The sequence below is a fragment of the Microvirga soli genome (assembly GCF_016734765.1).
Lineage (GTDB): Bacteria > Pseudomonadota > Alphaproteobacteria > Rhizobiales > Beijerinckiaceae > Microvirga > Microvirga soli.
The window spans coordinates 1-113,981 of the sequence record NZ_JAERQE010000014.1 but is presented as its reverse complement, the minus strand read 5'-3'; the positions used below and the strand labels follow the sequence as shown (position 1 = coordinate 113,981).

Genomic DNA, 113,981 nt, shown 5'->3' with positions numbered 1-113,981 from the left:
CCTGATCCTCGACGAGCCGACCCGCGGCATCGATGTGGGAGCCCATGCCGAGATCATCCGCCTGATCGAGCGGCTGTGCGAAGATGGTCTTGCGCTCCTGGTGATCTCCTCTGAACTTGAGGAAATCGCCTCCTACAGCGACCGTGTGGTTGTGCTGCGCGATCGCAGGCATGTGCGCGAGCTTTCGGGAAACGAGGTGAGCGCCGACACCATCATGACAACCATTGCGAGCCACTGAATGAGCGGCATGATCCAGGCCATTGCTCCACGCACCATACCCAAGGGGCTGCCGCAGGTTGCGGCGCTCCTGATCGTCTTTCTCGTCAACTGGCTCGTCTTCCGCGACTTCTTTGCCCTGCGGCTGCAGGATGGGCGGCTGTTCGGCAGTCTCGTCGATGTGCTGAACAGAGCCGCGCCCGTCGCTATTCTCGCATTGGGCATGACACTCGTCATCGCCACAAGAGGGATCGATCTCTCCGTCGGGGCCGTCATGGCGATTGCAGGGGCCGTGGCCGCAACTCTGACGGCTCAGGGCCATCCGCTTCCCGTCGCATTCGCGGCCGCTGCCGGCGTCGGCCTTCTCTGCGGCCTTTGGAACGGGATCCTTGTTGCCGTTCTTGAAATCCAGCCCTTTGTGGCAACCCTGATCCTGATGGTGGCCGGGCGCGGCTTTGCGCAGCTTGTTACGGAAGGTCAGATCATCACCTTCGTGAGCGAAGGCTTTGCCGTGATCGGCGGGGGATCCTTCCTGATGCTGCCGATGCCGGTTGTCATTGCCCTCGTGATGCTGCTCGTGACCCACCTCGTGGTTCGGTACACCGCACTCGGGCTTTTCATCGAATCCATCGGAGCCAATAACAGGTCCAGCGCCTACGCGGGGATCGGCACCAAGGCTGTCACCATCTCAGTCTATATGTGGTGCAGCCTCTGTGCTGCCATCGCGGGCCTCATCGTCACGGCCGATATCCGTGGAGCGGATGCCAACAATGCGGGCTTGTGGCTTGAGCTCGATGCCATTCTCGCCGTGGTGATCGGCGGCACCTCCTTGTTCGGCGGCCGGTTCAGTCTTGGTCTCTCGGTCGTCGGTGCGCTCATCATCCAAGCTATGAACACCGGCATCCTGCTGAGCGGCTACCCTCCCGAGTACAACCTCATCGTGAAAGCCATCGTCGTGCTTGCCGTGCTGCTCGCCCAATCGCCGGTTCTGTCGGCCATCCGTTCCGTCTGGAAGGCAAAGGCATGATCAGGCGTCATCTCCCGGTTCTCATCACGCTCGCCGTTTTCATCGCCGGCTACCTGATCTGCCTCGCCCAGTTTCCGAGCTTCGCCTCGACGCGTGTGATCGGCAATCTCCTGACGGACAATGCCTTTCTCGGCATCGTCGCTGTCGGCATGACCTTCGTGATCCTGTCCGGCGGCATCGACCTCTCGGTCGGCTCGGTGATCGCCTTCACGGGCGTCTTCCTGGCGGTGGTCATCGAGCGGTATGGTCTCAACCCATACCTGGCCTTCATCCTCATCCTCGGCCTGGCCGCGCTCTTTGGAGCCGCCATGGGTTTCCTGATCCATGCTTTTCAGATCCCGGCCTTCATCGTGACGTTGGCGGGCATGTTCCTGGCTCGCGGCCTCTGTTTCGTGCTCACCACGGATTCGATCCCGATCAATGCCCCCGCCTATGGCCAGATTACCGACATTTCCTTTACGCTCCCGGGCGGAGGCAGGCTGACCTTCATTGCCATCGTCATGCTCCTGACCTTCGCGGCCGGCATCGTCTTGGCCCACTTCACGCGGTTCGGCGCCAATGTTTATGCACTCGGTGGCAACCGAAACTCGGCCGAACTGATGGGTGTTCCCGTAGGGAAGACCACGATCCGGATCTACATGCTGTCGAGCCTTCTCGCCGCCCTGGCGGGAATTGTCTTTTCCTTCTACACCTCCGCAGGCTATTCCCTGGCTGCGACCGGGGTCGAACTCGACACCATCGCAGCGGTGGTAATCGGCGGCACGTTGCTGACAGGTGGCTATGGGACAATCATCGGTACGTTGGTCGGCGTGCTGATCCAGGGGTTGATCCAGACGTACATTACCTTCGAGGGGACCTTAAGTTCCTGGTGGACGAAAATTGCCATCGGTGCTCTCCTGTTCGCATTCATTGTCTTGCAGCGGGGGTTGTCGGCGGCATCTGTTCGATCCCGGTCCAATTGAGAGAACAGGATCATGGTGTTGATGAACGGTTTCCAGAAGCCCTCAAGAGCGCGATCGGCCCACGATCTCGTCGCCCATGGAATCGGTCAGAATATCATGCAGGGCCGCTTCCCTATCGGCAGCATCCTGCCGGGCGACGTGGAGCTGATGGAGCTTTATGGGGTCTCGCGCACAGCGCTCCGGGAGGCTTTGAAGACCCTTGCCGCAAAGGGGCTGATCGAGTCCAAGACGAAGGTTGGTACCAAGGTTCTGGATCGCAACAACTGGAACATGTTCGACGCCGACATCCTTGATTGGCATCTTGAGATGGGCGTCGATGCCCGCTTCCTCGGATGGTTGTTCGAGATCCGGCAGATGCTGGAGCCGCTCGCCTGCGCGACGGCGGCCCTGCGGCGCACGCCGGAGCAGCTCAAGGCCATGCACAAGGCTCTTCAGGGCATGTACGGGTGCGAGAGCAACCGGCAAGGTTTCACCAAAGCCGATTTGGCTTTTCACCAAGCCATCCTTGAGGCCTCCGGCAATCCCTTTCTGCAGTCGATCGGCTCCGTCATCGGAGCTGCGCTGGCGACGTCGTTCACGATCAGCTCCCCGGTCTCCAGCGATGATCGTTTCAACGAGGTGATGCGACAGCATCAAGGCGTTTTCGACGCCATCGATCAGCGGAATCCGGCTGCCGCAAGCGACGCCATGGCCGCGCTCATCCTACAGGCTGCGGAGAGAGTTCAGATCAAGCACGCGGAGAGCTCGCTCGCTAGGATCCAGATCCACACGTTCTCAGGGGCCGATTAACTAGGGCACTACTCTCTGCGCTTCTTCACGAGCGTGTAAGCACCAAGCAGTCGAGCACGGCGCCATAATGGCAGGCGGCCGCGACGAGAACGAAGCCGTGCCAGATCGCATTCTGATAGCGCAGGCTCTCCCAGAGGTGGAACACCACGCCGGCCGTGTAGAGAATGCCCCCGATGGCGAGAAGCCAGAAAGTCGAGTCGGGGAGAGCGCCGAACACTGTCTCATAAGCCATGACGCCGCTCCAGCTCAGGAACAGGTAGAGCAGAATCGAGAGGCGGTCGAACCGGCCTGGGAACAGGAGTTTGAGTGCGATGCCCAATACGGATGTCAACCACACACCGCCCAGCAGTAGCAAGGATTCCGCTCCTGCCTTCATTTGGGTGATGAACGGCGTGTAGGTGCCGGCGATCAGGAGGTAAATGGCGGAATGGTCAAACCGCCGCAGCATCCATTTGATGGGCGAGATCGGCCAAAGGTTGTAGAGCGCCGATATCGTGAGCACTGCCAATAGGCCGACGCCATAGACCAAGATGGAAGTGAACTCCCATATTCCAACGGTCGGAGCCGCTATGATAAGCAGGGCAATGATGGAGACAGTCCCGACTGTCACGCCTACTGCATGGACAATGCCGTCGGCGATCATCTCATGCTTGTCGTAGTCCCATCTCAAGCTCGCTTCCTTTGCAGTTAGGTGGGTTGCGAAATTCTGGCACAGGTCATGGATGTAAATACAGCGGCGCCCGAAGGATATTTGGCTTCCTTTTGATGCCCTTCAAGATGGGCTATTCACTTAGGAACGATGGATCCTGTGCGGAAGGCGGTTTGATCAAGGTCATGCCATACCGATAATTTCTTGTTCCATGAGCAATTCATATTCACCCAGAGGACGGGAGCATAGGGAGGAGGATTGATCTCTTCTGTATATAGCCGTGTAAGATCTCAAATCAGTCTAAATCCTGACGCGCCTTTGCCTCGATTGAACACTGACTTTATGATCGTCTTTGGGATAAGCGGAAATTTGTGATGCATGAGAATGAGTTGTTTCCTCTGGATACTGTTCCATCTCGGGTGAAGTTTGCGATCTTGCGCGAGTTCAAGGGGCGCACACCTGCTATTCGAGAGGTTGCTCTGATCTGCGACAGAAGCTGGTTGGCCGTTCCGGGGATCGGGCGGACTGCATTGGCGTGCATCCGTCAAGCCACGGACAATCAGCATCCTTCCCGTGCTGATCAATCTCCTGCCCGAATATCCGATTCCGAGTTGCTAACGCGTCTTGAACGCTTGCAGGAGGAGCTTCAGAGACTGAATGAGGTGCTAAACGCAGCTCTGCTGCCGGCATCAAAGAAGGTATTTCGCTCCGGGCGGATGCGGAAGAATGCGTTGATCGCTCATGGACATCAGGTCTCGGGAGGTGCTTTCTGATCCGCCAAGCGCTTGTGCGTTCCCTTCCTTAGTATCGACCATACTTGCAAACCGGCTCAAAGCTTATCTTGGTCTCCGCTGAAGCGGTCGCATGTCATTCCTGCTTCGTGTCTCCCCGAATGGCAACTATCACTCTATGGAAGACATCGTCGGATTTGTTCGATATTGCCCAAGCATGGAAGATTCTGTTCCTTTGAAGGAGCCCCTCAATGAGTGAATGGCGGCCGTTGAAGACCGCACCTCGGGATGGATCCAGGCTCGATGTATGGACGGAAAACGGAGTCCGTTACATTGATGTGTTTTGGCATCAAGGTCCCGGATTTCCTCAAGGTGCGTTCGTATTCTTCGACAGTCATCTGCGTGATTATATCGACGTGGATGACGCTACTCACTGGATGCCTCCTCCAGCGCCTCCGGGCGTCGAGACATCTTCGTAAAAGATGCTGATCCCAAAGGTTAATCACGTGCTTCGAGACCTGCAAAGAGGCCCGTGTTTCCGGCCCTCTGTGTAGGCATTGAACACCCCCAAAGGTATCATCGCTCCAAATTTCCAGTGTGAATACACGGCGAAGCCATAATGCGGCTTCGTAATAGATTGCCATCGGCGAGGCCATCTAAACGAGAGATTGTAATCATGGGTGCCCTTCGTGCGAGCCATCAACCCGTAAGGGTTAGATAAAAGAGGGCTGGCCATGACTCGACAAATGTTCTGGCGATCTGGGTCGGTCCACGAGGGAAGATCAACCATAGACAGAAAATGGTGGATCATAATCGGGGCCCTTGGTGCATTGGGCACCACAGCCTACCTATTGCCAGGCTTGGCAAATGGACGGCATATAAGAGGACACCACCTAGCCGAAGTAACCGACATCCCGCCTGCTCCGAATAATGCAGATGCCAACAGCGGGGGGGTGCCTAAATCATACTCCCCGCCAATCGCTACGTGGCAAGATGTGCCCCTGCTCGCATTGCAAGGCTCTTCCGAGATTGCGGCAGATGGCGAGGTCCGGCTCTTTGCGCTCCAAGCCGCTTTTGAGCGGGAGCGGAATAGTGCCGCCGCTGCTCAGCTGCAGGTTGTTAGCCTTCAAGAGAAGTTGGCTAACCTGCGGGAGACGCAGGAGGAGGTACTGGTTCTCCGGGAGCAGCTTGCTGATGCAAAGGAGCACGCAAGACAAACACCCGAACTCATAAGCGCGGAGACTGAGCAGAAAAAACGTGCAGACAATGCACTGTTCAGGGTCGCCGCATTGCAGGAGGAGCTGTCAAACCTTAGTACGGAGGTTCTCAAGGCTAAGACAACAGCGGACGTCGAGACCGTGAGAGCTGCTTCTGCGTTTGCGCAGCTGGAAGCGGTACAGCATCAGCTGGCGATCGCCACTGCTCTGCCAAGCCACAGGACAGAGAGCCAGCCTGGGTCAAAGAACGACGGGATTGTTGATGAATCTCTTCTCGATAACCCTAGAGATGTCCACCCAGCAGAGCGAGCCTCCGAGCTCTCTCTGCCTCCAAAGGCAAATCAGACTTTATCCATCGAGCAAAGACAATTCCCAGTTCGAAATATTCGGCCGAGCAGAAGCCCCAGGGCGATCACTGACAAGCCTCATCAAGCTCTCTTAAGTACCAGGGTTAAACCGCTGGCTAGACCAGCTAACAAGACTGTGGCTGCTCCAATTTCCACACCTGATCCTGACGCATCAAGACACACTAGGCTCACCCACGAACCGACAAACCGGAACGTGCGAACAGTAGGAAAGCCCCCGCAACAAGCAGGTCAGCCGCCCCGCGTGCTTACTCAGGAGACTCGAAATCAGCGTGACTCTGGCGCTCTTAGCTTGCCGGGTGATTTGCTGCCCGACAGCAAGCTTTGGTGAACTTTCGTCAGCGTCCAGCCTCAGTGGTTTCCTGAACCTCAATCATTAGGAGGAGCCATGCTCCGGATACCTCTCACTTCAATTGTCATTGCTGCATTGCTGGCAGCTCATCCTGTCGCTGCCAAGAATGAGGGTAACGGCGGTGGCAATGGTAGAGGCGGAGAGAATGGCGGTGGGGGCAGCCAAGGTCATGGAAATGGTGGCGGTCAGGATCATGGGAATGGTGGGGGCAAAGGCAACGGCGGCAACGCCAACAATGGCGATAAAGGCAACAGCAGCGGTGGTGGAGAGAGGGGCGGGCGTGGTGGCCAGGACAGTGGAGGCAGCAGAGGCGGTCAGGGCAACGAGGGGCAGGGGGCAGGGAACAACAGAAGCGGAGGGAGTGCCGAGGGGCGTGGCAGTCATGGACGTGGTGCCAGCGAAGGAGTTGCTGGAGGGAGCAGCAGCCCAGCAGATGCTGGACAGAGTGCTCGCGGAGGATCAACCGCCAATACCGGGGGTCGCGATAATCGGGACGCTCGTAGTGCGGAGCCGCCGGCCGCGCCAAGGGCTGAGGCTGTAGGAGGCACACCAGCGGCAACGGCTGCATCATTCGCAGCTCGAGAGGGCATGGCCGAATTGAACCTCCCATCCTCGCTTATCCCTCGTCTTGAACCCTCGCGTGCCGAGAGAGGGGAGCCGATTGAGGTGCGAAGGATGCGAGCGGGGGTATCAGGCCGGATTGTCGAGCTATGCCGCACTTCCATCGCGGCGGCGGCTCTTCGTTATGGAGCAATCCGGGTGGATGCGGCAGGGGCCGGGCAGACAAGCCGCCTACCAGGTGGCGGGCTCATGGCTCCTCTCCAGGTCAGCGTCGTGTATGCCCGTGCGAACGCACGCCAGATTCGACAGTCCCGCGTTGCGTGCCGGCTCAATGCTGCGGGTTCCGTTGTGGCTCTGCGCTGAAGCTTCACCGATCAACATGGGGTCAGTTCACTGCTCCCGAACCTCTTAAGGAGTGCTCCGCTGCCGCCTCATTCAACGCGAAGAGAAGAACGCCGATGTCGTCGTTCAGCAGCCTGATGGCATTGCGAGCATACTCCCGGGAGCGCTCCTTGCTCGTTGCAGGGCCGTTGTCCCATGAGGAGCCATGTTTCTCAGCCTCGTAGATTGCCCGAGCCACGAGCTCCACTGTGGGGTCGGTCCTTGCTCTGCTCATGATAGAGATCCCTGCTCCAGAGGATTGGAATGTTCTGGTGCGCTTCCTTGTCATATGCTGGCGAGCAAGAGACTTGCCCCGATGAAGGAACTGACAGAGGTAACGAAGAGGATCGAGGCCCTCCCAAGCGAGGGACCTGCGTGGGAGCCATCGATCTGTTCCGAGTTGATCGTCTGTGAGCCTTGATCAAGGGACATGAGCTTTATCCTGCGTTTGAGTGCGAATGCATGGCTGTCAAACGCACGCAGACATCGGCTTATTCCTTCACGAACTGTGTATGAGTGTTGCTAAAGCTTGGCAGCAGCAGTGTCTCGCTGGCGGTTCCCATAAGTTGATTGCTATTTCTGGCGCAACCCATGCCACTTAAGGTGGTGGCCACGAAGATTGGCTGTCTAAACTGGAACGCCGAACAGGAAACTGAGCCGGTCGTCACCGCCAGCCTAGGGCTGGCGCGACATGCTTCAGGATAGCCTCGATGACATGGGCGTTATAATCGACGCCAAGCTGGTTCGGTACAGTCAGAAGCAGGGTATCGGCCTCTGCAATCGCCTCGTCGGCCTTGAGTTCTTCCACGAGCCGGTCTGGCTCGGCAGCATACGAGCGGCCGAAGATGGCGCGCATGTTGTCGATGATGCCGATTTGGTCACTGTCGTTGCCGCGGCCGAAATAGGCGCGGTCGCGGTCGTCCACGAGGGCGAAGATTGAGCGTGAGACCGAGACGCGTGGCTCGCGGATGTGTCCCGCCTCTTTCCAGGCTGTCCTGTAGCGGCGGATCTGCTTGGCCTGCTGAACGTGGAAGGGTTCGCCTGTCTCGTCCTCCTTCAGGGTCGAGCTCTGGAGGTTCATGCCGTGTTGTGCGGCCCATGCGGCCGTGGCATCGGAGGCAGCCCCCCACCAGATGCGCTCTCGCAGGCCCTCCGAGTGTGGCTCAAGGCGCAGCAGGCCGGGAGGGTTCGGAAACATCGGGCGCGGGTTCGGCTGGGCAAAACCCTCACCTTTGAGGATGTTCAGAAACACCTCCGCATGTTGGCGGGCCATGTCGGCATCGCTCTGGCCCTCCTCGGGCGCATAACCGAAGTACCGCCAGCCATCGATCACCTGCTCGGGTGAGCCGCGGCTGATGCCGAGCTGAAGACGGCTGCCGCTGATCAGATCGGCCGCGCCTGCATCCTCGGCCATGTAGAGAGGGTTTTCGTAGCGCATGTCGATGACGGCCGTGCCGATCTCGATGCGGCTGGTCCTCGCGCCGACGGCTGCCAGCAGCGGAAAAGGCGAGGCGAGCTGGCGCGCGAAGTGATGGACACGAAAATAGGCGCCGTCCGCGCCAAGCTCTTCCGCCGCCACGGCAAGGTCAATCGATTGAAGGAGGGTGTCACGGGCGGTTCGCGTCTGTGATTGGGGCGAAGGCGACCAATGTCCGAACGACAGAAATCCGATCTTCTTCATGAGTCCGCTCTCAGCACATGCCTTCGGTTGATTCGACACGATAGCAGGCAGATTGGCTGTACGTGCCCAATCCCTCGTAAGGCCGTTCCCACGGCAGATCAATCCGACCGCATGTCTGCTTGGGCAATATCATCTCTAGGCTTGGTCGTTGCCTAGACTCGGACGTACCCGGGATACTTGGCTTTGATCTCATCGATATGGGACAATGTGCCTGAGAGGTGCTCCCGGAGATGCTTCTGTGCTTCCTCGGGTTTGCCGTCGGCAATGGCCTGCACGATCAGCCTGTGATGATGCACAATGTTTTGAGCCTTGCCCGGAGTAGGAAGGTGCAGTCGGCGTAGACGATCGATATGTCCGCTGCGGCTGCGCACGAGAACCCAGAGTTCCTGCATCTGCGCAGCCTCATAGAGATGCTGATGGAAGTCCTGGTCCGCTGCGGCGAAAACTTCGAAATCTTCAGCCTCCATCAGGGCCTGCTGTTGAGCCAGGAAGCCGTGGAGCCTCGCGATCAGCCTCTGATCGGGCGTGAGCGCCAGGGTCCTGACGATCTCAAGTTCCAAAGAACGGCGAAGGAAATGCGCCTGATGAGCAAGCGTCAGGTCGATTGGACTGACGACGGTCGCATGCTGCGGGAAAATTTCCACCAAACCCTCCTCCTGGAGCTTCAGGAGAGCGTCCCGGATCGGCGTCGAGCTAAGGCCGAATTCCTTCTGGAGGGTGAGGCGGTTCAGCACCGTTCCCGGGGCGAGGGTGAGGGCGAGGATGGCTTCTCGCAGATACTCGAAAACCTGAGGAGCCGCATGGCGTGACCTGTCCCGGGGCCGCAATGAAGTCACCGTCAAGGTATCCATCTCCTGTCCTTCCTATGGGCTGCGGCCCAATTGCCGGGCAGTATTACATCAAAAATTTGCATTAGAATACAAGTTGACAGGCTAATGCATTAGCGTTTTAGTCGCCAATGTTCTTGCTGGGACATCCAGCCGCAAGCCCGCACAGACGGGTAACAACACCTGACGCAAATCATAGGAGGAAGCGCATGAAGTCGCTGAAGCTGTTATCTGCCGCAGTTCTGGGCATCGCGATCTCTGCACCAGCATTCGCTGCCGGCTATCCGGAAAAGCCTGTCACGGTGGTGGTGCCGTTCCCGGCAGGTGGCGCATCCGACACGACGGCTCGCGTGACCACCCAGAAGATGCAGGAAAGCCTGGGGCAGCCCATCGTCGTTGAGAACAAGCCTGGCGCTAATGGCTCCCTCGGTGCAGGGCAGGTCGCGAAGGCCAAGGCCGATGGCTACACCCTAATCGTCGGTTCAATCGGCGTCTATGCCATCAACCCGGTTCTCTACAAGAGCCTGCCTTACGACCCGACCAAGGATTTCGACCTGCTCACGGTGGCCGTGCGCACGCCGAACGTTCTCGTGGCCAACCCGAATTTTCCGGCCAACAACGTCAAGGAGCTTGTCGAGCATCTCAAGAAGAACCCTGAGAAGGTGACATTCGCCTCGTCCGGAGCGGGCTCGTCTGACCATCTTACGGCGGCTCTGTTCTGGCAGAAGACCGGCACCACCGGCGTCCATGTGCCCTACAAGGGTGGCGCTCCCGCTATCACTGATTTGATCGGCGGCCACGCCGACGTGTCGTTCCAGAACCTCGGCGCCGTGTCGAACCATATCAAGGCCGGAAAGCTGAAGCTTTTGGCCGTTACGGCTGAGAAGCGGAACCCCACCTTCTCGGATGCACCGACTATGAAAGAGGCTGGCGTCGAGGGAGTCGAAGTTTATTCCTGGCAGGCCGTCGCAGCCCCGAAAGGACTCCCGGCCGATGTGAAGAGCAAGCTCGAACAGTCCCTGATCTCCGCATTGAACTCGCCCGACGTGAAGGGCAAGTTCAACGACATCGGCTTCGAGGTCGTCGCCAACACGAGCGGCCAATTCTCGGATTTCCTGAACCAGGAAATCAGTCGCTGGAAGACTGTTGTCGAAACCGGCAAGATCACGGCTGACCAATAATCCAGCCTCGTGGGGCAGCCGTCCTGGCTGCTCCACATCCTGACATTTTGAGATTGCTCAGAGCGTCGCCTTTCGTCCGGTCCTTGTGCAGCCATCGTGCGCGCTGAGGTGATGGCGAAGCGCTCATCTTCATTGCACCAGGAGGACGCTCGTGATGTCACACGTGCTCCAGAAGAAAGATTTTTGGGCTGGCGTGCTCTACATCGCCTTCGGGGCCGCCGCCTTCTGGATCGGCCGGGATTATCCGATGGGCACGGCAGGGCGCATGGGAGCAGGCTATTTCCCTTCCGTGCTCAGCGTCATCCTCATGCTGATCGGCCTGCTCTCCGCAGCGCGCGCTTTTCGTCAGGAGGGTCAACCTGTCGGCGCCATCGCCTGGAAGCCTCTGGCGCTCGTCGTCGGCTCGGTGGCTCTCTTCGGGCTGCTGCTCCCTACGGCGGGCTTGGTCGTCGCCCTCACTGTCCTCATTCTGACCAGCGCCTTCGCGAGCCAATATTTCCGCCTGGACCCCAAGGCTGTCGCCGGATTGATCCTCCTGGTGGCGTTCTGCACCGTCGTTTTCGTCAAGGCTCTTGGCGTGCCTCTGCCGCTCGTCGGCTCCTGGTTTGGCGAGTAGGGGCGGGCCATGGAAACGATCTCCAACTTGTGGCTTGGTCTTGAAACCGCCCTGACGTTCTGGAACCTGACCTATTGCATGACGGGCGTGCTCCTCGGCACTGCAATCGGTGTGCTGCCCGGCCTTGGGCCGACGGCCACCATTGCCATGCTGCTGCCTGTCACCTTCGGCCTGCCGCCGGTCTCGGCGCTGATCATGCTGGCCGGCATCTACTACGGCGCGCAATATGGTGGCTCCACCACTGCAATCCTGGTCAACCTGCCGGGTGAATCATCGAGCGTTGTGACCGCGCTCGACGGCTACCAGATGGCTCGCCAGGGCAAGGCGGGCAAGGCGCTGGCGACGGCTGCCATCGGCTCCTTCTTCGCCGGCACTGTCGCGACTGTGCTTCTTGCCGTCTTCGCACCTCCATTGGCGGATCTTGCCTTGCAGTTCGGTCCTGCCGAATACTTTTCCCTGATGGTGCTAGGCCTTGTCGCTTCGGTTGTGCTGGCACATGGCTCGCTGCTGCATGCTTTCGGCATGATCATCCTCGGCCTCATCCTGGGACTGATCGGAACCGACGTGAATTCTGGCACGACCCGTTACACATTCGGCTTCCCGCAGATTGCCGACGGGATCAATTTCGTCGTTGTCGCCATGGGCGTTTTCGGACTTGGAGAAATCATCGGCAATCTAGAGAACGAAGCGACCCGCACGGCGGTGCTCAAAAGCGTGACGGGGCTCATGCCGACGAGAGAAGACCTGAAGAGGATTGCGGCGCCCATCCTGCGCGGGACAATTTTGGGATCCATGCTCGGCATTCTTCCGGGCGGCGGTGCCATGCTCGCTTCGTTCGCGGCCTATACCCTGGAGAAGAAGGTCTCCCGTACGCCTGAGCAGTTCGGCAAGGGTGCCATCGAGGGGGTGGCGGGACCGGAGAGCGCCAACAACGCCGGCGCGCAGACGTCTTTCATTCCCATGCTGACGCTCGGTATCCCGTCCAATCCCGTCATGGCTCTCATGATCGGCGCGATGATCATGCAGGGCATCCAGCCAGGCCCTTCGGTGATGACCGAGCAGCCGGTGCTGTTCTGGGGCCTCATCGTCTCCATGTGGATCGGCAACCTATTCCTGCTCGTCCTCAACCTGCCGCTGATCGGGCTGTGGGTGCGGATGATCTCGGTGCCATATCACTTCCTGTACCCGGCTATCCTGGTCTTCTGCGCCATTGGCGTGTTCAGCCTCAACAATGCAACCTTCGACGTCTACCTGATGGCGATCTTCGGGTTCCTGGGATACATTTTCCGCAAGCTCGATTGCGAGCCGGCTCCCATGCTGCTCGGGTTCATCCTCGGCCCGATGATGGAGGAGCATCTGCGCCGGGCCATGCTGATCTCCAAAGGCGATACCATGGTTTTTCTGGGCCGTCCGATCAGCGCGACGATGCTGATCCTGGCGTTCATCCTCCTTGCAACGGTGCTGGCTCCGGCTGTCCGCCAGAAGCGTGAAGAAGCCTTCCAGGAGGAAGGCTGAGCCCCCGCCCATTGATCCCAAACACATCGACATCACAGGCACGACGTGAGTCCTATGACAACCAAGACCAAAAAGCCCGAAGATCTTCGTAGCGCGCGATGGTTCGCTCCCGACGACCTGCGTGGCTTCGGCCACCGGTCCCGGATCATGCAGATGGGCTATGCTCCCGAGGACTGGGTCGGGCGCCCTATCATTGCGATCATCAACACCTGGTCCGACATCAACCCTTGCCACTCCCACTTCAAGCAGCGGGTCGAGGACGTGAAGCGCGGCGTATTCCAGGCCGGCGGCTTTCCCATCGAACTGCCTGCGATCTCTCTGTCAGAGAACTTCGTCAAACCGACCACCATGCTCTACCGCAACATGCTGGCCATGGACACGGAAGAGCTCATCCGCTCTCACCCGGTTGACGGCGTGGTCCTCATGGGTGGCTGCGACAAGACCACGCCTGGCCTTCTGCTGGGTGCAACGAGCGCCAACCTGCCGACGATCTACATTCCGGCTGGTCCCATGCTGCGCGGCAACTGGAAGGGTAAGACCCTCGGCTCCGGCTCCGATGCCTGGAAATATTGGGATGAGCGCCGGGCCGGCAACATCACCAAGGAGGATTGGGTGGAGGTCGAAGGCGGCATCGCCCGTAGCCACGGCCACTGCATGACCATGGGCACCGCCAGCACCATGACGGCCATTGCAGAGTCCGTCGGCATGACGCTGCCGGGTGCTTCCTCTATCCCTGCCGCCGACGTCAATCACATCCGCATGTGTGCAGAGGCGGGCCGACGCGCTGTCGAAATGGTGTGGGAGGATCTCACACCGGGCAAGGTCCAGACCCGTCCAGCTTACGAGAACGCCATCGCGGTCGCCATGGCCATGGGCTGCTCCACCAATGCCGTGATTCACCTGATCGCCATGGGGCGCCGGGCCGGGCACGATATCGGCCTCGACGATTTCGAGATCGCCAGCCGCAAGGTCCCGGTGATCGCGAACGTCCGCCCGAGCGGTGCGGCCTATCTGATGGAAGACTTCTACTTCGCCGGCGGGTTGCCGGCGTTGATGACGCGCATCAGCGGGCATCTTCATCTTGATTGTCTCACGGTGACGGGCAGGACGCTCGGCGAGAACATCGCACGCGCAGAGGTCTATAACGACGATGTCATCCGCAACGTGGACAACGCCATCTACGAGGAAGGCGCGCTCGCCGTCCTCAAGGGCAATCTGGCGCCGGATGGTTGCGTCATGAAGCCGAGCGCCTGCGAGCCGCGGTTACGCCAACATTCGGGACCAGCTCTCGTCTTCGACGACTATCCTTCCATGAAGGCCGCCATCGATGACGACGATCTCGATGTGACGGCTGATCATATCTTGGTCCTGCGCAATGCGGGCCCCCAGGGCGGCCCTGGAATGCCGGAATGGGGCATGCTGCCGATTCCGAAGAAGCTCGTGAGGCAGGGCGTGCGTGACATGCTACGCCTGTCGGACGCCCGCATGAGTGGCACGAGCTACGGCGCATGCATCCTTCACGTGTCGCCCGAGGCGCATGTGGGCGGGCCACTCGCCCTCGTACGCACAGGCGACATCATCTCTGTCGATATTCCGGCTCGCCGCATCACCCTCGAAGTCGCCGACGAGGAGCTCGAATTGAGACGCGCCCTGCTGCCGGAGCGCAAGCCGCGTTTTGAGCGTGGCTACGGCTGGATGTTTACCAAGCATATCCGCCAAGCTCATGAGGGTTGCGACTTCGATTTCCTCGAAACAAGCCACGGCGCACCCGTGGCCGAGCCCGATATTTTCTAAGTTCCAGGAGATGCACCAATGACCGGACTGAAGTCTGAGACCTGCGAGAAGCTCAAGAAAGTCGCGACCCCTACGCTGATGACGGCTCTCTACAAGCGCGGGCTGCGCAACCAGTGGATCCAGGACGTCCACCGCATCAACCGCGATGCTGGCCCGATGGTGGGCGAGGCCTTCACGCTGCGCTACATGCCGGCTCGTGAGGACCTGAACCAGCTGAGCGTCTTCAGGGACCGTGAGCATCCGCAGCGTAAGGCGGTAGAGATCTGCCCTCCGGGGGCGGTTCTCGTCATGGACAGCCGCAAGAACCCGCGTGCGGCCTCGGCCGGCTCGATCTTGATCTCCCGCTTGATGGTGCGGGGCGTTGCCGGCGTGGTCACCGACGGCGGCTTTCGCGATACGCCCGAGATCGAGAGCCTTGGGATTCCAGCTTATCACAATCGTCCATCCGCCCCGACCAACTTGACCCTGCACCAAGCCATCGACATCAACGTGCCGATCGGCTGCGGCGATGCGCCGGTGTTCCCCGGCGACGTCATCGTCGGCGATGCCGAAGGCGTGGTGGTGATTCCGGCTCACCTGGCTGACGAGATCGCAGATGAGACGGTCGAGATGACGGCGTTCGAGGATTTCGTGACCGAGGAGGTCCTGAAGGGGCGTTCCATCCTGGGCCTCTATCCGGCCACGGACGAGCAGGCCAGCATCGACTTTGCAGCTTGGCGCGAGAGAACGGGCCGCTGATTGGATGGTTGACGAAGAGCGACAACATGACGAGTCTGCAAAACGCCTTACGCTCCAAGCGCAAGGTGTAGGTCATTTGGAGGCGAGATGAAAGCGAACAGGATTAAGTCGCTATGGGCGGACAACAAGCCGGTACTAAATGGCTGGCTCTCAATTCCGAATGCGTTTACGGCCGAGATTCTGGCGGAGCAGGGATACGATTCCATCACGATCGACCTCCAGCATGGGCTCATCGACTATCAGGTTGCAGTCAGCATGCTGCAGGCGATGCGCGCCAGTGAAGTCGCGCCTCTCGTGCGTGTTCCGTGGCTCGATCCCGCCGCCATCATGAAGGTGCTTGACGCTGGAGCCTGCGGGGTCATTTGCCCGATGATCAACAGCGGGGCCGAAGCGGCCGAACTTGTGTCGTACATGCGCTATCCTCCGGCAGGAACCCGCAGCTTCGGTCCGACCCGGGCCGTGTTCTCCGCTGGATCAAACTATGGTGCGGAGGCAGATGACTATGTTCTCTGCTTCGCTATGATCGAAACGGCTGAGGCATTTAAAAATCTTGAGGAGATCGTTTCGACCCCAGGCTTGGACGGCATCTATATCGGCCCGTCCGATCTGACCCTTGGGCTGACCGGGCGGCAATACCCCTTCGGTTTCGATCGGGAGGAACCGGAGATGGTAGACGCGATCCGCAAGATCCTCGATGCCGCCCATCGGACTGGCATCCGTGCCGCCCTTCACTGCGGTGCGCCGGCCTACGCCGCAAAGGCCATAAGCTGGGGCTTCGATCTAGTGACACTCCCCAACGACGTCCGCCTCCTCGCCGCTGCGTCTCGCGCAAGCGTAGCCGATACACGGACACTGATCGCAGCCGGTGCTGGTGCAATTATTTGAAAATTCCGCCGAGAACTCCAGTATGGAGTTCTTCATAACTTCGTACTGTAAGACCTGCGCCTATGGGAAAACGATAATATCGGCGTGCTTAGTCAAGCCGTATATTACAAACGCTCCCGTTCCGATACTTTTGGTCTTTCAAATCTTAAGAATCCAGCTGCCCCAAGGCTTCTTTGTCGCGTAAGACGATGGAACGGTGTGTGGGGAGATCGATAACACCCTTACGTTCCAGCTGGGTCAAGGAACGCGAGACCGTTTCGATGGTCAGGCCTAGGTGATCAGCGATGTCGAGGCGCGACATTGGGAGGTCGACCTGTTCGTCATTGGAAACGCGTTTCGACATGGCGAGCAGGAACGTGGCGACTTTCTCTAACGCGTTCTTGCGTCCGAGAAGCAGCATGTGATTTTGCGCGTGCTCAAGCGAGCGCATCATTGCGGTCACGATCTGCCGGGAAAGTTCTCCGCCATCCAGGGCTAATGCGCCAAGATTGCAGTGGCGGTAGAGGACGACGGTCGTGTCTCCGAGTGCCTCGGCGGTGAAGCGGTGTTCCTCACCGGGTTCAAGGCCAAAGATGTCGCCAGGAAGGTGAAAGGCATCAATCTGCCGCCGTCCGTCGCTGAGAAGCTTGTAGGTCCGCACTGCGCCGGTCACCACCTTGTAGAAAAAGGCCGGTCGGTCTCCCTCGGCAAAAATCTCTTCGTCCTTGGCGACAGTGCGTGTGGCTCCTAGGGCGACTGTATCCTGTGACGGGCGCGGCAGGGGAACACTGCGTAGAAGGATAGCAGGCGCGGGCTGGGAGATGCTTGAGGCGTGGACGGTTTGCATGGAACTCTCGTCTTCTTCTGTGTCTGACGTGAGCTCAGAATTACCTTGGGGGGGTGGGCCGTAAAATTCAGATGCTTCCCCTAAGGGATATCCCTTAGGTGATCGCAGGCACTAAGCAGAAGGCGAGAGAGCCCCAAGAATGCTGTCAATCAGGGTGCTGTCCTCAAGCGGCTTTTCCAGCACCTGCCGAAAGCCGGAGTGAACCGCCCGCTTCTGCATATCCTTGGTGGCTCTGGCTGTGATCAATATGCCCGGGAGCTTGACGGCACGTCGCCGGAGCCGCTCCATCAACTCGACCCCGTTCATCTTCGGCATGTAGTAATCGACGACGAGGCAGCCGGTTGCAGGCAGGTCGACATCGGCAAGGAGCTGGTCGCCGCTCTCATAGAGGCGCACGTCCAGGCCCTCCATCTCGAGAGCAAACTTCAACGATTGTCGGACGGCCGCGTCATCGTCCACGACGATGACCGGCCCTGATTTCACCGGCATGGTACGATCCTGCGCAATTCCTGGCTGGAGAACCTTGGGCCTACTCCACCCACGGAATTAAGGACTTGATATGCCTCAACTTGCAGGCTCTCTCCTATTCAGGAATTTCCCTTAAGGACCAGGGATGGACCGCTGGCCGATCAGAAGAGCCATACGGACAAGCTCCGAGAGGCTTGAAGCCTGCATCTTGCTCATAACGTTTGCCCGATAGATTTCAACCGTACGCGGGCTGATGCCGAGATCGTAGGCAATGACCTTGTTGGCTTTGCCGGAGACAAGACCTTCCAGAACCTGGGCCTCGCGCTCAGAAAGGGAGAGAGCCCGCGCTTTGATCTCGGTGGCTTGGGCGTCCTGGTGAGCATTCTGCTCTTGGCGCTTCAGAGCGGCCCGGACGGCTGCGAGAAAGAGATCGTCGTCGAAGGGCTTTTCGATAAAGTCGAGCGCGCCCTCTTTCATGGCTTCAACGGCCAAAGGGACATCCGCATGGCCTGTCATGACGATGACAGGAAGCCTGAAGCCGCCTGCCTTCAGGCGACGTAGAAACTCGATGCCGTCGATCCCTGGCATGCGGACATCGGTAATGATGCATCCGGTCGATGCATCCCTCACATTTTGCAGGAACGAGGAGGCAGATTCGTGAAGGCGCACTGGCAGGCCGTCTGAGGCGAGCAGGAAAGAAAGCGATTGGCGTACCGCCTGATCATCATCAACCACATGTACAACAGCCTCACTCGGCATTAGCCAACTCCTCCTGACTGACAGATCGCAGGGTAAACCTGAAACTGGTGCCCTGGTTCGGCTTCGACTTAACCCAGATCTTGCCGCCATGCGACTCGATGATCGTCCGGCAGATCGAAAGGCCGACACCCATGCCGTGCTTCTTGGTCGTGATGAACGGCTGGAATAGTTGATTGATGATCTCAGGTGCGATGCCGGTGCCCGTGTCCGAGACGCTGACTTCAATCATGTGGTCGCTCGACAGCGCTTTGGTTGCCACCACGAGTTCGCGTTGCGGCGCATCCTGCATCGCCTCGATGGCATTGCGAATGAGGTTCAGCAAGACCTGCTGCACCTGAATGCGATCCGCCAGCACAAGAGAGGCATTGGGATCGAGACTGAAGGTGACGCGTACGTCTCTCTCCTTAGCGCCGACCAGGGCCAGTGCGCTTGCTTCCTCGACGAGCTTAGGCAGGTTCTCGATGTGGCGTTCGCTTTCGCCACGGGTCACGAACTCACGCAGATGGCGGATGACCTGGCCTGCCCGGAGGGCTTGGTCGGCCGCCTCGTTGACCGCATTCTGCAGCATAGGTACTTCGTCGCCTACCATGCGTTGGAGGATGCGGCGGCATCCCTTGAGGTAATTGGCGATGGCCGTGAGGGGCTGATTGATCTCGTGGGCTAATGTCGAAGCCATCTCGCCAAGAGCCGTGAAGCGAGACATGTGAACGAGTTCGGATTGCAGCTCCTGCAGGCGGGCTTCAGTTCTCTGGCGCTCCGTCAGGTCACGGATAAATCCGGTAAAGTAACGCTGGCCGCTGGAGCGCATTTCACCGACTGCAAGCTCCATAGGAAACGTGGAACCATCCTTGCGCTGCCCGACCACTACGCGTCCGATTCCAATGATCTTGCGCTCACCGGTCGTGAGATAGCGGCTCATATAAGTGTCATGCTGGTCCCGGTAGGGATTTGGCATGAGAATCTTGATGTTCTCACCAATCACTTCTTGCGCCTTAAAATTGAACAGGCGTTCGGCTGCGGCGCTGAAGAACTGCATCCTCGCCTGCTCATCGATAACGATCATGGCGTCCGGCACAGTCTCCAGGATCGAACGAAGATGCGCTTCACGGGTTTTGAGAGCTTCTTCAGCTGCAGCGCGTTCGGTGATGTCGCGCGTTACCTTGGCATAGCCCAGCAACTGCCCCGCTGCGTCCTTCAATGGGGTCAGGCTGACATGTGCCAGGAAAGTGGTGCCATCCTGACGAACTCGGATACCCTGTTCCTCGAAACGGCCAGTTTTATGGGCGAGTTCGAGTGCGCGGTCAGCCTTGCCATCCGCCCGATCCTCGGGCGTATGGAAAATCGAGAAATGCCGGCCCAGAACCTGGTCCTTGCCCCAGCCGGTAATATACTCGGCTCCGGTGTTCCAGGTGGTGACATGCCCCTGCAAGTCAAGCATGCAGATCGCGTAATCTGCCACTGCATCTACGAGGCGCTCGAAAGTCTGATCCGAGCATGGCGAGACGGCAGTGAGGTTGGGCGCAGTCGTCAAACAGATTCTCCCGTCCGGAAACGGGCTCCGGAGCATCAGGTGCGGTATACCCTGTAAAAATCGTTGTTTCCACCCTGGCTCCTATCACAGGAGCGGGTTGCCTTCTATGGAAGGCATGTCGCGGGAGAGAAGGTTACGAGAAGGCGCTGGCCGCGAATGCCCCCAGAAGTGCGCCGCTGAGCAGGGAACCGTCGTGAATGCCGAGCAGGAGGCGCGATGGCGCGCCATCCTTATAAATCCATAAGGTGGTGCCGAGGGTCACAAGTGACCATCCAATGCCGATCAGGGCGACCGAAAGGGAAAAGCCCGTCGCTTCCTGAGATAATCCAAAGATCAGGCTTCCTGCGATCAGCAGAAGGCCTCCCAGTGAAACCAGAGGAACAGGGCGGGCCGCGCTGGGAAGGCAGGCAAGTGCCAGGGAAGGGGCATACATGGCCATGATGTGCCACGCGACCGTTCCTGCGACGGCCTCCGCAAGGCCGCACCCAACCATTGCGATCGGCATCGCGCCCATGAGAGCCGTCATGAGGAACCAAGCCAAGGTGCCGAGAGCCGTTGGCGCCACAATGTCGCGCAACCGTTGCAACCCCTTGGCTTGGCTTTGAACCTCACGCGTCCTGCGATAGGGAAGAGCCGCGGTGGCGGCAAGAGACCCCACATGAGCCAGTGCGGCCGCCGCCGCCGTTCCGGCAAATGCCCGCGGTGAGGCAAAGATCCCTGCGAGATCGGCAATGGTCGGCGCAGCCAAGCTCGCAAGGGTGGCTGCTCCGAAGACGATCAGTACAGGTCTGGTGCCCTTGCTACCCATGGGCATGGCAGCATGGCGATAGAACAAGCCAAAGCCAGCAGCGATGCCGAGCCAGAAGGCCCCGAGCACCAGGGCTCCGAAATGCAGCGTCACGAGAGCCCAGACCAGAACCAGGCCGCCCGCCGCCCCAAGGCTCCCGCCCAGAGAAAAAGCCGCCCGGCGTCCGAAGGAATCGAGAAGGAGGGACGCTGGCAGACTGGCGAGCGCCGCTCCTGCATAGAAGGCTGTATAGGGCACCGTGGCCCAGCCCTTGCTCGGCGCAAGCGCGAGGCCCGCCAGCGGGAGGATGCTCAAGGTGAGAACCTGCGCCAGGATGGAGAAGGCAAAACCGATGGCGAGAGGCGCCGTTGGGCTGCGATCAGCGGTGCTGTCGCTGACCGGTCCAGGCTCGCACACACAGTCGAGCCGCCCTGCTCGGGGCATGGCGGATAGCGATGTCATCGCCGGACGTCGTCATCGGATAGGACCCGGACGGCTGCACCCTGCACGTCGTCATACTGCCCATCCTTGAGCGACCAGAGAAAGGCCGCGAGACCCGTGAGCCCCAGCAGGAGGGCTATGGGAACGAGGTAAATCAACACTTCCATGGCATCAGGCTCCCTCGACCAGGATAGAATTAGAAGCGACAGGGGCAGCAGGCATGATGGGAGCCCGGCCGCGGCTCCGAAGAGCGTTCAGTGTCACGATGGACGAGGACCCTGACATGGCAAGCGCCGCCACCAGGGGCGTAACATAGCCAAGGAAGGCGAGGGGAACGGCAATCAGGTTATAGATCAGGGCAATGCCAAGATTCTGTCGCATGAGTCGGTGAGCCCGGCGGGCGATCTCGAGAGTATCCTGCACAGGCTTCAGCCTGTCGCCTAGGAAGACCGCATCGGCCTGCGCCTGCGTCAGATCTGCGGCACTGATCGGCGACAGCGAGACATGTGCCGCCGCCAGTGCCGGTGCGTCGTTGAGGCCGTCGCCGACCATCAGCACCTTGCGGCCGTCGGCTTTGAGAGCTTCAAGCGCTTCGATCTTGTCGGCCGGCTTGCAGTTGCCGCGCCATAGGTCGATGCCGAGCATGGCGGCAATGGGGGCTACGGCCTCGGACCGGTCGCCGGACAGGATGCGGCAGTCGAAGCCGCGCTGGCGCAGGCTCTGCACGATGGTGACAGCGTCAGGGCGAAGCGCCTGCCGTACAAGCAGAACGGTCTGCCTGTCACCCCAGGAGAAGGCGATTACGGAGGCCATCGGATCGGTCGAGGCTATTTTCTCCGCGATGCCTAGAGCACCGCAGAAGGTCAGGCTGCCGAGCCGCATCTCCTGACCGTCTACGACGGCCCAAACACCCTGACCGGGCTCTTCCAGGACATCGCCATAGGGCCGGCGGTCTTGAGTCATCTGCGCCACTGCAGCGGCCAGAGGATGGTGGCTCGACAGCGCAAGCCGGCCTGCGGCCTCCAACAGCCTGGGCTCCACATCGCCGGCGTTGATCACACTCATGGCCGGGAGAGTCAGGGTCCCGGTCTTGTCGAAGACGATCGTATCGACCTTGGCCAGGCGCTCGAAGGCGTCGCCCGCGTTGAGGAACACGCCGGCGCGGAAGAGAGCCCCAGAGGCAACCACCTGGACCACCGGCACGGCCAGTGCCAGCGCGCACGGGCATGTGATGATGAGAACCGCAATGGCCGCAATCAGAGCATCGTGCACGGACGCCCCGGTCATAATCCAGGTCAGGGCCGTGATGGCGGCCGCCGTGTGGACGACCGGCGCGTAGATCTTTGCCACCCGGTCGGCCAACTGCACATAACGCGATTTGGCCGCCGCCGCGTTCTCCAACAGCCTTTCGACCTCGTCGAGGAGCGTGCCCTTGCCCGCTGCGGTGACCCGCAGGGTCAGGGTGCCGTTGTAGTTCATGCTCCCGGCATAGACCTGATCCTCGGCTCTCACAGCCCGATGAGTCGTCTCTCCGGTTACGAGACTCTCGTCAATGTCCGAAGAGCCGGAGATGACGACGCCGTCAACGGAAATGCGCTCACCCGGGCGCACAAGAACCCGGTCACCAGCGTTCAAGGCAGCGGTGGGGAGCAGGACGACCTCGCCTGTCTCCTCGATCCTGCGTGCGACTTCGGCCCGGAACGACGCGAGGTTGCTTGCGACCGCTCGGGTTTTGCGCCGCATGGCCTGATCGAGGTAGCGGCCGCAGAGCAGGAAGAAGAGCAGCATGACGACAGAGTCGAAATATGTGTGCTCGGCAGAGTTGATTGTCTCGACCACCGACACGGTCAGGGCCAGCAGAATGCCGATGACGATCGGCACATCCATGTTGGTGCGGCGGTTGCGCAGCGCGTTCAAGGCGCTTCGGAAGAACGGCTGGCCGGCATAGGCGACCGCCGGCAGGGCGATGAGGGCAGCGAGCCAATGGAAGAAGTCGCGGGTCTCAGGCGTGATGTCCGTGACGTTGCCTGACCAGACGGATACGGCAAGCAACATGATGTTCATGGAGGCGAAGCCTGCAACCGTCAGGCATTTCAAGAGCCATTTGGCCCGGCGATCCTCCTCTTCCTCCACCAGCCTCGACCGGAAGGGATGCCCCCGGTAGCCGAGCCGCTGGAGTTCTTCCACTACATCGGTCGGAGAAACCGCTCCGTCGCGCCATTCCACGGCGAGACGATGATTGGTGTAGTTCAGGCGCGCGTCCACAATGCCCGGAAGCCGGCATAAGCCACCCTCGATCTCGTCGATGCAGGCGGCACAATCAATCCCCTCGACGGCAAGGTCGAGATGAGCCGTGCCATCGCCCTGGCGTTGCACGTAGATGGAGAGATCGAGAGTGTCGGCCATCGAAAAGGAATCCTCAGAGTGTGACACGGCTCTTCGAGCGGAAAACGGTTTTCGCCTCGCGCTTCAAGTCGATGACGAAATCCCACAGGCCTTCCGGCGCAGGTGTCAGGCTCTTGAACCGGCCGGGTGTCAGCTCGACGACTTCGAGGATCACGTCACGACGCTTGTCGGTGGGATGGGCGAGACGAACCTCGGGCGTGAGACCTGCTAAGGCATGCCCCTGGGCATCGCGCGCCGTGATGATGATGTCTGAGGCCGCGCCGTGGGGCAGGGATGCCTCGATCGTCCAATGGCGGGAGTCCTGGGCTTGAGCGGCCGCAACATCGTTCTTGAACGATAGGCCGGCCTTGTAGGCGCTCTCCGTTTCAACGCCGCTGAAGCTCGAGATGGCAACGCGCACCATGTAGAAGTTCATGGCGAAGATGACGCCGAAGAACGACACGAAATAGAGAAGGACCGTGCGACCGGTGATGGGCCTCGGCGGCCGTTTTGTAGTGGCTGTGGTGGTCATGGGATCGATCCTTATGGAGCCTTGAAGTGATCGCTCGTGCTCGCGGTATCGCCGGTGGCGAGGTCGGTCAGGACAAAGCGGACAGATGTCGAGTCTTCGGCCATCGAAGCGGTATCCGTCACCAGAACGCGCGCCTCGAGGGTCTGATCCGGCCCGACGGTGACGATGGAGCGGCCCTGCTGGTCGATTTCTCCGCCGACCAGTTCCACCTTGGCCTCGCCTAGCCCTTCCACCATGAGAGCATAGCGGCGCTCGTCGAGATTCTTGTTGGCGACACGGATGGTGAAGCCGTTGCGGATCGAGCCATCGGAGAGGCGGACGAAGAGGGGGTTGCGGTCGTGCATGACGCTCAAGTAGAGGCTCTGGCGCATGGCGAGAGAGGTAATCATGATCGCGCCGACAAGGGCGATGAGGCCGGCATAGAAGAGTGTGCGCGGGCGCAGAATGCGGCGCACTTCCGGGCGCCCTTCGATGCGCGCCTGGACGTTCATGTCGGTATCGTAGGCAATCAGGCCCTGGGGGCGGCCGATCTTATCCATGACGCTGTCGCAGGCGTCCATGCACAGGCCGCATTGGATGCAATCGAGCTGCAGGCCCTTGCGGATATCGACGCCCGTGGGGCAAACGACCACACATTGATTGCAATCGATGCAATCGCCGGCAGGCAGGCCCTGCAGCTTCAACGCCTCGTTCTTCTTCACCGAGCCACGCGGCTCGCCGCGGTCGTAGCGGTAGGTGACGTTCAGCGCGTATTCGTCCGTCAGTGCAGCCTGGATGCGCGGCCATGGGCACATATAGGTGCAGACCTGTTCGCGCATGAAGCCGGCGAGGGTGTAGGTCGTGACGGTAAGAATGCCGATCCAGAGATAGGCAATGTAAGACGCCTGGAAGGTTGCCAACTCATAGACTAGGGTCGGTGCGTCGGCAAAGTAGAGCACCCAGGCGCCGCCAGTCCACCAGGCGATCATGATCCAGATGAAATGCTTCAATCCCTTCCGAGCGAAGACCGGGAGGGTAAGCTTTTCCTTGTCGTGGCGGATCCGCTCCCGCCGGTCGCCCTCCACCCAGCGTTCGACAGCGTAGAACAGGTCGGTCCATACGGTTTGAGGGCAGAGATAGCCGCACCAGATCCGGCCGGCGACGGCATTCATGAGGAAAAGGATCAGCGCCGCCAGGACCAGAAGGCCGGTCAGGTAGTAGACCTCCTGCGGCCAGATCTCGATGAAGAGGAAATAGAAGCGGCTGTTGGCCAGGTCGACGAGAATGGCCTGGTCCGGCGCGTTAGGGCCGCGATCCCAACGGATGAAGGGCAGGAAGTAGTAGATGCCGAGGGTAACGGCGAGGACGATCCACTTGATCGTGCGATAGCGGCCTTTGACGGCCTGAGGATAAATCTGCTTGCGGGGAGCATAGAGCGGCGCGTCGTCGGCCGAGGCTCCATAGGGATGGGGAAGGGGGGCGTCGGCCATCGAATCTATCGCAATCGTCTCGATCTGAATGACGATGGGATACGATGCGGCACGCCAAGCCGCCTTGATCCAAATCAAGCAGCGGCCGGAGGTCGCCCACCAGCCGCTTGGTTCTCAGAACTTGAACAGGCTCACGGCTTCTGGTCGCCGCCCAGGGAATGAACGTAGAGAGTCAACGCCTTGATGGTCGTGTCATCCAGTCGTCCGTGCCATGTTGGCATGACGCCTCCTCGGCCGTTCATCAGCCCTTCCACGATGTTCGCCTTGTCCGATCCGAAGAGCCAGATCTTGTCCGACAGGTTCGGCGCGCCGAGTTCCTGGCTGCCTTGTCCCTTGATGCCGTGGCAGGCGGCGCAGTTATCGGCATAGACCTTGGCACCGGCTGCCAGATCGGCTCCCTTGTCGGTCGGAAGGCCCGACAGGGACCGAACGTAATCCGCCGCATGAGAGATCTCTTCGCGCTTCAGCATTCCGTCGCGGCCGAAGGCAGGCATGGTACCTGAATGGCCCTGGTCACTCGTCGAGCGGGCGCCGTGGCGGATCGTGTGCTCGATCTGGGCGAGCGATCCGCCCCAGAGCCAATCGTCGTCGTTCAGGTTCGGATAGCCCTTGGCGCCAGCGCCACCCGCTCCGTGGCAGGGAGCGCAATTGTCGCCAAACGCGGCCTTGCCCTGAGCCCGCGCGAAGGCGAACATTTCAGGGTTCTGCTTGATCTCCTCGAGAGAAGACCCTGCGAGCTTCGTCGTCATGCCGGAGCGCTGCTGCTTGAGAGCTTCGAGCTCCACCACGACCGCGTCGCGCGAATGCCACCCGAGCGCACCCCTGGTGTAGGACGAGATCATCGGAATTGCCGGGTAGGCGAAGGCGTAGAGAACAGACCAGAAGATCGTCAGGTAGAATGTCCACAGCCACCAGCGCGGCAATGGGTTGTTGAGCTCCTGGATGCCGTCCCAGGCGTGCCCCGTTGTGGTGACGCCCGTGACGGCATCCACCTGTTCATGAGACTCATGGGCCATGGGATCAATCCTCCTGGAGAGGCATGCGGGAGGCTTCATCGAAGCGGGCCTTCCGCGAGGGAGCGAGGGCATAGATCAGCACCGACAGGAAGACGGCGACGAAGTAGAGGAGCCCCCAGGTCTGGGCGAATTCGGCGAAGAATTTATATGCGGCTGGCATGTTCGTCGGTCCTCAGCGCACGTTGGCCTTGTTGTCGTAGAGTTTGAAGCCGACCTGTGTACCCAGCATCTGCAGGTAGGCGATGAGGGCGTCGGCTTCCGTGACCTTCTGCGGGTTGCCGTCGAAGGTGCGCGACTGCGCCTTCGGATAGCGCTTGGCGAGGCCGATAGCATTCGGGTCGTCGCCATTGGCCTGGATCCGAATGTCGCTCTCGGCCAGCTTCAGCATCTCTGCGGTATAGGGGACGCCGAGGGTCGCCTGAACCTTCAGCTCCTGCGCGATGGTGGACGTGTCGAGCTCCGTCTTCTCGAGCCATGGATAGCTCGGCATGATTGAACCGGGCACCACCGCGCGAGGATCCTTTAAGTGATCCTTATGCCAGTCGTCGGAGTACTTGTTGCCGAGACGGGCTAGATCCGGGCCGGTGCGCTTGGAGCCCCACTGGAAGGGCCGGTCGTACATGCTCTCGGCTGCCAGCGAGTAATGGCCGTAGCGTTCCACCTCGTCGCGCAACGGACGCACCATCTGGCTGTGGCAGTTGTAGCATCCCTCACGCACATAGATGTTGCGGCCCGCCATCTCGAGCGGGGTGTAGGGCCTGACGCCCTCCACCTTCTCAATGGTGCTCTTCAGGTAGAAGAGGGGCACGATCTCGACCAGGCCGCCGATGGAGATGACGATCAGCACCCCGAGGATGAGGATGATCGAATTGGTCTCGAAGATCTTGTGACGGGACCAGAATGACATGATCGTTTCCTTTATTCGGCGGCAATGAGGGCGGGCTGCATGGTCTGAGGCACTTCCTCGACCGCCTCTCCGGCCGAAATCGTCTTCCAGACGTTCCAGGCCATGATCAGGCTGCCGGCCACGAAGAAGGCGCCGCCGAGTGCACGGATGACATAGAAGGGGTTCATCGCTTCCACCGTCTCGATGAAGGAGTATTCAAGGAAGCCGAGGCTGGTATAAGCGCGCCACATGAGGCCCTGGAGGATGCCGGCCACCCACATCGACGAGATGTAGAGAACGATGCCCAGGGTGGAGATCCAGAAGTGCCAGGAGACGGCCTTCATGGAGTAGAGCTCCTTCTTGTTCCACAGCCACGGCACGAGGCAGTAGATGGCGCCGAAGGAGATGTAGGCGACCCAGCCGAGTGCGCCGGCATGGACGTGGCCGATGGTCCAATCAGTGTAGTGCGACAGGGAGTTCACGGCCTTCACGGACATGAGCGGACCTTCGAAAGTGGCCATGCCATAGAAGGCAACCGACACCACCATGAGGCGCAGCACAGGGTCGGTGCGCAGCTTGTCCCAGGCACCCGAGAGAGTCATGAGACCGTTGATCATGCCGCCCCATGAGGGCATCCAGAGCATGACCGAGAAGACCATGCCGAGCGTCTGCGCCCAATCGGGCAGGGCGGTGTAATGCAGGTGGTGGGGGCCTGCCCAGATATACATGAAGATCAGCGACCAGAAGTGGATGATCGAGAGCCGGTAGGAATAGACCGGCCGCTCGGCCCGCTTCGGGATGAAGTAGTACATGATGGCGAGGAAGCCGGCGGTGAGGAAGAAGCCGACAGCGTTATGGCCGTACCACCATTGCACCAGCGCATCCTGCACGCCCGACCACACGATATAGCTCTTGGGCGAGAACAGCGAGACCGGGATAGCCGCGTTGTTGCCGAGATGCAGGACCGCGATGGTCAGGATGAAGGCGAGATAGAACCAGTTCGCCACATAGATGTGCGGCTCCTTGCGTCGCATGACCGTGCCGAGGAAGACCAGGAAATACGTGACCCACACGACGGTCAGGAAGAGATCCGCATACCACTCGGGTTCGGCATATTCCTTGCCCTGCGTGATGCCAAGCAGGTAGCCCGTGCCGGCGATCACGATGAAGAAATTATAGCCCAGGACCACGAACCAGGGTGCGATGTCGCCGACCATGCGGGCCCGGCAGGTGCGCTGCACGACATAGAACGAGCTGGCGATCAGCACGTTGCCGCCGAAGGCGAAGATCACGGCCGATGTGTGCAGCGGACGCATCCTGCCGAACGATAGCCAGGACGTGTCGAAGTTAAGGGCCGGATAGGCGAGCTGTAGGGCGATCAGGAGGCCAATGGTGAAACCGGCGATGCCCCATATCACGGAGGCGATCGTGGCGAACTTCACGGGTCCCATGTTGTAGTTCGGCTTGTCGCCGATGGTCAGCGGGGGCAGCTGCGCCGGGCGCTCGTAGTACCGGTTCACGATGGCGAACACGGCAGCCACGCTGGCTGCCGCGAAAAGGTAGGCGTGGAAGGCGTATTCGGGCGTATAGGCCTTCGCCGCGATGATGATGCTGAGGAGCGCCAGGGCGGCGAAGGCAAGGGCGGAGCCCCCTTCGCCGAAGGTCATTCCTTTTGAGGGTGCTACCGCTTGAGCCATAGGCTTCAACCTTTTGAGAACATCGGCGAGGCCGTGAGCTTCGCCGTCAGCAGAGTTGTTTAAGGAGAGGGTTGGGAAGGGGCATTGATGCAGATCAAACGGCCGTTTGCCTGTGCCCGGCACCTACAGGGCGCGGGAGTGTCGCTGGGTGCCGTTTTCCAGATAGCGGTCGAATACGGCGCAGACATTTCTGACTAGAGCGCGCCCCTCGGCTGGAATCACCAGGGTCAGACCGTCACGGATGACAAGCCCATCCCGCGCGAGTTCGTCGATGGCATCAAGCTCCGGTCTGAAATCCACTGGAGAGCAAAACTCCGAAGCGATCTCATCGAGATCCACCGAGAAATCGCACATCAGACGTTCGATGATCATGCGGCGCAGGCGATCGTCCCCGGAGAGAGCGACGCCGCGAACGACGGGCAACCGACCCTTCAGAACAGCCTCGCGATAGCCGACCGTCGTTGGAGCGTTCTGGATGTAGCCTTGCGGTAGGGAGCCGATGGCCGATGTGCCGAACCCGATCAGGGCCGTCGCCTCGTCCGTCGTGTAGCCCTGGAAGTTGCGGTGGAGCCGTCCATCCTTCTGCCGGCGTGCCATGGGGTCGCCCGGCTTGGCGAAATGGTCGATGCCGACCTGGACATAGCCTGCACGCATAAAGACGGTGGCTGCAGCCTCACGTTGTTCGACACGTGCAACGGCATCGGGGAGAGCCTGCTCGGGCATCAGGGCTTGGTGGCGCTTCATCCAGGGCACATGGGCATAGCCGAAAAGGGCGATACGGTCGGGATCGAGCTTCAGCGCCAGTTCCACGGAGCGCGTGACGCTTTCGACGCTCTGAAATGGCAGGCCATACATGAGATCAAGATTCAGGCCGCTCACCCCAGCCTGCCGCAACCAGGCAACGACCTGCGCCGTCTGCTCGAAGGACTGAACCCGCTTGATGGTTTCCTGAACTAACGGATCGAAATCCTGAACCCCAAGACTGGCTCGGTTGAGCCCGGAGGCCGCGAGGGCCTCGACATGGGCCACGGTGATGGTTCTCGGATCGATTTCGACAGCAATCTCCGCATCGGATCGAACCGCGAAGGCTGCATCCAGGCGATTTGAGACCTGTCTGAGATCCTCCGGTGACAGGATTGTGGGTGTGCCGCCGCCCCAATGAATGTGGGATGCATCCAGGCGGCCAGGCAGACGGCTCGCGACGAGTTCGATCTCCCGCTCCAGGCACTCCACATAGGAGGCAACCGCTTTATAGCCGCGAGTCACGACCGTGTTGCAGCCGCAATAGAGGCAAAGCTCCGCACAGAACGGCACATGCAGGTAAAGGGAAACAGGCTTGTCTGGCGCGAGCTCGGCAAGCCAGGAAGCGTAAGTCTCGGCCGTGACGTCCGGCTTAAAATGCGGAGCGGTCGGATAGCTGGTGTAGCGTGGAACACGCTGATCGTATCGGGCAATGAGTTCTGGCGTCATAGCCAGAACGTGCATCATCAGGATCCGTATGGCCTTGATTTAGGTCAAGAGAATGCCAAGGCTCAGAGACAAGCCTTTGAGAGGCAATCGGCCTTTAAGGGTAAGGGCCCATAAGGTAAATACTATATAAAGTCAGAGGCTTATATAATGGAAGAGGGCGCGAGATACTCGTCTGGATGGTTAGCTTCCAACTGTCATCGAGGCCGCCACCGATAGCGTAAGCCGTCCTGTCCTGAAACAACCTGTGACGGGATCAAAGGGCAACCGCAAAGGGAGGACCTAGCGCAGAGCCGCTGACGAGTTAGGGACGGCCTGATTTGGTCAGCCATTGGCCTCGGCCTTCAATACATCACTGCATTAAGTGTGACAGAGACGGGCGAAGCCGCCGCCAGTTGTTCGCTGCCCCGCGCGACCAGCCAGCCATCCGTACGCTCCAAGCGCGCAACAATCTGCAGCGTCGACGAAGCAGTCGCGCTCGCTGGTGAGGGCAAGTTAAAGGCTATGGTCCTTGATCTCCCATCACTTTTAATGCGCGTTTTCGCGATGCGTCGTCGCGCATTGTCCCGAATGGCAGAGTCTTCAAGGTAAACCTCGACGTAACCCTCTGGGATAACCGCGCCGCCCTCGAATGTTATGGCACCACGAATATCTGCTGGTTGTGCAGCAACTGGTCCGACGGACGTAGCGAAGGCCGCAACTCCCGCTGTCAGTAGTACTGTGCGGCGGGCGGTCATACGCGTCATCAAGCACTCTCCATTATCACCCCGCAAAAAAGCGCGCGGTGGCAGCGTTAACGCACAGCTCGTGCTTCTTAGGACGAGGTAACTGCAACTGCAGTACCAGATGGGGCGCTTGGAAGCGCCCCATCTGCGGTCGAGTTAGATGATAATGAAGTCGGCAGCCGAAACATTCAGGTGTTTGCTCAATCGCGCAAACTGAATAGCTCCAGCTTGTCCAGTGCCATCTACGTCATAGGACAAGGCGCCACTATCGGTATCGTAGATGATACGGTCATCGGTGTCATGGGCGACACCCGCCGCACTCCGGTGAAATGCCCCTAAAGCAAGGGCGCCATCGCCACCCACGTCTGTAAAGATGAGGTTGTCCAACAGGATCGTATCGTCGGCGACGATGAAGTCCTTGATCCAGTCGACATTGCCGTTCCCAAGTTCCGTCGAGAAGCGGAAAGTATCCTCTCCCGAGCCGCCAGTGAGCGTGTCGGCTGCAAGGCCGCCATCCAGCAGATCGCTGCCCCGGCCACCGTTGAGCCTATCAGATCCCGCAACGCCCGGCCGGGCCGGCGCGGGGGGGAACTCAACCGACACGTTCAACTCATAGGTTGATCCTTCCGGTATGGCTTCTGCCCAGCCATTGCCCGGCGCCGTCTCCGACCAGCTACCTTCCAGGATGTAATAGGTTCCGGTCTCCTCCACGACAAATACAGTGCTTGAGTCCCGGTTGCTGGTAGAGCCAGGGTCGCCGCCGCCATCATCGTTCTGAGTGACGATGTTGCCGTTGCTGTCGAGCAGCCTCAGCCAACTGTCATGAACATTCGGATCGGCAATCCCGTCAATATCGATCGTAATGACCGTCCCGGCCGCCAGATCGATCTTGTAATAGCCGCCCTTGCCGTTTCCGGTAGCATTGACGGTGGTATGAAGCACCGTCGTCGAATCGAAGATATCGGGGTCGCTGGCAAGGGAGAAGTTGTTGGAGATGTCAAACGCGGCTGCGATCGAGTTGTTCGTCGCGTCCGATCCCAACGTGGCGTAACCGGTCCCCATGCCCGGCCGTGGAGCCGCGTCGCCCTGATAGTCGAAATCGCCCAGCAGGGTGTCATCGCCGCGGCCACCGTCGATGACGTCGTTCCCGCCCTGGCCAGTTAATACATTGGCTGCGCCATCGCCGGTCAGGCGGTCATTGAATCCCGAACCTGCAAGATTTTCGATGGAGACATATTTATCTCCACCGGATTTCCCTCCAGTGAGAGTCAGTGCAACGCCGCGCGTCGCGTCAGAGTAGTCTGCCGTGTCTCTGCCGGCACCGCCGTTCAATCTGTCAGCGCCGCCACCGCCGGTCAGCGTGTCATCCCCAGCCCCGCCGGAGAGTTCATTGGCCCGGTCCGTGCCGATGAGACGATCATTGGAGGATGAACCGACGGCATTTTCAAAGCCGACAAGTATATCGTGCCGTATAGTTGTGCCTCGACCGACGATTTGCACCGGACCATCGCCGTCGCCACCGTAGGCCGTGCCGTTCGCAAGATCTATTGTCACACCGCCAGAGCTGCCCGCGTAGACGACCGTGTCTGTACCTGACCCGCCATCCAGGTAGTCTTGACCAGAGCCGCCGATGATCGTGTCGTTGCCGGCTTCGCCATACAGGATGTCGCCATCATTGCCGCCATCCAGGATGTCATTGCCGCCACCGCCATTGAAGTAATCTCCGCCACCTCGGCCCCAGAAATGATTAGCGGCGGATGTGCCGATGAAGCGGTCAATACGGTCATCTGAGCCGATCAGATTCTCGATGCTGTTGAAAGTGTCACCCGAGGCGGTCCCGCCGCTGGCAACATTCGTAGCGAGATTGACGAGCAGCTGGAACGGGCTTTCCTTGCTATAATCGACCGTGTCGATGCCTGCGCCACCCCTGAATACATCTATGCCGTCCTGGCCGCTCAGTGTATCGTTGCCGTCGCCGCCATCGAGCATATCATTGCCTTGGCCGCCAAGGATGACGTCGTTGCCGCCGCCGCCGTAAAGCGCGTCGTCTCCATCGTCGCTTTCGGTCTGGTCTTCAAGGTCTTCAACATCGATCGTGTTGTTGATGTCACGGCTGGCGAGTGAGTCGCGGCCGCCGATGATCAGGTCATCACCTCCCTGGCCGAAGACCGTATCGTCGCCGGCGCCGCCGTCGAGCGTATTGTTTCCGCCATCGCCGAAGATAAGGCTGGTCATCGTGTTGTCGCCGACGATGGGTGGGCTCTCGCCGTCGTCATCAGGCTGCGTCGTCGACACGTCGGCGTAGATGATGTTTTCGACGTTGGCGATCTTCCTGATCCTCAAGTTCCTGGCCAGGAGGATAACCGTGTCGTTGCCGCCGTTGGCCTCCTCCCGAACGATGTCGTCCATGGAATCGACGAAATAGATGTCGTCGCCGCCGTTGCCGGCCATACGGTCACCGCCGCCGCGGCCGTCCAGAGTGTTGGCGCCATCATTGCCGATCAGGACGTCGTCATACCTGCTGCCGATGCCGTTCTCGATATAATAGTCAGTCCCGTTTGCGTTGTGCCCGGCGAAGATCGACACATTATTGCTGTGCCCGTTGACACTGGAGAACTGTCCAGCGCGCAAATCGAGGATTGTACCCGCAGTCGAGCCGGAGAAGTTGATCGTGTCGGTCCCGCCGGTATCATGGATCGCAAAACCGATGTCATGCTGCATACCCGAGGAGGTCAGCTTGTAGCCGTACTGCGTGCTGCCGAAGCCGTAGACATTGTCGCCGGTATTGAGGTCGATAGACTGATAGGTGCGCACTCCATTCGCGTCGACGGTTGAGAAAAACCGGCGAATGGTCGCCTCAATGTCGGCCATAAGCGGCGTCGCTGCGGACCAGCGGCTGGTTTCACCGACATCGATTCCATCGAAGTAGGACATGACGCTGTATTGCTGGCGATCATAAGTCCAGGTTGCGTTGTTCAGATAATTAATCTGTACGCCGCCGGGGCCGCTATAATTGTAGAGCCCCGGATGATTGAGGCCAAATTCATGGCCGAATTCGTGGACGAAGGAATCGAAAACGTAACCGCCGAGATCGGTCTTATTGGGTTCCGTATCGTGGAAACGCTGGCCGATGCTGACATAGCGATTGCTCGAATAGGCGCTGCCATCATCCTCTTCACCAAGCTCGGGGCTGACAACCTCTATCCAATCCGTTGCTCTATTGAATGGCGCGTCATCCACGATCTCGAATTTCAGAGGAGTGACAGACGACCACATTTGTAAGGCGCCGATCGCGGCAGCCTTGTAATCAGGGTGATCGTTGAGTTCGTAGACGTTAATCCTCAGCGTTCCCGCGGCGATCTCGGGCGTCAGGCTGCGAGGCAATGCACCGAGATAATCAAGGAAGGCCTCATAGTCTTCGCTCTTGCCATAAGGATTATCCGGTGTCTGATCGTTAACCCACCACTGATCGCTCGTTTGACTGGGACTCGGCATCGTAGGGTTCCTCTCACGACTGTGCGCAGATTCCGGCTGTGCCGTTCTGCAGCTACCAATTTTCCCTCAGGCACGGCGTCTACCTGCCTGTCAGCGCGTTCACGCTTTTTGATAATCTGGCCGGAATCTTCGACTTGTCTACCCCCAAAGGAGTACCTTATTTGTCAGGAGGAGAACCCAAGCTCATGCTGAGGATGTGCGCGCGTTGAGACGGAGCGTGCGCGTGATCATTGATGTGCGTATGTATGCAAGTTCACTTGCAGCACAGAGCGGTCCAAAGGATTTCCGTTTTCGATTTCTCTTCAACTCACAAATTGATCTCACCCTCGAATTCGAGCGGGAGCCCATCTGACAGGCACGATCAAATCTGGTGCGGTATGCTACCAAATGCCGCATCGAAATAGGGACTTGGGTCAAGCCTCTTCTAGAAGAATTGTTCGTGACACCAGAAGCCTGACTCAAACTTAGTATAATCCCCCTAGTGATTTGACCTTAAATGGATAATTCAATTTATAAGGTAGGGGTATTTCGCCGACGATATTAGATTGCAAGATCGGGAGCGGGGTGCGACATCGCTGAGTTCGGGGATTGATCGAGCCTACAAAGCCAGGGATCCGGTGCCCGCGTAGCTGCTGCCTTCTGGTATGCGAAGCCCTTATGCTGATCGCCGCTGCATGTCCGGCAGAAGCCTTGAGCATTATAACGACCTTTGAACCTGTGATGAGGCTGATAGTAAACCTTATGCTGAAGATGCCTCTTTGGAATAACATTTCATTCGTCGACTATCGCTAAATCTCCAGCATGGATTTGAGAGATTTGTCCCTAGGCATAAGTCAAAGGACCATGTCCATCATGATGAGAATGCTGCCGAGGAGAATGAGAGCGATAGCCGGCCAATGGATCATGAGGCTGAAGGATCTTGGGTACTGCTGCGGCTCCAGACTCGCCCGCTGACTTTCTGTCCCGCTCCGCCGTGCATCGCTGAGCCGACCTCTCCAGAGAGCCTGACTTGCGGCATAAACCACGCCGGCAATGATGAGCAAAGCGCCAATCCAGATAAGGGCAAAGCCAGAATCCACGGAGCTCTCCTGTTGTCAGGGCCATGCATTCTACCATGGACTCCGCATGCCAAGGATAGGTATACCGGGGCCTCATCGACAGTCGTGCAGCTGGATTAGGCATTTCCAGGCGATGCAGGCCCCGTTTGGAAGTATGATCAAGCTTCGAGGCCGCGGCTGCGCGAGGCCGTCGAATACGAAGCATCCCGTCTGTGCCCAGACTGCCAAGGTTCATCCCTGGAGGTCCGGACTATGGGCCAGTTTGATATTGTCGCCGGTGCAAGCGATACGCTGGCATATCCGACCATGAAGCGATCGGAAGCTCACGATCCAGGTGCGAAGAACGTGAGGCGCGACAGCAATGTGTGGTCCGACTCAAGCACCATGATCGCGACGAAGGCCAGAACGGCGCTGATCGGGACCAGGATGGCATAGACGAGGGATAGGCGCTCCCAGGCCATGTGCATGAATACCGCCACAATGAGACCGGCCTTGAGCAGCATGAACAAGAGGATCAGAGAGTAGCGAAGGCTGCCCTCCAGCTGGAAGTAATCGACGAGGTATGAGCAGGCACTCAGAATGAACAGCCATGCCCAGACGACAAGGTAGAGCCTGATGGGATGCTGCTGTCCCTGCGCGGGGCGAAGTGCCGTTTCCTGTGCCATGGTCTGGTCCCTACCAGAGATAGAAGAGGGCGAAGATGAAGACCCATACCAGGTCCACGAAGTGCCAGTAGAGGCCTATGATCTCCACGGCCTCGTACCGTCCCTTCCGGCTCGTGAAGAAACCTCTTCGCTCGTGATCGAAGTCACCGCGCCAGACTTTTCTTGCGACAATCAGAAGGAAGATCACGCCAATGGTCACGTGGGTGCCGTGAAAGCCGGTGATCATGAAGAATGTCGATCCGAACTGGGCCGCTCCCCACGGGTTGGACCACGGCCTCACCCCCTCATGGATTAGCTTAGTCCACTCGAAAGCCTGCATGCCAACGAAGGTGGCGCCGAGAAACGCCGTCAAGAGCATTAGGGTGGCGGTTTTCCTGCGGTCGCGGCGATAACCAAAATTGACGGCCATGGCCATGGTGCCACTGCTGCTGATCAAGACGAAGGTCATGATGGCGATCAGGATGAGGGGCAGTGTCATGCCTCCGATCGTCAGGGCAAAAACCTCGCTTGCATTCGGCCATAGGACCGTCGTGGACATCCTGGCGGTCATGTAGGCAATCAGGAAGCTGCTAAAAACGAAAGTGTCGCTGAGCAGGAAGATCCACATCATTGCCTTGCCCCAAGACACGTTCCTGAAGGCAGTCCTGTCGGAGGAGAAGTCACTCGCGATGCTGCGCAGTCCCGAAGGATCGTTCTGGGTTGTCGCGAGGGGAGAGAAGGCTTGCTCTGCCATGGCGTGCATTCCTCCTAGCCTAATACTTGCCGGCAAAGGTCAATGGCGGTGCCGGCCCATCCTGTCAGGATGCTCAGGAGGACGAGCCAAATGAACAGCAGGAAATGCCAATAGGTAGCGCAGAGCCCCACGCTCAGCCGCAGCCGCTCAGGCGGGGCGTCGCGCCATGCAGCGGCGATCGCTCGGCTCAAGGCCACCATACCGCCGATCACGTGTACGCCATGAACTCCCGTCAGGACATAGAAGAAAGCATTGGCGGAGTTCGAAGCAAGGAGGTAGCCGCCTGTCGTCAGTTGGTGCCAAGCCAGAAGCTGCCCTGACAGGAAAGCCAGCGCCGTCACGCCAGCTGCAAGGAGCCCTAGTCTCAGGGCAGCACCATCGTTCCGGGTGGCTGCCTTTCCCGCGTCGTGCAAGGCGATGCTGCTTAGGATCAGCATGATAGTGTTCAGCCACACCACGTTGGGCAGGGGCACGTCGCGCCAGTCAGGCATCTGCATCCTGATTGCATAGGCGCTGATGAAAAGCGCGAAGAGAGAACCGACCACGGCCAGAAAAACCCTGAGCCCTGTCCTGGCGACCGCTGGGTCCACGCCTCCCAGGGGGGCATAGGCAACTGTAGCCCCTTGTTCCAGCCAGGGTTTGGTCATCACTCCCTGACGCGAGAGCCACCACACACCGATAGCAATTAGGACGCCTAGGACAATGAGAATGCTACCCATGAGCTGCACCTGGAGCGAGTTGGGTGCTTGGCTGGTTTTGAGGCAGGAAATCGACGGGTGCGCCCGGAACGCTGTAATCGTAGGCCCAGCGGTAGACGACTGGCATATCCTTGCCCCAGTTGCCGTGCGGAGGTGGGGTTTCAGGGGTTTGCCACTCCAGCGTGGTCGCGTGCCAGGGATTTCCACCAGCAGGCCTGCCGGAACGCAGGCTCCAGAAGAGATTGAAAACGAAGACAAGCTGAACGGCGCCGACGATCAGCGCGACAATGGTGATGAAGGCGTTGAGCGTGTGGGCAGATGCAGGAACGAAGGCCATGTCGCCGATCTCGTAATAGCGGCGCGGAACTCCCATGAGGCCAAGATAGTGCATGGGAAAGAAGATCGCGTAAGCTCCTAGGAAAGTAACCCAGAAGTGAAGCTTTCCAAGCGTATCGTTCAGCATGCGGCCGGTCACCTTCGGATACCAATGGTAGACGGCACCGAAAATCACCAGAATTGGAGCGACGCCCATGACCATATGGAAGTGCGCAACGACGAACATCGTATCGGAGAGCGGTACATCCACGACGACATTGCCGAGAAACAAGCCTGTCAGGCCCCCATTCAGAAAGGTGACGATGAACGCGAGCGCGAACAGCATGGGAACGTTCAGGTGGATGTCGCCGCGCCAGAGAGTCAGAACCCAATTGTAGACTTTGATCGCGGTTGGAATGGCAATGATGAGCGTGGTGGTGGCAAAGAAGAATCCGAAATACGGGTCCATACCGCTCACATACATGTGGTGAGCCCACACGACGAAACTGAGAGCGCCGATTGCCAGGAGAGCCCAGACCATCATTCGATAGCCGAAGATATTGCGCCGCGCATGGGTGCTGATCAGGTCGGACACGATCCCGAACGCCGGCAGGGCGACAATGTATACCTCCGGATGGCCGAAGAACCAGAACAGGTGCTGAAAGAGCAGCGGACTTCCGCCGCTGCGGTCTAAGGGCTGGCCCATCTCGATGATGGCCGGCATAAAGAAGCTGGTGCCGAGCGCCCGGTCGAACAGCATCATCACGGCACCCACGAACAGGGCCGGAAAGGCCAGGAGTGCCATGAAGCTTGCAGTGAAGATGCCCCATACCGTCAGCGGCATGCGCATCAAGGTCATCCCCTGCGCCCGCGCCTGCAGCACGGTTACCACATAGTTCAAGCCACCCATGGTGAAACCGATGATGAAGACCATCAGCGAGACGAGCATGAGGATGATGCCCCAGTCCTGCCCTCCCGGCGTACCGGATAGGATCGCTTGTGGCGGATACAGGGTCCAACCGGCGCCAGTAGGCCCGCCCGGCGCGAAGAAGCTTGCAACGAGGATGAGCACGGCGAGCAGGTACACCCAGAAGCTCAACATGTTGACATAGGGAAAGACCATATCGCGCGCGCCAACCATCAGGGGAATGAGGTAATTGCCGAAACCTCCGAGGAAGAGTGCAGTCAGCACGTAGACCACCATCATCATTCCATGCATGGTGATGAACTGATAATAAGCGTTCGCGTCGATAAACGAGAAGACGCCGGGAAAACCGAGCTGCAGGCGCATCAGCCATGAGAGCACGAGCGCGACTAGCCCAACGGTCAATGCGGTGAGAGAATATTGGATGGCGATGATCTTCGCGTCCTGGCTGAAGACGTATTTCGTCACCCAGCTGTGCGGGTGGTAGAGCTCGACATCACCGGCAACCACATCGGGTCCCGTTCCGGCATGATCGAGGGGCACATCAACCATTGGGATCGTTCCCTGATCGTCTTCTTCGCCCCTTGCTTACTTGCCATGATCGGCGATTCTTTATTGAGCCTCAGGCATTAGACGCGCAAAGCTGCGAGACCGCTGATCTTGCAGCCAGGCCTGGTAGTCGCCCTGCTCCTGCACGACGACCTTTCCCCGCATCTGGGGGTGCCCGACGCCGCAGAGTTCGGCGCACAGGATCTCAAAGGTTCCGGTCCGCGTCGGCGTGAACCAGATGTAGGATACTTGGCCAGGCACCAGATCCATCTTCGCACGCACTTCGGGGACGTAGAAATTATGGATAACGTCGACAGAGCGCAGCAGCGCCTTGACTGGTTTGCCGACGGGCAGGCGTAGCTCGCCGCCCTCGACGATCAGGTCATCCTGGGCCTTCGGATCCTCACGGCTAACGCCCAAGGGATTGTCAGCACTGACAAGGCGGGTGTCGACAATGCCAAGCTGACCATCCGGACCGGGAAGGCGAAAGCTCCACTGCCATTGCTGGCCGAGAATTTCGATGTCGGTCGCATCCGCCGGAACGGTGATGAACTGCCTCCAAACGAACAAGCCTGGCGTCAGCATGGCCGCGACGCCGACGCCGGTGCCGACAGTGAGCCACAGTTCCAAGCGCCTGCTTTCGGGTTCGTAGTGGGCCCGCCGGCCTGGTTGATGACGGAATCGGTAGACGCAATAAGCCATGAAAAGCACGATCGCGACGAAAACCGCGCCCGTGATCCAGAATGTGATGACGATAGTGCTATCGATATAGCCCCAGTTCGACGCAATCGGCGTCCACCACCAGGGGCTCACAAGATGGAAAACCACCGAGCCTACAGCGATCAGAACCAGTATGAGCGCTACAGCCATCCCCGTTCATCCTTGCCGAAGTGGCTTTCGGCATGAAACAGAAGGCAATAACTTCTCACCTAAGGCATCAGGCTGCTTTAGGTCATATCGCACTAATTCTTCCAGGGTACTCGTCGCAAGAATTGCTTGCTACGCTTGCCTGTCAAGTAAGCCAAAATTATACCTAATGGCTGAGCTGGTCAACAATTCGCAGGCCGCGGCCTCTTGTATCTGAATGCTCCTCATCTCTTATTTTTTACATTGTTCCATGCTGCCTGCCCAACCTTGATTGTCGATTCTCACGCTCCTCAGGGCCAGGGGCTCCCCGTCAGGAGCGTATCTGGTCTGGGCGGTTGGGCCCCAAAAAGCATGAGTGCTGTCATTTCGAGGTGATGGCCCCTAGGCCGCATTCGGCCGTGCCGGCAATGGTAGACAGCTTGTAGCTCCGGTGAGCAGTTCTGCTCTGCCACAGTCGCAAGGTACCCTGTTATCTCGGTGATGGTGGTTCCAGACCCCAAGGCGAGCGTCGCAGGGAGAAGCCAAGGTCGGCCCACTCTCTCTAAGAACTGCCCGTTGAGGCGCTTGCCCGCTGGGATATCCGGAGCTTGCCCTCCTTTACGTGCGCCTCTATTGCCCAGCGCAGAACCACCGGAACGAGGCATCCAGTAATCTGGATTAGACCCTTCTTGGTATCCGGATGTAAGGATTGCTGGGATGGCGCAACGTCTTGGGTCGCGTCACAATCCTTCATTAAGCAGCACCTGGGCTAAGCTTATCCGGCAGGTGGCGGAGAGGATTCACCCAGATGACCCTGGGAGATCACTAGCCGAGGCCCGAAGCCATGCCTCCTCCGAGGCCGACTGGTTAAGACAGGCTCAGCCTCGCTGCTGAGGAAATAGTAGTATAGTATGATTTATTATCAGGGAGGCTGAACTAACATTCTGCTAGGCTGCACAGAGCAGGTCGCCAGACGGGAGCTGACCTGCCTTGATAATGAGATCAGACAGCCGCTTCTGGGGTATGCTGAAGCGGCAAGCTGACAGGAAGTCTTCGACACAAAGGGTGCTGATCCGCGCCAGGCGCAAAAGCGAAAGCCTGGGCATGAAGAAGAGGGAGAACGACCTTGAAGACGTTTACGACCACATTGGCGGCTGCGGCTCTTGGAGCCTTCGGCCTGCTTGGTGCCGCACAGGCGCAGGATAAAGGTACTGTTGGCGTGGCCATGCCGACGAAGTCGTCCGCACGCTGGATTGACGACGGCAACAACATGGTCAAGGTGCTCAAAGAGAAGGGCTACAACGTCGACCTGCAATATGCGGAAGACGACATCCCGAACCAGCTGGCGCAGATCGAGAACATGATCACCAAGGGCCCCAAGGTGCTTGTGATCGCGGCCATCGACGGTACCACGCTCTCTGACGCGCTGCAGCAGGCCGCCGACAAGGGCATCAAGGTCATCGCCTACGACCGCCTGATCCGCAATTCCAAGAACGTCGACTACTACGCCACGTTCGACAACTTCCAGGTCGGCGTGCTCCAGGGCGGCTACATCGAAAAGGCGCTCGGCCTGAAGGAGGGCAAGGGCCCGTTCAACATTGAGCTGTTCGGCGGCTCGCCCGACGACAACAACGCCTTCTTCTTCTACAACGGCGCCATGTCTGTGCTCGACCCCTACATCAAAAGCGGCAAGCTCAAGGTTGCCAGCGGACAGACCGGCATGGACAAGGTCTCGACTCTGCGCTGGGATGGCGCGGTCGCCCAGGCCCGCATGGATAACCTGCTCTCCGCCTACTACACCGACAAGCGCGTCGATGCTGTTCTCTCGCCTTACGACGGCTTGAGCATCGGCATCATCTCGTCGCTCAAGGGCGTGGGCTACGGCACGGCTCAGCAACCGATGCCGGTGATCACCGGACAGGATGCGGAAGTCCAGTCCGTGAAGTCTATCCTCGCCAAGGAGCAGACCTCAACGGTGTTCAAGGACACCCGGGAACTCGCCAAAGTCACGGTCAACATGGTCGACGCCGTGCTCTCCGGCAAGCAGCCGGAGGTCAACGACACCAAGACCTATGAGAACGGCGTGAAGACCGTGCCGTCCTATCTCCTGAAGCCGGTGAGCGTCGATGCCTCGAACTGGAAGGAAGTTCTGGTCGGCAGCGGCTACTACAAGGAGGATCAGTTCAAGTAACCGGCCCAATGCAAGCGGACCCTGCGCAGCCGCGTGGGGTCCTTCCTCGTTCCTGGAGAGCTTGTCAAACCCGGCGCCGCTTGAGGTTATGTAATGAACTCAATCCTTGAGATGCGAGAAATCACCAAGACGTTTCCAGGCGTGAAAGCTCTCGACAATGTCAATATCACTGTCAAGGCCGGTGAGATCCATGCGCTTGTAGGGGAGAACGGTGCCGGCAAGTCCACGCTCATGAAGGTCTTGAGCGGTGTCTATCCCCACGGCTCCTATTCCGGCTCGATCATTTATGAAGGCGAGGAGCGCCGCTTCAAGGGGATCGCCGACAGCGAGGCGCTTGGCATCATCATCATCCATCAGGAGCTGGCGCTGGTGCCGCTCCTGTCGATTGCGGAGAATATCTTTCTTGGCAACGAGCAGGCGCATTACGGCATCATAGACTGGTCGGCCGCGTTCGCGAGGACGAAGCAACTGCTCAAGGTCGTAGGCCTCGACGAATCTCCCGAGACACTCGTGACCAATCTCGGTGTTGGCAAGCAGCAGCTTGTCGAGATCGCCAAGGCGCTCTCGAAAAAAGTTAAGCTTCTCATCTTGGACGAGCCGACGGCAAGCTTGAACGAGAAGGACAGCGACGCCCTTCTGAACCTGCTGCTCCAGTTCAAGGCTCAGGGTATCTCCTCGATTCTGATCTCGCACAAGCTCAACGAGATTTCCAAGGTTGCGGACGCGATCACGGTGCTCCGGGATGGCGGCACAGTTGAGACGCTGGACTGCCGGGCGGAAACCGTCAGCGAGGACCGCATCATCCGCGGCATGGTGGGCCGCACCATGGAGGACCGCTACCCTAAGCGTGAGCCGAACATCGGTGAAACTATCTTCGAGGTTGAGAATTGGTCGGCGTACCACCCGATCCACACCCATATGCAGGTCGTGAAGAGCGTCAACCTGAGCATCCGGCGTGGAGAGATCGTCGGCATCGCTGGACTGATGGGGGCAGGGCGTACCGAATTCGCCATGAGCCTGTTCGGGCGCAGCTATGGCCAGAACATCACCGGTCGCGTGGTGCTCCACGGCAAGGAGATCGACGTGAGCACGGTCGAGAAGGCCGTCTCCAACAGGATCGCCTACGCCACCGAGGACCGTAAGACCTATGGCCTCGTTCTGGCTGAGGACATCCGTAAGAACGTCACTTTGGCCAATCTCGAGGGGGTTTCCAGAAATCTCGTTATCGATGATGTTCAGGAACTAGCGGTCGCCAACGACTATCGCGCCAAGATGCGCATCCGCAGCCCTAGCGTCTTTCAGGAGGCGGTCAACCTGTCTGGTGGCAACCAGCAGAAGGTCGTTCTGAGCAAATGGCTCTTCTCCGACCCGGAGATCCTCATTCTCGACGAGCCCACTCGTGGTATCGACGTAGGTGCGAAATACGAAATTTATACGATCATCAACAGGCTGGCCGATGGGGGCAAAGGTGTTCTCATGATATCCTCCGAGATGCCGGAACTGCTCGGCATGTGCGACAGGATCTACGTGATGAATGAGGGCTCCCTGATCGCCGAGCTCGACATTGCCGACGCATCCCAGGAAAAAATCATGCACGCTATCGTCAAGTCCGGGAGACGCTGAGATGGATACGAGAACTGCTGACGATCTGCACGTTTCCCAGCCGAAGACCTCGTGGATGGAGTTCATCAAGGCCCATTTCCGCGACTACGGCATGCTGCTGTCGCTTCTGGTCATCATGCTGTTCTTCCAGGTGGTCACCAACGGTACGCTCCTGCGCCCCCTCAATCTCACCAATCTCGTCCTCCAGAACAGCTATATCGTCATCATGGCGCTCGGCATGCTGCTCGTGATCGTGGCCGGGCATATCGACCTTTCGGTCGGCTCCATCGTCGGCTTCGTCGGTGGCCTGGCCGCCATGATGATGGTGCGGTGGGGCTTCGATCCTGTCACGACCACCATTGCCTGCCTGATCATGGGAGGCCTCATCGGCGCGGCGCAGGGCTACTGGGTTGCCTATTCCAAAGTGCCGTCCTTCATCGTGACCCTTGCCGGCATGCTCGTCTTCAAAGGGCTCACTCTGGCGCTCCTGGGCGGCATGTCGGTGGGGCCCTTCCCGGTGGTGTTCCAGCGGCTGAGCTCGGGCTTCATCCCGGATGTCTTCGGCGGGCAGGGCTTCAACTACACCGCGCTCTTCCTCGGGATCGCGAGCCTGACCGCACTCATCTACTTCAGTTTCCGCAGCCGCTCCAATCAGCTCAAGCATGGGGTGGAAACGGCTCCCTTCGGCCTCTTCGCATTCAAGAACGGCCTGCTCGCCGTGCTCGTGATCGCCTTCTGCTACCTGATGGCGACCTATCGTGGATTGCCGAACGTGCTTGTCATTATGGCGGTGCTGATCGCACTCTATGCCTTCGTGACCAACCGCACCACCATCGGCCGACGTATCTATGCCCTCGGCGGCAACGAGAAGGCCGCGAAGCTTTCTGGCATCAAGACCGAGCGCCTGACCTTTCTCACGTTCGTTAACATGGGTGTTCTGGCCGGTCTCGCCGGCTTGATCTTCGCGGCACGTTTAAACACTGCAACCCCGAAGGCTGGTCTTGGGTTCGAGCTGGACGTGATCGCGGCGGTGTTCATCGGTGGCGCCTCGGCCACAGGCGGTGTCGGTAAGGTCACCGGGGCGGTCATCGGCGCGTTCGTAATGGGCGTGATGAATAACGGAATGTCGATTCTAGGGATCGGCATCGACTACCAACAGGTCATCAAGGGGCTCGTGCTGCTCGCAGCTGTGTCCCTGGACGTGTACAACAGGAAAAAGTGATTGAGGCTGGAGGCGCTCAACGATCGTACGACACGGAGCTGCTATTTCAGTGCGAACATGCCGAATTGCGAGATGTCGCGCCTTAGCCCTCATGGGTGAGCGCGCCCCCTGGCGCAAGTCCTGTGGCATATGTCAGTTGGCGATGTGTGCGACGGAGCCTTGCTGCCGACCACGGGGCTGAACCTGGCGGGAGGAGCTAATGGCCTCCCGGCCGAGGTCAGGCCGCCGGGGATGCGGTATCGATCACGAAGCGATATTTCACGTCGCTCTTGAGCACCACGGCGCGGATGAGGCTCTGGCGTCTCAGAGCCCCGTCGATCAGAACTTAACTGCGCGACATGTCCAACGGTGGTTCGACGCCCTCCCGCAATGGGCTCACGTACGGAGTCTCACGCGTTCTCTCCGCAAGATCGGCCTTGGCGGCCGCGATCAGGGATGGATCGGTGATCGCCGCCATGCCGGTTGCGGCCATCGCCTTGGCGACATGCACCATTGCTTTATGCGCGGCCGGCATTTTGCCTTGGGCCACGATCTGCCATGTGTGGAACGGCGTGCCGATTGCCACCGTCGGAGCGTGTGCTTGAACGGTGGGAACAACCCAGCTCACATCACCGATATCGGTCGAGCCGATCATGGGCTTGCGTGGTGAATCGAGAGGCGTCAGGAAATCGGCGAGAGGCGCATCGGTCTTCGGCTGCCCGATGGCTTTATAGACGGATGCGATCTCCTGTTCCGAAAGGGTTGCACGGATCTTGCGCGCGAATTCGCGATCGGCGTCGTCGAATGAAGGCGGTCCAAGCTCCTCCATGGCATTGTGAAGGGCGTGTTCGAGCGGGGTGTTGCCAAGCGTATCGGAGACGGCGCTGACAATCCGCATCTCGACGCTGGTTTCCGTCATAAGGGCTGCTCCCTGCGCGATCTTGTGCACGCGCTCGATCAGGTCGAGCATGCCGGGCAGGTCCATGGCGCGGATCGAATAGCGCACGCGGGCATAAGCCTGCACTACGTTCGGCGCGATGCCACCCGTATCCAGCAGGGCATAGTGCACACGGGCATCGGACGGCATGTGCTCGCGCATATAGTTCACGCCCACATTCATCAGCTCGACGGCATCGAGAGCGCTGCGTCCCAAGTGAGGAGCTGCAGCGGCATGGGCTGCACGGCCGGTAAAGGCGAAATCGGCGCGAGTGTTGGCCAGCGACAGCGCCGGTGCGACCTCCCAGAAACTGTAGGGATGCCAAGAGATCGCGATGTCGGCATCGTCGAAGGCGCCAGCGCGCACCATGAAGGCCTTGGCTGCGCCCCCTTCCTCGGCCGGGCATCCATAATACCTGACGCGACCCGGAATGCCCTTCTCGGCAAGCCAGTTCTTCAGGGCGACAGCGGCGAGCATGGCGCCCGATCCGAGAAGATTGTGCCCACATCCGTGTCCGTGCCCACCGGGTTCGATGGGACGATGCTCCGCAACGCCGGCTTCCTGGCTCAAGCCTGGCAGAGCATCGTACTCGCCCAGGAAAGCGATCACCGGTCCGCCTTCGCCCGCTTCGCCGATGACGGCGGTTGGGATGCCGGCAACACCCTCGGTGACGCGGAAGCCCTGATAGCGCAATTCCGCAGCATGCTCGGCAACGGAGCGAACTTCGGTGTAGCAGACCTCCGGCATTCCCCAGACGCGATCGCTCAAGGCAATGAGGCGGCTCTTTGCAGCGTCCACATGCTGCCAGATCTCGTTTCGGACGTTCATGTCTCGCTCCAAAGTCGGTCGTGGAAGGTCGTCAAATCGCCGCCGCTTTACAAAGCGCCCATTTCTGCGGTGATCAGGTCTTCAGCCGGTGGAATGTGCCCCTCGAACCAGTAGGCTGCTGCTGCGCGAGACATGGCGGCGCCGTCATGACCCACCCCCCCGACGTGGATCAACTTCCAATGGAAGGGAAATCCGAGGCGCTTGGCTTCCTGATAGGCGAAATCGTAGACGAACTGCGCGCGCGCATAGCGGTGCGGTCCCTGCCTCAAGGCCTCGACCTGCGCAGGGAGGTTCGGATCGTCGGTGCTGATATCCTGATCGCCCGCGAAGATATGCATTGGATAGGCGAACCAGCGCGCTAGACTGGCCTCGTCGAGACCGAGCTTGCCAAGCCCTTCAGGGAAGTCGCGTTCCAGTGTCGGCAAGCTGTACCAGCCGGGATTGCCAGCGATGACGGCCTCGAAAGATCCGTGATCCTGGGTTGCAAGCATCCGGTGCGCGAACTGTCCACCGGCCGAATGACCGAAGAGTCTCGCTTTCGGGCGACACATCACACCCCCCTTCTGCAAGGCGGTGAGGACGCGAGCCGGGATGGCATAGAGCCATGTCTCGAAAGGGCGCACGCCTCCGCCATCTCCGATGACCAAGCCGTTGTTGTATGACTCGGGGCCGGGAAAGCGTGCATCCGAAAAGGTCGGCGCCGCGATCAGGATGCGGTGCTTGTCCGCTGCGGGAATCCAGAAATCCCGATACTCATCGCCGTTTCGAAGCATGCCGTGCTGGACGATGACGACCGGATCTTCGGGGCCATGATTGACCGGGCGATAGAAATTTACTTCGATCGGCCTGTCCGGGTGGTGTGGGTCGATGAAGGGAAGCGTGCTGCGGCCGATCTCAGGGATAAGCGTGGTCGTTGTCATGTGTTGTCCGAATGATGCAGATGGCAGGCAGCGCTGCGTCCCGGAGCAATCTGTTTCAGGATCGGGCGGACTTCACGGCATTTCGCCATGGCATGCTCGCAGCGGGGGTGAAACGGGCAACCGCCGGGCGGTGCCAGAGGGGAAGGCAGTTCGCCCTTGAGCGGCTGGAACGCACGCTTGCGCCGCGCCGTCGAGGGGCTCGCCGCAATGAGCGCCGCGCTGTAGGGGTGAGCCGGCGTGGAGAAGATGGCAGAGGCCGACCCGACTTCGACAATGCGTCCGAGATACATAATCGCGACACGATCGCTGATGTGACGGACGACGCCGAGATCGTGACTGACAAACAGATAGGTCAGCCCATGCTTCTCGCGAATGTCCATGAACAGGTTGATGACCTGCGCCTGGATCGAGACATCGAGCGCCGAAACGGGTTCGTCGCAAACCAGGAACTCCGGCTTCACCGCGAGTGCGCGGGCAATGCCGATGCGCTGCCGTTGTCCCCCGGAGAACTGATGCGGGTAGCGATCGCGATAGGCGAGATCGAGGCCGACTTCGGTCAGGGACCTGTCGACTGCAGCATCGATCTCGCTCTTCGGCAGCAGGCCATGAACTCGCAGCGCCTCTCCGACAATCTTGCCCACCCGCATGCGCGGATTGAGCGAAGCATAAGGGTCTTGAAACACCATCTGGACTTTGAGCAGGTAATTCAGCCGCTCCTTGCCGTGAAGGTCGGCCACAGGCCGTCCCTCGTAAACCACGTTCCCGCCGCTGGGCTTGGTGATGCCTGTCGCAACCCGCGCAAGCGTGGACTTGCCGCAGCCGGATTCACCGACAAGGCCCAAGACCTCTCCCTTGTTCAGGCTGAGATCAACGCCGTCGACAGCCTTCAGCACGGGCGGCGGCGGAGCGTTGCCGGTCGCGGCCAGGATGCGCTGGGCGATGGTCGGCTTGCCGCGGAAGTGCTTCTTGACGTCACGCAGCTCGAAGAAGGATCCGTTCATGAAGCGTGACTTTCGGACACGGGGTTATGACACCGATAGCTGTGCTCATGACTCGTGAGCTGCGGCAAGGGATCGACTTCGGCGCAGAGAGGCAGAGCGCGTTCGCACCGTGGACAAAACGGGCAGCCGCTGGGCCGCGCATTGATGCTGGGGGCCGTTCCGCTGATCTGCTTCAGCCGCTCTCCAGGGGCGACCGTCGCGGCCGATGAACCGAGCAGGCCGAGCGTGTAAGGATGGCGGGGGCGGTCGAGAACGTCGTCGACCGTTCCTGCTTCGACAATCCGACCGGCATACATGACGGCAACCCGGTCGGCGAGTTCTGCCACGACGGCGAGATCGTGGGTAATCCAAAGAACCGCTGTGCCGGTCTCCCGGCTGAGTTTTTGGACCTCGAACAGGATCTGGCTCTGGATCGTGACGTCGAGCGCCGTCGTCGGCTCGTCGGCAATGATCAGATCGGGTTCGTTCAGGAGCGCGGTCGCAATCGCCACACGTTGGCGCATGCCGCCCGAGAACTCGTGTGGATACTGCCTCAGGCGTGCATCTGGAGAGGAAATGCCAACTCGCGACAAGGCAAGTGAAGATTTCTTCAGGGCCTCCTGCCTGCTGCAGGAACGGTGCTCCAGGATCGCCTCGCACATCTGCTCGCCAATAGTGAGAACGGGATTGAGTGTCATCAGCGGATCCTGAAAGATCATCGCGATGCGGTCGCCCCTCAGATCGCGCAGGCGCTCCTCAGAGGCTCTGCGCAGATCCTCTCCCTTGAACAGCACGTCTCCGGCAACGATCTCGCCCGGAGCGTCGATCAACTGCACCAGAGAAAATCCGGTCACCGATTTGCCGGATCCGGACTCACCGACGAGACCCACGATCTCGCCTGGCTGCACGACAATATCAACTCCATCGACAGCGGGCCACGCGCCCGCGAGATCGTGAAACACGGTCTTCAATCCGCGAACTTCGAGCAGCGGCGACGTCATGGGCCTCTCACGTTGAAGCTGCGGCGCAGGCGCTCACCCACGAGGTTGAGCGACATGATCAGTAAGACGAGGGCGATCCCGGGGAAGGCTGCGATCCAATACTCTCCGGAGAGCAGGAACTCGAACCCGTTTGCGATCAGGAGGCCGAGGGAGGGCTGCGTCACCGGAACTCCGACCCCAAGGAAGGAAAGGGTGGCTTCCAGGGTGATCGCGCCCGCGATGCTGATGGTCGATACGACCAGCACGGAGCCGATGGAGTTTGGCAGCAGATGCGCCAGCATGATATGCCGCGTCGGCAGACCGAAGTTGACAGCGGCCTCGATGTATTCCTTGCGCCGTTCGACGAGTGCTGCGGCACGCATCAATCGCGCGTACTGAGCCCATTGCACCAGGATGATCGCGACAATCACTTTGTCGATGCCTCGGCCGATCGAGGCGAGCAGCACCAGGGCGATCAGGATCGACGGGAAGCCGAGCATGAAATCGACGACGCGCATGATTGCCGCATCGACGGCTCCGCCAAATTGCGCAGCAACGAGACCTGCGAAGACGCCGATGAGGAGTGCGCCTACGGTAGATGTCAGGCCGACCAGAAGACTGGTTCTCAGTCCATACAGGATAGCGCTGAGCATGTCGCGCCCCTGCGCGTCGGTACCGAGCCAGTAGGTGATACCGGTCATTCCCTGGGATCCAGGCTCCAGCCGATTGTCCATCACGCTCAAGGACCCGAGGTCATGCGGGTTTTGAGGCGCGATAAAGGGGGCAAGGAGTGCGAGGAGCAGGAGGATGGCCAGCAATATCATTGCGCCGCGTGTCGTAGGGCGGCTCCTGATCCGGCGCAGGACTTGTCTGCGCAGCGGCGTGTCGGCGTCGGCCCCCACGGTTGCTGGCATCGCCTTCAACGAGTTCATGCCATTTCTCCCGTCAGCTTCACGCGCGGATCGAGCGCCGCGTAGAGAATGTCGACGAGGAAATTCACGGCGACGAAGAGCAGGGTTGCGAGCATGACATAGGCGACCACGACAGGGCGGTCGAGATTGTAGATGCTGTCGATGAGGAGCTTGCCCATGCCTGGCCAAGCGAACACGGTCTCAGTGATTGTCGAGAAGGCGACGAGGCTCCCGAATTCCATGCCGGCCACCGTCACGACCGGGATCAGGATGTTGCGCAGCACATGCCGCCCAACGATGCGTTTGCTGCGCAAGCCTTTGGCGCGGGCGTATTTGACATAGTCCTGCGTCATCGCTTCCGTCGTTCCTGCCGCGACCAGACGAATCATCAGCGCCATGTTCGGAATGGCGAGGTTGAGGGCCGGCAGGGTGAGGTGCTTCAGCCCGTTGAGCGTCAACAGGCTCGTCTCAAGGCCGAGGACGGAAACCGTCTCGCCGCGCCCTGCTGTCGGCAGCCAGCCGAGAAAGACGCTGAAGAGAAGGATGAGCATCATCCCCTTCCAGAAACTCGGAAGGGAAAAGCCAAGGATCGTTCCTGCCATGATTGCGCGGCTCGGTCGGCTCTCCGGGTTGAGACCGGCTAGGAGACCGAGCGGAATGCCGACGACAGCGGCAAGGCTCATGGCCAGAAGGACGAGTTCGAAGGTTGCAGGCAATCGGGCCAGGATCAGATCGACGGCCGGAACACCGTGGACGAAGGAGCGCCCGAGATCGCCTTTCAGGGCATTGCCCAGGAAGCCGAAATATTGCTGCCAGATGGGCAGGTCGAGCCCAAGGCGCCGGATCATCGCCGTGCGTTCGGCAGCGCTGACCTGTGGAGGAACCAGGAGTTCGATGGGGTCTCCGATGCCATAGACGGCAAGGAAAACCACGACAGAAACCGCGAGCAGAACCAGGACGCTCTGGATCAGACGCTGCAGGATGTAGGCCGTCATGTCGGGCGTTCCGATCTGCTCGCAGTTTCGTTCATTGCTTGCTTACTGCGCGGGCTTGACCTGCATGGCCATCGTGAACTGATCCGCGCGGCCGACATATTTCAGGTTCGCCTTGTAGGCCCACACGGTGCTTTCGAAATGCAGCGGAATAAACGCGCCACCTTCGATCGCCTTCGTTCCGGCCTGCTGGAGAATCTCCGCCCGCTTAGCATCGTCGAGGGTCACGATGGCGGTGCGGATCAGCTTGTCGAATTCCGGATCGCTATAGCCGCCGTAGTTCGAGCCGCCGATGGTCTTTGCCTCGTCTGGGGTTGCTGGCCACTGACGCAGGAAGGACGAGGCCTCGCCGCTCGTGGAGCCCCAGCCGCCGAGCGCCACACTGAATTCCTTCTTGGCGCGACGCGGGAAGTAGATGGCGCGGGCCATCGCATCCACCTCGGAGCGAATCCCGACTTGGGTCAGATACTGCGCAACGGCCTGCGTGATCTGGCTGTCGTTGATGTAGCGGTCGTTGGTTGTCGAGAGCGTGATCTGGAAACCGTTCGGATAGCCCGCCTCGGCCAGGAGCTTTTTCGCCGCGGCCGGATCGTAGGCAAGCTTCGGCGGATCAGTCAACGCGCCGAACATGCCGTTGGGCAGGAACTGATAGGCAGGCTCGGCAGCCCCATCCATGATGCGCTTGATGATGGCGTCGCGGTCGATGGCGAGCGACATTGCCTTGCGCACGCGCGGATCCTTCAGCGGGTTCTTGCCGTTCTCCGCCTTTACGAACGGGCTCGGTTCGCGCGCCACATCGAGCTGGAAGTAGATCACGCGGGTCGAGGGAGTGATCACGTGGCCGAAGCGCTTGTCGTCCTTGATGCGCGACACGTCGCGTGCAGCCGGGTTCTCGATTACGTCGTAATCGCCGGCGAGCAGACCTGCCAGGCGCGGCCCGGCATTGGGAACGGGCACGAAATTCACGCTGGCCCACGGCTCTGCCGGGCCCCAGTACTTTTCGTTGCGCTCGAGTTCAACGCCGGTTCCCTTCACATAGCTCTTGAACTTGTAAGGGCCCGTGCCGATGGTGAGCTTGCCATCGTTGAAGTCGCCGACGACCGGCCATGCTCCGGTCACGCCGCAATTCTTGGCCGGGTCGAAGGATAGCTTGTCATGGGGGACGATGGACGAACTCAGGATAGCAAGGCCTGACAGGAAGTTCGGCAGGAGGGGATCCGGGGCCTTCGTGGTGATGACGATCGTATGCGGATCGGGTGCCTCGACAGCCGTGAAGTTACCCGTGATGTCGGCAAACGAGCCTGCAATCGCAGTCTCGTTCTTCAAGGTCCGGCAGAAGCTGAAGATCACGTCGTCGGCGGAGAAAGGCTTGCCGTTGGAGAAGGTCACTCCCTGGCGAAGCTTGAAGGTCCAGCGATTTTTGCCGTCGTTCTCCCACGAGGTCGCAAGGCTGGGCATCACCTTCTGCTTCTCGTCCTGCTTGGTCAGGCCATCGAAGATATGCGCCACCAAAGCGTTGTTCGGCGTCAGATCGTGATAATGTGGGTCGATTGCGGTCGGCTCCGAGCTGAGCGCGATCTTGAGAGACTGGGCCCAGGCGGGAGCGCCGAGCAGGCATGTGCCGGCGACTAAAGCGAATAGAACAGGATTGCTCATCGAAGATCCCTATGGTTTCTTTGTTGCTGCTTTTTTGACAGTTTTATTTTCGCAAATTAGAAATCATGAAAATATTCTGACGTCAATCAGCAGGGAGCGTCCATGCCGCAAGTCCTGAAGCCGACGACCGATCTCGCCAACCGAATTGCGCAGGTTTATTCCTCGCTCAGCGGTGCCCATCGACGTGCGGCGGATTTCGTGCTGCAAAACCCACTCGATACGGCAACAATGACGATTGAAGGGTTCGCCGAGCGATGCGGCGCGTCCACCGCGACGGTCACCCGGTTCGTTCGCGCTCTTGGCTATGGCGGTTACGGCGAGTTCCGGACGGCGCTCTCCGCGGCGCTCCGGCTTGCCATGGCTCCCGTCGACAGCCTTGCCGATGCTCATAACACGAAAAGCTCCGCCTTCTCGACCGTCGTCATGGCCATCAAGGATCAGGCAGCCAATTTAGAAGAGACCCTTGCTGCTATCGACGAGAAGACCTGCTCTCAAGCGATGGAAGCCATGTTGCGCGCTCGCCGGATCTTTATCGTTGGATCCGGAGCAAGCCACCATGTGGCAGCTCACCTTGAAGAAGGGTTGACGCTCTATCTTGATGCGAACGTGATCTTTGCATCATCACGCGGTGGGCCTGAAAAAGCGATCCGACATATTATGAGTGTCGGGCCAGACGATCTTGTGCTGGCGATCTCTCTCCCACGCTATTCCCGCGGTACCGTCGATCTGGCAAAACTTGCCAAGAACCGCGGAGCAGCAGTGCTGGCATTGACGGACGCGCCGAGTTCGCCACTTGTGCCTATCGCCGATATAACCTTTTATGCCCCGGCAAGGAACCGGCTGTTGCCGAACTCGCCAACGGCAGCCTTCGCGCTCGCCGATGCTATCGTTGCTGCCGTAGCTCGAGAGCGGCCCGATGCGGTCGCGGCTTTGAAGGAACTCAGTGAAAGTCTTCTGTGGACTTTCTATCAGTGATCGAGGTGACTGCAGATTCATACCATTCGCTTCCCGGAATGGCAGGAACTGACACTTCCCGGAAGTAAGCCGAATGTCAGCTCTGGCAGGGAACAGCGGACGCTCCTGGAGGGGAGAAGGTCGTGAGTGCATGGCTGAAGGGCGACATCCTACTTCGATAGATCTCGCGTCGGCCTGAGTTCGAGCGCAATTCAAAGAGCGCTTCGGTGCATCGAGCCCCGTTTGGGCAGCCCTGCCGTTCACGAATTCATGTCCTGGGAAGGGAAAGCAAATCCTATCCAACCTAGGTCCTTAAAGGAGTGCGTGAACTGGTCGTCAAAATCTGTGGGTCATCGGGAGTACCGCCAGCAGCATAGTCCTATTGAACGTCACGATTTATATGGTTCTGTAGCGTAACAGGCAGCTGTCGGCGGACAGCTTTCCCTTGTTCTAGGATTTGCTTCCGATAGGCGCGGGTCATTGAAGTGATTATGATCACAGGAACCCAAGGGGTTTGCTGTGTACCGATCCGGGGACGGCGCCACTGCTTTTGACATTCACATCGATGCCGCTGACGCGTCGACGCGCGCGGTCGACTCAGATTCCGCGATTCCGTTTCCCGACAGAGATCTTCTGTTCAACGCAGGTTTCAGAAGATCCGGGGCCGATCTCCTGCTCACAGGATCCGAGACAAACGCTGTTGTCTTGGGATATTTCAAAGACGACCGGCGCCTTAGCCTTGTTACCCCTGAAGGCGCAAGCCTTACGGGCGCGACCATCGAGGCGTTGGCGGGCCCGGATGCTTCAGGGCAGTACGCGCAAACGGGTGCCGCGGCGGCGGCCCCGGTTTCGATTGGCCGCGTCGAAAAAGCGTCAGGCTCTGCGACTGTGCTGCGAAATGGCGTCTCGATCACACTTCGGCTTGGCGACCCAGTCGCAAAAGGCGATGTCGTGCAAACGGGTCCGAACTCCACTCTGACGATCAAGTTCAACGATGGAACAGTCTTCAGCCTGTCCTCCAGTGCCCGGATGGTGCTCAACGACATGGTCTATGCTGCGGACTCCAATGCAAATTCGGCGCTTCTCACGCTCGTTCAAGGCGTGATCGGGTTTGTAGCAGGACGCATTGCCAAGACCGGTGATCTCAAGATCGATACGCCTGTCGCCACGATGGCGATCAGAGGAACGGCCGTTCAGACGGAGATCGCGGCCGCCAGCGGAACGACGCGGTTCTCCCTGCTCACCGAGCCGGACGGAAGCGTCGGTTCTATCGTTCTGCTGGACAAGAACAATTCATCCCGCGTGATCGCATCGATGTCGGATGCCCGCGTCGCGACACTGCTGACACCGATGTCCGGATCCGAACCGCGGATCACACAAACAACCAAGACGAGCGACGACATCAGGGGCGAAAGCAATTTCGTGAGGGATCTGTATCAGTTCTTTTCCCCTGCGCCTCAGCAGAGGAGAGGCAGCAGCGATCCTGACGATGCTCCCATCGTCCCGGCGAACGTGCTCCAGCCTGTTGATCCACTCGATCCTTCAGAGTTTGCCATAGCGCTACCTTTCTTGAAGAGCGCCGTATCCCGCGGTGTGATCCTTCCATCCCCCATAGCAGCGCCTGCAGCGGTCCAAGGTGCTGCGGTGGAGGATGGACCGGTTGCACGGCTTGGCGCGCTGCCGGCTTCTGAACCCTCAGATTCAGGAATACCCCCGCGTGTGATCGTGCCTGAATCACTGCCTCCCGGCGTGACGTATCTCGCCAACGCGCAAAGTTTTCGCCTGGATCCGACGCATCCGGCTTACCAGCATCTAGGCGTGGGAGAAACAGAGACGGTCACGGTTGCTTATGATCTAATCTTCAACGGCGACACCTCTGTGCAGGCGTCGGTGACCTGGATTGTCGATGGCCGAAACGACGCGCCCGTTGCAAGAAATGATCGCATCGGCGCTGTAGAAGAGGTTGGGCGGACGGTCATCGCGGTGCTTGCGAATGATCGGGATATGGATGGCGACACCCTTCGGCCGATCCGCTGGACCACTCCATCCGACGGCTCCGTCAGTCTTGATGCAAGGGGCAATCTCGTCTTCGACCCTGGCACCGACTTTCAGGCTCTCAGTGCAGGTGAAACTGCAACGGTGAGGTTTGCCTATACCGTATCCGACGGCAACGGAGAAACCGATACGGCGGCCGTGACCCTGCAGGTCCGCGGAGCAGGGTCGTTCTCGTCTCCCCATCAGATCGTTAGAGACACTGAAGTTCTCGGGTTCAATCGCCAGCCCGTCTCTCTGTCGGTCGATGCGCCGACAGCCACGACAGCTGCAACGACTGATCTGAAACTGGTCATCGGCCTTGGCCCGGTCCCGCAGCCGCAGATGAACATTCTCTATCTGATCGACATCTCAGGCAGCACTTCGGACAGTTTCGCGGGAATGTCTGTCGGTGATCTCAACGGTGATGGTCGCGCAGACACTGTTCTCGATGCGGAGATCGCAGGTCTGATTGCACTGACGGAACAGGTGAGGAGCCTCGGTTTCTCCTCTGCAGACGTCACGGTGACAATCATACCGTTCAACGGAAGCGCCGATCCCACCGAGCCCAGGGGGCAGAACCAGAGCGGGGTGAATGCTGCGACCTTCAGCCTGGGACAGGCCGGAGATGGAGCCATCGCTACCTATCTCAGAAGCCTTGATGCAGACGGCGAGACGAACTTCGCCAGCGCCCTGCAGGCGGCCAATAGCCGCCTGCAGAGCCTCGATCAGGGAGGCGAGGAAAACTTCCTGTATTTCCTCTCCGACGGCAGGGGGCAGGGCCCCATCGAGGCCGAGATCGCGATCCTGAACGACCGCTACGGGGCGAGGATCACCGCTCTCGGTGTTGGTGAGAATGCAAACCTTTCGCAATTGAATGACATCGATAATACGGGTGGAGCCTCTCTGCTGACGTCACCGGAGCAAATCGATGTCTCCGTTCTTGGATTGCCTCTGAAAAGTGGGACGATCACCGATGTCGACGTGTTTGTGAACGGCAGGGAGATCCTCGAGATTGGACGAGAAGATCTCATTCTGACGCCGCAAGGGTGGATTCTGAGCGCATCCATTGACGGTTTGCGGCGGATTGCTGGCGATCAGAACGCCGTGTCGGCGACGGTCACGTTTGCCAGCGGTGAAGTGCTTGCGACCGAGCTATTCATCGCAGGCGCTCTGCCCCGATCCACGGATGGCATCCTGTGAGGAACATGCTTCGGTTGGTGCCACCTAGGCCGCTCGATGACCGTCTCAACCGGCGGAACACGCGTTCACAACCCGACCATTGTCGGCCCGAGTCCCTGTTCTCGCGGAACGGCAGTCATGGCGTCCATTCTGAATAGGACGCGACGCTTCGGGACCGGCCGGATCGTCGGCCTCCTGCTTCTCGTGAGCCTGCTGGCGCTCCGGATCCTGGATCCGGGACCCGTTGAGGCTGTGCGTCTGAAGTCGCTGGATATCTATCAGCTCATCTATCCTCGTGCCGAGCGTCAGGGCCTCGTGGCCATCGTGGATATCGACGAGCAGAGTCTGCGGGCTCTGGGGCAATGGCCATGGCCACGCACAATCATGGCTGAGATGGTTGCAAAGATCGTCGAAGGAGGTGGAACGGTCATCGGGTTCGATGTGCTCTTTCCGGAGCCCGATCGCAGCTCGCCTGAGGTCGCGGCCGAAACCTTTCAGAATTTGGATGACGCTACACGCGAGAAGCTCCGGCATCTGCCCAGCAACGACACCATCTTTGCCGATGCCATTCGAGCGTCCACGGTAGTGCTCGGACGCTCAGGATATCGCGTCTCAGGGACTATTCCTACCGACCAAGTAGGGATCCAGACTGGAATCGCGACTCTCGGGCCCGACCCGCGTCTTTTCTTGGTCGAATTCCCGCACCTGCTACGGAACCTGCCTGTTCTCGACGAAGCCGCTCGAGGACATGGCATGTTCTCGGTTGCTCCCGACCGGGACGGCGTCGTTCGCCGTGTCCCGGTCGTCGCATTGGCCGACGGGACCATCGTTCCTTCTCTCTCCCTGGAGATGCTGAGGGTCGCCACCGGATCGGACGCGATTCTCGTCAAGACGGATCCGAGTGGCGTTCGGAGCGTCGGGGCGGGGGCTTTCGAGATTCCCACGGATGGCAAAGGCCGGGTCTGGCTTCACTACTCTCCTCCCAGCCTAGGCAGATATATCCCTGCGGTCGACCTTCTGCGCGACCGAATGCCCGCCGGTGCCCTGGCGGGAAAAATGGTGCTTATCGGAACCTCCGCCGCCGGACTTCTCGATCTCAAGGTCACCCCGGTGCATCCGGCGCTGCCAGGGGTGGAATTGCATGCCCAGCTCCTGGAGAGTGCTCTCACAGGATCGACCCTGAGCAGGCCGAGCTACACAGCCTTCATCGAACTTGCGCTCACAGCGCTAATGAGCGTTCTGCTGATCGTCCAAGCTCCCAGGGTGAATGCCGGAACTCTCTTCGCCCTCGGAGGCGCTACTGCTGTGGTGACATTGGCGGTGTCGTGGTACTGCTTCACGGGACTCGATCTTCTTATCGACTACACCTTCCCCTTGCTCTCGAGCTTCCTGGTCTACGCCGTTCTCGTTTGCACCAACTATGTGACCGTTTCCGCAGATCGCTACCGGATCAGATCGGCCTTCAGCCAGTATCTCTCTCCAGATCTGGTCGAGCAGCTGGCACAATCGCCGGAGAAGTTGACCCTCGGCGGAGAACAGCGCGAGCTCACCGTCCTCTTCTCGGACGTGCGTGGCTTCACGGCGATTTCCGAGCTCTACAAGGATGATCCGCAGGGGCTGACGGCGCTCATCAATCGGCTCTTCACCCCGCTGACACAGGACATCATGAAGCGTCGTGGGACGATCGATAAATACATGGGCGACGCGATCATGGCCTTCTGGAACGCTCCGCTCACGGATCCCAACCACGAGGTGAACGCATGTGAGGCAGCATTAGCAATGCTGCACAGCCTTAGGGTACTCAATGAGCAGCAGCAGAAGGATGTTGACGGCGATCAGGCAATGCCGCCGCTCAGAATCGGAATAGGCTTGAACACCGGCCTCTGTGTTGTCGGCAACTTCGGCTCCGATCTTCACTTCAACTATTCGGTCTTGGGCGATACGGTCAATCTGGCGTCCCGTTTCGAGGGGCTGACCAAGCAGTACGGCATTCCCATTCTTATCGGTGAAAAAACCGCCCAGGCTGTCCGCGCTCGCTTCGCCGTGCTCGAAGTCGATCATCTGCAGGTGAGGGGAAAGAATGAACTAGAGCGGATCTTCACGATCCTGGGTCATGCCGATGTCGCTAGAAGCTCTGACTTCGTGGAGTTGGTCAAACGAAACGACGCCATGCTCGCTGCCTATCGTCGCTGCGACTGGCCGCAAGCTCTTGAGGCAATTCTCCTTTGCCGGGAACTCGGCAAAAAATTCGCCTTGGATGATTACTATGAGCTTTACATCCAGCAGATCCGATACCGCGCTGACGCCTCGATATCATCGAGATGAAGTGGCTGTGGCTTCGTCATCGCTGCAGACAGCATGGTCGATGAAACGGCACTCATGCATCACCGCTATGCTGCCGATTAATGTGCTGGATTACCAAACGCATGAACGTCGCAGTTTGGCACATTTCAGACTAGGCCGACGTCTGCTCTCAAGCTGAAGGCGGGCATTTGTCAAATTCGTGATGGGCGCCTGCCTGCGGCCCAAGCGGGCTGAGCGGATTTTTAGACGGTGAACCAAGGCAGTGTCGGAGCCGTAAAAGCCTTCTCTGGTGCCCAGAAAATGGCTCCCGCTGAATTGCCACAACGAATCCAGCGCTTAAAGGTAGAGGCCAACAGAGGAAAATACCAATTATATCAGGTGCTTAGATAATGGCGGAGGGAGCGGGATTCGAACCCGCGATACGGTTTCCCGTATACACACTTTCCAGGCGTGCGCCTTCAACCACTCGGCCACCCCTCCAGCATGAGCTTATGCAGCCCATGAACCCTTGCTCGCCAGTCCGGCAGGCTGTCAGGTTCTCCGCTTCCATCTGCGGAGCGCCCGTGTATCGCCAAATCGGGGCAAAAGGCAAGACCGAACTTGTGACAAATCATCCTGAATCGCCTTTGCGATCGCGACAAAAAAGACTAGATAATTCCCCCTCTGTTTGGAGAGGTACCCTCCCTTGAAGTTCTTAGCGCGTAGCCTTGGCCTCCTGCTGATCGCAGCGGGGTTCGTTGGGTTGGTCATTGATGGCACACGGTCCATCGTCAACAATGCTGTATCGTTCGCTCCCATCGGAAAAGTGGCTGGCGTGATCTTCCCCGGAAGTGCGCTCGGTGTGGATGGAGGAATCGCCCAACGCAGCTACCCATGGCTGTGGGAGCCGATTGCCACCTATGGCCTTCAACTGCCTGCCTCTCTGACCGGCTTCATCATCGGGGCCTTCCTGCTGTGGCTCGGGCAGAAGCCCCTGGAGCCCATCGGCTATCTGGCCGAACGCTGAGGGCTTCACGGCAAGGTGACGCGATCAGCCCCTCCCACCGGGGCAGGGCAATGATTACATAGTCGGGGTCACGCGAGGGATCCCCTATGTTCAGCTTCCGCAAACGCACCGACCTGCCAAACGCCGCCGAGGCTCTGCCGGGCCGGTCCAGCCCCATCCCCACCGCTGAGCGGCATTTCATCAACGGCCGCCCTCTGCTGCCGCCCTATCCGGACGGTATGGAGAGAGCCGTGTTCGGTTTGGGCTGCTTCTGGGGCGCCGAGCGCAAGTTCTGGCAGATGGGTGACGGAATCTGGATCACCGCTGCGGGATACCTGGCCGGCACCACGCCGAACCCCACCTACGAGGAGGTCTGCTCGGGCCTCACCGGGCACAATGAGGTGGTTCTGGTGGTCTTCGACCCCAAGGTCATCTCCTACGATGCCCTGCTGAAGACCTTCTGGGAGAACCACGATCCGACCCAGGGCATGCGCCAGGGCAACGATGTCGGCACCCAGTATCGCTCCGGGATCTATGTGGTCACCGAGGATCAGCGCAGGGCCGCCGAGGCCTCCAAGGCAGCTTACGCCCGGGCGCTGGCTGCCAAGGGTTACGGGCAGGTTACAACCGAGATCCTGGAGGCGGGGCCGTTCTACTTCGCCGAGGACTATCACCAGCAATACCTGGCCAAGAACCCGAATGGTTATTGCGGCCTCGGCGGAACCGGCGTGTCCTGCCCTATCGGCGTGGGGGTCGCGGCCGAATAAGCCAACCCTTCCATTGTCAAGCTTCAAGAGAGCGGCTCGTTTCCGGCTAGCGCATCGTGCGGACCCAGCGGGCCGCGCGAGCGAAAAGTGGCCTCGGTTTTCCGCACGATGCGCCGCATAAAGGATGAAGCATCTAGTGGAGCCCAAAAGTGCAAATCCACTTTTGGGTTCGATGCTTTGGCGAGCCGCTCTTTTTGTACTTAAGGCCCGTCAGGCGCGTCGAGAACGCCTCGGCACTCGTTGGGCAGCTGCGCCATGGTCAGGGGCGGACGGGGCTTCCCAGGCTTCGGGTTGAGCATCTGGGGCGTGAACCAGCCCGCGAGCTCCGCCCCGCAGCCGTCGCCTCCGGGCGGTGGGTCCTGATCCGAGCATCCCGCGCTACCGGCCGGACAGGCGAGGCGGATATGGAAATGATAGTTGTGCCCCCACATCGGCCGCACCTTGGTCAGCCAGCCCCGGTCTGAGCCCGCCTCGCGGCAGAGCGCCTTCTTGATGGCGGGATTCACGAAGATCCGGGCGACGCTCCGTTCCTGCGCGGCGGCGCGGACGAGAGCCGTGTGCTCGGATGTCCAGCGGTTCGGATCCACATCGAGCCAGTCGTCCCGCACCATGTTGGTGGCCGACATCTCCTCCCGCTCGGCCCGTGACAGGCGGCGGTTGGGCATGGGGGTGAGCCATATATCCGCATCGAGGCCGATCTGGTGCGAGGCGTGGCCCGTGATCATGGGGCCGCCGCGTGGCTGGGAGATGTCGCCGACGAGAAGCCCCGGCCATCCATTGACGAAGGGAAGCCGCGTGGCAAACCTCTGCAGGAAGTCGATCAACTGCGGGTGGCCCCAGTTGCGGTTGCGGGACAGGCGCATGACCTGCCAGTTCTCGCCATCCACCGGAATGGCCGCAGCACCCGCGACGCAGCCGCGGGCATAGCCGCCGATGGAGCGCGCCCGCAGGTCGGCGGGCGTGGTGCGCCGGCCGAAAAGCTCTTTCGCGGCCAGCTTCGGATCGTCCGGATTGGCAAGCGGGGCTAAGGGCTTCGGGTTCAGGGTTCCCTTGTCCTGCGCGGCGGCGGAGCCGCCGATGACGAGAGCAAGCGCGATGGCGGAGAAGCGAATCGGGTTCATGCGGGAAGGCTAACCCGCATCTCGTCGCTTCGGAACGTGCCCCCGGCGGCCATCTTGTCGCTCTTCAAGAAGAAGGGCCGGATGTGAGGTCCGGCCCTTCGAAGCATCGGACCCGAAAGCGGACTTGCACCGTTGGGATCCAGCTGATGCTCCAATATCGTCAGTGCCGTGGCTGCGGTCGGCCCTCGTAAGGACCGCGCTGGCTCACATGGCCCGGGCCAAGGGTGCGCTTGTCATGGCCGTTGCCGGTGCGGCGCATGGTAGGCTGATAGCGCGGCGTCGGGCGCTTGGTCCGACGTACGCGCCGTCCTCCTCCCAGCGGCGGCACGAACAGCGCCGCGATGCCGGCCGCGACACCGGCCAGAACGGCTGCCGTGACGAGCGGATGAAGCTGCGCCTCGAGCAGGAGGCTGGTCTTGCGCGGCTCGCCGGGCAGGGACGAGTACATGTCGCCGTCATCCCGTGCCTGATAGAGGTTGTCGCGCATGCCGGGACGCTCCGGCTGATCCGTCGTCTGCGATCCGTAGCCTGTCCACTCCATCGCCTTGTCCACCAAGCGCGGGGCAACCTTGCCCATGGCGCCGATGACCCAGCCGCCGAAGCCAACGGTGATCTCACGCCGCTGATGCTCGGCCGCGAACATGATCGCCTTGCCCACAAGATGCGGATCGTAGGCCGGCGGAGGAACGGCGTTGTTGTGATCGAGATAGTTGCGGGCGTGCTCCACATAAGGCGTGTCGATGGAGGAGGGCTTGATCAGCGTCACGGCGATCGGAGCGCCCTGGTTCTCCAGCTCCATGCGCAGGCCATCGGTGAAGGCCTTCACGGCATGCTTGGAGGCGGAATACTGGGTCTGCAGGATCATGGTCCGCTCGGACAGGACGCTGCCCACATTGATGATGGTGCCGCCGCGCCGGCGCATGTGGTCGGCTGCGATCATGGAGCCGTTAACGACGCCCCAGTAATTCACGTCGAAGAGCTGGCGCTGGTCCTCCATGGGGATCTCGTTGAGGTTGCCATACAAAGCAACGGCCGCATCGTTCACCCAGGTGTCGAAGCCGCCGAAGGTATCGATGGCCGTGCGCGCCACGCGCTCCAGATCCTCCCGTTTGCTGACGTCCGCCGCCACCGCGACGGCTCGGGTGCCGCCATGACTGAGCTCATCGGCGATCTTGCGCAGGGCCTCCTCGTTTCGAGCAACGAGGACGAGGCCTCGGGTACCCCGCTCGGCGAACAGGTGCGCTGTTGCAAGTCCGATGCCGCTGGATGCGCCGGTGATCACGACCACCTGCTCCTCGACCGGCTTCTGGCGAACCGCCATGGCAATCTCCCTCATATCTTTCATTTCGGAAACGTTGATCAACGTGAGGGCAGTGAGGGGGTTCCTAAGGCAGCGCTTCAGCTAAGAGCAAAGCCTTGGAAAGCTTGGAGAAGCGCGGCACGGAACCTGCTTTTCAACCCGAGCGTTGCCTTAGGATCTCACAGACGAAGGAGCGAGATGATGGAGACGACGGCACAGAGTGGCGACGTTCGCGAAACCCATAGCCTGATCGCCAGCGACAAGGTTGAGGGAACGCCCGTCCGCCGCTCGGACGGTGAGAAGATCGGGACGATCGAGCGCGTGATGATCGAGAAGCGGTCCGGCAAGGTGGCCTATGCGGTCATGAGCTTCGGCGGCTTCATGGGTCTCGGCGAGGAATACTACACGCTTCCCTGGGGCGTCCTGAAGTACAACACGGAACTCGACGCCTACGAGCTGAACCTCAACGAGGATCAGCTGCGCGGCGCTCCCCGGCGCAGTGCGGAAGGGCACGATGCTTCCTATGACCGGGAATGGGAGGAGCACGTCCATCGCTACTACAATGCCACCCCCTATTGGGGCGCCAGCGATCCGATGAGCTCGGGCCGGTAAACCGGAATCCAGCACCCAAAAAGAAATCGCCCGGTTTTCACCGGGCGATTTTTTATGGGCATGCGCCGGACGATAGGGAAGCCTATCCCGGCGCGTGCCGCATGGGCGTCTTAGCGCCGCGACTTCGACGGGCTCTTGCGGGAGCTCGACGAACGGGAGCTGGACGAACGCTTGGCCACCTTGCCCGACTTCTTCGTGGAAGAGGTCCGGCTCGAAGCAGCAGCAGCGCGCTTGGGCGCCGACTTGGAAGCGCTGCGCGACTTGGAGGCCGAGCTGCGGGACGAAGACTTCACCGCACCGCGGCTGGAGCTGCGCGAGGCCGTCTTCTTGGCCGAAGAGCGCGATGCGCCGGAGCGAGCCGAAGTGGACTTGCGGGCAGCCGAAGAGCTCGACTTGGCCGAGGACTTCTTGGCGGTCGACTTCTTGGCAGCCGTCTTCTTGGCGGTGGTCTTCTTAGCCGCTGTCTTCCGAGCAGTGGTCTTCTTGGCGCCGGACTTCGCCGAGGACTTGGCGGCCGACCTGGCCGAAGTCTTCTTGGCAGCCGTCTTCTTGGCGGTGGTCTTCTTAGCCGCTGTCTTGGCGGTGGTCTTCTTGGCAGCGGTCTTCTTGGCGCCGGACTTGGCCGAGGACTTCGATGCCGACTTTGCGGTCGACTTCGCTGCGGTCTTCTTCGCAGTGGTCTTCTTGGCCGCCGTCTTCTTGGCGCCGGACTTCTTGGTGCTGGAGGAGCTGCTGCGAGAGCTGCTCTTCTTCGCGGTCTTCTTTTTGGTGCTGGTCGCACCGGTGTCACCCGTGAACAGCATTGTCAGCGGGTTCTTGGTATCTGTCGGCATTGCCGCCTCCTTCAAGGGCCTTCGCGTGCAACCGTCACGCTTGGAAGGCAACGTCGTTATACCAAGGGGGTTCCGAATAACGGAAAGTGTTGACAGTAGAACGCGCACTTTTTCTGTGGATATGTTGCTCGACACCGCTCTCTTCACTTGCGGATGCAAGACTCAATATCGGGTGCGAGATGAGGCAGTTAGAGACTCCTCTTAAGAGACGCTGGTATGATCGACACCTCCGGAAGGCTGTCGTGCACTGTCGAAAAAAATCATTTAAATACAAAGCGTTAAATGATGTCGAAAGTTGATTGTCTTCATTGCGCGAGTATTCGAACAACTTCAAGAGCGTTCAACATCGCGCTGGAATCCTCTTCACTCGGAGGGGGACGATCAGGGCATTTCGCGTGTCCGATGACGTGCTCTGACACGTGTCGAAAAAAATCGTCTTTCCGGCATGACGTGCGGCATCGGAATGCCCTTTCGAGTCGAGAATCATGTTTGATGACTCGTCGCGTGACGTGTTGACTGCCCGCTTGAAGACGATCGCTCATGCGCGCCTTGGTCGCTGGAGGCTTCGTGTCGATGAAGGCTTCACGCGACGGAAGCGGCAGGGTAAGCGGAGAGAGCATTCACATCGTCCGGTCCATCGTGCCCCAACGCAGCATCCTTGCCGTCGTCCTCTGGATGAGCGGCGCGCTCCTCGCCTTCTCGGCAACGGCCATCGCCGTGCGCGCGCTTGCGCCTGCCTTCTCGATCTTCGAGATGCTGGCTGTGCGCAACGGCGCCGGGGTCCTGATCCTGCTTGCTCTCGCGCTTCTCAAGCCGGAGCTCCGGCCGGGCTTGAGGCCGCGGCGCTTCGGCCTTCATCTCACACGCAACGTGCTGCATTTCGCCGGCACGGATGGATGGGCTTTCGGCCTTACGCTTCTGCCGCTCGCAACCGTCTTCGCGCTTGAGTTCACCACGCCGGCCTGGGTGGCGCTGCTGGCGATTCCGCTGCTCAAGGAGCAGATGACACGCGGCCGTCTCGTGGCTGTCGTCCTCGGCTTCATCGGCATTCTCGTGATCCTGCGGCCGGGGCTGGAATCCTTGCAGCCGGCCAGTTTCCTGATGCTCGGAGTGGCCTTCAGCTTCGCGCTCGTGGCCATCATGACCAAGCGTCTCACAATGACCGAGAGCACCTTCTCGATCCTGTTCTTCATGAACCTGCTGCAGCTGCCCATGAACCTTGCGGGCGTGCGCCGCGCCTTCTGGCTTCAGGTCGACACAGCCCATGTGCTGCCCCTCATCGGCATCTCCCTTGGCGGCCTGCTCGCTCATTACTGCCTGACCAATGCCTACCGTCAGGGCGATGCCACGATGGTCGTGCCCCTCGACTTCATGCGCATCCCGCTGATCGCCTTCGTCGGCTGGCAGTTCTATGGCGAGCCGCTCGACCCTTATGTCTTCCTCGGCAGCTTCTGCATCATCGTGGGTCTTCTCTATTCCCTTCACCGCGAGGCACGCACCGCATGACCTGGTCGCCGCAACAGGACGCCGCCCTGAAAGCCGTCGCCGAGTGGCTCCGCCGCGGCGACCGTCCCGTGTTCCGGTTGTTCGGCTATGCCGGCACCGGCAAGACGACGCTCGCCAAGCATATCGCCGAGCACGTGGACGGCGACGTGGCCTTCGGCGCCTATACGGGCAAGGCGGCGCTCGTGCTGCGCACGAAGGGATGCGCGGAGGCTTCCACGATCCACTCGATGATCTACAAGTCGCGGGAGTCGGACGAGAACGGTCCGCAATTCGTCATCAACCGCCAGAGCCCGGCCTCCAAGGCCGATCTCATCATCATCGACGAATGCTCCATGGTGGACGAAGAACTGGGACGCGATCTCCTGTCCTTCGGTCAGCCGGTTCTCGTGCTCGGCGATCCGGCGCAGCTGCCGCCGGTCAAGGGCGGCGGATTCTTCACGGAAGGCGAGCCCGACGTGATGCTCACGGAGGTTCATCGCCAGGCCAAGGACAACCCGATCATTCATCTTTCCATGCAAGTCCGGGAGGGTGGGCGTCTCGAGGCCGGCATTTATGGTGAGAGCCGCATCATCAGCCGCCGCGAGATCGATGCCGCCGCCGTGATGGCGGCCGATCAGGTGCTGGTCGGCCTCAACAAGACGCGGCGCCTCTACAATACCCGCCTGCGCGAACTGAACGGCTACCGCGATCCCATGCCGGCTGCGGGTGAGAAGCTCGTGTGCCTGCGCAACGACAAGACCAAGGGCCTGCTCAACGGCGGCACCTGGAGCATCCAGGCCCTGCGTGGCATCCGCAACGATTTCATCCGTATGGACGTGCTGCCCGACGACGATGCCCGCCGACGCTCGGTGGAAGTGGCCGTGCACAAGGCTTTCTTCGAGGGCACCGAGGAGGAGGTGCCGTTCGTGCTGCGCAAGGAGTCGGACGAGTTCACCTACGGCTACGCGCTGACCGTGCACAAGGCTCAAGGCTCGCAATGGGACGACCTCGTGCTCTTCGACGAATCCTTCGCCTTCCGCGAGCACCGCAGCCGCTGGCTCTACACGGCCCTGACCCGGGCCGCCGAAAAGGTCACCGTCGTGATCTAGAGCATCGGACCCAAAGTGGATCTGCACTTTTGGGTCCGATGCTCCTCCTTCGAAGCGCTAGGAACCGGCGAGGCTCCGGTATCGCAGCCCATTCGGGAACCCGATCAAGCTTGAGCGCTTATGCCTGAAGCTGAACAGCAAGCACCGGGGTTGCCGACATGCTCAAATGGGCTCTGATCTTTCTCGTTGTTTCCCTCGTGGCCGGAGCTCTGGGCTTCACGGGGATCGCCTCAGGCGCGCGCAGCATTGCCAAGGTCCTGTTCGGCATCTTCCTGCTGATCTTCGTGATCTTCATCCTGCTGGCCTGGGGAGCGGGCGAGCTGATCTTCTAAAAACGGCCTCGTCCGGCCATGCATGCGCCGGGTGCATGAAGTCCCTGCTTCTAAAGCTCTGCCTTCTTTTCCGAGGCTCGCTATAGGGGCTGTTCAACTTTTTACGTTTCAGCGCGCCTGAGAGAAACTTTCTGTCTCGTGTGCGCCTTGAAGCGTAAACGAACGAAAGGGACGCCCATGAAACGTCGTGCATTCCTGCAAGCCGCAACGATCGGCGCTGCATCGACCGCCGTTGCCGCTCCGGCCATCGCCCAGTCGAATCCGGAGGTCCGCTGGCGGCTGACTTCCGCTTTCCCGAAGTCCCTCGATACCCTGTTCGGCGGCGGTGAGACGCTCGCTAAACTCGTCTCCGAGGCGACCGACGGCAAGTTCCAGATCCAGCCCTTCGCGCCCGGCGAGATCGTCGGCGCGCCTCAGGCGCTCGACGCCATTGCGGGCGGAACGGTGGAGATGGGCCACACCTGCTCCTACTACTATGTCGGGAAGGATCCGACCTTCGCCATCGGCACGACCTTGCCCTTCGGCCTCAACTCGCGCCAGACCAACGCGTGGCTCTACCATGGCGGCGGCAACGACCTCCTGAACGAGTTCTATGCCAAGCACAATGTCTATGCCCTGCCGGCCGGCAACACCGGCGTGCAGATGGGCGGCTGGTTCCGCAAGGAGATCAAGACCGTTCAGGATCTGCAGGGCCTGAAGATGCGCATCGCCGGCCTTGCGGGCCAGATCATGGGCAAGCTCGGCGTGGTGCCGCAGCAGATCGCCGGCGGCGATCTCTACCCGTCGCTCGAGCGCGGCACCATCGACGCGGCCGAGTGGGTGGCTCCCTACGACGACGAGAAGCTCGGCCTCAACAAGGTGGCGCCGTACTACTACTATCCTGGCTTCTGGGAGGGCGGCCCCGCCATCCACTTCTACATCAACCTGCAGAAGTGGAACGAACTGCCGAAGACCTATCAGGCCGCGCTTCGATCAGCAGCCGGGTATGTCAACGTGGACACGCAGGCCAAGTACGATGCCAAGAATCCGGCGGCCCTGCGCAGCCTCATCGGCGCCGGGGCGCAGCTGCGTCCGTTCTCGCAGGAGATTATGGATGCGGCCTACAAGGCGGCCAATGAGGTCTATGACGAGACCTCTGCCAAGAACGCCGACTTCAAGAAGATCTATGACAGCTACAAGGCTTTCCGCGGCGAGGAATATCTCTGGTTCCAGGTGGCGGAATATGCCTACGACACCTTTATGATCCGGGCCCGCGCCCGCGGCTGATCTGCCCGATAAAAGGCGGGCCTGGAGCCCGCCTTTTTTAAGGTTACTACTGGGTTGCGAAGGCCGACGTGTCTTCGCCCGCGAGCTTCTTCGCGTAGAAGGCGATGGTCTTCGAATAGACCTGCGACTTGTTCCAGGCGCGGATCGCTTCGAAGTTCGGGGTTCCAGGCTCCCAGTCGGCGCCCTTCACCCAACCATGGCCCTTCAGATAGTTGGCCGTCGAGGCGAGCACGTCCGCCGGGCTGCGCAGGAGATTGGCGTGTCCGTCGCCGTCGAAATCCACGGCGTATTTGACATAGGAGGACGGCATGAACTGCGTCTGCCCCATCTCGCCCGCCCAGGCCCCACGCATCTCGGCCGGGGACAGATCGCCCCTGTCGACAATTCTCAGCGCATCGAACAAATGAGCCTTGAAGAAGTCGGAGCGGCGGCAATCATAGGCCAGCGTCGCGACCGAGCGGATCACCGGCAGGTTGCCCCGCACCGCGCCGAAATCGGTCTCCAGTCCCCAGATTGCCACCAGCACCGGGCCTGGCACGCCGAAGCGCTGCTCGATGCGCTGGAGAGTGCCGGCGTGCCGCTGCAGCATGTTGGCGCCGCCCTTGAGGCGACCGGCGGATACCATGCGGCCGGCGAACTGCTCGAAGCTCTGCTTGAACACGCCCTGGCCGCGATCCCGCTTGATCACGCTCTGATCGAAGGTGATGCCGGACAGGCCCTGCTTGACGGCTTGCGGCGAGATGCCCTGGGCCACGGCTTCCTGCGCGATGTCGTCGAGCCATTTCTCAAAACCGGCCGGATCCCGGCAGGTGGCAGCACTTGCCTGGCCTGCCGCGAGCAGGGTGGCCGCGAGGAGCGAGGCGCGTATGAAAGCCCGCATGAAGTTTCTCCAGGTTCATTTTCGTTACTGAGCGAGGTAGGGCCCAACGCCCGCAACTCAAGATCACAGGTTCCTGAGGCAACCGGAGCAGTGCCCGCGCGTTGCCCTGAAGATGAGGGGCCGCCCCAGTGGGAGGATCGAGTGCGTAGCGTGAAATCCTGGCGAGCAAGGTCATTTCAAGCCACGATCCTGGTTCTGCTCTGCGCCGCTTCCGGCACGCAGGCTGCCAACGGGCCGCTCGACCGGCCTGTGAGCAGCGAGCCTGTTCAGGTACGCTTCGATCCCATGATCCGGCAGACCTCGGTAACGGGTGCTGTCCCGTCCGGGCTCTGCTTTTCCTTCTCACTTCCGGAGGAATGGCAGCCGACCGCCCATGGCCTCAAATCGGCCCTCTCGGATATAGAGATCGGCATCGGCCTTCGCTCCGCCGGAGACCTTCGCGACATGCCGCAGCCTGACCTCGCGAGCCGCGACGCGGCCTTCCTGCAGAAGGATTACGAGGAGCTTCTCGGGCGCCCCGCGCAGTCGGTCTCCTTGTCCTCCCACGGGAAAGCCGCACGCTGGTCCGCCACCTGGGTGGATGCCAACCTGCCGAGCGCCTCGCAGAGCATGACGGTCGAGACCTTGATCGTGCCGCTCTCGGGCGAGTGGGTGCTCGAACTCTCGGTGGACGGCGCCGAAACCCAGGCTGCCTACGATGCAATCGCACAGCGCCTGCTGATGCGGCTCCAGGTGCAGGGCAGGGCAGCCTGCCAGGGCTGAGGCCAACAGAGATCTTGAACGCTTTTCATCTGACCGCTAGCCATCCATGGTGAGCGGACTGAAGCCGTCGGCGCGCAAGGACCAATCCATGGACGTGATCATCTACCACAATCCCCAGTGCGGCACCTCCCGCAACACGCTTGCGATGATCCGCAATGCAGGGATCGAGCCGCACATCATCGAGTACCTGAAGTGCCCGCCCACACGCCTGCTCCTGCGCCAGCTGATTGGGCGCATGGGAGTGAGCGTCCGCGACGTGATCCGCCAGAAGGCAGCGCCTTTCCAGGAACTCGGCCTCGGCGATCCGTCCCTCACCGACGATCAGCTGCTCGACGCCATGATGGAGCACCCGGTCCTGATCGAACGTCCCATCGTGGTCACGCCGCTCGGAGTCCGGCTCTGCCGCCCATCGGAAGCGGTGCTCGACATCCTGCCGCCGCAGCAGGGCGCGTTCGTCAAGGAAGACGGCGAGCCGGTGGTCGATGCCGCAGGGCGGCGCGTCGGCATCGCCTGACGCTGCGGAACAAGCGGGCGCTCCTCCGGTTCAGGAACAGGACATCCCATGACCGGAGGAACACACCATGGAATTGCAAGGCAAGGTCGCGCTCGTCACAGGCGCAGGATCCGGCATTGGCAAGGCGGCGGCTCTGCGCCTTGCGCGTGAAGGCGCCATGGTGGGCGTTCTCAGCCATACGGACGACGAGATTCGTGAAGTCGCTCAGGAGATCGAGCAGGCCGGCGGCAAGGCCATTCCGCTCGTGGCCGATGTGGCCAGCGAGGGCCAGATGAAGAAGGCCGTGGCCGATCTCGTCCAAGCCTATGGACGGCTCGACATCGTGTTCGCCAATGCGGGCATCAACGGTGTCTGGGCGCCGATCGACGAGCTGCAACCGGAGGAGTGGGACCGCACCATCAACACCAATCTGCGCGGCACTTACCTGACGATCTATTATGCGGTGCCACACCTGAAGAAGGCTGGCGGCTCCATTGTTATCACGGCTTCAATCAACGGCACGCGCACCTTTACGAGCGCGGGCGCCACAGCCTATTCCGCCACCAAGGCCGCCCAGGTGGCGATGACCCAGATGCTGGCCGTGGAGCTCGCCAAGCACAAGATCCGGGTGAATGCGGTCTGTCCTGGCAAGATCGACACGGAGATCGCGGAGAACACCGATAAGCGCAACACGGAGAAAGCGGAGGTGCCGGCTGAGTTTCCCGCCGGTCGGATCCCACTCACCGGCAACGAACCCGGCACGAGCGACGAGGTGGCGGAACTCGTGCTCTTCCTTGCTTCCGATCGCGCTCGCCACATCACCGGCACGCCCGTCTGGATCGACGGCGCGCAATCGCTTCTTGTGTAAGTGAAGTGAGTTTGACAGGCTTGAGCATCGGACCCAAAAGCGGGCTTGCCCTTTTGGGATCCACCCGATGAGCTAGTGCGCCTCCAGCCGCGTTCCCACCGGAATGGTCGGTTCGGGTACGAAGGATTCCTTCGCCTCAGTGGGCGGTGCGGCGCGCTGAATGCTACGATAAGCCCCCCAGATCGCCATGATAGATTGGGTAACGATGACGAGATAAAGGAGGCCAAAGCGTCCGAACTCGGTCATGGTCATGCCCGCAATCAGGGGGCCGATGGTTGCGCCGATACCGAGCAGGATCAGTAATCCGCCGGCTGCCGCCACGAATTCGTCCGGTTGCACCATGTCGTTCACATGCGCGGTCACGATGCTGTAAGTCGGAATGACGCTGCCGCCGAAGATGGTCACGTAGGCGAAAACGAGCCAAGTGGGCCCGTCCAACGGCACGAAATGAATGAGCACGAGCAGGATGGAAGCCGCCATGGCGGAGGTGCCGATGATCACATGCCGGCGATCCATCCGGTCCGAAAGCCAGCCAAGAGGGTAGGTGGTCGCGAAGCCGCCCAGCGTGCCGCAGGCCATGAAGATTGCGACCTCCAATGTGTCCAATCCGCGCTCCTGTGCCCAGACCGGGCCGAGCGCGAAGAAGGAGCTCGTGGTGATGCCGCACAGAACTGCGGCGACCACGCCGAAGGGCGATTGCCGGTAGAGCTGCATCAGATTGATCGTGGTGTTGCTCACCGCATGGACCGGTGCGTTCGCCCGCGACAGGGCCGTCGGCACCAGGGCGAGCGAGATGAGGATGGCGACGAAGCAGAACAATCTGTAGCTGTGCGGATCGCCGAGAGGCAGGAGCATCTGCCCGCCGATCCCGGCGATCAGGCCCGTCATGCCGTAAACGCTCAAGACCTGCCCGCGTGTTTGAGGGGTGGCGGAGGCGTTGAGCCAGCTCTCGACGACGATGAACAATCCGGCAAAGCAAAAGCCTGTCAGGGCTCGCGCGCCGATCCAGACGGCCGGGCTTATCACGAGGAGATGCAGCAGAACGGCCGACGCAGCCACCGCCGCCAGCGCCGAGAAGGCGCGGGTATGACCCACCTGCTTGATCACACGCCCGGCATAGAGCGAGCCGATGACGATGCCGCCCCAGAAAGCCGATCCCACGGCGCCGATCTCGGTCGGCGTGAACTGCTCGATGCTCCCGCGCACGCTGAGCAGCGTGCCCTGCAGGGTATTGCCGACCTGCATGAGCGCATAGCCGAGGAGGAGAGCGAAAAGTGTCGGCAGTGTGGTCCGCAGGGACGAAGTCATGGGTTCTCCTCGTGAAGCGAGATCCTGTGGCTCGGATGTGCGGTGCGTGAAAGCCTGGCCTCACCTTAAGGACGTGCCGGATCCCGGCGTCGCGTGACCCCGTTCTTCGGCCGATGACAATGAGGAGACCAAACCTCGTGCCTGGGTTGAACTCTGCCAGGGAGGGGATGTTCCAATGTTCGTTTATGCAGGGGCGCCGCAATCAAAAAGGCCCGGCCGTGAATGGCCGGGCCTTAAGGATACCGATGAAAGCTGCAGTGGTGGATCAGCTGTCCATCTTCAGCGCTGCAATGAAGGCTTCCTGAGGGATGTCGACCTTGCCGAACTGGCGCATCCGCTTCTTGCCTTCCTTCTGCTTGTCGAGCAGCTTGCGCTTGCGCGAGGCGTCGCCGCCGTAGCACTTGGCGGTCACGTCCTTGCGCAGGGCCCGGATGGTCTCGCGGGCGATGATCTTGCCGCCGATGGCCGCCTGGACCGGGATCTGGAACATGTGCGGCGGGATCAGCTCTTTCAGCTTCTCGCACATGGCGCGTCCCCGGCCCTCGGCGCGGTCGCGGTGGACCAGCATGGAGAGCGCGTCTACCGGCTCGGCATTGACCAGCACCGACATCTTCACGAGGTCGCCCTCGCGATAATCGGAGATATGGTAGTCGAACGAGGCGTAGCCCTTCGAGATCGACTTCAAGCGGTCGTAGAAATCGAACACCACCTCGTTGAGCGGCAGGTCGTAGACCACCATGGCGCGCTTGCCGACATAGTTCAGGTCGATCTGGACGCCGCGCCGCTCCTGGCACAGCTTCAGCACCGAGCCGAGATAATCGTCGGGCGTGAGGATGGTGGCGCGGATCCACGGCTCCTCGATGGTTTCAATCTTCATCACGTCCGGCATGTCGGCCGGATTGTGCAGCTCGATGGTCGAGCCGTCGCGCAGCTTCAGGTGATAGACCACACTAGGCGCAGTGGAAATGAGGTCGAGGTTGAACTCGCGCTCCAGGCGCTCCTGGATGATCTCAAGGTGCAGGAGGCCGAGGAAGCCGCAACGGAAGCCGAAACCCAGCGCTGCGGAGGTTTCCATCTCGTAGGAGAAGCTCGCGTCGTTGAGGCGGAGTTTCCCCATGGCGGCGCGCAGGTTCTCGAACTCGGCGGCGTCCACCGGGAAGAGGCCGCAGAACACCACCGGCTGCACGGGCTTGAAGCCCGGAAGCGCCTGGGCCGTGGGCTTGCGCTCGTCCGTGATGGTGTCGCCGACGCGGGTATCGGCCACTTCCTTGATCGAGGCGGTGAAGAAGCCGACCTCGCCGGGGCCGAGCTGCGCCAGCTCGGTCATCTTCGGGTTGAACACGCCGACGCGGTCGAGGCTGTAGGAAGCGTTGGTGCCCATCATCTTGATGGTCGAGCCCTTCCTCATCGACCCGTCGATGATGCGCACGAGCACGACCACGCCGAGATAGGCGTCGTACCAGGAATCGACCAGGAGAGCCTTCAATGGCGCGTCCGGGTCGCCCTTCGGCGGCGGCAGCTTGGTCACGATGGCTTCCAGCACGCCCTCGATATTGAGGCCGGTCTTGGCCGAGATCGGCACGGCCTCCGAGGCGTCGATGCCGATCACCTCCTCGATCTGCTCCTTGATCCGGTCCGGATCGGCGGCGGGCAGGTCGATCTTGTTGAGGACCGGGACGATCTCGTGGTTGGCGTCGATGGCCTGGTAAACGTTGGCGAGCGTCTGCGCCTCCACGCCCTGGGAGGCGTCGACCACCAGGAGCGAGCCCTCGCAGGCGGCGAGCGAGCGCGAGACCTCGTAGGCGAAGTCCACGTGGCCAGGGGTGTCCATGAGGTTCAGGATATAGGTTTTGCCGTCCTGCGCCTTGTATTCCAGGCGCACGGTCTGCGCCTTGATGGTGATGCCGCGCTCGCGCTCGATATCCATGTTGTCGAGCACCTGCTCCGTCATCTCGCGGGCGGTTAGCGCCCCCGTGGTCTGGATCAGGCGGTCGGCCAGCGTCGACTTGCCGTGGTCGATATGGGCCACGATGGAGAAGTTGCGGATATTGTCGAAAGTGCGCGCGGTCATCAGTAAACTCTGGCGGGTGTGAAACCCTGTTGGCCGGGCAATAGCAGCCCGGCCCCCTCATGCCAAGGGAAGGCGGTGTCGCGCGGGCGCTTTCCAGGGTTTCGGGCGCCTTAGTGGCCCGCCGCGAGGCTGGCCCCCTCCTTCTGGTGGGGACCCAGCTTCTCGACCAGGGTGGCGCTCGCCTCGTTGAGGCCCACGATCTCCACCGGAATATCGTGATGGCGGAACTTCAAAACCACACGATCCAGGGCATTGATGCCGGTGATGTCCCAGAAATGGGAGGCCATCACATCGATCACCACCCGCTTTAGGTCATCCTCGCGGAAGTCGAAGGCGCTGTGGAAGGCCTCCGCCGTGGCAAAGAAGATCTCGCCGTTGACCCGATAGGTCCGGACATCACCCTCGCGCTCCGAGGCGATGGTGAAGAACTTGGCAACCTTGCGGGCAAAGAAGATGCCGCTGAGCACTACGCCCACCAGCACGCCCTTAGCGAGGTCATGGGTGAAGACCACGACGGCCACGGTCGCCACCATGACGATGCTGGAGCTCTTCGGGTAAAGGCGCATGGCCAGGAGCGAGCCCCATTGGAAGGTGTTGATCGACACCATGATCATCACCGCCACCAGGGCGGCCATGGGGATCTGGCGCACCCAGTCGTCGAGCACGAGGATGAGGAAGAGCAGGAAGGCACCGGCCCAGAGGGTCGAGAGCCGCCCGCGCCCGCCGGACGAGACGTTGATCACCGACTGGCCGATCATGGCGCAGCCTGCCATGCCGCCGAACAGGCCCGCCACGATGTTGGCGAGGCCCTGGCCGGCGCATTCCCGGTTCTTGGAGCTGTCCGTGTCCGTCATCTCGTCCACGATGGCGGCCGTCATGAGGGATTCGAGCAGGCCCACCATGGCGAGCGTAAGCGAGTAGGGCAGGATGATCTGCAAGGTTTCCAGGGTCAGCGGCACGTCGGGCAGGGCAAAGGCCGGCAGGTCGCTCGGCAGCTGGCCCATATCGCCGACTGTGCGCAGGTCCAAGCCGAAATAAACGGCGACGATCGTCAGCAGGACGATAGTCACGAGGGCGGAGGGAACGGCCTTCGTGACCAGCGGCAGGAGGTAGATGATCGCAAGGCCCGCCGCGACCATGCCGTACATGAGCGGTCCCTGACCGACGAATTCGGGGAGCTGAGCCATGAAGATCAGGATGGCGAGCGCATTGACGAAGCCCGTCACCACCGAGCGGGAGACGAAGCGCATGAGATCGCCGAGGCGAAGCAGGCCTGCCACGATCTGAAGCGCGCCAGTTAGAAGCGTGGCGGCGAGCAGATACTGCAGGCCGTGCTCCTTAACCAGCGTAACCATGACGAGCGCCATGGCCCCGGTGGCGGCGGAGATCATGCCGGGGCGGCCGCCCGCGACGGCGGTAACGACCGCGATGCAGAAGGAGGCGTAGAGGCCGACCTTCGGGTCGACGCCGGCGATGATCGAGAAGGCGATGGCCTCGGGGATGAGGGCGAGCGCCACCACGGTGCCGGCGAGGAGATCTCGCGGCACGTTGGGAAACCACTCGGCCTTAAGGCGGGAGAGTTGCGTCATGGGAGAGTTCTCTTGCAGGCCTGCTGTCGAGGGCAGGCTGGAGCCGCAGGCGCAAGCTTTGCCTTGAAGCAGGGCAGCCATGGCGACGAAGAAAATGGGAAACGGTTCAGAAGAGCCACGATGCGCTTGACGCTCTGCGCTACGGCGGAGTCGTCGGTGAAGTTTTCGCGAAGGCTATGTCGTGAACCATGCCCCTCCATAACAGCATGTATCACCATTGCAACCAGTGGGCCTGGGACCAGGGCATGTGCCAGGTGCATGATGTGAGGAGTGCTCCGCGCAAGCGTGTCTCCCGCTCATCGTCCCTTTCGAGATGACAACCGTCTGAAGGGCCACCCCCGAAGAGTTTTCGCAGCATGACACCCACGTGCGTAGGATCACTGCGACGTAAGGGGAAAAAGCGTATCCATCGGCATGCGTTCGTCCTGGAAAAGGGAAGACGTGCATGGCCCAGGTGAGTGCCACCGCGCAGCGGTTGAAATCCGGTTGGAGCCATCGCTCGGCGGCCGTCGGAGCGATCCTGGCCATGTCCTTCGTCGTGCTGACAGGGGCGCCAGCCATCCCGCAACCGGCAACCGCGAACCCGCCGTCGACCCTGCAGGAGACCGGCCTCTATGCCGATCCTGTCACCCTGCAGGTCGATTCCGCGCACCTCGCCTTTGCGCCGCAATACCCGTTGTGGAGCGATGGCGCCACCAAGCGCCGCTGGATCTCGCTGCCGCCGGGCACCGCCATCGACGGGTCCGATCCGGAAGCCTGGATCTTTCCGGTCGGCACGCGCTTCTGGAAAGAATTCTCCTTCAACGGTGAGAAAGTCGAGACGCGCTATCTCGAACGCCGGGCTGACGGCCAATGGCTTTATGCCGCCTATGCCTGGAGCGACGACGGCCGCGAAGCGCAACTGGTCTCAGTCCGCGGCAGGCGTGGTGCGTATCCGCTTGCGGGCGGGCGCTCGCACACAATTCCAGGCGTGACCGATTGCAAGGCCTGCCATCAGGGAGGGCCGTCAGAAATTCTCGGCTTCGGGACGCTTCAGCTGTCGTCGGAGCGGGATGCCGGTGCAATACATGCCGAGCTTCAGCCCGAGCCGCATGTGGATCTTGCCCATCTCGTCGACAGAGGGCTGCTTGTTGGCCTGCCCAAGGCCCTGCGCGATGCGCCGCCTCGGATTGCTGCTGCGACGGCAACGGAGCGTGCTGCTCTCGGCTATCTGCATGGCAATTGCGGCCATTGTCACAACGAGCGCGGCTCTTTGCAGAACATAGCGCTCTTTCTGCGTCACAGGGCTGAAACCACCGGTGAGCCCGCGCTTGCAAGCACAGTTGCTCAGCCCGTGAGGAAACCGGCTCCCGGGCAATCGCCGGATGCCGTGCTGCGCGTCGAGCCGGGGCATCCGGAGCGCAGCGGTCTGGTGCAGCGGGTCTCCTCTCGCTCCCCCGCCTTGCAGATGCCGCCGCTCGGAACCGAGCTGATCGACGATGAAGCCGTGCGCCTGCTCTACCGCTGGATCGAAGAGAAAGGTGCTTCCATCCAGCAAGCGCACGCAAACGCAGAAGGGAGATGACCATGCACCGCGCCCTGCCGTTGATGTTGACGACTGCCTTGCTGATCCCCACCGCCGTGTCTTCTCAGGACAGCGCCGGCGTGCAGGTGAAGCGCGGGGAGTACCTGGTCTCCATTGCCGGTTGCCACGATTGCCATACGCCTTGGATCATTGGCTCTGCCGGTCCTGAGCCTGACACGAAGCGGGCATTGTCGGGCCATCCGCAGGATGTGACGATCTCCGCGCCGGCCACCCTCTCGCCACCCTGGAGCGGCGCCATGAATCCAACCTCGACAGGATGGTCGGGGCCCTGGGGCGTCAGTTTCTCCGCGAATCTCACGTCCGATCCGGAAACCGGTGTGCTGCGGGACTTCACCGAGCAGCAGTTCATCCAGACCATGCGCACGGGGCGTCACCAGGGCCAGGGCCGGCCGATCCTGCCGCCGATGCCATGGCCGGCCTATGGAAATATGACTGATGACGACCTGAAGGCCGTCTTTGCTTATCTCCGGCAGGTTCCGCCCGTGAAGAACAAAGTGCCCGATCCGCTGCCGCCGAAGCAGTAGAAGCCGAGCAGGCGTTACCGCCCCTTCTCCAGGATCCTTGAGATCACCTTCGCGGTGTAGTCCACCATCGGGACGATGCGGGCATAGTTGAGCCGCGTGGGGCCGATGACGCCGAGAACGCCGACGATCTTCTGGCTGCCGTCCCGGAACGGGGCGGCGATCATCGAGGAGCCGGAGAGCGAGAACAGCTTGTTCTCCGAGCCGATGAAGATGCGCACCCCTTCGCCGCCTTCGGCGCGGCTCAGCAAGTCGATCACATCCGTCTGCGTTTCGAGATCGGAGAAGAGCAGCCGGATGCGTTCCAGGTCTTCCACTGCCTTCAGGTCGTCCAGGAGATTGGCCTGGCCGCGCACGATGAGTTGCCGGGAGTCTGCGGGTCCCACCGTGGTGGCGAGGCCCGCTTCAACCAGTCGGGCGGTGAGCGCATCGAGCTCGCGCTCCATGTCGCCGCGGCGGACCTGGATCTCCTGTTTGATGTCCGCGATGGTTTTGCCCTGGATGCGGGCGTTAAGAAAATTGCCGGCCTCCACCAGAGCTCCGGCGGGAAGACCCGCCGGCAGATCGAGGAGGCGGTTTTCCACGGAGCCATCCTCGGAGACCAGCACCACCAGGGCGCGGGCCGGGTCGAGGCGTACGAATTCGATGTGCTTGAGCCGCGCATTGGACTTGGAGGTCACCACCACACCGGCGCCGCGTGAGACGCCGGACAGCAGGGCAGACGCCTCAGCCAGGGCCGTTTCCATGGTGTGGCCGCTTGCGGCCGCCCGCATCTGCGCCTCGATGCGCGCCCGCTCGTCGGAGGTGACGTCGCCGATCTCCATCATGGCATCGACGAAGAAACGCAGGCCCGACTCGGTCGGCAGGCGCCCGGCGCTGGTATGAGGCGCGAAGATCAGGCCCGCGGACTCCAGATCCGCCATCACATTGCGGATCGATGCCGGCGAGAGGGCCATCGGCAGGATGCGCGAGAGATGGCGCGAGCCCACGGGCTCGCCCGTGATCAGGTAGCTCTCGACGATCTGGCGGAAGATCTCGCGGGAACGGTCGTTCAGCTCCGCGATGGCGCGGGCTTCCGACAGATGGGAAAAAGAACCGTTTGCGTGCATCCGGTGGGTTCTACGCTCTCAAACATTTAACGCTGCAATGAAGCATTATGTGCGGGACCGCAGGTGCTTAGGCAAGGCTTGACCCTTGCACAATGGGCCCGGGGGCCTCAAACAGGCGTGAATCACGAGATTTCAAGGAGAATCCCGCCATGCGCCCGTCCAACCGTGCCCCCGACGAATTGCGGCCCGTCACCCTGGAGCGCGGCGTTGCCCGCTATGCGGAGGGCTCCTGCCTCGTCTCCTTCGGCAACACGAAGGTCATCTGCACCGCTTCCCTGGAAGAGAAGGGCCCGCCGTGGCTGCGCGGCACGGGCAAGGGCTGGGTGACGGCGGAATATTCCATGCTGCCCCGTGCCACCCATGAGCGCACCCGCCGCGAGGTCAATTCCGGCAAGCCCTCCGGCCGCACCCAGGAAATCCAGCGCCTCATCGGCCGCTCCCTGCGCGCCGTGGTCAACCTGCCGGCCATCGGCGAGCGGCAGATCGTGGTCGATTGCGACGTGATCCAGGCCGACGGCGGCACCCGCACGGCCTCCATCACGGGCGCCTGGGTGGCCCTGCACGATTGCTTCGCCTGGATGCAGAGCCGCTCGATCATCTCGATCAACCCCCTGCGCGAGCCCGTCGCCGCCATCTCCTGCGGCATCTACAAGGGCACCCCGGTGCTCGATCTCGACTATGCCGAGGACTCGGCCGCCGAGACGGATTCCAATTTCGTGATCACAGGCTCCGGCGGCATCGTCGAGGTTCAAGGCACGGCGGAGGGCAAGCCCTTTTCCGAGGAGGAGTTCCTGCACCTGCTGCGCCTTGCCAAGGCCGGCGTGACGCAATTGGTCGAACTGCAGAAGAAGACCGTGGCATGAGCCTGCATCGCTCCCTGACCGGCAAGGTCGTCATCGCCACCCACAATGCGGGCAAGCTGCGTGAGATGCAGGAGCTGCTCGCACCTTTTGGTGTAGAGGCGGTTTCGGCCGGCGAACTCGGTCTGCCGGTGCCCGACGAGACGGGGCACATGTTCGCCGAGAACGCTGCCATCAAGGCCCATGCGGCCGCCAAGGCCACGGGCCTGCCGGCGCTCTCCGACGATTCAGGGCTCTGCGTTCATGCACTCGACGGTGCGCCCGGCCTGTTCACGGCCGATTGGGCGGGACCGAACAAGGACTTCTACGCCGCCATGGAGCGGGTGATCCGCGAACTTGAAAAGCGCGAGGCCACCGACCGGCGCGCTCACTTCGTCTCGGCGCTGGTCATCGCCTGGCCTGACGGGCATGAGGAATTGTTCGAGGGCCGCATCTTCGGCCAGGTGGTCTGGCCGCCGCGCGGGACCAAGGGTTTCGGCTACGACCCCATGTTCCAGCCGGACGGCTTTACCGAGACTTTCGGAGAAATCTCCTCGGAGGAGAAGCATGGCATCGACTGGTCGAAGCCGCAGCCCTCTGGCCTCTCTCACCGGGCGCGCGCTTTCGTGAAGCTGGCTGCCGGGTGCTTGGCCAGGGCTTGATCAAGCCCCCGGAGAGCGTCGAACCATGCTGACGGTGATCCATATCAACGGTCCCATCAACAGCGGCAAGTCGACTCTCGGCCGCGCTTTGGCGAGTTCTCTACCCGAAGCATCTTTCATTGATGGCGACGATCATGAGGCCTCTGATGACACTCCCCTGAGTGTCCGGATCGAGGCTGCCCTTCGCCGTATCGAAGCAGAGATCGCGACCGGGCAGGGGCGCTGCCTTGTCGTGGCGTACCCCTTGGACAATGCTGATTATGAGAGGCTGAAAGCGGCTTCTGACAGGCGCCAGGCTCGATTTTTAGTGCTGACGCTCGCACCGCCGCTTGAGGTGGCGCTCACGAATCGAGGGCGGCGGGCTCTCTCATCTGAAGAAAAGCGCCGCGTCGTCGAGATGTATGACGAGGGGTATCATGCCCGTTCCTTCAGCGACCTTGTTCTCGATACGTCGCTGTTGAGCCTTTCCGACAATGTCGAGAAAGTGCGCGGGTTACTTCTCGCAAACGGCCTTTGAAAGAAAAGAGCGCCCCGGAGGGCGCTCTTGCTGTTCATGAGCCGCTTCAGACGTTGGTCGGGCCGTTGCCGCGGCGCTTGGCCATGTAGGCGTCGAACTCCTCGCGGTCCTTGGCGCGCTTCAGCTCCTCGACGAAGTTGCGGAAATCGCGGGCTTCCTCGTCGAGCTTGCGGCGCTCTTCCTCAAGGCGCTCGATCTCGCTGCGGCGGTAATCATCGAAGGCCGCATTGCCGGTGCTGGCAAAGCCGCCGAAACCGGCAGCGCCGCGAGAGCGGAAGAGGTCATCCTTGGCCCGGCCGAAGGTCTCGTTCAGGAAGGCCTTGGCCTCGTCGTATTTGGGATATCCCATGATTTTCCACACCAGATAGGCCAGCGCGAGCGGCCAAACAAAGATGAAGCCCAGAATGATGCCGGCGATCTCCAGACCGCGGCCGGGCTTGCGCCCGCAGCGGCGGTTGGTCCGGTTTTCCCACGGCCCCGCGTGCGGGCCCGCGTTCCAGGCGGCGGAGGCAGAATCTGACATCGAAAGGGTTCCTATGTTAATGCTAACAACATTAACATGCGGATCGATCTTGGCGCTTTCAAGAGATCAAACTTGAAAAATCGGCGAGGCGCTTAGGCTTTGCCCTTGAGAGCTCCGTGCACGAGGGCGAGGACGCCGGCCCGCAGAAGTTCGTACTTGTCAGGCAAACCAGGTCCTTTCGGCAGCTGGCCGGCGGCGTCGAGGGTGGCGATCCCGTGGGACAGCGCCCAGACCTCGATGGCGATGAACCGGGCATCGACGGTCTGAAAACCTTCCGGGAAGGTGTCGGCGAGAGCCTTGACCAGGAAGTCGAACGCGTTGCCGGCGGGCTTGCCCCCGCTTTCCACAGCCTTGGCCCAGAAGGGACTGCAGGAGGCTTCGCCCTCGGCAGCCTTCGCCGAGAACATGGCCGTATAGAAGCCGGGCTCCTGCTCGGCGAAGGCGAGATAGGCCTCGCCCATGCGGGTGAAGCGCTCAAGCGCCGTGCCGTCGCTCTGCAGAGCCCGGCCAAGGCGCTTGGCGAGTTCGTCATAGCCACGGAAGGCCACCTCGGCCACCAGGGCGTCCCGACCCCGGAAATGGCGATAGAGGGCCGCCGGCGTCACGCCCACGAGCTTGGCCGCGTCGGCGAGCGTAAACCCGCCGATTCCCCGCTCGGCAATAAAGCGCTGCGCCGCGTCGATCAGCGCCTCCTTCAGGTTGCCGTGGTGATAGCCCTGCCGGTCGAACGGACCGCGCCAATGCCGCATGATGGGTTCCTAACTCTCTGCCAATCACCTTAGGCTTCCGGTGCGGCGGAAGCCAGAACGGAACGGCTCATAGAGTGAACATCCTTGTGAGCGAAGAGGTTCAGAAATCTGTCTCTCACGAGATGTCAAAGGTGCGTCATCCCGGCCGAGCAGAGCGAGAGCCGGGATCGCCGGCAGAATCAGGCGCCATTCTCGTCCTACGATCCCGGACGCCTGCGGCGTCTGGGATGACAGCGCGTTTGAATGCAGCAGCGCGACACCGGCACCCGTGACGTTCGGCCTCCAACCTGCCATATACGCCCCATGATCGATCACCCGACGCGCGACGTGGGCTTTGGCGTTTATGTCCACTGGCCCTTCTGCGCCTCCAAATGCCCCTATTGCGACTTCAACAGCCATGTCCGCCACCAGCCGGTGGATCAGGAGCGGTTTCTTAGCGCCTTCCAGCGCGAGATCGCCCACACGGCCGCGCGCATTCCGGGCAGGACGGTCACGAGCGTGTTCTTCGGGGGCGGCACGCCCTCGCTCATGAAGCCGCAGACCGTGGGCGCGATCCTCAACGCCATCGGCGGCGCCTGGGGCATCGACCCGAAGGCTGAGGTGACGCTCGAGGCCAATCCCACCAGCGTCGAGGCCGAGCGCTTCCGCGGCTATCGCGGTGCCGGCATCAACCGGGTGTCCCTCGGCGTGCAGGCGCTCAACGACCCCGATCTCAAACGCCTCGGGCGCATGCACTCCGTCGACGAGGCGCTGGGAGCGGTGAAGATCGCCGCCTCGATCTTCGAGCGCTATTCCTTCGATCTGATCTATGCCCGTCCCGGCCAGACGCCTCAGGCCTGGGGCGCCGAACTGGAGCAGGCGATCTCCCATGCGGTGGAGCACCTGTCGCTCTATCAGCTCACCATCGAGCCGGGCACCTGGTTCCAGCGTCTCTTCGATGCCGGCAAGATCACCGTGCCGGACGAGGAGACGGGCCGCGCGCTCTACGACATCACGCAGGAAATCTGCGCGAAGCACGGGCTGCCCGCTTACGAGATCTCCAACCATGCGCGGCCCGGTGCGGAATCGCAGCACAACCTGCTCTATTGGCGCTACGGCGAATATGCCGGCATCGGCCCCGGCGCCCATGGACGTTTGGTGACCGGCAATGCGCGGCTCGCCACCGCGACGGAAAAGCACCCCGAAACATGGCTGGGGCTGGTCGAACGCGAGGGGCATGGCGTCATCGACGAGGAGGTGCTGACCTCAGAGGCCGAGGGCGACGAGTTCCTGCTCATGGGCCTTCGCCTCAAGGAAGGCGTCGACCCGCGCCGCTTCGAGGCGTTCACGGGCAAGACGCTCAATCAGCGCGGCTTACGGATTCTGAAAGAGGAAGGCCTGATCCAGGTCGATGGCTCACGGCTTGCCGTGACGCCGAAGGGTTTTCCGGTGCTCAATGCGGTGATTGCGGAACTGGCTGCTTAGAACACGCGCTGTCATTCCGGGGCGCCGTAGGCGAGCCCGGAATCCATAAACGCTGACAGTGCAGGAAGGGGCGAAATGCCGACCGTTTTCTCTTGAGACGTCGCGGTTATGGATCCCCGCCTTCGCGGGGATGACAGCGGAGGGCTTCAGCGCCCCACCTTGCTCTCGATCACATCCCACACTGTCACCGCCAGATCCGGCCCACCGAGGCGCTTGATGGCGCGGATGCCGGTGGGAGCCGTCACGTTGATCTCGGTGAGGTTTCCGTCGATCACGTCGATGCCCACGAGGATCAGGCCCATGCGCTTGAGATCGGGGCCGATGGTCTCGCAGATCTCGCGCTCACGGGGTGTGAGGTCGGTGGGCTTTGCCGCCCCGCCCCGCACCATGTTGGAGCGGATGTCGTTGGCCGCGGGCACCCGGTTGATGGCGCCCGCCGCCTCGCCGTCGATGAGGATGATGCGCTTGTCGCCTTCCGTGATCTTGGGCAGGAAGCGCTGGATCACCCAGGGCTCCCGGAACAGGTTGGCGAAGAGGTCGTAGAGCGAGCCGAAATTCGGATCCTCGCGCCCGACCTTGAACACGCTCGCGCCGCCATGGCCGTAGAGCGGCTTCATCACCACGTCGCCATGCTCGCGCCGGAACTCCTCGATCTCCTGCTTGTCGCGGGAAATCAGGGTCGGGGGCATCAGGTGTGGGAAATGGGTGACGAAGATCTTTTCCGGCGCGTTGCGCACATGGGACGGGTCGTTGACCACGAGGGTCTTGGGGTGGATGCGTTCCAGGAAATGGGTGGCGGTGATGTAGGCCAGGTCGAAGGGCGGATCCTGGCGCATGAGCACCGCATCGACACCTGAGAGATCGACCCGCTCCGGCGTTCCCAGCGTGAAGTGGTCGCCCTCCACGTCCCGCGCCTCGACGGGCTCCGCCATGGCGATCACGGCGCCGTCGCGCAGGGACAGGCGATCGGGCGTATAATGCAGCACCCGGTGACCCCGCCGCTGGGCTTCAAGCAGGAGCGCAAAGCCCGTATCGCCCGCAATCTTCAGACTGCGGATGTGATCCATCTGGAACGCAACGGTGAGGGTCATGAGTCGGGCCTCCTGGGAAGCAGGGTTATTGGGCCTAAACTGTAGTATGGCAACCGTTCATCCCGCGTGGCCTGAACGAAAGCCGGGGATGTGGGTTATTCAACGGCCCCGCTTCAGGCTGCCCCTTGCAGATCCCCTCAAGCTTTTCCATGTGAGAGTACATGCCCCGCCGCGCCCTTCTGATCGTCAATGCCAAGAGCCGCAGCGGTGCCGCCCAGCGCGACATGGCCGTCGAGCGCCTGAAGGACCATGGAATCGAGCCGGTCCATGTGGATTGCGGCCGCCGGGAGGACCTGTCGCCCCTCATCGTCAAGCACGCGAAAGATGTGGATTGCGCCGTGGTCGGCGGGGGAGACGGCACGCTCAACGCGGCGGCCTTCGGGGTCATCGAGGCCGGCCTGCCGCTCGGCATCCTGCCGCTCGGCACGGCCAACGATCTCGCCCGCACCCTGGAAGTTCCCTTCGATCTCGATGGCGCCGCACAGGTGATTGCCGACGGACACACCCGCAAGATCGATCTCGGCCTCGTCAACGGCGAGCCATTCTTCAACGTGGCGAGCGTCGGGCTCTCGGCGGAACTGGCCCAGAAGCTGACGCGGGACATCAAACGCCGCTGGGGGCGTCTCGGCTATGCCATGGTGGCCCTGAACGTTCTGATGCATGCCAAACCCTTCCGGGCCACGATCTACAGCGAGAACGAGGCGGCGCGCGTGCGCACCCTCCAGATCGCCGTAGGCAACGGCCGCTTCTATGGCGGTGGCAATGCGGTCGAGCAGGATGCCGCCATCGACGATCACCATCTCGATCTCTACAGCCTGGAACTGGAGCGGGCCTGGAAGCTCGCCCTCATGGCCCGCTCGTTCCGCCATGGACGCCACGGCGCCTGGAACGAGGTGAGGGCGGTGCGCGCCAAGGAGTTCGACATCCGCACCCGCAAGCCCAGACCTGTCAATGCGGATGGCGAGATCGTCACGCAGACACCGGCTCATTTCTCGATCCGGCCAGCGGCCGTGACGGTGTTTGCCCCGAAGGTGGCGGCTAAATAGGGTTTCACTTCGACTCTGCTGTCGTTCCGGGGCGGCTCAAAGAGCCGAGCCCGACCCGAAGGGCCGCGCCAAAGGCGTGGAAATCCATGAACACGACGCTTAAGGAAGTGCGAGTAGCGTCACACACCAATCTGCACCGTTAGTGGTTATGGATTCCGGGCTCTCGCTACCGCTCGCCCCGGAATGACAGTGGAGGCGCCTCAACCCATCTCCAACTCGAACACGCTCACAATATGTTTTGGCCATGTCTTGGGTGCGATAAACACTGCATCCGCGCGCCATGTCCTGTTCGCCGCCCATTCATTCCGTGCCAGCCAAGCACGCACCGCACGTGAGAAGCGCTGGCGCTTGCGAGCGGTTATCGACAAGAGCGCATCATCCATGAGTCCGCGCGCCTTCACCTCGACGAACGCGATGGTGTCGCCGCGCATGACGATCAGGTCGATCTCGCCGCCGGAAGCCGCATAGCGGCGCGCGAGCGGGCGATAGCCTTTCGAGATCAGGAACAGCAGCGCGATCCACTCGGCCCGGTGGCCGCGCAGAAAGGTCGCTTCGCGACGATCGAGCGCGTTCTTCATTCGCCCTTCTTCGCAAGCACCAGGGCGCGGGCATAGATCTCCCGCTTGGGCAGGTCGAGTTCGGCCGCGACGATTGCCGCGGCATCCTTGATCGAGTGATTCTTGAGTGCTGCTTCGAGCTTGTTGTCCAGCGCCGCATCGGCTTCCGCCGCGTGCATTTCCTTGGTGGCTTCGCCGATCAGCACCACGATCTCACCCTTGGGCGGGCCCTCCTCGGCGAATTGCCGGGCAAGTTCGGGGAGCGTGCCGCGCCGGATGGTCTCGAACATCTTGGTGAGCTCGCGCGCCACCACGGCCTGCCGCTCGCCCAGCACCTCGGCGGCGTCCGCGAGCATTTCGGGCAGGCGATGCGGACCCTCGAACAGCATGAGCGTGCCGGGAATGGTGCCGATCTCGGCAAGCCTCGTGCGGCGCGCGCCGCTCTTCGACGGCAGGAAGCCCTCGAAGAAGAACCGGTCCGTGGGCAGGCCCGAGGCCACCAGCGCGGTGAGCACGGCGGACGGGCCTGGGATCGGCGTAACCGGGAGCCCTTCCTCGATCGCCGCCTGCACGAGTTTGTAGCCCGGATCGGACACCAGCGGCGTGCCGGCATCGGACACCAGGGCCAGGGCCTGACCCTCGCGGATACGGTGAACCATGCGCTCGCGCACGGCCTCGTTGGAATGCTCGTGATAGGCCACCAGCGGCGTGGTGATGCCATAATGGGCCAACAGCGTCTTCGTCACCCGCGTATCCTCGGCCAGGACCGCATCTGCGGCGGCGAGTACGCTGAGCGCCCGGAAGGACACGTCCTGCAGGTTGCCGATGGGGGTGGCGACCACATAGAGGCCGGGTGAGAGGGGCTTGGCTTCGGCGGCAAGGCCGAAGGCGGTGAAGGTGGCGATCCGCTCATTAGGTTCGCGCCGCCTGGTCCGGTTGTCGATTCTCTGAGTCATGAGGTCAGCACTCTCGCATGAAGCGGCGCCTTTGCGAAAGCCGCCGCGTACGGCCTTCGCAGAACCGATGAGAAACAATGTTTACTTTTCTCTGCCACGCTTAGCCTCAAGAACGATGGCTGTTTCCAAAGGGGGTGGAGATGGCACGCATATCGCGTGGTTGGGCTCGGGGCTTTCCGGTTCGTATGGCTTGGGCTCCTGTCCTGGCTGTGTCGCTGGGCCTGTCGGGTTGCGTGGGCTCCGAGAGCCGTGTGGCGCCGCGCAAGGTCAGCAGGCCTCAAGCCGCATCCGTCGAGCCGTCCTATGCGGCCGGTGTTGCGACGCCTGCTTCCTCCATGCAGGTTTCCTCGCCGGGCCAACTCGGCGGCTCCACTATCGGCACCGGTCCCGTCAAGGTTGCCCTGATCCTGCCCATGAGCGCTGCCGGGCAGGGCGCCGTGGTGGCGCAGAGCATGCGCAACGCTGCCGACATGGCTGTGAGCGAATTCCAGGGCTCCGACATCACAATCCTCGTGAAGGACGATAATGGCACGCCCGAGGGAGCGCGCGCCGCCGCGCAGCAGGCGCTCGCGGAGGGGGCCGAACTCGTCATCGGACCGCTCTTCTCCGGTTCCGTTCAGGCAGCCGCCCAGGTGGTGCGCGAACGGGGCAAATCCGTCATCGGCTTCTCGTCGGATGCGAGCGTCGCCACCCGTGGCGTCTATCTGTTGAGCTTCCTCGTGCAGGAGGAGGTCGACCGCATCGTCGCCTTCGCGGCGAGCCAGGGCCGCCGATCGATCGCGGCCCTGATCCCGGAAACGCAATATGGCCGCGTAGCCGAGGCGCGGCTGCAGCAGGCGGCGGCCCGGCAGGGCCTGCGCATCGCCGCGCTCGAATATTACCCGGCCGGTCAGCCGCAGGTGGGCGTGCAGCGCCTGGCCCGCGTGATCGGCGGACCCGCGCCTCAGGCGGATGCTCTGTTCATCCCCGACAACGGCGACAGCCTGCCGGCCGTCGCTCAGGCGCTGCAGATGGCGGGCTTCGATCCGACACGGGTCAAGCCGCTCGGCACCGGCGTGTGGAATAAGCCGCGCATCTTCGGTCTGCCGGCCTTGCAGGGCGGCTGGTTCGCAGCGCCCGACAACCGGGGCTTCGAAGCCTTCGCCGAGCGCTACCGCGCGCGCTTCAACACCGACCCGATCCGCCTTGCAACGCTCTCCTACGACGCTGTGACCCTGGCGGCGGCGCTTGCACGCATGCAGGGGGTTCAGGGTTTCAGCGACGCGATGCTGACTAACCCGGCGGGCTTTGCCGGCGCCGATGGCGTATTCCGCTTCAATCCCGACGGCACCAACGCCCGCGCACTCACTGTGCAGGAGATCCGGGGCGGCAGCGCCGTTGCGATCAGCGGCGCGCCCAGAACCCTGGTCGCTTCGGGAACCTAACGCTCTCTCGGGGTGTCATTCCGGTAGGAACCGGCCCGCCGCGCTGCAGGGTCAGGGAGGATCCTTCGCGATATGGCCCATTGGAAGCTGCTTCTCAGGCGCTTGGTTCGCCAGATCTGGTTCAAGATCGCGCTCTTCTGCCTGGGCGGCTTTGCGGCGGCCTTCACCGCTCTGCTGCTGCAGCCCTACATCCCCGAGGATATAGCTCTCAGCGTCGGGGCCGATTCCGTCGGCAACATTCTCGGCATCCTGGCCGCCAGCATGCTGACGGTGACGACCTTCTCCCTGACCACCATGGTCTCCGCCTTCGCATCCGCCAGCACGAACCTGACACCGCGGGCCACGCAACTCCTCATGGAGGACACGACGGCTCATAACGCCCTCGCCACCTTCCTGGGTGCCTTCCTTTACAGCATCGTCGGCATCGTCGCCCTCTCGACGGAAACCTATGGGGCCAACGGACGCCTGGTTCTGCTCGCCGTCACCATCCTGGTGATCATCTTCATCGTGGTGACGCTGCTGCGTTGGATCAGCCGTCTGACCAAGCTCGGCACTGTGCGAGAGACCATCGAGCAGCTCGAAGAGGCCGCGTCTTCGGCCCTCAGTCGATGGTGCAAACACCCTCATCTTCGGGCCGCGCCCCGCCTGGACTGGGTCCGCATGGCGCAGGCTGTCTATCCCACCGAGATCGGTTACGTTCAGAACATCGACGTGGAGAAGCTGGCCTCCATTGTCGAGAGCAGGGATGCGCTGATCGACGTGGATGTTCTGCCGGGTGCTTTCGTCGAGCCGACGCGCCCCATCGCCTATGTGGACGAAGAGATGTCGGACGAGGACATCGGCAGGGTGCGCCATGCCTTTCTCATCGGCGACCGGCGCACTTACGAGCAGGACCCGCGCTTCGGGCTCATCGCCCTGAGTGAGGTGGCCTCGCGGGCTCTGTCCCCGGCTGTCAACGATCCAGGGACCGCCATCGACGTGATCAACGCCGGCGTTCGCATCCTGGCCCTCCAAGGCGGCCGGAATGCTGAGGAGGACGTCGCCTTTCCCAAGGTCCGAATGCCCGCCCTGTCCACCGCGGACATGATGCAGGATTTCTTTGTGCCCATCGCGCGGGACGGCGCCGGTCTGGTCGAGGTGGGGATCAAGCTGCAGAAAGCGCTACAATCCCTGTCGAGACTGTCGCCTGAGGTCTTCGGCAAGCTTGCCGAGGAGCATTCAGAGGATGCCTTGCGGCGTGCGGAAAAAAGCCTCGACGAGGAACGTGATCTCGAACGGATCCGCCGCCACGCTCTGACCCATCGGCCGAAGCAGATCGTCCAGAAGAGCGTGGCGTATCCCGGCTCGTAGGTCCGGTAGATCAGCGGCGCGTCAGTGTCGCGCTCAACTCGGGTTTGTTGTTGAGACTCTGGAACACCACGCAGTAGCGCTCGGTGAGCTTGAGCAGCTGATCGACTTTCTCCTGCGGCGCATCCGTGTCGACCTCGAAGGAGAGGCGGATGTTCTTGAAGCCCACGGGCGCGCCCTTGTCGACGCCGAGTGTGCCGCGGAAATCCAGATCGCCTTCCGCCTTCACGGCGCCGTGGCGCAGGTCGATTTCGAGCGCGGTGGCGACTGCCTTCAGGGTCACGCCCGCGCAGGCCACGAGCGCTTCGAGCAGCATGTCGCCCGAGCACAGCTCCGCGCCGGAGCCGCCAGTGGCCGGGTGGAGGCCTGCGACCGCGAGCGCGCGGCCGGTCTCGACCTTGCACGCGATGTGCTGGTCATCGAGCGTACCTTGCGCCTTGAGGGTGATGACGGCGGCGTTCGGATCGCTGCGGTATTGATCCTTCAGCGGCGCCTGGAGGGCGCGAAGGGCGGTGGCGTCCATGATGGTGTCCTTGGGAGTTGTTACCACCACAGCGCAGCGGCCTGACGGTCGCGTTCGCGCTGGGGCTGCTCTTGCGGAGCTTTGAGGGAATGGTCGAGGGCCGTCAAGATGCGGCGCACCGAGGTCTCGAAGGGAAGCCCCGTCCTGTCGCGAGGCCGTGAGAGCGTGAGCGGCAATTCGTCGAAGATGCGGCCGGGCTTGGGCCGCATCACGACAGCGCGGTCGGCGAGCGTCACGGCCTCCTGCACGTCGTGCGTGACGAGCACCACGGTCGGGCGCGTTTCCTCCCACAGGCCGAGCAGATGCTCGTGCAGGCTCGCACGGGTGAAGGCATCGAGCGCCGAGAACGGCTCGTCGAGAAGCAGCACCTTCGGGTTGGTGACGAAAGCGCGGGCAATCGAGACGCGCTGCTGCTGTCCGCCCGAGAGGTCGCGCGGCCAGCGGTCGGCGTGTTCGACGAGGCCGGTCTTTTCGAGCGCATGTGTCACGCGCTGCTTCTTCTCGGAAGCGCTTAACCCAGCAAGGCCAAAGGCGATGTTGTCGAACACCGACAGCCAGGGGAGCAGGCGCGGTTCCTGAAACACGATGCCCACTGCTGGATGCGGCCCGGTGAGCGTTTCTCCGTCGAGGCGGATCCTGCCGGCGCTTTCCCGGTCGAGGCCGGCGATGAGGCGCAGCAATGTGGTCTTGCCACAGCCCGAACCGCCGATCAGCGCAACGATCTCGCCCTCGTGTACGGTGAGATTGATGTCGGAGAGCGCCCGCGTGCCGTCCGCGTAGGTCTTGGAGAGGTGCTCGAAAGACAACATTACAGTTGCTCCCGCACGGTGTCCTGCCAGCGCACGAGCGGCTTGGTCGATGCAACCAGCAGGCTGTCGGCGAGCTTGCCGAGGAGCGCGAAGGCGATGATGGCGGCGAGGATCTGGTCGGGCTTGCCCATCTGCTGTCCGTCGACGAGCAGATAGCCGAGGCCCTCGGATGCGCCCATGAATTCAGCCGCGACCACGAACATGAAGCCGAGGCCTAACCCTGAGCGCAGCGCGATGACGGCTTCAGGCAGAACGGCCGGCAGCAGGATGCGGCGGGCGAGCTGGACGCGCGAGAGGCGAAACACGTGGCCCACCTCCACGAGCTTGCGGTCGACGGAGAGGATCGCGCCCGCGATGCCGAGATAGACCGGGAAGAACACACCCACGGCAATCAACGCCACTTTCGAGGCTTCGAAGATACCGAGCCACAGAATGAACAGCGGCACCCAGGCGATGGAGGGAATCGCGCGCAGGGCCTGCAGGGTCGGGTCGAGCAATTGGCGAAGGGTCTGGCTGGAGCCTGAGAGCGCGCCGAGCACGATGCCTGACAAAGCCCCGATGAGAAAGCCGACGAGAACGCGCCAGAGTGTCATCCAGGCATGGGTCCACAACTCGCCGGTTTCGGCGAGAGCCGAGAGCGTTGCGATGATGCGGCTCGGCGGCGGCACAATACGGCCCTCGGCAAGGCCGAAGGTGACGGCCCCTTCCCAGAGAAGCGCAATGGCGACAGGCAAAAAAAAGCCGAGAAGGATGCGCCAGTCGAAGACGCGTCGCTTCTCGGTGGAGGTTGGGGCCGCGAGAGCGGCGGCACCCTCATGGGAGGACCAGGCAGAGCTTGTGGCTTGGCCTGTCACGGCGCTCTCCCGTGATGAAATCATCAGCGCGACGCGGTGGCGAAGCGGCGGTCGATCAGCGAATCGACGGCGGCGCGCACATCCGTCTGCGGGGTAATGACACCCGCTTCCTGCAGGGCGAGGCCTGCGGCGAGGATCGTGTCGACCTGAGGCTGACCGATGGAGGAGTGCGTGAGCTCCGTGCGCTCAAGCTGGCGCTCGATCACCGGATCGGGCAGCTTGGTGTAGGCGATCAGGGACTTCTTCAGCTCGTCCTTGTTGGCGAGCGCGTATTTGCGCGCTTCCCCATAGGCCTTGAGCACGCGCTCCACGAGAGCCGGGTTCTCCTTGGCGAAGGCTTCCGAGACGTTGAGCACGCCCCAGGTGTTGGCGCCGGCGTTGCGGTAGAAGAGCTGGGCGCCGCTCTCCGCTTCAGCAGCCGCCATCAGCGGATCGAGGCCAGCCCAGGCATCCACGTCGCCGCGCTCCAGAGCGGTGCGGCCATCCGGATGCTGGAGCAGAACGAGTTTCACGTCCTTCTCGGTGAGCTTGGCCTCCTGCAGGGCGCGCACCAGGAAGATGTGCGGATCGGTGCCGCGGGTCACGGCCACGCGCTTGCCCTTCAGGTCCTCGACCTTGGTGATGCCCGTATCCTTGCGGGTCACGAGCGCCGTCCATTCAGGGCGGGAATAGACATAGATCGACTTGATCGGGTTGCCGTTGATCTTGCCGATCAGCGCTGCAGCGCCGGCCGTGGAACCGAAATCGATCGAACCGGCATTCAGGAACTCAAGCGCCTTGTTGGAGCCGAGCGACTGCACCCAACGCACCTTGATGCCGTCCTTCTCCAGCTCCTTCTCGAGAAAGCCCTTGTCCTTGAGAACGAGGCTGACCGGGTTGTAGGTGGCGAAGTCGATCTTGATTTCCTTGGGCTGCGCAATGGCCCCGTTGGCGAGCAAAGTCAGGCTCGTGGCAACGGAGGCGGCGAGGAGAAGACGGCGGGTCAGGCTCATTGTTTTAAGTCCCATGTTGGGCGCATGGGGCCTGGGACTGCGGTCCTGAGGGCACCCGGCGCTTTAGCTGCACTTGTTTCGCGCCCGCAATCTGCATACTCAAATCGGCGCGTGTCCTTTTTATAGAACCAAATGTTTTTTATGTCAAACAATATCTCTTATAAAGAACATATTATCCGCTTTTCCGGATAAGGCCAGTCAGACTTTGCTCAGCCATTGGGCGAAGGCCTTTTCTGGTGGTAAGCCGAATGGCAGCTCGTATACGGTTGTTCCATGCCAGCTCACAGCCTTGAGACCATCCAGCAAAGCCTTGGCGGCCGGACGATCCGGGATGCCGCGGAACTGCGTGCTTCCCTCGTCCCCCTGCTCAAGACCTTCCTCGATGAGGGGAGGGCGGAGGCCGAGGCGAAGCTGCTGGAGAGCCAGGACGGGCTCGCCTGTGCCCGCTACCTCTGCGACCGGATGGACCAGCTTGTGCGCATCGTGCACGATGCGGTCGTCCAGCATCTCTACCCCAGTGCCAACCCGTCCGCCGGAGAGCGCGTTGCGGTCGCGGCGACCGGCGGCTATGGGCGCGGGACCCTGGCTCCCGGCTCCGACGTCGATCTCCTGTTCCTTCTGCCCTACAAGCAGACGGCGTGGAGCGAGAGCGTTGTCGAGGCCATGCTCTATGTGCTGTGGGACCTGAAGCTGAAGGTGGGCCACGCGACCCGCTCGGTGGAGGAGTGTCTGCGCGAGGCGCATGCGGATATGACGATCCGCACGTCGCTTCTTGAAACGCGCTTCCTGTTCGGTGACAGGGAGCTCTTCGATGATTTGATCAAGCGCTTCGACAAGGAAATCGTCGCCACCTCGGCTCCGGCCTTCGTCGATGCGAAGCTGAAAGAGCGCGACGCCCGCGTGGCCAAGGCCGGCGCCTCCCGCTACCTCGTCGAGCCCAACGTGAAGGACGGCAAGGGAGGCTTGCGCGATCTCAACACGCTCTTCTGGATTGCCAAATACGTCTACCGGGTGAAAGAGCCCGAGGAGCTGGTCACGGCGGGCCTCTTCACGAAGGACGAGTTCAACCTGTTCGCGCGCTGCGAGGAGTTTCTGTGGCGCGTGCGCTGCCACATGCATTTCGCCACGGGCCGCGCCGAGGAACGCCTGACCTTCGACCTGCAGCGCACGATTGCCGAGCGCATCGGCTATGCCCCACGGGGTGGGTTGTCTGCTGTCGAGCGGTTCATGAAAGCCTACTTCCTGATTGCCAAGGATGTGGGCGATCTGACGGCCATCGTTTGCGCCGAGCTTGAGTCACGTCAGACCAAGCCGCGCCCCATGCTCGACCGGGTTCTCGGCCGCTTCCGCCGCCGCCGTGGCGGCGCATTGGTGGGCGATGGCTTCATCATCGACAACAACCGCCTCAACGTCGAGAATGAAGACGCTTTCGAGCGCGATCCCGTCAACCTCATCCGCCTGTTCTGGCTTGCCGACCGGCGCAATCTTGCCATTCATCCCGATGCGAAGCGTCTGGCAACGCGCTCGCTCAAGCTCATCGGCCCGAGCCTGCGCAACGATCCGGAAGCCAACCGGCTGTTTCTCGAGATCATCACGTCCAAGAATGCCCCGGAGGTGGTGCTGCGTCAGATGAACGAGGCCGGCGTGCTCGGCCGCCTGGTTCCCGATTTCGGCCGCATCGTCGCGATGATGCAGTTCAACATGTATCATCACTATACGGTGGACGAGCACCTCGTACGCTCGGTGGGCGTGCTCACGGAGATCGAGGCGGGCCAGCTCGGGGGCGAGCATCCGCTGGCGAACCGGATCTTTCCCACCATCCGCAACCGGCGAGCGCTCTATGTCGCCGTCTTCCTGCACGACATCGCCAAGGGCCGGCCGGAGGATCACTCGACCGCCGGTGCCGCGATCGCCCGCAAGCTCGGGCCGCGCTTCGGCCTCTCCGATGCAGAAACCGACACCGTGGCCTGGCTGATCGAGCATCACCTGCTCATGTCGAACACGGCGCAGAGCCGCGACCTCTCCGATCCCGCCACCATCAAGAGCTTCGCCGAGGTGGTGCAGACTATGGAGCGCCTCAAGCTCCTGCTCGTGCTCACGATTGCCGACATCAAGGCCGTGGGACCCGGCACCTGGACCGGATGGAAGGGCCAGCTCCTGCGCAACCTCTATCACGAGACGGAGGTGCTCCTCGGCGGCGGCGCTGTGGATATCGCCCGCTCCGAGCGGGTGCGCCTCGCGCAGGAGCAGCTGCGGGCCGAGCTGCCCGATTGGTCGGATGCCGAATTCGAGGCTTATGCAGCCCGCCACATGCCGGGCTATTGGATCAAGACCGACGAGACCCGGCGGGCGAAGCAGGCCCGGCTCCTGAAAGAAGCGGAGAAGGGCGGACGGACCGTCACCACGGCTTATGAGACGGACCAGTTCCGGGACGTGACCGAACTCACCATCCTGTCCCCGGACCATCCGCGCCTGCTCGCCATCATTACCGGGGCCTGCGCGGCGTCCGGGGGCAACATCGTCGATGCCCAGATCTTCACCACCACGGACGGCCTGGCGCTCGACACCATCGTGCTCTCCCGCGCCTTCGACCGGGACGAGGACGAACTGCGCCGGGCCGAGCGGGTGGCCAAGGCCATCGAGCGGGCCCTGAAGGGCGAGGTGAGGATCGCCGATCTCGTGGACGGCAAGCGCCCGACCAAACCCGCCTCGAGGGCCTTCCACGTGCCCCCGGAGGTGACCATCGACAATTCCCTGTCGAACCGCCAGACGGTGATCGAGGTCTCCGGCCTGGACCGGCCGGGCCTGCTCTACGACCTCACCACGGCCTTGGGGAAGCTCAACCTCAACATCGCCTCGGCCCATATCGTGACCTTCGGCGAAAAGGCCGTGGACGTGTTCTACGTGACGGACCTGACCGGCACGAAAGTCACCCATGCGGGCCGCCAGGCCACCATCCGCCGGGCCCTGCTGGACGTGTTCAAGGCAGAGGAAACCGCCTCCCTCCAGCGGCGCAGTGCTTGATTTGTGGCGCCGGGGACCTGATATGTGCCCCGAACCCCTGTTTCTCCCACCTTCAGTTGATCGACCATGAATCCGAACGACACGGAAAACCAGAACGCGGCCCCACAGGCCGAGCCCGCCAACGATGCTGCCCCCGAGGCCGCTTCCGCGCCTGAGGCCGACCCGATTGCCGTTCTCGAGGCCGAGAAGGCGGATTTGAAGGACAAGCTCCTGCGCCTGATGGCCGATATGGAGAACCTGCGCCGTCGCACCGAGCGCGAGATCGCCGATGCCCGCACCTATGCGGTGGCGAACTTCGCCCGCGACATGCTCAACGTGGCCGACAATATCCGTCGCGCCATCGAGAGCGTGCCGGAGGAGGCGAGCAAAACCGCCGAGGGCGCGTTCAAGGGCCTCATCGACGGCATCGACCTCACCGAGCGCGACCTGCTCAAGAACCTGGAGCGCCACGGGGTGAAGCGCCTCGACCCGCAGGGCCAGAAATTCGACCCGAACGTGCACCAGGCCATGTTCGAGATCCCCAATGCGGAAGTCCCGAACGGCACGGTCCTGCAGGTGGTCCAGTCCGGCTACGTCATCGGCGACCGGGTCCTGCGCCCGGCCCTGGTCGGCGTTTCCAAGGGCGGCCCGAAGGCGGCCACCAATGGGGCTGGGGGCGAGACGGCGGATAATTCCTCGACGGCTTTGTAACTTCCAAGCTCTACGCTTTTCCCTCCCCCTTGTGGGGAGGGGTGGCCGCGGCAGCGGCCGGGGTGGGGGTGCCGGCGCCAGACCTTCATCGGTTATCGCCCACACCCCTACCTCCAACTCCTCCCCACAAGGGGGAGGAGAGCCGGTTGCCTGAAAAGAGCCTGCGTGATCAATACGCGGATGCTTTGTGGCTCAGCAGGCAAGGTGCCCTCGGTGAACTTCCTCCAATCCATTCCCTTCGAAACCATCGGCGTCGCCGTCTTCGCGCTGTCGGGCGCCCTGATGGCGGCCCGCAAGGGCATGGACCCGTTCGGCTTTGCGCTCCTGGCGACCCTCACGGGCGTCGGTGGCGGCACGGTCAGGGACCTTCTCATCGGCATCCGGCCGGTTTTCTGGGTGGGTGATCCGGTCGACGTGCTGGTCTGCCTCATCGTGGCAGAACTCGTCTTCATCCTCGGCCCGAAGCGCGTCACCTGGATCGAGGGCGGACGGCAGGGGCGCCTGCTGCTCTGGGCGGACGCCTTGGGCCTGGCCCTGTTCGCGGTCTCAGGCACGGCCAAGGCGCTCGGCGCCGGCGTTCCGGCCCTGTCGGCGGTGGCGCTCGGCACCGTCACGGCCACGTTCGGCGGCATCATCCGCGACATCTTCGCCGGAACGACGCCCCTCGTGCTGCGCAAGGAGATCTATGTCACGGCGGCGGCTTTGGGCGCTGCCGTCATGGTGGCCCTGCAGGCTATCGGCCTCGATCCGTTCCTCAGCGCCGCGCTGGGCTTTGTTGCTGCCTTCAGCTTGAGGGCGCTCGCCCTCCTGCACGGCTGGTCCCTGCCGGCCTTCCCGGCCCGGGATTAGAAAGCGTTCATCTCCACGCCGTCGATCACCGCCCGGAAGCGCCGCAGGTTCTCGTCCCGCTGCTCAACCCGGGTCAGGCCGACCATGCGCACGTAGCGACCGGGTTCGAAGCGGATGGTCTGCATCACGACGACCGGCTGGCCCGATTCCGCCTCCACGGCCTTGGCGACGATCTCGTGCCAGTCCTGGCCCTTGAAGCGGAAGGATTCCGAGCGCTCGAGCTTGATGTCCTTGAGGATCTGGTTGGCGTTGAGCGCCGCGCGGGCGAACTGGTTGCGCTGCTCGCCGGCGGGCGGGGCGGCATTGAGCGAGGCTGCCATGATCAGGATCGGCTGCTCCACCGCCTTGATCGTGTCCTTGGGACCGTCCGTGAACAGGACCGAGTTGCCGGAAATCGACCGCACCGGGCGGAAGCCTGCGAGGTCGCCGAGCCGGAAGGGCAGGGCGGAGACCTGCTCCTCGATGGAGATCGGCCCGCGCAGGACGACACTCTTCAGCGCGTCCCGGATCTGCGCCTCGCTGTAGCCGTCAGCGCCGCCGCGAACCTGCGCGATGACGAGGCCGGTTACGTCCTGGCCCTTCACGGCCATGACCCATTTGCGCCCTTCCACAGGGCCTTCCATGGTGCCGCCGATCAGCACGCCGGTCTTGTCGCCGAGCTTCAAGGTCTCGCGGGAGGTCTCGTTCAGGCCCTGGCGCTTCAGAGCGTCCTTGGTGAAGCCCTTGACCAGTTGCTCATAGGCCTGCGCCGGCATCTCCACGAGGTTGATGGCAGCGGCCTTCTCCTCGTTCTCGAAGCCGCTGAAGCGCCGCGACACGGCCATGTCCTGCGGTGGAACGATGCCGATCCGCGAGGCGGGCGGGAATACGGGCTCGGCCGCGAAGGCGGCCTGAACCGCGAGGGCGAAGCCCAAGGCAGCGGCTGCAAAAGCTTTCATGGATGCCCCTCCAATTGATGTGTGCTTCGAGGCTAGCGCATCGTGCGGAAAAGTGGGAACCGGTTTTCCGATCCACCCGATGCGCAAGCTATGGATTGAGCATCGGATGATCCCAAAAGTGCAAGTCCACTTTTGGGTCCGATGCTCAGAGCGCCTTTTCCACCTTGCGCAAGGTGAGATTGAGGCGCCCGCCCTGCGGCAGCAGGTCCGAGCTGCCTGGCGTCAGCCGGTCGATCCCATGATAGATCAGCCGCGCCGGGCCGCCGAACACGATCGCGTCACCGGAGCGGAGCTTGATCGATTTCGTCGGATCCTTGCGCTCCAGCCCGCCATAGCGGAATAGCGCCGTGTCGCCCAGGGACAGGGAGACGACAGGGGCATCGAACTCCTCCTCGTCCTTGTCCTGGTGCATCCCCATGCGGGCGCTCTGTTCGTAGAAGTTGATCAGGCAGGCATCGGGCGGATGCGGATAGCCGCTCAACTCCTCCCAGGCACGCAGCACCCATTCCGGCATGGCGGGCCAGGGCTCGCCGGTCTCAGGATGTGTCGGCTGGTAGCGATAACCCTGCACATCAGACACCCATCCCAGCCGCCCGCAATTGGTCATCCGCACGGAAAAAGGCTTTCCCGTACGCGGCATGCGCGGCGTGAAGAGAGGCGCGGCCTTCGTGATCCCGCGCAGAGACTGGAGCAGTTGCTCCTGGGCTGGGCGGTCGAGGTAGTCGGGGTAGTAGATGAGGCCGGGGCTAAGGGTGATGGAGGACATGGCTTTCAACACACTCCGCTGTCATTCTGGAGCGCCGTAGGCGAGCCCGGAATCCATAAACACGACGTATCGAGAAAGGGCTTTGAACGTCACGATCCTTTCTATGCTGTCAGCGGTTATAGATTCCGGGCTCCGCTCCGCGGCCCCGGAATGACAGTGGTGTTTCTTACCCCTCCAGCACCTTCTTGCTGGCGACAGTCGTATCCTCGTTGAGCTTGTAGACGAGCGGGATGCCGGTCGCGAGCTCGAGGCCAGGGATCGTCTCCGAAGTCAAACCATCGAGCACCATCACGAGGGCGCGCAGGGAATTGCCGTGCGCGGCGACCAGTACGCGCTCGCCGCGCATCGTGCGGGGCAGGATCTCGCGGATGTAGTAGGGCAGCACGCGCGCCACCGTGTCCTTCAGGCTCTCGCCACCGGGGGGCGGCACATCGTAGGAGCGGCGCCAGAGATGGACCTGCTCCTCGCCCCAGCGGGTGCGGGCGTCGTCCTTGTTGAGGCCGGCGAGGTCGCCGTAATCACGCTCATTCAAGGCTTGGTTGGCGATGGTCTTGAGATCGGGCTGGCCGATCTCTTCCAGGATCAGCTTGCAGGTGCGCTGGGCGCGGGAAAGATCGGACGTGAAGGCGATGTCGAACTGGACGCCCATCTCCTTGAGACGCTGACCGGCCGTGCGGGCTTCCTGGACGCCGAGATCGGTCAGGCCGGGATCCTTCCAGCCGGTGAACAGGTTCTTGAGGTTCCATTCGCTCTGGCCGTGACGGGCAAGCACAAGAAGGCGATCCATATCGTCGTGTCTCCGATGTCGGTGAGATGTGAGAAGGTTTTAGAGCCGGTCGAGGCCAAGGACATGGTCCATGGTGTAATAGCCCGGCTTCTTGTCGAAGCCCCAGAGCGCGGCCCTGACCGCGCCGCGGGCGAAGAGGCCCCGGTCCTCGGCCCGGTGTGACAGCTCCAGGCGCTCGCCGGCGCCGGCGAAGATCACCGAATGCTCACCCACCACGGTGCCGCCGCGCAGGGTCGCAAAGCCGATGTCGCCCGGATTGCGCGCGCCGGTATGCCCGTCGCGGCTGCGTACGGAGCGCTCCTTCAGCGAGATCTTGCGGCCTTCCGCAGCAGCTTCCCCGAGAAGGAGCGCCGTGCCGGAGGGCGCGTCGACCTTCATGCGGTGGTGCATTTCCAGCACCTCGATGTCGAAGTCTTCGCCGAGCGTCGCCGCTGCCTTGCGGACAAGGCCCGCGAGCAGGTTGACCCCGAGCGACATGTTGCCGGACTGGACGATGCGCGCATGGCGCGCCGCCGCCTCCAACTTGGCGAAGTCGGCCTCCTGAAGTCCGGTCGTGCCGACCACATGGACGATGCGGGCCTGGGCGGCGAGCGCCGCGAAGGCAACCGTTCCGGCAGGCGCCGTGAAGTCGAGCACGCCGTCGGCCTGGGCGAAGACGGGCAGGGGATCGTCGGTGACGGTCACGCCGAGATGGCCGGTGCCGGCGAGTAGCCCGGCATCCTGCCCGAGGGCTTGTGAGCCCTCCCGTTCGATGGCGCCGACGAGGGTGCAGCCCTCGGTCTCGGTCACGGCCTTGATGAGCATGCGCCCCATGCGTCCGGCAGCGCCCACCACGACAAGTCGCATCTCGCTCATGGCCGTTCTCCTGTTGTCATGGGGTCAGGGTATAGCGGCTCGGCGGGTGGCTGAGAAGCGCGGAGCCTTTCCCCTCTCCCCTCTGCGGGAGAGGGTGCCCTGCGAAGCAGGGTGGGAGAGGGGCTGTGTTTAAACTTACTGCCCCTCTCCCGGCTCACATCCGTTCGCCACCCTCTCCCGCAGAGGGGAGAGGGCACGTCTCTAACCCGGCTGCGGTCCCTCGTAGGCTTCAATGATGATGATGTCGGCGACCGCGTGGCCGTCGCGCTCGGCCTTCGCGGCCTGGTATTCGGGCGAATCCCAGCACTCCAACGCCGCCTCATAGGTCGGGAACTCGATCACCACATTGCGGGCCCGCGCTTCACCTTCGGCAACCCGATACGCGCCGCCGCGCACCAGGAAGCGGGCGCCGTATTTGGCGAACGGCACCGCATTGGCCTTCACGTAATTCTGGTAGGCGTCCGGGTTCGAGACATCGACGCGGCCGATCCAATAGCCCTTCATCGTTCAAGCTCCTTCCACGAGCACGAATTCACCCACGCAGGCGCCGTCGCGCTTGGCTTTGGCGGCCTGATATTCGGGAGAGTTGTAATAGGTCTTGGCCTGCTCGACCGAGTCGAACTCGATCACCACATTGCGGGCGCGTGCCTCGCCCTCGAGCGCCTCATAGGCGCCGCCGCGCACCAGGGGACGGCCGCCATATTGGCGGATCGCCTCGGTGGCGCCCTTGGCGTATTCCGCATAGGCCTCGGAATTGGTGACGGTCACGCGGGCAATGACATAGCCTTTAGGCATCAGGCGCTCCTTTGAGATTTCATGTGACGCAGCGAACGCGAGAGGCGGCCGATCGTCAACCCTCATCCTTGTCGTCATCACCGGCCTTGTGCCGGTGATCCCGCTTTAAGACCCTCTGTCCTCATCCTGAGGAGGATTGTGTGAGCAATCCGTCTCGAAGGAGGATCCAGTGCTCTCTTGACCCTCCTTCGAGACGCAGCCTGTCGGCTGCTCCTCAGGATGAGGGTTGCGGTTGTTCAATACGCGGATGGCTGGGGCTGATCCCGGATCAAGTCCGGGGACGGCCATGACGGAGAGGGAATGTCTCATCCATTCCCTTTGGGAAGATCAATCGACCAGGAGAGCCGGCAGGTCGGCCAGCAGGCTGTCGCGGGCGCGAAAGCTCGCCACGGAACTTTCCTTGCGCTCGTCGCGGATCAGCCGCGTGAACAGGATCCTGCGCTCGCCCTTCTGCGCCCATCCGACGAACCAGCCGAACTGACGGGAGCGGTCGAACGCGCCGTTCCGCAGCGGCTGGAAGCCCGTGCCGGTCTTGCCATAAGCCGTCCAGCCATCGGCCAGCGGGAAGCTCGGCATGATCGCGAGGGTCATGTCGCGGGCCTTGTCTGAGACCGGCAGTTCGCGCTTCAGGAGCCTGCTCATGAAAGCGATCTGCTCCACAGGCGAGATCTGCAGCGAGGAGGCGCTCAACCATGCGCGGGTCAGGCCGTTCTCCTTGCCCTTGTCGCCGCTGACGTCGCGGTTGCCATAGCCGAAGCCCTTGACATAACGTTTGAAGCGCTGCGAGCCGAGGTCGCGGGTCAAGACGTGCGAGTACCAGAGCACGGAATCCTTCAGCCAAGAGCGCGGCGTCGTGGTTTTCCGCCATGCCTCGTTCCAGGATTTGTATTCAGGCTTGTAGGGCCAGGCAGGCTCATCCTCGCCCTTGAGGATGCCGGCATCATAGCCCATCACGCTCAACGGGACCTTGAAGGTGGAGGCGGGGCTGCTGCGGCGCTCGCAATCGCCCTCGCGCTTCAGCACGCGGCCGGTCTCAAGCTCGGTGACGAGGGTGCAGGTATCGGCCCGGGCTGCGCCGGCGAGCGCGAGCAGGCAGGACCACGCAAGAAGTAGGCGAGCCAGCATCGGGTGTCTCAGGCGTCGGCGATCTCACGGACAATGGCTTCCGCTGCCGCGCGCGGATCGGCAGCCTTCACGATGGGGCGGCCGACCACGAGGTGGTTGGCGCCGAGCCGGATGCCCTCCGCCGGCGTGACGACGCGCTTCTGATCGCCAGCCTCGGCACCGGTCGGGCGGATGCCGGGCGTGACGATCAGGCGGTTGCGACCGACGATGCCGCGCACGCGCTGGGCTTCCGGCGCTGCGCAGACGATGCCGTCGATGCCGATGTCTCGGGCCTGCTCCGCGCGACGCGCCACGAGCTCTGCTGCCGAAACCGGAGCATAGCCTGCCTCGGCGAGATCGTTGTCGTCGTAGGATGTCAGCACCGTCACGGCGAGGATTTTCAGATCGGATCCCGCTTTTCCGGCCATGGCGGCCCGCATGGTCTGCGGGTAGGCGTGGACGGTCAGGAACGTGGCGCCAAGGCGCGCCACCGAGCGCACGCCCTGCTCCACCGTGTTGCCGATGTCGTGCAGCTTGAGATCGAGAAAGACCTTCTTGCCCTGGCCGATCAGCTCGCGGGCGAACTCGAAGCCACCGGCATAAGCCAGCTGATAACCGATCTTGTAGAAGGTGCCGGCATCGCCGATGCGCGTCACGATGGAGCGCGCTTCATCGACGCTTCCCACATCGAGACCAATGATGAGCCTGTCGCGAATGTCTCCTGCGGGAACGAAATTCGTCGAAAGAGACATCGCGGCGCTCATGGCTTGTTGACCTTGTTGTAGACCCAGACGCGGGCCGGGGGCAGGTTGCGCCAGATCCGGTTGGACGCCCGGGCGCTGTAGCTGTCCGAGCGCGCCGGGATCGGCGGCACCACCGCATAGGTGAACTGGATGAAGGGCGCGTTCGGGTGCATCATGGCCTGCGCGGCTTCCAGGAGGTCCAGGCGCTGATCCATGGGCTTGGTGAAGAGCGGCAGGCTCGACACGGTGGCGGCTCCCGGCTCGGCCAAGATGCCGGAGAGGGTCTCCTTCAGGTCGTAGGCATCGCCCTGGATGATCGTCGCCTTGGGAAAGCGGCGCTTCAGGAGCTGGCAGAATTCGGGATTGTACTCGATCAGCACCAGCCGGTCCTGGGCCACGCCGCGGCGGATCAGGGCGTCGGTCACCGGGCCGGTGCCGGGGCCGAGCTCGATGACGGGGCCTGGAATGCGCGGGTCCACATAGGACGCCATGGCCCTGGCCAGGACCTTGCTGGAGGGGGTCACGGACCCGATGACAAGAGGCCGCTCGAGCCAGGAGCGCAGGAAGCGCGCCTCATCCTGGAAGCGATCTTTCTTGAGAGGGATTTTCCGGGCCGTTGGCCGTTGGAACGACTGAACCACTAAGCTGACCCCTCGATCCTGCAGATCATTCTGGCTGTTTAGACCCCGAAGAAAACGACCGTCAAGTTAAGTTGATCCGCCCAGACCGTCGAGAAACTCACGGAATCGGGAGAAAAATCCCGAACTTTCCGGGTGGTTCTCCTTGGAGCACTCCTGGTCGAACTCCATCAGGAGCTCGCGCTGGCGCTTGGTGAGCTTCTGCGGGGTTTCCACAACAACCTGGATGTAGAGGTCGCCCACATCCCTCGCGCGCAGCACCGGCATGCCCTTGCCGCGCAGGCGAAACTGCTTGCCGGTCTGGGTGCCCTCGGGCACCTTCACGAGCGCCTCGGAGCCGCCCAGCGTCGGCACATTGAACTCGCCGCCGATCGCCGCCGTCACCATGGAGATCGGCACGCGGCAGAACAGGTCCGCGCCATCCCGCTGGAAGAACGGATGCGCCTTGATCGACAGGAAGATGTAGAGGTCGCCCGCAGGCCCGCCGCGCAGGCCCGCTTCGCCTTCGCCCGCAAGGCGGATGCGCGTGCCGTCCTCGACGCCGGCCGGGATGTTGACCGAGAGCGTGCGCTCGCGGGTGACGCGGCCTGCGCCGCCGCAGGAGGCACAGGGGTCGTCGATGACCTCGCCGCGCCCATGGCAGTTGGGGCAGGTGCGCTCGATGGAGAAGAAGCCTTGCGTCGCCCGCACCCGGCCAGCGCCGCCGCAGGTGGGGCAGGCCTTGGGCTTCGAGCCCGGCTTCGCGCCGGAGCCTGAGCAGGCCTCGCAGGTGACTGAGGTCGGGATCCTGAGTTCCGCGTTCTTGCCGTGGAAGGCCTCGTCGAGGGAGATCTCGAGATTGTAGCGCATGTCGGCGCCACGCTCGCGCCCGCCGGCGCTGCGGCCGCGGCCCCGCCCGCCGCCACCGGCATCGCCGAAGAAGTTCTCGAAGATGTCCGACATGAAGTCGGAGAAATCGCCGTTGAAGCCCGGCCCACCGGCCCCGCTGCCATTGGCGAAGGCCGCGTGGCCGTAGCGGTCGTAGGCCGCGCGCTTCTGGCCGTCGGAGAGGGTCTGGTAAGCCTCGTTGAGCTCCTTGAACTGGACCTCGGCCTCGTGATTGCCCGGGTTGCGGTCCGGGTGATACTGCATCGCGAGCTTGCGGAAGGCGGCCTTCATCTCCGCCTCGGTCGCGGTCTTCGCGACGCCAAGAACCTCGTAATAATCGCGCTTGGACATGTCAGGCGCCCCTCGGAGCGGTCAGCCGCTCCGTCTTGTTCATCGTCCGCATTGCATGCGCTGCACAGGGAGAAGCTCCTGAAGCTTTTGCCGGAGCATCGCGAAAAGCGGTCGGTTGATCGGTCATGGGTGTTTCAAGCTCATTTCACGAAAACGGCACCCGGTCATGAAACCGGGTGCCGAATTCTCTAAAGAGCGCTCTTCATTCAGGCGCGCTTTTTCTTGTCGCCTTCGTCGACTTCCTGGAAGTCGGCGTCGATGACGTCGTCCTTCTTAGGCTCTTCGCCCTCCGGCTGCTCGCCGCCTTCCGCAGCGCCGGCCTGAGCCGCGTACATGGCTTCGCCGAGCTTCATGGAGGCCTGCATCAGGTCCGTCGTGCGGGCCTTGATGACCTCGGAGTCCTCGCCGGCCAGCGCCTGACGCAGCGCGTCGATGGCGGTGGTGATGCCCTGCCTGTCGGCTTCCGACACCTTGTCGCCGTACTCCGTGACCGATTTCTCGGTGGCGTGGATCAGGCTCTCGCCCTGGTTCCTGGCCTCGACAAGCTCGCGGCGCTTCTTGTCTTCCTCGGCGTGGGCCTCGGCGTCCTTCACCATCTTGTCGATGTCGGCGTCAGAGAGACCACCGGACGCCTGGATGCGGATCTGGTGCTCCTTGGCCGTGGCCTTGTCCTTCGCCGTGACGTTCACGATGCCGTTCGCGTCGATGTCGAAGGTCACCTCGATCTGCGGCACGCCGCGCGGTGCGGGCGGAATGCCCACGAGGTCGAACTGGCCGAGCAGCTTGTTGTCCGCCGCCATCTCGCGCTCGCCCTGGAAGACCCGGATGGTGACCGCGTTCTGGTTGTCTTCGGCCGTGGAGAACACCTGGCTCTTCTTCGTCGGGATCGTCGTGTTGCGGTCGATCAGACGGGTGAACACGCCGCCGAGCGTCTCGATGCCGAGCGACAGCGGGGTCACGTCGAGGAGCAGAACGTCCTTCACGTCGCCCTGGAGCACGCCGGCCTGGATCGCCGCGCCGATAGCCACGACCTCATCCGGGTTGACGCCCTTGTGGGGCTCCTTGCCGAAGAAGTTCTTCACCACTTCCTGGATCTTGGGCATGCGGGTCATGCCGCCGACCAGAACCACCTCGTCGATGTCGCCCGGCGAGATGCCGGCATCCTTGAGGGCCTTGCGGCAGGGCTCGATGGTCTTCTGCACGAGGTCGTCCACGAGCTGCTCGAACTTGGCGCGCGAGAGCTTGAGGGCGAGGTGCTTCGGACCGGAGGCGTCCGCCGTGATGTAGGGCAGGTTGATCTCGGTCTGGGAGGCTGAGGACAGCTCGATCTTGGCCTTCTCGGCCGCTTCCTTCAGGCGCTGAAGGGCGAGCTTGTCCTTGGTCAGGTCGATGCCCTGCTCCTTCTTGAACTCCGCCGCCAGGTACTCGACCAGGCGCATGTCGAAGTCCTCGCCGCCGAGGAAGGTGTCGCCGTTGGTGGACTTCACCTCGAACACGCCGTCGCCGATCTCGAGCACGGACACGTCGAAGGTGCCGCCGCCGAGGTCATAGACCGCGATCATGCCGGTCTGCTTCTTGTCCAGGCCGTAGGCCAGGGCAGCGGCAGTCGGCTCGTTGATGATGCGCAGGACCTCGAGGCCGGCGATGCGGCCGGCGTCCTTGGTGGCCTGACGCTGGGCGTCGTTGAAATAGGCCGGAACCGTGATGACGGCTTGCGTGACCGGCTGCCCGAGATAGGACTCGGCCGTCTCCTTCATCTTCTGAAGGGTGAAGGCGGAGATCTGCGAGGGCGACATCTGCTTGCCGTCGGCCTCGACCCAGGCGTCGTTATTGCCGCCCTTCACGATGTGATAGGGGACGAGGCCCACGTCCTTCTTGGTCATGGGGTCGTCGAAGGTGCGGCCGATCAGTCGCTTGATGGCGAAGAACGTGCGCGACGGGTTCGTGACCCCCTGGCGCTTGGCCGGCTGGCCGACGAGGCGCTCGCCTTCGTCCGTGAAGGCCACGATGGACGGGGTCGTCCGGGCGCCTTCCGCGTTTTCGATGACTTTAGGCGTCGAGCCTTCCATGACTGCGACGCAGGAATTGGTGGTGCCGAGATCGATGCCGATCACTTTACCCATGGCGGGATCCCTCACTTTCAAGCAGACCGCCGAGCCCTCAAAGCAGCTCGGCCCATGGCTTACATGTTGCTGACAAATTGCCGGGGCCGCCTCGAACCGAGCCGTGCCCCGTGCTGGCCAGGATATAAGAAGGGGTTTTCAGGCCTGCAAGACGATCATGAGCGCTAGTTTGCGCCAATTCGTCGAAGCCGGACCCTGTTGCATTCCTGCAATAAGGGCCGGAGCGCCCGAGTCGCGGTCCTTGAGGCCCGGTTCAGGCGGAGCGGTTATCGGGGGCTGTTTCGACGATCAGGGTGAGCGCCGCCCGCAGGACCACCTGCCCGGCCTCGTCCCGGACACTGACGATGAAGGTTTTCTGGTCGCCGTCGGGAAGGGCGTCCCGCGCCAGGTCGGGCAGGGCCTTCTGGGCCTCGATCCTGGCCATTTCGACGCTCTGCAGCTCGATCCCTTCAGGGTCGGAAATGAGGCGGTTGCCGTCGTAGGTGTCGAAAAAAAAGCGCGCCAACGGCATTCCCTCATAGCCTCGTGTCTTACAACTCAAGGAAGGGGCGATTTGTTCGATAGTCCGTCGGTGAGGTGGAAAAGCCTAAAATTCCAAGCTCCTGGCCGGCCTTTGAGCAATGGCTGGCCAAGCGAAACGGTCGGGCCTACCATGCCCGGTACATAGCCGGTGTGGCTGTGGCTGGTTGCGGGACGCAGGGCCTGCGAGAAGGAGCCCGACCATGATGGCCCATCCCCCGAACGGAATGATGATCCGCAAGCTGGAGAGCATCTTTCCGCTCTCGGATGAGGAAAGGGATGCCCTTGCCAGCCTCCCGATGCAGGTCGTGACCTTCAGGCCCGATCAGGACATCGTGCGCATCGGCGACCGTCCGACCCAGTCCTGCATGGTGCTCCAGGGCTTCACCTGCGTCTACAAGCTCACGGCCGAGGGGAAGCGCCAGATCGTGGCCTTCCATGTGCCCGGCGACATGCCCGATCTGCAGAGCCTGCACCTGAAGGTGTTGGACAACAGTGTTGCCACGGTAAGCCCCTGCACGCTCGGCTTCATCCCGCACGAGGCCCTGCAGGGCATTTGCAACCGCCATTCCCGGATCACCGCAGCCCTGTGGCGCGAGACCCTTGTCGACGCCTCGATCTTCCGGGAATGGATGACCGGCATCGGGCGGCGCGAAGCCTATAACCGGATGGCCCATCTCCTGTGCGAGTTCCTGGTGCGCCTGACGGCGGTGGGCCTAGCGGAGGACGGGACCTTCGACCTGCCCATCACCCAGACCGAGCTTGCGGATGCCATCGGGGCCAGCACGGTTCACGTCAACCGCGTCCTGCAGGAGCTTCGGGCCGACGGACTCATCCGCAGCAAGGGAACGCAGGTGAGCATCCTGGACTGGGAAGGATTGAAGGCAACGGGCGATTTCGACCCGCTCTACCTCCACCTCAGGCAGGATGGGAATGCGTGAATAAGGACGGCTGACCGCGTCGAAACTCAAGCCCTGCACGGTTTAAGAGGGCGGGCTCGGTGATCCTCCTCCGATCCCCATGATCGGCAGAAGCTGATCGCGCTTGAAGCGCTCAGTGCGCTCCCGTTCCCGGGCCTCGATCTGCTCGGCCGTCGGCTCGCACGCATCCTCGCATTCCATGAACATGACCGCGACCTTGTCGAGCGCGCCACGCTCCGAAGCCTCGGGCGACTCCGGACCGGAGGTCTGTGCCAGGAAGGCGTTCAGGAGCGGCCAATGCGAAACGTGGTGCCAGAGCTTCTGGATCGGTGCGCCCATGGCAGCCTCCTCTCATCCAAGAATTGCTCTTGGTGGAAGGATAGCACAGGTCAGCCCAATCTCTAAGTAAGGCGGCCGGGATGATCCCGCTCTGGGCGTAAGAGAACTCTACCCTTCGCTCCCGGTCAGGCTGCGTCCCGCTTCCCAGCCCAAAATCGCCTGCTTGCGGGTAAGCCCCCAATGGTAGCCGGTGAGGGCGCCGGAGCGGCCGAGCACCCGGTGGCAGGGGACCACGAAGGAGACCGGGTTCTTGCCCACCGCTGCGCCCACGGCCCGGCAGGCCGCGGGCTTGCCGATGTGGCGGGCGATGTCGGAATAGGTCGTGGCCCGGTCGCGGGGGATGCGCAGCAGGGTCTGCCAGACCCGCACCTCGAAATCGGTGCCGATGAGCACCACCCGGAGCGGCTGTTCCGCCTGCCATTGCGACGGGCTGAAGATGCGCTTCGCCACAGACGCCGTGGCGACCGGGTCCTCCACATACTCCGCCTTCGGCCAGCGCCGGGTCATGTCGGCAAGCGCCGCCTGCCGGTCCCCGTCATCCACGAAGCCTAGGCCTGCGAGCCCTCTGTCGGTGACGATCAGCAGCGCCTCGCCGAAGGGCGAGGGATGGAAGCCGAAGCGCATGGTCAGGCCCGAGCCGCCCGTCTTGTAGTCGCCGGGCGTCATGGCTTCGTGGGTGACGAACAGGTCATGCAGCCGGGCCGGGCCTGACAGCCCAAGCTCGTAGGTGGCGTCGAGCACGCTCGCGGAATCCGCCAGGAGCGCCTTGGCGTTGTCGAGCGTAATCGCCTGGAGAAAGGCTTTGGGCGACAGGCCTGCCCAGCGCCGGAAGAGATGATGCACATGGGTGGTGGAGAGCCCCACATGGTCGGCGATCGCCTCCAGCGAGGGCTGTTCGCGCCAGCGCTCGGAGATGTACGCGATGATCCGGCGCACCCGCTCGTAGTCGGAATGGGGCTCGTCCGGCACCATGAGGTCGGCCGGTTCGATGGTGATGTTGCGCAAGGTATCGAGCATGGGAGTGATCCTTCATTACGGATCATCTTAAGCGATCCCGAGGGAGTGGCGACACCCGATTTCTGCGGTGTTTTTCTCACCCGCTCACACGGTTGTGCCGCCGCTTTCGCTACATGACTGCGAGAATGCCAGCGGCCTTTGTCACGGACACGAACATCTGCCGAGCATGCTCGATCGTGGCCTGATCGGGGTGCTCATGAGCACATGCCAGAGCCGCGGCGGCAATTAGCCAGATTCCAGGACTGCGGGCACGCAGCTCGGTGAGTTGCGTGATGCCGTACCATCGCATCACGGCCAATGCTTTCGTGAGATCCTTGATCGCATACTGCCGCTTTCCCCCATTGGCGGCTTCGATTGTGATGATGACGGGCGAACTGAAAGAATGTCGGTTCATGAAGGGCTTCCGAAGATGGAGATTGGCGTAAGACGGCTCATTCGTCGGCCGCTACTGGAACTCTGCTGGCCAAGGAGCAAAAGGCGGGGAAGTGATCCTGCCCCGCAAGGCTCGGCCTTTCGTCTGTCTTCTTCCGTGCGATTTCTGCTTCGGCAGGTTGGAACTGCCGCTCCGGCCGAAGGATATGGCGACGTGACGAAGGGTGAGAGGCGGTTTTCGTGGTTCTCATGAAAAGCACTCAGGATAGGCGTTGCTGTCGGCATCCGCGGATGCGTGACACTTCATCGACCGTGATCGAGCCCCAGGCAGTGCTTGTTCATCTATAGTTTATGGCGGACTGATACCTGACTTGCTCCATCCCGTCAGTCGGGAAGCCGACATATCCATCAAGATCGCTTAACCTATGTTAGTCGGCCCTGAATAATGCGGCGGCACGAGGCGGGCGCTGGATTTCAGGCGACCTGAGAAGTATCCGATTGCGCGA

At 61.8% G+C, this 113,981-nt stretch carries 106 protein-coding genes and 1 tRNA gene (1 of these 107 running past the window's edge); 43 read left to right on the top strand and 64 right to left on the bottom strand.

Annotated elements, in window-relative coordinates; translation table 11 throughout:
* The 4 genes in view from ytfR to JKL45_RS14210 are tightly spaced (at most 21 nt apart) and all read left to right on the top strand, a layout consistent with a single transcriptional unit that may run on beyond the window.
* A protein-coding gene (ytfR, locus tag JKL45_RS14225) for a galactofuranose ABC transporter, ATP-binding protein YtfR (protein ID WP_201861890.1) crosses the window boundary here: on the top strand, positions 1–238 show its end. Its footprint begins 1,271 nt before the window's first position; only the last 238 of its 1,509 coding nucleotides appear in the window; its start codon lies beyond the left edge, outside the window; its stop codon occupies positions 236–238.
* Positions 239–1,243 (top strand): galactofuranose ABC transporter, ATP-binding protein YtfT, encoded by a 1,005-nt coding sequence (ytfT, locus tag JKL45_RS14220; protein WP_210345766.1) that lies wholly within the window; start codon positions 239–241, stop codon positions 1,241–1,243.
* Complete coding sequence (yjfF, locus tag JKL45_RS14215) at positions 1,240–2,205, top strand: galactofuranose ABC transporter, permease protein YjfF (RefSeq protein ID WP_210345765.1); 966 nt, start codon at positions 1,240–1,242, stop codon at positions 2,203–2,205. Before ytfT ends, yjfF begins: the two co-directional genes overlap by 4 nt.
* A gap of 21 nt (positions 2,206–2,226) precedes the next feature.
* Positions 2,227–2,994, top strand: coding sequence for a FadR/GntR family transcriptional regulator (locus JKL45_RS14210; RefSeq protein WP_246498539.1), 768 nt, complete (start codon positions 2,227–2,229; stop codon positions 2,992–2,994).
* A 25-nt stretch (positions 2,995–3,019) separates the two neighbouring features.
* Here JKL45_RS14210 and trhA read toward each other — a convergent pair whose 3' ends face one another.
* A complete protein-coding gene (trhA, locus tag JKL45_RS14205) occupies positions 3,020–3,724 on the bottom strand; it encodes a PAQR family membrane homeostasis protein TrhA (RefSeq protein WP_376771035.1) in 705 nt (234 codons plus the stop codon).
* Between the two features lie 293 nt (positions 3,725–4,017).
* Between trhA and JKL45_RS14200 the strand changes: the two genes are divergently transcribed.
* The 3 genes from JKL45_RS14200 to JKL45_RS14190 all read left to right on the top strand — a co-directional run bounded on the left by JKL45_RS14200 (position 4,018) and on the right by JKL45_RS14190 (position 6,849).
* Entirely contained in the window at positions 4,018–4,416 is a 399-nt protein-coding gene (locus JKL45_RS14200; RefSeq protein ID WP_201861886.1) for a hypothetical protein, read from the top strand.
* 953 nt (positions 4,417–5,369) lie between these two features.
* A complete protein-coding gene (locus JKL45_RS14195) occupies positions 5,370–6,287 on the top strand; it encodes a hypothetical protein (protein WP_201861885.1) in 918 nt (305 codons plus the stop codon).
* Positions 6,288–6,435: 148 nt separating this feature from the next.
* Positions 6,436–6,849 carry a hypothetical protein gene (locus tag JKL45_RS14190; RefSeq protein WP_201861884.1) on the top strand — a complete coding sequence of 138 codons (414 nt, stop codon included), beginning with the start codon at positions 6,436–6,438 and terminating at the stop codon, positions 6,847–6,849.
* 405 nt (positions 6,850–7,254) lie between these two features.
* Here the strand turns inward: JKL45_RS14190 and JKL45_RS14185 are convergent, their stop codons facing one another.
* The 3 genes from JKL45_RS14185 to JKL45_RS14175 form a co-directional block, all read right to left on the bottom strand.
* The gene (locus tag JKL45_RS14185) at positions 7,255–7,485 is read right to left on the bottom strand and encodes a hypothetical protein (protein ID WP_201861883.1); all 231 of its coding nucleotides are present in this window, start codon (positions 7,483–7,485) and stop codon (positions 7,255–7,257) included.
* A gap of 429 nt (positions 7,486–7,914) precedes the next feature.
* Positions 7,915–8,931, bottom strand: a complete 1,017-nt coding sequence (locus JKL45_RS14180; RefSeq protein WP_201861882.1) for an LLM class flavin-dependent oxidoreductase — start codon at positions 8,929–8,931, stop codon at positions 7,915–7,917.
* 152 nt (positions 8,932–9,083) lie between these two features.
* Positions 9,084–9,782: a GntR family transcriptional regulator gene (locus JKL45_RS14175; protein ID WP_201861881.1), complete on the bottom strand. Its 699-nt coding sequence runs from the start codon at positions 9,780–9,782 to the stop codon at positions 9,084–9,086.
* Between the two features lie 185 nt (positions 9,783–9,967).
* Between JKL45_RS14175 and JKL45_RS14170 the strand changes: the two genes are divergently transcribed.
* From JKL45_RS14170 to JKL45_RS14145, 6 genes are all read left to right on the top strand, one after another.
* Entirely contained in the window at positions 9,968–10,939 is a 972-nt protein-coding gene (locus JKL45_RS14170; RefSeq protein WP_201861879.1) for a Bug family tripartite tricarboxylate transporter substrate binding protein, read from the top strand.
* A 154-nt stretch (positions 10,940–11,093) separates the two neighbouring features.
* The gene (locus tag JKL45_RS14165) at positions 11,094–11,555 is read left to right on the top strand and encodes a tripartite tricarboxylate transporter TctB family protein (protein WP_201861878.1); all 462 of its coding nucleotides are present in this window, start codon (positions 11,094–11,096) and stop codon (positions 11,553–11,555) included.
* A gap of 9 nt (positions 11,556–11,564) precedes the next feature.
* A complete protein-coding gene (locus JKL45_RS14160; protein ID WP_201861877.1) occupies positions 11,565–13,070 on the top strand; it encodes a tripartite tricarboxylate transporter permease in 1,506 nt (501 codons plus the stop codon).
* A 54-nt stretch (positions 13,071–13,124) separates the two neighbouring features.
* Positions 13,125–14,864 (top strand): L-arabinonate dehydratase, encoded by a 1,740-nt coding sequence (gene araD / locus JKL45_RS14155; protein WP_201861876.1) that lies wholly within the window; start codon positions 13,125–13,127, stop codon positions 14,862–14,864.
* A gap of 18 nt (positions 14,865–14,882) precedes the next feature.
* On the top strand, positions 14,883–15,602 hold the full coding sequence (locus JKL45_RS14150; RefSeq protein WP_201861875.1) for a ribonuclease activity regulator RraA: 720 nt from the start codon (positions 14,883–14,885) through the stop codon (positions 15,600–15,602).
* Between the two features lie 87 nt (positions 15,603–15,689).
* Positions 15,690–16,487 carry an HpcH/HpaI aldolase family protein gene (locus JKL45_RS14145; protein WP_201861874.1) on the top strand — a complete coding sequence of 266 codons (798 nt, stop codon included), beginning with the start codon at positions 15,690–15,692 and terminating at the stop codon, positions 16,485–16,487.
* 145 nt (positions 16,488–16,632) lie between these two features.
* Here the strand turns inward: JKL45_RS14145 and JKL45_RS14140 are convergent, their stop codons facing one another.
* The 21 genes from JKL45_RS14140 to JKL45_RS14040 all read right to left on the bottom strand — a co-directional run bounded on the left by JKL45_RS14140 (position 16,633) and on the right by JKL45_RS14040 (position 40,784).
* Positions 16,633–17,313, bottom strand: a complete 681-nt coding sequence (locus tag JKL45_RS14140) for a helix-turn-helix domain-containing protein (protein WP_201861873.1) — start codon at positions 17,311–17,313, stop codon at positions 16,633–16,635.
* A 111-nt stretch (positions 17,314–17,424) separates the two neighbouring features.
* Positions 17,425–17,802: a response regulator transcription factor gene (locus JKL45_RS14135; protein WP_201861871.1), complete on the bottom strand. Its 378-nt coding sequence runs from the start codon at positions 17,800–17,802 to the stop codon at positions 17,425–17,427.
* A 111-nt stretch (positions 17,803–17,913) separates the two neighbouring features.
* A complete protein-coding gene (fixJ, locus tag JKL45_RS14130) occupies positions 17,914–18,540 on the bottom strand; it encodes a response regulator FixJ (protein WP_201861869.1) in 627 nt (208 codons plus the stop codon).
* Entirely contained in the window at positions 18,530–20,107 is a 1,578-nt protein-coding gene (locus tag JKL45_RS14125) for a PAS domain-containing sensor histidine kinase (protein WP_201861868.1), read from the bottom strand. The genes fixJ and JKL45_RS14125 overlap by 11 nt, the downstream gene beginning before the upstream one ends.
* A gap of 97 nt (positions 20,108–20,204) precedes the next feature.
* On the bottom strand, positions 20,205–21,320 hold the full coding sequence (locus JKL45_RS14120) for a hypothetical protein (RefSeq protein WP_201861867.1): 1,116 nt from the start codon (positions 21,318–21,320) through the stop codon (positions 20,205–20,207).
* Positions 21,317–21,466 (bottom strand): cbb3-type cytochrome oxidase assembly protein CcoS, encoded by a 150-nt coding sequence (gene ccoS, locus JKL45_RS14115; protein WP_201861866.1) that lies wholly within the window; start codon positions 21,464–21,466, stop codon positions 21,317–21,319. The genes JKL45_RS14120 and ccoS overlap by 4 nt, the downstream gene beginning before the upstream one ends.
* Positions 21,467–21,470: 4 nt before the next feature.
* On the bottom strand, positions 21,471–23,705 hold the full coding sequence (locus JKL45_RS14110; protein WP_201861863.1) for a heavy metal translocating P-type ATPase: 2,235 nt from the start codon (positions 23,703–23,705) through the stop codon (positions 21,471–21,473).
* A 13-nt stretch (positions 23,706–23,718) separates the two neighbouring features.
* Positions 23,719–24,216, bottom strand: coding sequence for a FixH family protein (locus tag JKL45_RS14105; protein ID WP_201861862.1), 498 nt, complete (start codon positions 24,214–24,216; stop codon positions 23,719–23,721).
* A gap of 11 nt (positions 24,217–24,227) precedes the next feature.
* Positions 24,228–25,685 carry a cytochrome c oxidase accessory protein CcoG gene (gene ccoG / locus JKL45_RS14100; RefSeq protein ID WP_201861861.1) on the bottom strand — a complete coding sequence of 486 codons (1,458 nt, stop codon included), beginning with the start codon at positions 25,683–25,685 and terminating at the stop codon, positions 24,228–24,230.
* Between the two features lie 131 nt (positions 25,686–25,816).
* Positions 25,817–26,701 carry a cytochrome-c oxidase, cbb3-type subunit III gene (gene ccoP, locus JKL45_RS14095; protein WP_201861859.1) on the bottom strand — a complete coding sequence of 295 codons (885 nt, stop codon included), beginning with the start codon at positions 26,699–26,701 and terminating at the stop codon, positions 25,817–25,819.
* Between the two features lie 4 nt (positions 26,702–26,705).
* Complete coding sequence (locus tag JKL45_RS14090) at positions 26,706–26,861, bottom strand: cbb3-type cytochrome c oxidase subunit 3 (RefSeq protein ID WP_201861853.1); 156 nt, start codon at positions 26,859–26,861, stop codon at positions 26,706–26,708.
* A gap of 12 nt (positions 26,862–26,873) precedes the next feature.
* On the bottom strand, positions 26,874–27,608 hold the full coding sequence (gene ccoO / locus JKL45_RS14085; protein ID WP_201861852.1) for a cytochrome-c oxidase, cbb3-type subunit II: 735 nt from the start codon (positions 27,606–27,608) through the stop codon (positions 26,874–26,876).
* 11 nt (positions 27,609–27,619) lie between these two features.
* Entirely contained in the window at positions 27,620–29,284 is a 1,665-nt protein-coding gene (gene ccoN / locus JKL45_RS14080; protein WP_201861850.1) for a cytochrome-c oxidase, cbb3-type subunit I, read from the bottom strand.
* A 123-nt stretch (positions 29,285–29,407) separates the two neighbouring features.
* On the bottom strand, positions 29,408–30,754 hold the full coding sequence (gene hemN, locus JKL45_RS14075; RefSeq protein WP_201861921.1) for an oxygen-independent coproporphyrinogen III oxidase: 1,347 nt from the start codon (positions 30,752–30,754) through the stop codon (positions 29,408–29,410).
* 341 nt (positions 30,755–31,095) lie between these two features.
* Positions 31,096–31,497, bottom strand: a complete 402-nt coding sequence (locus JKL45_RS14070) for a hypothetical protein (RefSeq protein ID WP_201861846.1) — start codon at positions 31,495–31,497, stop codon at positions 31,096–31,098.
* A gap of 135 nt (positions 31,498–31,632) precedes the next feature.
* The gene (locus JKL45_RS14065) at positions 31,633–34,971 is read right to left on the bottom strand and encodes a M10 family metallopeptidase C-terminal domain-containing protein (RefSeq protein WP_201861844.1); all 3,339 of its coding nucleotides are present in this window, start codon (positions 34,969–34,971) and stop codon (positions 31,633–31,635) included.
* A gap of 1,381 nt (positions 34,972–36,352) precedes the next feature.
* Positions 36,353–36,694, bottom strand: a complete 342-nt coding sequence (locus JKL45_RS14060) for a cytochrome C oxidase subunit IV family protein (RefSeq protein WP_201861842.1) — start codon at positions 36,692–36,694, stop codon at positions 36,353–36,355.
* Between the two features lie 10 nt (positions 36,695–36,704).
* Positions 36,705–37,427: a heme-copper oxidase subunit III family protein gene (locus tag JKL45_RS14055; protein ID WP_201861840.1), complete on the bottom strand. Its 723-nt coding sequence runs from the start codon at positions 37,425–37,427 to the stop codon at positions 36,705–36,707.
* A 14-nt stretch (positions 37,428–37,441) separates the two neighbouring features.
* Entirely contained in the window at positions 37,442–38,146 is a 705-nt protein-coding gene (locus tag JKL45_RS14050) for a cytochrome c oxidase subunit 3 (RefSeq protein WP_201861839.1), read from the bottom strand.
* Positions 38,139–39,917 (bottom strand): cytochrome c oxidase subunit I, encoded by a 1,779-nt coding sequence (gene ctaD, locus JKL45_RS14045; protein WP_201861838.1) that lies wholly within the window; start codon positions 39,915–39,917, stop codon positions 38,139–38,141. The genes JKL45_RS14050 and ctaD overlap by 8 nt, the downstream gene beginning before the upstream one ends.
* A gap of 60 nt (positions 39,918–39,977) precedes the next feature.
* Positions 39,978–40,784, bottom strand: coding sequence for a cytochrome c oxidase subunit II (locus JKL45_RS14040; RefSeq protein ID WP_201861837.1), 807 nt, complete (start codon positions 40,782–40,784; stop codon positions 39,978–39,980).
* Between the two features lie 1,102 nt (positions 40,785–41,886).
* On the opposite strand from JKL45_RS14040, the gene chvE reads away from it, so the two are divergent.
* From chvE to mmsB, 3 genes are all read left to right on the top strand, one after another.
* Positions 41,887–42,951, top strand: coding sequence for a multiple monosaccharide ABC transporter substrate-binding protein (gene chvE / locus JKL45_RS14035; RefSeq protein ID WP_201861836.1), 1,065 nt, complete (start codon positions 41,887–41,889; stop codon positions 42,949–42,951).
* Positions 42,952–43,044: 93 nt separating this feature from the next.
* A complete protein-coding gene (gene mmsA / locus JKL45_RS14030; protein ID WP_201861834.1) occupies positions 43,045–44,574 on the top strand; it encodes a multiple monosaccharide ABC transporter ATP-binding protein in 1,530 nt (509 codons plus the stop codon).
* A gap of 1 nt (position 44,575) precedes the next feature.
* The gene (gene mmsB, locus JKL45_RS14025; RefSeq protein WP_201861831.1) at positions 44,576–45,775 is read left to right on the top strand and encodes a multiple monosaccharide ABC transporter permease; all 1,200 of its coding nucleotides are present in this window, start codon (positions 44,576–44,578) and stop codon (positions 45,773–45,775) included.
* A 325-nt stretch (positions 45,776–46,100) separates the two neighbouring features.
* Here the strand turns inward: mmsB and JKL45_RS14020 are convergent, their stop codons facing one another.
* The 7 genes from JKL45_RS14020 to JKL45_RS13990 are packed head-to-tail and all read right to left on the bottom strand — an operon-like array spanning position 46,101 to position 53,958.
* Positions 46,101–47,519, bottom strand: coding sequence for a M20 family metallopeptidase (locus JKL45_RS14020; RefSeq protein ID WP_201861829.1), 1,419 nt, complete (start codon positions 47,517–47,519; stop codon positions 46,101–46,103).
* Positions 47,520–47,566: 47 nt separating this feature from the next.
* Entirely contained in the window at positions 47,567–48,439 is an 873-nt protein-coding gene (locus JKL45_RS14015) for an alpha/beta hydrolase (protein WP_201861828.1), read from the bottom strand.
* A complete protein-coding gene (locus JKL45_RS14010; RefSeq protein WP_201861825.1) occupies positions 48,436–49,440 on the bottom strand; it encodes an ABC transporter ATP-binding protein in 1,005 nt (334 codons plus the stop codon). The genes JKL45_RS14015 and JKL45_RS14010 overlap by 4 nt, the downstream gene beginning before the upstream one ends.
* Positions 49,437–50,420 (bottom strand): ABC transporter ATP-binding protein, encoded by a 984-nt coding sequence (locus JKL45_RS14005; protein ID WP_201861823.1) that lies wholly within the window; start codon positions 50,418–50,420, stop codon positions 49,437–49,439. The genes JKL45_RS14010 and JKL45_RS14005 overlap by 4 nt, the downstream gene beginning before the upstream one ends.
* Positions 50,417–51,331: an ABC transporter permease gene (locus JKL45_RS14000; RefSeq protein WP_246498538.1), complete on the bottom strand. Its 915-nt coding sequence runs from the start codon at positions 51,329–51,331 to the stop codon at positions 50,417–50,419. Before JKL45_RS14000 ends, JKL45_RS14005 begins: the two co-directional genes overlap by 4 nt.
* Entirely contained in the window at positions 51,328–52,305 is a 978-nt protein-coding gene (locus JKL45_RS13995) for an ABC transporter permease (RefSeq protein WP_201861822.1), read from the bottom strand. Before JKL45_RS13995 ends, JKL45_RS14000 begins: the two co-directional genes overlap by 4 nt.
* 42 nt (positions 52,306–52,347) lie before the next feature.
* Complete coding sequence (locus tag JKL45_RS13990) at positions 52,348–53,958, bottom strand: ABC transporter substrate-binding protein (RefSeq protein ID WP_201861821.1); 1,611 nt, start codon at positions 53,956–53,958, stop codon at positions 52,348–52,350.
* A gap of 102 nt (positions 53,959–54,060) precedes the next feature.
* Between JKL45_RS13990 and JKL45_RS13985 the strand changes: the two genes are divergently transcribed.
* The 3 genes from JKL45_RS13985 to JKL45_RS13975 all read left to right on the top strand — a co-directional run bounded on the left by JKL45_RS13985 (position 54,061) and on the right by JKL45_RS13975 (position 60,450).
* A complete protein-coding gene (locus tag JKL45_RS13985) occupies positions 54,061–54,933 on the top strand; it encodes a MurR/RpiR family transcriptional regulator (RefSeq protein WP_201861819.1) in 873 nt (290 codons plus the stop codon).
* 684 nt (positions 54,934–55,617) lie between these two features.
* Positions 55,618–58,146: an Ig-like domain-containing protein gene (locus JKL45_RS13980; RefSeq protein ID WP_201861817.1), complete on the top strand. Its 2,529-nt coding sequence runs from the start codon at positions 55,618–55,620 to the stop codon at positions 58,144–58,146.
* A gap of 117 nt (positions 58,147–58,263) precedes the next feature.
* Positions 58,264–60,450, top strand: a complete 2,187-nt coding sequence (locus JKL45_RS13975) for a CHASE2 domain-containing protein (protein WP_201861816.1) — start codon at positions 58,264–58,266, stop codon at positions 60,448–60,450.
* 369 nt (positions 60,451–60,819) lie between these two features.
* On the opposite strand, the gene JKL45_RS13970 is transcribed toward JKL45_RS13975, so the two are convergent.
* Positions 60,820–60,909, bottom strand: a tRNA-Ser gene (locus tag JKL45_RS13970).
* A 205-nt stretch (positions 60,910–61,114) separates the two neighbouring features.
* Between JKL45_RS13970 and JKL45_RS13965 the strand changes: the two genes are divergently transcribed.
* On the top strand, positions 61,115–61,435 hold the full coding sequence (locus JKL45_RS13965; RefSeq protein ID WP_201861815.1) for a PetM family of cytochrome b6f complex subunit 7: 321 nt from the start codon (positions 61,115–61,117) through the stop codon (positions 61,433–61,435).
* Positions 61,436–61,521: 86 nt separating this feature from the next.
* Complete coding sequence (msrA, locus tag JKL45_RS13960; RefSeq protein ID WP_201861814.1) at positions 61,522–62,181, top strand: peptide-methionine (S)-S-oxide reductase MsrA; 660 nt, start codon at positions 61,522–61,524, stop codon at positions 62,179–62,181.
* A gap of 200 nt (positions 62,182–62,381) precedes the next feature.
* Here the strand turns inward: msrA and mepA are convergent, their stop codons facing one another.
* Both mepA and JKL45_RS13950 read right to left on the bottom strand, forming a co-directional pair.
* A complete protein-coding gene (gene mepA / locus JKL45_RS13955; protein ID WP_201861813.1) occupies positions 62,382–63,302 on the bottom strand; it encodes a penicillin-insensitive murein endopeptidase in 921 nt (306 codons plus the stop codon).
* Positions 63,303–63,462: 160 nt separating this feature from the next.
* Positions 63,463–64,623: an SDR family oxidoreductase gene (locus tag JKL45_RS13950; RefSeq protein ID WP_201861807.1), complete on the bottom strand. Its 1,161-nt coding sequence runs from the start codon at positions 64,621–64,623 to the stop codon at positions 63,463–63,465.
* Between the two features lie 180 nt (positions 64,624–64,803).
* Between JKL45_RS13950 and JKL45_RS13945 the strand changes: the two genes are divergently transcribed.
* The 6 genes from JKL45_RS13945 to JKL45_RS13920 all read left to right on the top strand — a co-directional run bounded on the left by JKL45_RS13945 (position 64,804) and on the right by JKL45_RS13920 (position 70,239).
* Positions 64,804–65,214, top strand: a complete 411-nt coding sequence (locus tag JKL45_RS13945) for a PRC-barrel domain-containing protein (RefSeq protein WP_201861918.1) — start codon at positions 64,804–64,806, stop codon at positions 65,212–65,214.
* 135 nt (positions 65,215–65,349) lie between these two features.
* Entirely contained in the window at positions 65,350–66,252 is a 903-nt protein-coding gene (locus tag JKL45_RS13940) for a hypothetical protein (RefSeq protein ID WP_201861805.1), read from the top strand.
* A gap of 335 nt (positions 66,253–66,587) precedes the next feature.
* Positions 66,588–67,553 (top strand): DMT family transporter, encoded by a 966-nt coding sequence (locus JKL45_RS13935; RefSeq protein WP_246498536.1) that lies wholly within the window; start codon positions 66,588–66,590, stop codon positions 67,551–67,553.
* Positions 67,550–68,641: an ATP-dependent DNA helicase gene (locus JKL45_RS13930; protein WP_201861803.1), complete on the top strand. Its 1,092-nt coding sequence runs from the start codon at positions 67,550–67,552 to the stop codon at positions 68,639–68,641. Before JKL45_RS13935 ends, JKL45_RS13930 begins: the two co-directional genes overlap by 4 nt.
* Before the next feature lie 158 nt (positions 68,642–68,799).
* Positions 68,800–68,973, top strand: coding sequence for a DUF1328 domain-containing protein (locus JKL45_RS13925; protein WP_201861801.1), 174 nt, complete (start codon positions 68,800–68,802; stop codon positions 68,971–68,973).
* A 177-nt stretch (positions 68,974–69,150) separates the two neighbouring features.
* On the top strand, positions 69,151–70,239 hold the full coding sequence (locus JKL45_RS13920; protein WP_201861797.1) for a TRAP transporter substrate-binding protein: 1,089 nt from the start codon (positions 69,151–69,153) through the stop codon (positions 70,237–70,239).
* 46 nt (positions 70,240–70,285) lie between these two features.
* On the opposite strand, the gene JKL45_RS13915 is transcribed toward JKL45_RS13920, so the two are convergent.
* Entirely contained in the window at positions 70,286–71,119 is an 834-nt protein-coding gene (locus tag JKL45_RS13915) for a lytic murein transglycosylase (RefSeq protein ID WP_201861795.1), read from the bottom strand.
* Positions 71,120–71,260: 141 nt separating this feature from the next.
* Between JKL45_RS13915 and JKL45_RS13910 the strand changes: the two genes are divergently transcribed.
* The 3 genes from JKL45_RS13910 (at position 71,261) to JKL45_RS13900 (ending at position 73,242) form a co-directional block, all read left to right on the top strand.
* Complete coding sequence (locus tag JKL45_RS13910) at positions 71,261–71,881, top strand: hypothetical protein (RefSeq protein ID WP_201861794.1); 621 nt, start codon at positions 71,261–71,263, stop codon at positions 71,879–71,881.
* 88 nt (positions 71,882–71,969) lie between these two features.
* Positions 71,970–72,395, top strand: coding sequence for an arsenate reductase (glutaredoxin) (gene arsC / locus JKL45_RS13905; protein ID WP_201861793.1), 426 nt, complete (start codon positions 71,970–71,972; stop codon positions 72,393–72,395).
* Between the two features lie 67 nt (positions 72,396–72,462).
* A complete protein-coding gene (locus JKL45_RS13900) occupies positions 72,463–73,242 on the top strand; it encodes an SDR family oxidoreductase (RefSeq protein WP_201861792.1) in 780 nt (259 codons plus the stop codon).
* Positions 73,243–73,314: 72 nt separating this feature from the next.
* Here the strand turns inward: JKL45_RS13900 and JKL45_RS13895 are convergent, their stop codons facing one another.
* The 3 genes from JKL45_RS13895 to JKL45_RS13885 form a co-directional block, all read right to left on the bottom strand.
* Positions 73,315–74,550, bottom strand: a complete 1,236-nt coding sequence (locus JKL45_RS13895; protein ID WP_201861789.1) for an MFS transporter — start codon at positions 74,548–74,550, stop codon at positions 73,315–73,317.
* Between the two features lie 265 nt (positions 74,551–74,815).
* Positions 74,816–76,621 (bottom strand): translation elongation factor 4, encoded by a 1,806-nt coding sequence (gene lepA / locus JKL45_RS13890; protein WP_201861788.1) that lies wholly within the window; start codon positions 76,619–76,621, stop codon positions 74,816–74,818.
* A 110-nt stretch (positions 76,622–76,731) separates the two neighbouring features.
* Positions 76,732–78,210: a SulP family inorganic anion transporter gene (locus JKL45_RS13885; protein WP_201861787.1), complete on the bottom strand. Its 1,479-nt coding sequence runs from the start codon at positions 78,208–78,210 to the stop codon at positions 76,732–76,734.
* A 445-nt stretch (positions 78,211–78,655) separates the two neighbouring features.
* Here JKL45_RS13885 and JKL45_RS13880 point away from each other — a divergent pair, with 445 nt between their 5' ends.
* Both JKL45_RS13880 and JKL45_RS13875 read left to right on the top strand, forming a co-directional pair.
* Complete coding sequence (locus tag JKL45_RS13880; RefSeq protein WP_201861785.1) at positions 78,656–79,774, top strand: hypothetical protein; 1,119 nt, start codon at positions 78,656–78,658, stop codon at positions 79,772–79,774.
* A 2-nt stretch (positions 79,775–79,776) separates the two neighbouring features.
* The gene (locus JKL45_RS13875; protein ID WP_201861784.1) at positions 79,777–80,319 is read left to right on the top strand and encodes a c-type cytochrome; all 543 of its coding nucleotides are present in this window, start codon (positions 79,777–79,779) and stop codon (positions 80,317–80,319) included.
* A gap of 14 nt (positions 80,320–80,333) precedes the next feature.
* Here JKL45_RS13875 and hrcA read toward each other — a convergent pair whose 3' ends face one another.
* Entirely contained in the window at positions 80,334–81,425 is a 1,092-nt protein-coding gene (hrcA, locus tag JKL45_RS13870; protein WP_201861783.1) for a heat-inducible transcriptional repressor HrcA, read from the bottom strand.
* Between the two features lie 149 nt (positions 81,426–81,574).
* Between hrcA and rph the strand changes: the two genes are divergently transcribed.
* From rph to JKL45_RS13855, 3 genes are read left to right on the top strand one after another with little or no spacing between them, the layout of a single operon-like run.
* Positions 81,575–82,288: a ribonuclease PH gene (rph, locus tag JKL45_RS13865; protein WP_201861782.1), complete on the top strand. Its 714-nt coding sequence runs from the start codon at positions 81,575–81,577 to the stop codon at positions 82,286–82,288.
* Positions 82,285–82,926, top strand: coding sequence for an RdgB/HAM1 family non-canonical purine NTP pyrophosphatase (rdgB, locus tag JKL45_RS13860; RefSeq protein WP_201861781.1), 642 nt, complete (start codon positions 82,285–82,287; stop codon positions 82,924–82,926). Before rph ends, rdgB begins: the two co-directional genes overlap by 4 nt.
* A gap of 25 nt (positions 82,927–82,951) precedes the next feature.
* Positions 82,952–83,443 carry a nucleoside/nucleotide kinase family protein gene (locus tag JKL45_RS13855; protein WP_201861774.1) on the top strand — a complete coding sequence of 164 codons (492 nt, stop codon included), beginning with the start codon at positions 82,952–82,954 and terminating at the stop codon, positions 83,441–83,443.
* A gap of 46 nt (positions 83,444–83,489) precedes the next feature.
* Here JKL45_RS13855 and JKL45_RS13850 read toward each other — a convergent pair whose 3' ends face one another.
* Together JKL45_RS13850 and JKL45_RS13845 are read right to left on the bottom strand one after the other, a co-directional pair.
* Complete coding sequence (locus JKL45_RS13850) at positions 83,490–83,966, bottom strand: DUF2852 domain-containing protein (protein ID WP_201861772.1); 477 nt, start codon at positions 83,964–83,966, stop codon at positions 83,490–83,492.
* A gap of 92 nt (positions 83,967–84,058) precedes the next feature.
* On the bottom strand, positions 84,059–84,715 hold the full coding sequence (locus JKL45_RS13845; protein ID WP_201861770.1) for a TetR/AcrR family transcriptional regulator: 657 nt from the start codon (positions 84,713–84,715) through the stop codon (positions 84,059–84,061).
* A gap of 303 nt (positions 84,716–85,018) precedes the next feature.
* Here JKL45_RS13845 and hemW point away from each other — a divergent pair, with 303 nt between their 5' ends.
* On the top strand, positions 85,019–86,179 hold the full coding sequence (hemW, locus tag JKL45_RS13840) for a radical SAM family heme chaperone HemW (RefSeq protein WP_201861916.1): 1,161 nt from the start codon (positions 85,019–85,021) through the stop codon (positions 86,177–86,179).
* A gap of 146 nt (positions 86,180–86,325) precedes the next feature.
* On the opposite strand, the gene gshB is transcribed toward hemW, so the two are convergent.
* Positions 86,326–87,270, bottom strand: coding sequence for a glutathione synthase (gene gshB, locus JKL45_RS13835; protein ID WP_201861769.1), 945 nt, complete (start codon positions 87,268–87,270; stop codon positions 86,326–86,328).
* 161 nt (positions 87,271–87,431) lie between these two features.
* On the opposite strand from gshB, the gene JKL45_RS13830 reads away from it, so the two are divergent.
* The gene (locus tag JKL45_RS13830; protein WP_201861768.1) at positions 87,432–88,316 is read left to right on the top strand and encodes a lipid kinase; all 885 of its coding nucleotides are present in this window, start codon (positions 87,432–87,434) and stop codon (positions 88,314–88,316) included.
* Positions 88,317–88,516: 200 nt separating this feature from the next.
* On the opposite strand, the gene JKL45_RS13825 is transcribed toward JKL45_RS13830, so the two are convergent.
* Both JKL45_RS13825 and rsmI read right to left on the bottom strand, forming a co-directional pair.
* Positions 88,517–88,894 (bottom strand): YraN family protein, encoded by a 378-nt coding sequence (locus tag JKL45_RS13825; RefSeq protein ID WP_201861767.1) that lies wholly within the window; start codon positions 88,892–88,894, stop codon positions 88,517–88,519.
* A complete protein-coding gene (gene rsmI, locus JKL45_RS13820; protein ID WP_201861766.1) occupies positions 88,891–89,829 on the bottom strand; it encodes a 16S rRNA (cytidine(1402)-2'-O)-methyltransferase in 939 nt (312 codons plus the stop codon). The genes JKL45_RS13825 and rsmI overlap by 4 nt, the downstream gene beginning before the upstream one ends.
* Before the next feature lie 140 nt (positions 89,830–89,969).
* Here rsmI and JKL45_RS13815 point away from each other — a divergent pair, with 140 nt between their 5' ends.
* Complete coding sequence (locus JKL45_RS13815) at positions 89,970–91,253, top strand: penicillin-binding protein activator (RefSeq protein WP_201861764.1); 1,284 nt, start codon at positions 89,970–89,972, stop codon at positions 91,251–91,253.
* Positions 91,254–91,325: 72 nt separating this feature from the next.
* Positions 91,326–92,603, top strand: coding sequence for a DUF2254 domain-containing protein (locus JKL45_RS13810; RefSeq protein WP_201861762.1), 1,278 nt, complete (start codon positions 91,326–91,328; stop codon positions 92,601–92,603).
* Between the two features lie 10 nt (positions 92,604–92,613).
* Here the strand turns inward: JKL45_RS13810 and JKL45_RS13805 are convergent, their stop codons facing one another.
* Genes JKL45_RS13805 through JKL45_RS13790 form a run of 4 tightly spaced genes read right to left on the bottom strand, consistent with a single transcriptional unit; the run spans position 92,614 to position 95,778 of the window.
* Positions 92,614–93,123 (bottom strand): OsmC family protein, encoded by a 510-nt coding sequence (locus JKL45_RS13805; RefSeq protein ID WP_201861761.1) that lies wholly within the window; start codon positions 93,121–93,123, stop codon positions 92,614–92,616.
* A 20-nt stretch (positions 93,124–93,143) separates the two neighbouring features.
* The gene (locus JKL45_RS13800; protein WP_201861759.1) at positions 93,144–93,932 is read right to left on the bottom strand and encodes an ABC transporter ATP-binding protein; all 789 of its coding nucleotides are present in this window, start codon (positions 93,930–93,932) and stop codon (positions 93,144–93,146) included.
* Entirely contained in the window at positions 93,932–94,786 is an 855-nt protein-coding gene (locus tag JKL45_RS13795) for an ABC transporter permease (protein ID WP_201861757.1), read from the bottom strand. The genes JKL45_RS13800 and JKL45_RS13795 overlap by 1 nt, the downstream gene beginning before the upstream one ends.
* Positions 94,787–94,809: 23 nt before the next feature.
* A complete protein-coding gene (locus JKL45_RS13790; RefSeq protein WP_201861756.1) occupies positions 94,810–95,778 on the bottom strand; it encodes an aliphatic sulfonate ABC transporter substrate-binding protein in 969 nt (322 codons plus the stop codon).
* 273 nt (positions 95,779–96,051) lie between these two features.
* On the opposite strand from JKL45_RS13790, the gene JKL45_RS13785 reads away from it, so the two are divergent.
* The 3 genes from JKL45_RS13785 (at position 96,052) to JKL45_RS13775 (ending at position 100,341) form a co-directional block, all read left to right on the top strand.
* Entirely contained in the window at positions 96,052–98,802 is a 2,751-nt protein-coding gene (locus tag JKL45_RS13785) for a [protein-PII] uridylyltransferase (RefSeq protein ID WP_201861755.1), read from the top strand.
* Positions 98,803–98,868: 66 nt separating this feature from the next.
* Positions 98,869–99,492, top strand: a complete 624-nt coding sequence (gene grpE / locus JKL45_RS13780; RefSeq protein ID WP_201861752.1) for a nucleotide exchange factor GrpE — start codon at positions 98,869–98,871, stop codon at positions 99,490–99,492.
* A 213-nt stretch (positions 99,493–99,705) separates the two neighbouring features.
* Positions 99,706–100,341: a trimeric intracellular cation channel family protein gene (locus tag JKL45_RS13775; protein WP_312896962.1), complete on the top strand. Its 636-nt coding sequence runs from the start codon at positions 99,706–99,708 to the stop codon at positions 100,339–100,341.
* Here JKL45_RS13775 and JKL45_RS13770 read toward each other — a convergent pair.
* The 12 genes from JKL45_RS13770 to JKL45_RS13715 form a co-directional block, all read right to left on the bottom strand.
* Positions 100,338–101,279, bottom strand: a complete 942-nt coding sequence (locus tag JKL45_RS13770; RefSeq protein ID WP_201861750.1) for a hypothetical protein — start codon at positions 101,277–101,279, stop codon at positions 100,338–100,340. The two genes, JKL45_RS13775 and JKL45_RS13770, sit on opposite strands and share 4 nt — an antisense overlap.
* A 145-nt stretch (positions 101,280–101,424) precedes the next feature.
* Positions 101,425–102,045: an alpha-ketoglutarate-dependent dioxygenase AlkB family protein gene (locus JKL45_RS13765; RefSeq protein ID WP_201861748.1), complete on the bottom strand. Its 621-nt coding sequence runs from the start codon at positions 102,043–102,045 to the stop codon at positions 101,425–101,427.
* 166 nt (positions 102,046–102,211) lie between these two features.
* Positions 102,212–102,832: a 2,3-bisphosphoglycerate-dependent phosphoglycerate mutase gene (locus JKL45_RS13760; protein ID WP_201861747.1), complete on the bottom strand. Its 621-nt coding sequence runs from the start codon at positions 102,830–102,832 to the stop codon at positions 102,212–102,214.
* Positions 102,833–102,871: 39 nt separating this feature from the next.
* Positions 102,872–103,678 carry a 4-hydroxy-tetrahydrodipicolinate reductase gene (dapB, locus tag JKL45_RS13755; RefSeq protein WP_201861914.1) on the bottom strand — a complete coding sequence of 269 codons (807 nt, stop codon included), beginning with the start codon at positions 103,676–103,678 and terminating at the stop codon, positions 102,872–102,874.
* A 210-nt stretch (positions 103,679–103,888) separates the two neighbouring features.
* On the bottom strand, positions 103,889–104,191 hold the full coding sequence (locus JKL45_RS13750; protein WP_173947707.1) for a DUF1330 domain-containing protein: 303 nt from the start codon (positions 104,189–104,191) through the stop codon (positions 103,889–103,891).
* Between the two features lie 3 nt (positions 104,192–104,194).
* On the bottom strand, positions 104,195–104,482 hold the full coding sequence (locus JKL45_RS13745; protein ID WP_201861746.1) for a DUF1330 domain-containing protein: 288 nt from the start codon (positions 104,480–104,482) through the stop codon (positions 104,195–104,197).
* Between the two features lie 327 nt (positions 104,483–104,809).
* Complete coding sequence (gene blaOXA / locus JKL45_RS13740; RefSeq protein WP_201861745.1) at positions 104,810–105,607, bottom strand: class D beta-lactamase; 798 nt, start codon at positions 105,605–105,607, stop codon at positions 104,810–104,812.
* An 8-nt stretch (positions 105,608–105,615) separates the two neighbouring features.
* Entirely contained in the window at positions 105,616–106,338 is a 723-nt protein-coding gene (gene pyrF, locus JKL45_RS13735) for an orotidine-5'-phosphate decarboxylase (protein WP_246498535.1), read from the bottom strand.
* A gap of 8 nt (positions 106,339–106,346) precedes the next feature.
* On the bottom strand, positions 106,347–106,970 hold the full coding sequence (locus JKL45_RS13730) for a class I SAM-dependent methyltransferase (RefSeq protein ID WP_201861742.1): 624 nt from the start codon (positions 106,968–106,970) through the stop codon (positions 106,347–106,349).
* A gap of 66 nt (positions 106,971–107,036) precedes the next feature.
* The gene (gene dnaJ / locus JKL45_RS13725) at positions 107,037–108,185 is read right to left on the bottom strand and encodes a molecular chaperone DnaJ (RefSeq protein ID WP_201861740.1); all 1,149 of its coding nucleotides are present in this window, start codon (positions 108,183–108,185) and stop codon (positions 107,037–107,039) included.
* A gap of 206 nt (positions 108,186–108,391) precedes the next feature.
* Positions 108,392–110,308, bottom strand: a complete 1,917-nt coding sequence (gene dnaK / locus JKL45_RS13720) for a molecular chaperone DnaK (RefSeq protein WP_201861738.1) — start codon at positions 110,306–110,308, stop codon at positions 108,392–108,394.
* 253 nt (positions 110,309–110,561) lie between these two features.
* On the bottom strand, positions 110,562–110,813 hold the full coding sequence (locus tag JKL45_RS13715; RefSeq protein WP_201861735.1) for a DUF6894 family protein: 252 nt from the start codon (positions 110,811–110,813) through the stop codon (positions 110,562–110,564).
* Positions 110,814–111,030: 217 nt separating this feature from the next.
* Here JKL45_RS13715 and JKL45_RS13710 point away from each other — a divergent pair, with 217 nt between their 5' ends.
* Positions 111,031–111,768 (top strand): Crp/Fnr family transcriptional regulator, encoded by a 738-nt coding sequence (locus JKL45_RS13710; protein ID WP_246498534.1) that lies wholly within the window; start codon positions 111,031–111,033, stop codon positions 111,766–111,768.
* 42 nt (positions 111,769–111,810) lie between these two features.
* On the opposite strand, the gene JKL45_RS13705 is transcribed toward JKL45_RS13710, so the two are convergent.
* From JKL45_RS13705 to JKL45_RS13695, 3 genes are all read right to left on the bottom strand, one after another.
* Positions 111,811–112,086, bottom strand: a complete 276-nt coding sequence (locus tag JKL45_RS13705) for a hypothetical protein (protein WP_201861734.1) — start codon at positions 112,084–112,086, stop codon at positions 111,811–111,813.
* A 108-nt stretch (positions 112,087–112,194) separates the two neighbouring features.
* The gene (locus JKL45_RS13700; protein ID WP_246498541.1) at positions 112,195–113,058 is read right to left on the bottom strand and encodes a methylated-DNA--[protein]-cysteine S-methyltransferase; all 864 of its coding nucleotides are present in this window, start codon (positions 113,056–113,058) and stop codon (positions 112,195–112,197) included.
* Between the two features lie 154 nt (positions 113,059–113,212).
* Positions 113,213–113,497, bottom strand: coding sequence for a hypothetical protein (locus JKL45_RS13695; protein ID WP_201861729.1), 285 nt, complete (start codon positions 113,495–113,497; stop codon positions 113,213–113,215).
* Positions 113,498–113,981: the final 484 nt, after the last annotated feature.

Coding starts and splice junctions, on each gene's coding strand:
- JKL45_RS13805 (WP_201861761.1), bottom strand. CDS start 93,123: ATGGACGCCACCGCCCTTCGCGCCCTCCAGGCGCCGCTGAAGGATCAA.
- hemW (WP_201861916.1), top strand. CDS start 85,019: ATGATCGATCACCCGACGCGCGACGTGGGCTTTGGCGTTTATGTCCAC.
- JKL45_RS13765 (WP_201861748.1), bottom strand. CDS start 102,045: ATGTCCTCCATCACCCTTAGCCCCGGCCTCATCTACTACCCCGACTAC.
- JKL45_RS14015 (WP_201861828.1), bottom strand. CDS start 48,439: ATGACAACGACCACGCTTATCCCTGAGATCGGCCGCAGCACGCTTCCC.
- JKL45_RS13945 (WP_201861918.1), top strand. CDS start 64,804: ATGGAGACGACGGCACAGAGTGGCGACGTTCGCGAAACCCATAGCCTG.
- hrcA (WP_201861783.1), bottom strand. CDS start 81,425: ATGCACGCAAACGGTTCTTTTTCCCATCTGTCGGAAGCCCGCGCCATC.
- JKL45_RS13885 (WP_201861787.1), bottom strand. CDS start 78,210: ATGACGCAACTCTCCCGCCTTAAGGCCGAGTGGTTTCCCAACGTGCCG.
- fixJ (WP_201861869.1), bottom strand. CDS start 18,540: ATGCCGAGTGAGGCTGTTGTACATGTGGTTGATGATGATCAGGCGGTA.
- JKL45_RS13770 (WP_201861750.1), bottom strand. CDS start 101,279: ATGAAAGCTTTTGCAGCCGCTGCCTTGGGCTTCGCCCTCGCGGTTCAG.
- JKL45_RS14040 (WP_201861837.1), bottom strand. CDS start 40,784: ATGGCTGTAGCGCTCATACTGGTTCTGATCGCTGTAGGCTCGGTGGTT.
- JKL45_RS13925 (WP_201861801.1), top strand. CDS start 68,800: ATGCTCAAATGGGCTCTGATCTTTCTCGTTGTTTCCCTCGTGGCCGGA.
- JKL45_RS13920 (WP_201861797.1), top strand. CDS start 69,151: ATGAAACGTCGTGCATTCCTGCAAGCCGCAACGATCGGCGCTGCATCG.
- JKL45_RS14090 (WP_201861853.1), bottom strand. CDS start 26,861: ATGCCAGCCGCATATAAATTCTTCGCCGAATTCGCCCAGACCTGGGGG.
- grpE (WP_201861752.1), top strand. CDS start 98,869: ATGAATCCGAACGACACGGAAAACCAGAACGCGGCCCCACAGGCCGAG.
- JKL45_RS14070 (WP_201861846.1), bottom strand. CDS start 31,497: ATGACGCGTATGACCGCCCGCCGCACAGTACTACTGACAGCGGGAGTT.
- JKL45_RS14055 (WP_201861840.1), bottom strand. CDS start 37,427: ATGGCAGAGCAAGCCTTCTCTCCCCTCGCGACAACCCAGAACGATCCT.
- JKL45_RS13975 (WP_201861816.1), top strand. CDS start 58,264: ATGGCGTCCATTCTGAATAGGACGCGACGCTTCGGGACCGGCCGGATC.
- araD (WP_201861876.1), top strand. CDS start 13,125: ATGACAACCAAGACCAAAAAGCCCGAAGATCTTCGTAGCGCGCGATGG.
- pyrF (WP_246498535.1), bottom strand. CDS start 106,338: ATGTCTCTTTCGACGAATTTCGTTCCCGCAGGAGACATTCGCGACAGG.
- arsC (WP_201861793.1), top strand. CDS start 71,970: ATGGACGTGATCATCTACCACAATCCCCAGTGCGGCACCTCCCGCAAC.
- JKL45_RS14135 (WP_201861871.1), bottom strand. CDS start 17,802: ATGCCGGTGAAATCAGGGCCGGTCATCGTCGTGGACGATGACGCGGCC.
- yjfF (WP_210345765.1), top strand. CDS start 1,240: ATGATCAGGCGTCATCTCCCGGTTCTCATCACGCTCGCCGTTTTCATC.
- rdgB (WP_201861781.1), top strand. CDS start 82,285: ATGAGCCTGCATCGCTCCCTGACCGGCAAGGTCGTCATCGCCACCCAC.
- JKL45_RS13990 (WP_201861821.1), bottom strand. CDS start 53,958: ATGAGCAATCCTGTTCTATTCGCTTTAGTCGCCGGCACATGCCTGCTC.
- JKL45_RS13985 (WP_201861819.1), top strand. CDS start 54,061: ATGCCGCAAGTCCTGAAGCCGACGACCGATCTCGCCAACCGAATTGCG.
- JKL45_RS13815 (WP_201861764.1), top strand. CDS start 89,970: ATGGCACGCATATCGCGTGGTTGGGCTCGGGGCTTTCCGGTTCGTATG.
- JKL45_RS14175 (WP_201861881.1), bottom strand. CDS start 9,782: ATGGATACCTTGACGGTGACTTCATTGCGGCCCCGGGACAGGTCACGC.
- mmsA (WP_201861834.1), top strand. CDS start 43,045: ATGAACTCAATCCTTGAGATGCGAGAAATCACCAAGACGTTTCCAGGC.
- mmsB (WP_201861831.1), top strand. CDS start 44,576: ATGGATACGAGAACTGCTGACGATCTGCACGTTTCCCAGCCGAAGACC.
- JKL45_RS13785 (WP_201861755.1), top strand. CDS start 96,052: ATGCCAGCTCACAGCCTTGAGACCATCCAGCAAAGCCTTGGCGGCCGG.
- JKL45_RS13745 (WP_201861746.1), bottom strand. CDS start 104,482: ATGCCTAAAGGCTATGTCATTGCCCGCGTGACCGTCACCAATTCCGAG.
- JKL45_RS13760 (WP_201861747.1), bottom strand. CDS start 102,832: ATGGATCGCCTTCTTGTGCTTGCCCGTCACGGCCAGAGCGAATGGAAC.
- JKL45_RS13710 (WP_246498534.1), top strand. CDS start 111,031: ATGATGGCCCATCCCCCGAACGGAATGATGATCCGCAAGCTGGAGAGC.
- ccoS (WP_201861866.1), bottom strand. CDS start 21,466: ATGGAAGTGTTGATTTACCTCGTTCCCATAGCCCTCCTGCTGGGGCTC.
- JKL45_RS14105 (WP_201861862.1), bottom strand. CDS start 24,216: ATGACCACCACAGCCACTACAAAACGGCCGCCGAGGCCCATCACCGGT.
- ccoN (WP_201861850.1), bottom strand. CDS start 29,284: ATGGCTCAAGCGGTAGCACCCTCAAAAGGAATGACCTTCGGCGAAGGG.
- JKL45_RS14190 (WP_201861884.1), top strand. CDS start 6,436: ATGGTAGAGGCGGAGAGAATGGCGGTGGGGGCAGCCAAGGTCATGGAA.
- JKL45_RS14000 (WP_246498538.1), bottom strand. CDS start 51,331: ATGAACTCGTTGAAGGCGATGCCAGCAACCGTGGGGGCCGACGCCGAC.
- dnaK (WP_201861738.1), bottom strand. CDS start 110,308: ATGGGTAAAGTGATCGGCATCGATCTCGGCACCACCAATTCCTGCGTC.
- JKL45_RS14140 (WP_201861873.1), bottom strand. CDS start 17,313: ATGCAAACCGTCCACGCCTCAAGCATCTCCCAGCCCGCGCCTGCTATC.
- ytfT (WP_210345766.1), top strand. CDS start 239: ATGAGCGGCATGATCCAGGCCATTGCTCCACGCACCATACCCAAGGGG.
- JKL45_RS13880 (WP_201861785.1), top strand. CDS start 78,656: ATGGCCCAGGTGAGTGCCACCGCGCAGCGGTTGAAATCCGGTTGGAGC.
- JKL45_RS13830 (WP_201861768.1), top strand. CDS start 87,432: ATGCCCCGCCGCGCCCTTCTGATCGTCAATGCCAAGAGCCGCAGCGGT.
- JKL45_RS14065 (WP_201861844.1), bottom strand. CDS start 34,971: ATGCCGAGTCCCAGTCAAACGAGCGATCAGTGGTGGGTTAACGATCAG.
- ccoP (WP_201861859.1), bottom strand. CDS start 26,701: ATGGCCCATGAGTCTCATGAACAGGTGGATGCCGTCACGGGCGTCACC.
- JKL45_RS14125 (WP_201861868.1), bottom strand. CDS start 20,107: ATGCTCCGGAGCCCGTTTCCGGACGGGAGAATCTGTTTGACGACTGCG.
- ccoG (WP_201861861.1), bottom strand. CDS start 25,685: ATGGCCGACGCCCCCCTTCCCCATCCCTATGGAGCCTCGGCCGACGAC.
- JKL45_RS14185 (WP_201861883.1), bottom strand. CDS start 7,485: ATGAGCAGAGCAAGGACCGACCCCACAGTGGAGCTCGTGGCTCGGGCA.
- gshB (WP_201861769.1), bottom strand. CDS start 87,270: ATGACCCTCACCGTTGCGTTCCAGATGGATCACATCCGCAGTCTGAAG.
- JKL45_RS14020 (WP_201861829.1), bottom strand. CDS start 47,519: ATGAACGTCCGAAACGAGATCTGGCAGCATGTGGACGCTGCAAAGAGC.
- JKL45_RS13900 (WP_201861792.1), top strand. CDS start 72,463: ATGGAATTGCAAGGCAAGGTCGCGCTCGTCACAGGCGCAGGATCCGGC.
- JKL45_RS13875 (WP_201861784.1), top strand. CDS start 79,777: ATGCACCGCGCCCTGCCGTTGATGTTGACGACTGCCTTGCTGATCCCC.
- JKL45_RS14005 (WP_201861823.1), bottom strand. CDS start 50,420: ATGACGTCGCCGCTGCTCGAAGTTCGCGGATTGAAGACCGTGTTTCAC.
- JKL45_RS13850 (WP_201861772.1), bottom strand. CDS start 83,966: ATGTCAGATTCTGCCTCCGCCGCCTGGAACGCGGGCCCGCACGCGGGG.
- JKL45_RS14050 (WP_201861839.1), bottom strand. CDS start 38,146: ATGGGTAGCATTCTCATTGTCCTAGGCGTCCTAATTGCTATCGGTGTG.
- JKL45_RS13790 (WP_201861756.1), bottom strand. CDS start 95,778: ATGAGCCTGACCCGCCGTCTTCTCCTCGCCGCCTCCGTTGCCACGAGC.
- JKL45_RS14160 (WP_201861877.1), top strand. CDS start 11,565: ATGGAAACGATCTCCAACTTGTGGCTTGGTCTTGAAACCGCCCTGACG.
- blaOXA (WP_201861745.1), bottom strand. CDS start 105,607: ATGCTGGCTCGCCTACTTCTTGCGTGGTCCTGCCTGCTCGCGCTCGCC.
- JKL45_RS14210 (WP_246498539.1), top strand. CDS start 2,227: ATGAACGGTTTCCAGAAGCCCTCAAGAGCGCGATCGGCCCACGATCTC.
- dnaJ (WP_201861740.1), bottom strand. CDS start 108,185: ATGTCCAAGCGCGATTATTACGAGGTTCTTGGCGTCGCGAAGACCGCG.
- JKL45_RS14150 (WP_201861875.1), top strand. CDS start 14,883: ATGACCGGACTGAAGTCTGAGACCTGCGAGAAGCTCAAGAAAGTCGCG.
- JKL45_RS14145 (WP_201861874.1), top strand. CDS start 15,690: ATGAAAGCGAACAGGATTAAGTCGCTATGGGCGGACAACAAGCCGGTA.
- JKL45_RS14110 (WP_201861863.1), bottom strand. CDS start 23,705: ATGGCCGACACTCTCGATCTCTCCATCTACGTGCAACGCCAGGGCGAT.
- JKL45_RS13695 (WP_201861729.1), bottom strand. CDS start 113,497: ATGAACCGACATTCTTTCAGTTCGCCCGTCATCATCACAATCGAAGCC.
- JKL45_RS13930 (WP_201861803.1), top strand. CDS start 67,550: ATGACCTGGTCGCCGCAACAGGACGCCGCCCTGAAAGCCGTCGCCGAG.
- ccoO (WP_201861852.1), bottom strand. CDS start 27,608: ATGTCATTCTGGTCCCGTCACAAGATCTTCGAGACCAATTCGATCATC.
- JKL45_RS14060 (WP_201861842.1), bottom strand. CDS start 36,694: ATGGCACAGGAAACGGCACTTCGCCCCGCGCAGGGACAGCAGCATCCC.
- JKL45_RS13950 (WP_201861807.1), bottom strand. CDS start 64,623: ATGGCGGTTCGCCAGAAGCCGGTCGAGGAGCAGGTGGTCGTGATCACC.
- JKL45_RS13995 (WP_201861822.1), bottom strand. CDS start 52,305: ATGACGGCCTACATCCTGCAGCGTCTGATCCAGAGCGTCCTGGTTCTG.
- JKL45_RS13855 (WP_201861774.1), top strand. CDS start 82,952: ATGCTGACGGTGATCCATATCAACGGTCCCATCAACAGCGGCAAGTCG.
- JKL45_RS13810 (WP_201861762.1), top strand. CDS start 91,326: ATGGCCCATTGGAAGCTGCTTCTCAGGCGCTTGGTTCGCCAGATCTGG.
- JKL45_RS13750 (WP_173947707.1), bottom strand. CDS start 104,191: ATGAAGGGCTATTGGATCGGCCGCGTCGATGTCTCGAACCCGGACGCC.
- JKL45_RS13895 (WP_201861789.1), bottom strand. CDS start 74,550: ATGACTTCGTCCCTGCGGACCACACTGCCGACACTTTTCGCTCTCCTC.
- JKL45_RS14010 (WP_201861825.1), bottom strand. CDS start 49,440: ATGAACGGATCCTTCTTCGAGCTGCGTGACGTCAAGAAGCACTTCCGC.
- JKL45_RS14170 (WP_201861879.1), top strand. CDS start 9,968: ATGAAGTCGCTGAAGCTGTTATCTGCCGCAGTTCTGGGCATCGCGATC.
- JKL45_RS14180 (WP_201861882.1), bottom strand. CDS start 8,931: ATGAAGAAGATCGGATTTCTGTCGTTCGGACATTGGTCGCCTTCGCCC.
- JKL45_RS13845 (WP_201861770.1), bottom strand. CDS start 84,715: ATGCGGCATTGGCGCGGTCCGTTCGACCGGCAGGGCTATCACCACGGC.
- lepA (WP_201861788.1), bottom strand. CDS start 76,621: ATGACCGCGCGCACTTTCGACAATATCCGCAACTTCTCCATCGTGGCC.
- JKL45_RS13705 (WP_201861734.1), bottom strand. CDS start 112,086: ATGGGCGCACCGATCCAGAAGCTCTGGCACCACGTTTCGCATTGGCCG.
- msrA (WP_201861814.1), top strand. CDS start 61,522: ATGTTCAGCTTCCGCAAACGCACCGACCTGCCAAACGCCGCCGAGGCT.
- ctaD (WP_201861838.1), bottom strand. CDS start 39,917: ATGGTTGATGTGCCCCTCGATCATGCCGGAACGGGACCCGATGTGGTT.
- mepA (WP_201861813.1), bottom strand. CDS start 63,302: ATGAACCCGATTCGCTTCTCCGCCATCGCGCTTGCTCTCGTCATCGGC.
- JKL45_RS14120 (WP_201861867.1), bottom strand. CDS start 21,320: ATGACATCGCTATCCGCCATGCCCCGAGCAGGGCGGCTCGACTGTGTG.
- dapB (WP_201861914.1), bottom strand. CDS start 103,678: ATGCGACTTGTCGTGGTGGGCGCTGCCGGACGCATGGGGCGCATGCTC.
- JKL45_RS14165 (WP_201861878.1), top strand. CDS start 11,094: ATGTCACACGTGCTCCAGAAGAAAGATTTTTGGGCTGGCGTGCTCTAC.
- JKL45_RS13915 (WP_201861795.1), bottom strand. CDS start 71,119: ATGCGGGCTTTCATACGCGCCTCGCTCCTCGCGGCCACCCTGCTCGCG.
- JKL45_RS13935 (WP_246498536.1), top strand. CDS start 66,588: ATGCGCGCCTTGGTCGCTGGAGGCTTCGTGTCGATGAAGGCTTCACGC.
- JKL45_RS13700 (WP_246498541.1), bottom strand. CDS start 113,058: ATGGTGCCGGACGAGCCCCATTCCGACTACGAGCGGGTGCGCCGGATC.
- rsmI (WP_201861766.1), bottom strand. CDS start 89,829: ATGACTCAGAGAATCGACAACCGGACCAGGCGGCGCGAACCTAATGAG.
- rph (WP_201861782.1), top strand. CDS start 81,575: ATGCGCCCGTCCAACCGTGCCCCCGACGAATTGCGGCCCGTCACCCTG.
- hemN (WP_201861921.1), bottom strand. CDS start 30,754: ATGACGCCAGAACTCATTGCCCGATACGATCAGCGTGTTCCACGCTAC.
- JKL45_RS14200 (WP_201861886.1), top strand. CDS start 4,018: ATGCATGAGAATGAGTTGTTTCCTCTGGATACTGTTCCATCTCGGGTG.
- JKL45_RS13825 (WP_201861767.1), bottom strand. CDS start 88,894: ATGAAGAACGCGCTCGATCGTCGCGAAGCGACCTTTCTGCGCGGCCAC.
- JKL45_RS13800 (WP_201861759.1), bottom strand. CDS start 93,932: ATGTTGTCTTTCGAGCACCTCTCCAAGACCTACGCGGACGGCACGCGG.